Annotated in this window: 115 protein-coding genes and 3 tRNA genes (2 of these 118 only partly in view); 74 read left to right on the top strand and 44 right to left on the bottom strand. The window is 68.7% G+C overall.

Features of this window, described 5'->3' with window-relative positions:
- The 24 genes from carB to ACESK8_RS02840 form a co-directional block, all read left to right on the top strand.
- Positions 1-513, top strand: the end of a protein-coding gene (gene carB, locus ACESK8_RS02725) for a carbamoyl-phosphate synthase large subunit (RefSeq protein ID WP_372967149.1). The gene continues 2775 nt to the left of window position 1, outside the view; only the last 513 of its 3288 coding nucleotides appear in the window; its start codon lies beyond the left edge, outside the window; the stop codon is at positions 511-513.
- Complete coding sequence (gene pyrF, locus ACESK8_RS02730; RefSeq protein WP_372967150.1) at positions 510-1355, top strand: orotidine-5'-phosphate decarboxylase; 846 nt, start codon at positions 510-512, stop codon at positions 1353-1355. The genes carB and pyrF overlap by 4 nt, the downstream gene beginning before the upstream one ends.
- Positions 1348-2256, top strand: a complete 909-nt coding sequence (gene gmk, locus ACESK8_RS02735) for a guanylate kinase (protein WP_372967151.1) — start codon at positions 1348-1350, stop codon at positions 2254-2256. Before pyrF ends, gmk begins: the two co-directional genes overlap by 8 nt.
- 65 nt (positions 2257-2321) lie before the next feature.
- Positions 2322-2579, top strand: coding sequence for a DNA-directed RNA polymerase subunit omega (rpoZ, locus tag ACESK8_RS02740; RefSeq protein ID WP_042536631.1), 258 nt, complete (start codon positions 2322-2324; stop codon positions 2577-2579).
- A gap of 93 nt (positions 2580-2672) precedes the next feature.
- Positions 2673-3866, top strand: a complete 1194-nt coding sequence (metK, locus tag ACESK8_RS02745; RefSeq protein ID WP_372967152.1) for a methionine adenosyltransferase — start codon at positions 2673-2675, stop codon at positions 3864-3866.
- Positions 3867-5858, top strand: a complete 1992-nt coding sequence (locus tag ACESK8_RS02750) for a primosomal protein N' (protein ID WP_372967153.1) — start codon at positions 3867-3869, stop codon at positions 5856-5858.
- A gap of 58 nt (positions 5859-5916) precedes the next feature.
- Positions 5917-6837, top strand: coding sequence for a methionyl-tRNA formyltransferase (fmt, locus tag ACESK8_RS02755; RefSeq protein WP_372967154.1), 921 nt, complete (start codon positions 5917-5919; stop codon positions 6835-6837).
- A 176-nt stretch (positions 6838-7013) separates the two neighbouring features.
- Positions 7014-8381 carry an RsmB/NOP family class I SAM-dependent RNA methyltransferase gene (locus ACESK8_RS02760; RefSeq protein WP_372967155.1) on the top strand — a complete coding sequence of 456 codons (1368 nt, stop codon included), beginning with the start codon at positions 7014-7016 and terminating at the stop codon, positions 8379-8381.
- A 4-nt stretch (positions 8382-8385) separates the two neighbouring features.
- Positions 8386-9066: a ribulose-phosphate 3-epimerase gene (gene rpe, locus ACESK8_RS02765; protein ID WP_372967156.1), complete on the top strand. Its 681-nt coding sequence runs from the start codon at positions 8386-8388 to the stop codon at positions 9064-9066.
- A complete protein-coding gene (locus tag ACESK8_RS02770) occupies positions 9063-9326 on the top strand; it encodes a phosphoribosyl-ATP diphosphatase (protein ID WP_056417561.1) in 264 nt (87 codons plus the stop codon). The genes rpe and ACESK8_RS02770 overlap by 4 nt, the downstream gene beginning before the upstream one ends.
- Positions 9327-9364: 38 nt before the next feature.
- Positions 9365-10207, top strand: coding sequence for an ATP phosphoribosyltransferase (gene hisG / locus ACESK8_RS02775; protein WP_372967157.1), 843 nt, complete (start codon positions 9365-9367; stop codon positions 10205-10207).
- Entirely contained in the window at positions 10207-10968 is a 762-nt protein-coding gene (gene hisF / locus ACESK8_RS02780; protein ID WP_372967158.1) for an imidazole glycerol phosphate synthase subunit HisF, read from the top strand. Before hisG ends, hisF begins: the two co-directional genes overlap by 1 nt.
- Positions 10965-11324 carry a phosphoribosyl-AMP cyclohydrolase gene (hisI, locus tag ACESK8_RS02785; RefSeq protein ID WP_372967159.1) on the top strand — a complete coding sequence of 120 codons (360 nt, stop codon included), beginning with the start codon at positions 10965-10967 and terminating at the stop codon, positions 11322-11324. Before hisF ends, hisI begins: the two co-directional genes overlap by 4 nt.
- On the top strand, positions 11321-11911 hold the full coding sequence (locus tag ACESK8_RS02790) for a Trp biosynthesis-associated membrane protein (protein ID WP_372967160.1): 591 nt from the start codon (positions 11321-11323) through the stop codon (positions 11909-11911). The genes hisI and ACESK8_RS02790 overlap by 4 nt, the downstream gene beginning before the upstream one ends.
- Positions 11912-11958: 47 nt before the next feature.
- Positions 11959-12204 carry a DUF6704 family protein gene (locus ACESK8_RS02795; RefSeq protein ID WP_372967161.1) on the top strand — a complete coding sequence of 82 codons (246 nt, stop codon included), beginning with the start codon at positions 11959-11961 and terminating at the stop codon, positions 12202-12204.
- Positions 12205-12206: 2 nt separating this feature from the next.
- Entirely contained in the window at positions 12207-12977 is a 771-nt protein-coding gene (gene trpC / locus ACESK8_RS02800; RefSeq protein WP_372967281.1) for an indole-3-glycerol phosphate synthase TrpC, read from the top strand.
- Positions 12977-14245: a tryptophan synthase subunit beta gene (trpB, locus tag ACESK8_RS02805; protein WP_372967162.1), complete on the top strand. Its 1269-nt coding sequence runs from the start codon at positions 12977-12979 to the stop codon at positions 14243-14245. Before trpC ends, trpB begins: the two co-directional genes overlap by 1 nt.
- Positions 14242-15045 carry a tryptophan synthase subunit alpha gene (gene trpA / locus ACESK8_RS02810; RefSeq protein ID WP_372967163.1) on the top strand — a complete coding sequence of 268 codons (804 nt, stop codon included), beginning with the start codon at positions 14242-14244 and terminating at the stop codon, positions 15043-15045. Before trpB ends, trpA begins: the two co-directional genes overlap by 4 nt.
- A gap of 10 nt (positions 15046-15055) precedes the next feature.
- Positions 15056-16087, top strand: a complete 1032-nt coding sequence (gene lgt, locus ACESK8_RS02815; RefSeq protein WP_372967164.1) for a prolipoprotein diacylglyceryl transferase — start codon at positions 15056-15058, stop codon at positions 16085-16087.
- A gap of 135 nt (positions 16088-16222) precedes the next feature.
- A complete protein-coding gene (gene gltB, locus ACESK8_RS02820) occupies positions 16223-20746 on the top strand; it encodes a glutamate synthase large subunit (protein WP_372967165.1) in 4524 nt (1507 codons plus the stop codon).
- The gene (locus ACESK8_RS02825; protein ID WP_372967166.1) at positions 20739-22205 is read left to right on the top strand and encodes a glutamate synthase subunit beta; all 1467 of its coding nucleotides are present in this window, start codon (positions 20739-20741) and stop codon (positions 22203-22205) included. The genes gltB and ACESK8_RS02825 overlap by 8 nt, the downstream gene beginning before the upstream one ends.
- Positions 22206-22264: 59 nt before the next feature.
- A complete protein-coding gene (gene pyk / locus ACESK8_RS02830) occupies positions 22265-23716 on the top strand; it encodes a pyruvate kinase (RefSeq protein ID WP_060926003.1) in 1452 nt (483 codons plus the stop codon).
- Between the two features lie 249 nt (positions 23717-23965).
- Positions 23966-24508 (top strand): esterase/lipase family protein, encoded by a 543-nt coding sequence (locus tag ACESK8_RS02835; RefSeq protein WP_372967167.1) that lies wholly within the window; start codon positions 23966-23968, stop codon positions 24506-24508.
- Between the two features lie 105 nt (positions 24509-24613).
- A complete protein-coding gene (locus ACESK8_RS02840; protein ID WP_372967168.1) occupies positions 24614-25099 on the top strand; it encodes a hypothetical protein in 486 nt (161 codons plus the stop codon).
- A gap of 10 nt (positions 25100-25109) precedes the next feature.
- On the opposite strand, the gene ACESK8_RS02845 is transcribed toward ACESK8_RS02840, so the two are convergent.
- A tRNA-Leu gene (locus tag ACESK8_RS02845) sits at positions 25110-25192 on the bottom strand.
- Positions 25193-25293: 101 nt separating this feature from the next.
- Between ACESK8_RS02845 and ACESK8_RS02850 the strand changes: the two genes are divergently transcribed.
- From ACESK8_RS02850 to ACESK8_RS02870, 5 genes are all read left to right on the top strand, one after another.
- Positions 25294-25914, top strand: a complete 621-nt coding sequence (locus ACESK8_RS02850) for an ANTAR domain-containing response regulator (RefSeq protein WP_042536652.1) — start codon at positions 25294-25296, stop codon at positions 25912-25914.
- 3 nt (positions 25915-25917) lie between these two features.
- Positions 25918-26451, top strand: a complete 534-nt coding sequence (locus tag ACESK8_RS02855; protein WP_372967169.1) for a GNAT family N-acetyltransferase — start codon at positions 25918-25920, stop codon at positions 26449-26451.
- A 90-nt stretch (positions 26452-26541) separates the two neighbouring features.
- The gene (locus tag ACESK8_RS02860; protein ID WP_372967170.1) at positions 26542-27252 is read left to right on the top strand and encodes a GAF and ANTAR domain-containing protein; all 711 of its coding nucleotides are present in this window, start codon (positions 26542-26544) and stop codon (positions 27250-27252) included.
- A complete protein-coding gene (locus tag ACESK8_RS02865) occupies positions 27249-27962 on the top strand; it encodes a GAF and ANTAR domain-containing protein (RefSeq protein WP_372967171.1) in 714 nt (237 codons plus the stop codon). Before ACESK8_RS02860 ends, ACESK8_RS02865 begins: the two co-directional genes overlap by 4 nt.
- Positions 27963-28072: 110 nt before the next feature.
- Positions 28073-28405 (top strand): hypothetical protein, encoded by a 333-nt coding sequence (locus ACESK8_RS02870; RefSeq protein ID WP_372967172.1) that lies wholly within the window; start codon positions 28073-28075, stop codon positions 28403-28405.
- A gap of 11 nt (positions 28406-28416) precedes the next feature.
- On the opposite strand, the gene ACESK8_RS02875 is transcribed toward ACESK8_RS02870, so the two are convergent.
- A complete protein-coding gene (locus tag ACESK8_RS02875) occupies positions 28417-28842 on the bottom strand; it encodes a hotdog fold thioesterase (protein WP_372967173.1) in 426 nt (141 codons plus the stop codon).
- A gap of 45 nt (positions 28843-28887) precedes the next feature.
- Between ACESK8_RS02875 and polA the strand changes: the two genes are divergently transcribed.
- The 6 genes from polA to ACESK8_RS02905 all read left to right on the top strand — a co-directional run bounded on the left by polA (position 28888) and on the right by ACESK8_RS02905 (position 37298).
- A complete protein-coding gene (polA, locus tag ACESK8_RS02880; protein ID WP_372967174.1) occupies positions 28888-31521 on the top strand; it encodes a DNA polymerase I in 2634 nt (877 codons plus the stop codon).
- Positions 31522-31586: 65 nt separating this feature from the next.
- A complete protein-coding gene (locus tag ACESK8_RS02885) occupies positions 31587-33263 on the top strand; it encodes a DUF885 domain-containing protein (RefSeq protein WP_372967175.1) in 1677 nt (558 codons plus the stop codon).
- 53 nt (positions 33264-33316) lie between these two features.
- Positions 33317-34351 carry an LLM class flavin-dependent oxidoreductase gene (locus tag ACESK8_RS02890; protein ID WP_372967176.1) on the top strand — a complete coding sequence of 345 codons (1035 nt, stop codon included), beginning with the start codon at positions 33317-33319 and terminating at the stop codon, positions 34349-34351.
- 43 nt (positions 34352-34394) lie between these two features.
- Entirely contained in the window at positions 34395-35747 is a 1353-nt protein-coding gene (locus ACESK8_RS02895) for an MFS transporter (protein WP_372967177.1), read from the top strand.
- Positions 35748-35793: 46 nt separating this feature from the next.
- Positions 35794-36543 carry an SGNH/GDSL hydrolase family protein gene (locus tag ACESK8_RS02900; RefSeq protein ID WP_372967282.1) on the top strand — a complete coding sequence of 250 codons (750 nt, stop codon included), beginning with the start codon at positions 35794-35796 and terminating at the stop codon, positions 36541-36543.
- An 11-nt stretch (positions 36544-36554) separates the two neighbouring features.
- Positions 36555-37298 carry a formylglycine-generating enzyme family protein gene (locus ACESK8_RS02905; protein WP_372967283.1) on the top strand — a complete coding sequence of 248 codons (744 nt, stop codon included), beginning with the start codon at positions 36555-36557 and terminating at the stop codon, positions 37296-37298.
- A gap of 70 nt (positions 37299-37368) precedes the next feature.
- Here ACESK8_RS02905 and ACESK8_RS02910 read toward each other — a convergent pair whose 3' ends face one another.
- Positions 37369-38694 carry a nitrate/nitrite transporter gene (locus ACESK8_RS02910; protein ID WP_372967178.1) on the bottom strand — a complete coding sequence of 442 codons (1326 nt, stop codon included), beginning with the start codon at positions 38692-38694 and terminating at the stop codon, positions 37369-37371.
- Between the two features lie 95 nt (positions 38695-38789).
- Here ACESK8_RS02910 and ACESK8_RS02915 point away from each other — a divergent pair, with 95 nt between their 5' ends.
- The 5 genes from ACESK8_RS02915 to ACESK8_RS02935 are packed head-to-tail and all read left to right on the top strand — an operon-like array spanning position 38790 to position 41696.
- A complete protein-coding gene (locus tag ACESK8_RS02915) occupies positions 38790-39158 on the top strand; it encodes a VOC family protein (RefSeq protein ID WP_372967179.1) in 369 nt (122 codons plus the stop codon).
- A gap of 15 nt (positions 39159-39173) precedes the next feature.
- A complete protein-coding gene (locus ACESK8_RS02920) occupies positions 39174-39719 on the top strand; it encodes a GNAT family N-acetyltransferase (protein WP_372967180.1) in 546 nt (181 codons plus the stop codon).
- Between the two features lie 27 nt (positions 39720-39746).
- Positions 39747-40082, top strand: coding sequence for an ArsR/SmtB family transcription factor (locus ACESK8_RS02925; protein ID WP_372967181.1), 336 nt, complete (start codon positions 39747-39749; stop codon positions 40080-40082).
- Positions 40075-40566, top strand: coding sequence for an SRPBCC domain-containing protein (locus ACESK8_RS02930; RefSeq protein ID WP_372967182.1), 492 nt, complete (start codon positions 40075-40077; stop codon positions 40564-40566). Before ACESK8_RS02925 ends, ACESK8_RS02930 begins: the two co-directional genes overlap by 8 nt.
- The gene (locus ACESK8_RS02935; protein WP_372967183.1) at positions 40563-41696 is read left to right on the top strand and encodes a GNAT family N-acetyltransferase; all 1134 of its coding nucleotides are present in this window, start codon (positions 40563-40565) and stop codon (positions 41694-41696) included. Before ACESK8_RS02930 ends, ACESK8_RS02935 begins: the two co-directional genes overlap by 4 nt.
- A 132-nt stretch (positions 41697-41828) precedes the next feature.
- Here ACESK8_RS02935 and ACESK8_RS02940 read toward each other — a convergent pair whose 3' ends face one another.
- Both ACESK8_RS02940 and ACESK8_RS02945 read right to left on the bottom strand, forming a co-directional pair.
- Positions 41829-42263: an N-acetyltransferase family protein gene (locus ACESK8_RS02940; RefSeq protein ID WP_372967184.1), complete on the bottom strand. Its 435-nt coding sequence runs from the start codon at positions 42261-42263 to the stop codon at positions 41829-41831.
- Between the two features lie 72 nt (positions 42264-42335).
- Positions 42336-42662 (bottom strand): hypothetical protein, encoded by a 327-nt coding sequence (locus ACESK8_RS02945; RefSeq protein ID WP_372967185.1) that lies wholly within the window; start codon positions 42660-42662, stop codon positions 42336-42338.
- A gap of 115 nt (positions 42663-42777) precedes the next feature.
- On the opposite strand from ACESK8_RS02945, the gene ACESK8_RS02950 reads away from it, so the two are divergent.
- Positions 42778-43623 carry a class I SAM-dependent methyltransferase gene (locus ACESK8_RS02950; protein WP_372967186.1) on the top strand — a complete coding sequence of 282 codons (846 nt, stop codon included), beginning with the start codon at positions 42778-42780 and terminating at the stop codon, positions 43621-43623.
- A 9-nt stretch (positions 43624-43632) separates the two neighbouring features.
- On the opposite strand, the gene ACESK8_RS02955 is transcribed toward ACESK8_RS02950, so the two are convergent.
- The 3 genes from ACESK8_RS02955 to ACESK8_RS02965 are packed head-to-tail and all read right to left on the bottom strand — an operon-like array spanning position 43633 to position 46826.
- Positions 43633-45984, bottom strand: a complete 2352-nt coding sequence (locus ACESK8_RS02955; RefSeq protein ID WP_372967187.1) for an ATP-binding cassette domain-containing protein — start codon at positions 45982-45984, stop codon at positions 43633-43635.
- A gap of 28 nt (positions 45985-46012) precedes the next feature.
- Positions 46013-46423, bottom strand: coding sequence for a VOC family protein (locus ACESK8_RS02960; RefSeq protein WP_060925971.1), 411 nt, complete (start codon positions 46421-46423; stop codon positions 46013-46015).
- Positions 46424-46427: 4 nt separating this feature from the next.
- Entirely contained in the window at positions 46428-46826 is a 399-nt protein-coding gene (locus ACESK8_RS02965) for a helix-turn-helix transcriptional regulator (RefSeq protein WP_139305342.1), read from the bottom strand.
- A 181-nt stretch (positions 46827-47007) separates the two neighbouring features.
- Here ACESK8_RS02965 and ACESK8_RS02970 point away from each other — a divergent pair, with 181 nt between their 5' ends.
- A complete protein-coding gene (locus ACESK8_RS02970) occupies positions 47008-47607 on the top strand; it encodes an HdeD family acid-resistance protein (RefSeq protein WP_372967188.1) in 600 nt (199 codons plus the stop codon).
- Between the two features lie 85 nt (positions 47608-47692).
- On the opposite strand, the gene ACESK8_RS02975 is transcribed toward ACESK8_RS02970, so the two are convergent.
- Positions 47693-48457: an SDR family oxidoreductase gene (locus ACESK8_RS02975; protein ID WP_372967189.1), complete on the bottom strand. Its 765-nt coding sequence runs from the start codon at positions 48455-48457 to the stop codon at positions 47693-47695.
- A gap of 120 nt (positions 48458-48577) precedes the next feature.
- Here ACESK8_RS02975 and ACESK8_RS02980 point away from each other — a divergent pair, with 120 nt between their 5' ends.
- From ACESK8_RS02980 to ACESK8_RS02995, 4 genes are all read left to right on the top strand, one after another.
- Entirely contained in the window at positions 48578-49051 is a 474-nt protein-coding gene (locus tag ACESK8_RS02980; protein ID WP_372967190.1) for an NfeD family protein, read from the top strand.
- Between the two features lie 9 nt (positions 49052-49060).
- The gene (locus ACESK8_RS02985; protein ID WP_060925967.1) at positions 49061-49987 is read left to right on the top strand and encodes an SPFH domain-containing protein; all 927 of its coding nucleotides are present in this window, start codon (positions 49061-49063) and stop codon (positions 49985-49987) included.
- Complete coding sequence (locus ACESK8_RS02990; RefSeq protein ID WP_372967191.1) at positions 49984-50757, top strand: glycerophosphodiester phosphodiesterase family protein; 774 nt, start codon at positions 49984-49986, stop codon at positions 50755-50757. Before ACESK8_RS02985 ends, ACESK8_RS02990 begins: the two co-directional genes overlap by 4 nt.
- 124 nt (positions 50758-50881) lie before the next feature.
- Positions 50882-51265: an RNA polymerase-binding protein RbpA gene (locus ACESK8_RS02995; protein WP_060925965.1), complete on the top strand. Its 384-nt coding sequence runs from the start codon at positions 50882-50884 to the stop codon at positions 51263-51265.
- On the opposite strand, the gene lnt is transcribed toward ACESK8_RS02995, so the two are convergent.
- From lnt to ACESK8_RS03040, 9 genes are read right to left on the bottom strand one after another with little or no spacing between them, the layout of a single operon-like run.
- Entirely contained in the window at positions 51262-52785 is a 1524-nt protein-coding gene (gene lnt / locus ACESK8_RS03000) for an apolipoprotein N-acyltransferase (protein WP_372967192.1), read from the bottom strand. The two genes, ACESK8_RS02995 and lnt, sit on opposite strands and share 4 nt — an antisense overlap.
- Positions 52786-52796: 11 nt before the next feature.
- Positions 52797-55271 carry a DEAD/DEAH box helicase gene (locus tag ACESK8_RS03005; RefSeq protein WP_372967193.1) on the bottom strand — a complete coding sequence of 825 codons (2475 nt, stop codon included), beginning with the start codon at positions 55269-55271 and terminating at the stop codon, positions 52797-52799.
- Positions 55268-56026, bottom strand: coding sequence for a twin-arginine translocase subunit TatC (gene tatC, locus ACESK8_RS03010; RefSeq protein WP_372967284.1), 759 nt, complete (start codon positions 56024-56026; stop codon positions 55268-55270). Before tatC ends, ACESK8_RS03005 begins: the two co-directional genes overlap by 4 nt.
- A gap of 54 nt (positions 56027-56080) precedes the next feature.
- Positions 56081-56338, bottom strand: a complete 258-nt coding sequence (tatA, locus tag ACESK8_RS03015; protein ID WP_372967194.1) for a Sec-independent protein translocase subunit TatA — start codon at positions 56336-56338, stop codon at positions 56081-56083.
- 28 nt (positions 56339-56366) lie between these two features.
- Positions 56367-57356 carry a helix-turn-helix transcriptional regulator gene (locus ACESK8_RS03020; protein WP_372967195.1) on the bottom strand — a complete coding sequence of 330 codons (990 nt, stop codon included), beginning with the start codon at positions 57354-57356 and terminating at the stop codon, positions 56367-56369.
- Positions 57353-58360: a helix-turn-helix transcriptional regulator gene (locus tag ACESK8_RS03025; protein ID WP_372967196.1), complete on the bottom strand. Its 1008-nt coding sequence runs from the start codon at positions 58358-58360 to the stop codon at positions 57353-57355. Before ACESK8_RS03025 ends, ACESK8_RS03020 begins: the two co-directional genes overlap by 4 nt.
- Entirely contained in the window at positions 58360-59277 is a 918-nt protein-coding gene (locus ACESK8_RS03030; RefSeq protein WP_372967197.1) for a hypothetical protein, read from the bottom strand. The genes ACESK8_RS03025 and ACESK8_RS03030 overlap by 1 nt, the downstream gene beginning before the upstream one ends.
- Positions 59278-59287: 10 nt before the next feature.
- Entirely contained in the window at positions 59288-60307 is a 1020-nt protein-coding gene (locus ACESK8_RS03035) for a tRNA (adenine-N1)-methyltransferase (RefSeq protein ID WP_372967198.1), read from the bottom strand.
- Positions 60304-60987: an HAD family hydrolase gene (locus ACESK8_RS03040; RefSeq protein ID WP_372967199.1), complete on the bottom strand. Its 684-nt coding sequence runs from the start codon at positions 60985-60987 to the stop codon at positions 60304-60306. Before ACESK8_RS03040 ends, ACESK8_RS03035 begins: the two co-directional genes overlap by 4 nt.
- 90 nt (positions 60988-61077) lie before the next feature.
- On the opposite strand from ACESK8_RS03040, the gene ACESK8_RS03045 reads away from it, so the two are divergent.
- Positions 61078-61926: a PAC2 family protein gene (locus ACESK8_RS03045; RefSeq protein WP_372967285.1), complete on the top strand. Its 849-nt coding sequence runs from the start codon at positions 61078-61080 to the stop codon at positions 61924-61926.
- Positions 61927-61987: 61 nt separating this feature from the next.
- On the opposite strand, the gene ACESK8_RS03050 is transcribed toward ACESK8_RS03045, so the two are convergent.
- Both ACESK8_RS03050 and ACESK8_RS03055 read right to left on the bottom strand, forming a co-directional pair.
- Entirely contained in the window at positions 61988-62812 is an 825-nt protein-coding gene (locus ACESK8_RS03050) for an undecaprenyl-diphosphate phosphatase (RefSeq protein WP_060925954.1), read from the bottom strand.
- Positions 62813-62854: 42 nt separating this feature from the next.
- Positions 62855-64150, bottom strand: coding sequence for a M20/M25/M40 family metallo-hydrolase (locus ACESK8_RS03055; protein WP_372967200.1), 1296 nt, complete (start codon positions 64148-64150; stop codon positions 62855-62857).
- A gap of 113 nt (positions 64151-64263) precedes the next feature.
- Here ACESK8_RS03055 and ACESK8_RS03060 point away from each other — a divergent pair.
- Positions 64264-64346 (top strand) — tRNA-Leu (locus ACESK8_RS03060).
- Positions 64347-64429: 83 nt separating this feature from the next.
- On the opposite strand, the gene ACESK8_RS03065 is transcribed toward ACESK8_RS03060, so the two are convergent.
- Together ACESK8_RS03065 and ACESK8_RS03070 are read right to left on the bottom strand one after the other, a co-directional pair.
- Positions 64430-65533: a VIT1/CCC1 family protein gene (locus ACESK8_RS03065; RefSeq protein ID WP_372967201.1), complete on the bottom strand. Its 1104-nt coding sequence runs from the start codon at positions 65531-65533 to the stop codon at positions 64430-64432.
- 122 nt (positions 65534-65655) lie between these two features.
- Complete coding sequence (locus tag ACESK8_RS03070; protein ID WP_372967202.1) at positions 65656-67398, bottom strand: DEAD/DEAH box helicase; 1743 nt, start codon at positions 67396-67398, stop codon at positions 65656-65658.
- A 148-nt stretch (positions 67399-67546) separates the two neighbouring features.
- Here ACESK8_RS03070 and ACESK8_RS03075 point away from each other — a divergent pair, with 148 nt between their 5' ends.
- Positions 67547-68395: an SGNH/GDSL hydrolase family protein gene (locus ACESK8_RS03075; protein WP_372967203.1), complete on the top strand. Its 849-nt coding sequence runs from the start codon at positions 67547-67549 to the stop codon at positions 68393-68395.
- Between the two features lie 15 nt (positions 68396-68410).
- Here the strand turns inward: ACESK8_RS03075 and ACESK8_RS03080 are convergent, their stop codons facing one another.
- Positions 68411-69214 carry a TrmH family RNA methyltransferase gene (locus ACESK8_RS03080; protein ID WP_372967204.1) on the bottom strand — a complete coding sequence of 268 codons (804 nt, stop codon included), beginning with the start codon at positions 69212-69214 and terminating at the stop codon, positions 68411-68413.
- A 97-nt stretch (positions 69215-69311) separates the two neighbouring features.
- Here ACESK8_RS03080 and ACESK8_RS03085 point away from each other — a divergent pair, with 97 nt between their 5' ends.
- Positions 69312-70151, top strand: a complete 840-nt coding sequence (locus ACESK8_RS03085) for a Sir2 family NAD-dependent protein deacetylase (protein WP_372967205.1) — start codon at positions 69312-69314, stop codon at positions 70149-70151.
- Positions 70148-70735: a histidine phosphatase family protein gene (locus ACESK8_RS03090; RefSeq protein WP_372967206.1), complete on the top strand. Its 588-nt coding sequence runs from the start codon at positions 70148-70150 to the stop codon at positions 70733-70735. Before ACESK8_RS03085 ends, ACESK8_RS03090 begins: the two co-directional genes overlap by 4 nt.
- A gap of 21 nt (positions 70736-70756) precedes the next feature.
- Here the strand turns inward: ACESK8_RS03090 and ACESK8_RS03095 are convergent, their stop codons facing one another.
- From ACESK8_RS03095 to ACESK8_RS03115, 5 genes are read right to left on the bottom strand one after another with little or no spacing between them, the layout of a single operon-like run.
- Positions 70757-71563, bottom strand: a complete 807-nt coding sequence (locus ACESK8_RS03095; protein ID WP_372967207.1) for a CoA ester lyase — start codon at positions 71561-71563, stop codon at positions 70757-70759.
- Positions 71560-72048, bottom strand: coding sequence for a MaoC family dehydratase (locus ACESK8_RS03100; protein WP_372967208.1), 489 nt, complete (start codon positions 72046-72048; stop codon positions 71560-71562). Before ACESK8_RS03100 ends, ACESK8_RS03095 begins: the two co-directional genes overlap by 4 nt.
- Positions 72049-72057: 9 nt before the next feature.
- Positions 72058-73206 carry an acyl-CoA dehydrogenase family protein gene (locus tag ACESK8_RS03105; RefSeq protein ID WP_372967209.1) on the bottom strand — a complete coding sequence of 383 codons (1149 nt, stop codon included), beginning with the start codon at positions 73204-73206 and terminating at the stop codon, positions 72058-72060.
- 2 nt (positions 73207-73208) lie between these two features.
- Complete coding sequence (locus tag ACESK8_RS03110; RefSeq protein ID WP_372967210.1) at positions 73209-75146, bottom strand: biotin carboxylase N-terminal domain-containing protein; 1938 nt, start codon at positions 75144-75146, stop codon at positions 73209-73211.
- A 5-nt stretch (positions 75147-75151) separates the two neighbouring features.
- Positions 75152-76705 carry a carboxyl transferase domain-containing protein gene (locus ACESK8_RS03115; protein WP_372967211.1) on the bottom strand — a complete coding sequence of 518 codons (1554 nt, stop codon included), beginning with the start codon at positions 76703-76705 and terminating at the stop codon, positions 75152-75154.
- Positions 76706-76817: 112 nt separating this feature from the next.
- On the opposite strand from ACESK8_RS03115, the gene ACESK8_RS03120 reads away from it, so the two are divergent.
- Positions 76818-77411, top strand: coding sequence for a TetR/AcrR family transcriptional regulator (locus ACESK8_RS03120; protein WP_372967212.1), 594 nt, complete (start codon positions 76818-76820; stop codon positions 77409-77411).
- Here ACESK8_RS03120 and ACESK8_RS03125 read toward each other — a convergent pair.
- Genes ACESK8_RS03125 through pdhA form a run of 3 tightly spaced genes read right to left on the bottom strand, consistent with a single transcriptional unit; the run spans position 77404 to position 80923 of the window.
- Complete coding sequence (locus ACESK8_RS03125) at positions 77404-78798, bottom strand: dihydrolipoamide acetyltransferase family protein (RefSeq protein WP_372967213.1); 1395 nt, start codon at positions 78796-78798, stop codon at positions 77404-77406. The two genes, ACESK8_RS03120 and ACESK8_RS03125, sit on opposite strands and share 8 nt — an antisense overlap.
- Positions 78795-79805, bottom strand: a complete 1011-nt coding sequence (locus ACESK8_RS03130) for an alpha-ketoacid dehydrogenase subunit beta (protein WP_372967286.1) — start codon at positions 79803-79805, stop codon at positions 78795-78797. The genes ACESK8_RS03125 and ACESK8_RS03130 overlap by 4 nt, the downstream gene beginning before the upstream one ends.
- 2 nt (positions 79806-79807) lie before the next feature.
- On the bottom strand, positions 79808-80923 hold the full coding sequence (gene pdhA / locus ACESK8_RS03135; RefSeq protein WP_372967287.1) for a pyruvate dehydrogenase (acetyl-transferring) E1 component subunit alpha: 1116 nt from the start codon (positions 80921-80923) through the stop codon (positions 79808-79810).
- Between the two features lie 168 nt (positions 80924-81091).
- On the opposite strand from pdhA, the gene ACESK8_RS03140 reads away from it, so the two are divergent.
- Positions 81092-81565 (top strand): Lrp/AsnC family transcriptional regulator, encoded by a 474-nt coding sequence (locus ACESK8_RS03140; RefSeq protein WP_060925938.1) that lies wholly within the window; start codon positions 81092-81094, stop codon positions 81563-81565.
- Here ACESK8_RS03140 and ACESK8_RS03145 read toward each other — a convergent pair.
- On the bottom strand, positions 81537-82436 hold the full coding sequence (locus tag ACESK8_RS03145) for an alpha/beta fold hydrolase (RefSeq protein WP_372967214.1): 900 nt from the start codon (positions 82434-82436) through the stop codon (positions 81537-81539). The two genes, ACESK8_RS03140 and ACESK8_RS03145, sit on opposite strands and share 29 nt — an antisense overlap.
- Before the next feature lie 80 nt (positions 82437-82516).
- Here ACESK8_RS03145 and ACESK8_RS03150 point away from each other — a divergent pair, with 80 nt between their 5' ends.
- The 10 genes from ACESK8_RS03150 to ACESK8_RS03195 all read left to right on the top strand — a co-directional run bounded on the left by ACESK8_RS03150 (position 82517) and on the right by ACESK8_RS03195 (position 91757).
- Positions 82517-83269 carry an exonuclease domain-containing protein gene (locus ACESK8_RS03150; RefSeq protein ID WP_372967215.1) on the top strand — a complete coding sequence of 251 codons (753 nt, stop codon included), beginning with the start codon at positions 82517-82519 and terminating at the stop codon, positions 83267-83269.
- A complete protein-coding gene (locus ACESK8_RS03155; RefSeq protein ID WP_372967216.1) occupies positions 83250-84185 on the top strand; it encodes a helix-turn-helix transcriptional regulator in 936 nt (311 codons plus the stop codon). The genes ACESK8_RS03150 and ACESK8_RS03155 overlap by 20 nt, the downstream gene beginning before the upstream one ends.
- 86 nt (positions 84186-84271) lie before the next feature.
- Positions 84272-84601, top strand: coding sequence for a hypothetical protein (locus tag ACESK8_RS03160; RefSeq protein ID WP_372967217.1), 330 nt, complete (start codon positions 84272-84274; stop codon positions 84599-84601).
- Positions 84602-84680: 79 nt separating this feature from the next.
- A complete protein-coding gene (locus ACESK8_RS03165) occupies positions 84681-85511 on the top strand; it encodes a glycosyltransferase family 2 protein (protein WP_372967218.1) in 831 nt (276 codons plus the stop codon).
- Between the two features lie 11 nt (positions 85512-85522).
- Positions 85523-86353 carry an endonuclease/exonuclease/phosphatase family protein gene (locus tag ACESK8_RS03170; RefSeq protein WP_372967219.1) on the top strand — a complete coding sequence of 277 codons (831 nt, stop codon included), beginning with the start codon at positions 85523-85525 and terminating at the stop codon, positions 86351-86353.
- A complete protein-coding gene (locus tag ACESK8_RS03175; RefSeq protein WP_372967220.1) occupies positions 86350-86934 on the top strand; it encodes a hypothetical protein in 585 nt (194 codons plus the stop codon). The genes ACESK8_RS03170 and ACESK8_RS03175 overlap by 4 nt, the downstream gene beginning before the upstream one ends.
- A gap of 95 nt (positions 86935-87029) precedes the next feature.
- A complete protein-coding gene (locus ACESK8_RS03180) occupies positions 87030-87608 on the top strand; it encodes a TetR/AcrR family transcriptional regulator (protein ID WP_372967221.1) in 579 nt (192 codons plus the stop codon).
- A 161-nt stretch (positions 87609-87769) separates the two neighbouring features.
- Positions 87770-89089 (top strand): cytosine permease, encoded by a 1320-nt coding sequence (locus ACESK8_RS03185; protein ID WP_372967222.1) that lies wholly within the window; start codon positions 87770-87772, stop codon positions 89087-89089.
- The gene (locus ACESK8_RS03190; RefSeq protein WP_372967223.1) at positions 89086-90210 is read left to right on the top strand and encodes a DUF917 domain-containing protein; all 1125 of its coding nucleotides are present in this window, start codon (positions 89086-89088) and stop codon (positions 90208-90210) included. The genes ACESK8_RS03185 and ACESK8_RS03190 overlap by 4 nt, the downstream gene beginning before the upstream one ends.
- A complete protein-coding gene (locus ACESK8_RS03195; RefSeq protein WP_372967224.1) occupies positions 90207-91757 on the top strand; it encodes a hydantoinase/oxoprolinase N-terminal domain-containing protein in 1551 nt (516 codons plus the stop codon). The genes ACESK8_RS03190 and ACESK8_RS03195 overlap by 4 nt, the downstream gene beginning before the upstream one ends.
- A 60-nt stretch (positions 91758-91817) precedes the next feature.
- Here the strand turns inward: ACESK8_RS03195 and ACESK8_RS03200 are convergent, their stop codons facing one another.
- Together ACESK8_RS03200 and ACESK8_RS03205 are read right to left on the bottom strand one after the other, a co-directional pair.
- Positions 91818-92399 (bottom strand): hypothetical protein, encoded by a 582-nt coding sequence (locus ACESK8_RS03200; protein WP_372967225.1) that lies wholly within the window; start codon positions 92397-92399, stop codon positions 91818-91820.
- Positions 92396-92725 carry a hypothetical protein gene (locus tag ACESK8_RS03205; RefSeq protein ID WP_372967226.1) on the bottom strand — a complete coding sequence of 110 codons (330 nt, stop codon included), beginning with the start codon at positions 92723-92725 and terminating at the stop codon, positions 92396-92398. The genes ACESK8_RS03200 and ACESK8_RS03205 overlap by 4 nt, the downstream gene beginning before the upstream one ends.
- A gap of 148 nt (positions 92726-92873) precedes the next feature.
- Between ACESK8_RS03205 and ACESK8_RS03210 the strand changes: the two genes are divergently transcribed.
- Together ACESK8_RS03210 and ACESK8_RS03215 are read left to right on the top strand one after the other, a co-directional pair.
- On the top strand, positions 92874-93305 hold the full coding sequence (locus ACESK8_RS03210; RefSeq protein WP_372967227.1) for a DUF6855 family protein: 432 nt from the start codon (positions 92874-92876) through the stop codon (positions 93303-93305).
- A 237-nt stretch (positions 93306-93542) separates the two neighbouring features.
- A complete protein-coding gene (locus ACESK8_RS03215; protein WP_372967228.1) occupies positions 93543-94232 on the top strand; it encodes a GntR family transcriptional regulator in 690 nt (229 codons plus the stop codon).
- Positions 94233-94249: 17 nt separating this feature from the next.
- Here the strand turns inward: ACESK8_RS03215 and ACESK8_RS03220 are convergent.
- Together ACESK8_RS03220 and ACESK8_RS03225 are read right to left on the bottom strand one after the other, a co-directional pair.
- A tRNA-Ile gene (locus ACESK8_RS03220) sits at positions 94250-94323 on the bottom strand.
- 29 nt (positions 94324-94352) lie between these two features.
- Positions 94353-94889 carry a gamma carbonic anhydrase family protein gene (locus ACESK8_RS03225; protein ID WP_372967229.1) on the bottom strand — a complete coding sequence of 179 codons (537 nt, stop codon included), beginning with the start codon at positions 94887-94889 and terminating at the stop codon, positions 94353-94355.
- Positions 94890-95029: 140 nt separating this feature from the next.
- On the opposite strand from ACESK8_RS03225, the gene ACESK8_RS03230 reads away from it, so the two are divergent.
- Positions 95030-95515 (top strand): Dps family protein, encoded by a 486-nt coding sequence (locus ACESK8_RS03230; RefSeq protein WP_060925928.1) that lies wholly within the window; start codon positions 95030-95032, stop codon positions 95513-95515.
- A 92-nt stretch (positions 95516-95607) separates the two neighbouring features.
- On the opposite strand, the gene ACESK8_RS03235 is transcribed toward ACESK8_RS03230, so the two are convergent.
- The 5 genes from ACESK8_RS03235 to ACESK8_RS03255 all read right to left on the bottom strand — a co-directional run bounded on the left by ACESK8_RS03235 (position 95608) and on the right by ACESK8_RS03255 (position 100471).
- On the bottom strand, positions 95608-97032 hold the full coding sequence (locus ACESK8_RS03235) for an amidohydrolase (RefSeq protein ID WP_372967288.1): 1425 nt from the start codon (positions 97030-97032) through the stop codon (positions 95608-95610).
- A gap of 68 nt (positions 97033-97100) precedes the next feature.
- Positions 97101-97742, bottom strand: coding sequence for an FMN-binding negative transcriptional regulator (locus tag ACESK8_RS03240; protein ID WP_372967230.1), 642 nt, complete (start codon positions 97740-97742; stop codon positions 97101-97103).
- A 21-nt stretch (positions 97743-97763) separates the two neighbouring features.
- On the bottom strand, positions 97764-98762 hold the full coding sequence (locus ACESK8_RS03245) for an Fpg/Nei family DNA glycosylase (RefSeq protein WP_372967231.1): 999 nt from the start codon (positions 98760-98762) through the stop codon (positions 97764-97766).
- A 1-nt stretch (position 98763) separates the two neighbouring features.
- Positions 98764-99249 carry a ribose-5-phosphate isomerase gene (locus tag ACESK8_RS03250; RefSeq protein ID WP_372967232.1) on the bottom strand — a complete coding sequence of 162 codons (486 nt, stop codon included), beginning with the start codon at positions 99247-99249 and terminating at the stop codon, positions 98764-98766.
- A gap of 37 nt (positions 99250-99286) precedes the next feature.
- Positions 99287-100471, bottom strand: a complete 1185-nt coding sequence (locus tag ACESK8_RS03255) for a ferrochelatase (RefSeq protein ID WP_372967233.1) — start codon at positions 100469-100471, stop codon at positions 99287-99289.
- 124 nt (positions 100472-100595) lie between these two features.
- Here ACESK8_RS03255 and pepN point away from each other — a divergent pair, with 124 nt between their 5' ends.
- The 4 genes from pepN to ACESK8_RS03275 all read left to right on the top strand — a co-directional run bounded on the left by pepN (position 100596) and on the right by ACESK8_RS03275 (position 106396).
- On the top strand, positions 100596-103148 hold the full coding sequence (pepN, locus tag ACESK8_RS03260) for an aminopeptidase N (RefSeq protein WP_372967234.1): 2553 nt from the start codon (positions 100596-100598) through the stop codon (positions 103146-103148).
- Between the two features lie 73 nt (positions 103149-103221).
- Positions 103222-104295, top strand: coding sequence for a mechanosensitive ion channel family protein (locus ACESK8_RS03265; protein WP_372967235.1), 1074 nt, complete (start codon positions 103222-103224; stop codon positions 104293-104295).
- Complete coding sequence (locus ACESK8_RS03270) at positions 104292-104741, top strand: globin (RefSeq protein ID WP_060925920.1); 450 nt, start codon at positions 104292-104294, stop codon at positions 104739-104741. Before ACESK8_RS03265 ends, ACESK8_RS03270 begins: the two co-directional genes overlap by 4 nt.
- Complete coding sequence (locus ACESK8_RS03275) at positions 104738-106396, top strand: FAD-binding dehydrogenase (RefSeq protein WP_372967236.1); 1659 nt, start codon at positions 104738-104740, stop codon at positions 106394-106396. Before ACESK8_RS03270 ends, ACESK8_RS03275 begins: the two co-directional genes overlap by 4 nt.
- Positions 106397-106460: 64 nt before the next feature.
- Here the strand turns inward: ACESK8_RS03275 and ACESK8_RS03280 are convergent, their stop codons facing one another.
- Positions 106461-107129: a hypothetical protein gene (locus ACESK8_RS03280; RefSeq protein ID WP_060925918.1), complete on the bottom strand. Its 669-nt coding sequence runs from the start codon at positions 107127-107129 to the stop codon at positions 106461-106463.
- Between the two features lie 51 nt (positions 107130-107180).
- Here ACESK8_RS03280 and ACESK8_RS03285 point away from each other — a divergent pair, with 51 nt between their 5' ends.
- Positions 107181-108068 (top strand): acyl-CoA thioesterase, encoded by an 888-nt coding sequence (locus ACESK8_RS03285; protein WP_372967237.1) that lies wholly within the window; start codon positions 107181-107183, stop codon positions 108066-108068.
- Between the two features lie 87 nt (positions 108069-108155).
- On the opposite strand, the gene ACESK8_RS03290 is transcribed toward ACESK8_RS03285, so the two are convergent.
- Both ACESK8_RS03290 and ettA read right to left on the bottom strand, forming a co-directional pair.
- Complete coding sequence (locus ACESK8_RS03290; protein WP_372967238.1) at positions 108156-108644, bottom strand: acyl-CoA thioesterase; 489 nt, start codon at positions 108642-108644, stop codon at positions 108156-108158.
- A gap of 7 nt (positions 108645-108651) precedes the next feature.
- A complete protein-coding gene (gene ettA, locus ACESK8_RS03295; RefSeq protein WP_372967239.1) occupies positions 108652-110328 on the bottom strand; it encodes an energy-dependent translational throttle protein EttA in 1677 nt (558 codons plus the stop codon).
- 19 nt (positions 110329-110347) lie between these two features.
- Here ettA and ACESK8_RS03300 point away from each other — a divergent pair, with 19 nt between their 5' ends.
- From ACESK8_RS03300 to ACESK8_RS03310, 3 genes are all read left to right on the top strand, one after another.
- Complete coding sequence (locus ACESK8_RS03300; RefSeq protein ID WP_372967240.1) at positions 110348-111913, top strand: recombinase family protein; 1566 nt, start codon at positions 110348-110350, stop codon at positions 111911-111913.
- A gap of 304 nt (positions 111914-112217) precedes the next feature.
- Positions 112218-112439, top strand: coding sequence for a hypothetical protein (locus ACESK8_RS03305; protein WP_372967241.1), 222 nt, complete (start codon positions 112218-112220; stop codon positions 112437-112439).
- A 148-nt stretch (positions 112440-112587) separates the two neighbouring features.
- On the top strand, positions 112588-112903 hold the 5' end (the start) of the coding sequence (locus ACESK8_RS03310) for a hypothetical protein (protein WP_372967242.1). The gene runs 473 nt beyond the window's last position; 316 of the gene's 789 nt are visible here — the first part of the coding sequence; the start codon lies at positions 112588-112590; its stop codon lies off the right edge, out of view.

Raw genomic sequence — 112903 nt, forward strand, 5'->3', positions numbered from 1 at the left:
CGCTCGACCGGCGAGGTCATGGGCATCGACCGCGACTTCCCGACGGCGTTCGCCAAGAGCCAGGCCGCCGCGTACGGCGGGATGCCGACCTCCGGCACCGTGTTCATCTCGGTCGCCGACTCGGACAAGCGCGCCGTGATCCTGCCCGCGCACCGGCTGCAGCAGCTCGGCTTCACGATCGTGGCCACCGAGGGCACCGCTGAGATCCTCTCCCGCAACGGCATCGCGGTGACGGTCGTCGAGAAGTACAGCGAGACTCAGGAGTCGGGCGCCACGAACATCGTCGACCTCATCAACGAGGGCGCCATCGACATCGTCGTGAACACGCCGTCCGGCGGAGCCGCCCGTGCCGACGGCTACGAGATCCGTGCGGCGGCCGTCGCCGCCGACAAGGCGCTCTTCACGACGATGGCCGTGCTCGGTGCGGCGGTCAGCGGCATGGATGCGGCTCACGAGGGCTTCCAGGTGAAGAGCCTGCAGGAGTACGCGCTCGATCGGAAGGCCGCGGTGTGAGCACGCGCTTCGGTGAGCGGGTCCGTGCGGCGGTGTCGTCGCACGGCCCGCTCTGCGTGGGCATCGACCCGCATGCGGCGCTGCTCGCGGTGTGGGGTCTCGGAGACGACGCCGCAGGGGTCCGCGAATTCGGACTGCGCACCGTCGAGGCCGCTGCCGGTCGGGCGGGCATCGTGAAGCCGCAGGTGTCGTTCTTCGAGCGCTTCGGGTCCGCGGGATTCGCGGCCCTCGAGGACGTGCTCTCAGCCGCGCGTGCCGCGGGACTCGTCGTCATCGCCGACGCGAAGCGCGGCGACATCGGATCGACCATGGATGCCTACGCCGCGGCGTGGCTGACACCGGGGTCGTCGCTGGAGGCCGATGCGCTCACCGTCAACCCGTTCCTCGGTGTCGGGGCGCTGGACGGCGCCTTTGACCTCGCCGACCGGCACGGCAAGGGACTGTTCGTGCTGGCGGCGACCAGCAACCCCGAAGCCGAAGTGCTCCAGCGGTCGGTGTCCGAGACGGGGCGCGCCGTATCTGCCGACATCATCTCGGTCGTCTCGGCGCGCAACGCCGAGCACACGGCGCCGGGGGAGTGGGGGAGCTTCGGCTTCGTCATCGGCGCCACCGTGGACTGGACGGATGCCGGCATCGCCGCGTTCGCACCCACGGCGCCCATCCTGGCCCCCGGCTTCGGTGCGCAGGGCGCGAACCCCGCCGACCTGCACCGTCGCTTCGGCTCCATGAGCGGCGCCGTCATCGCGAGTGAGAGCCGCAGTATCCTCTCCGCGGGACCCGCCGGTCTCGCCGCCGCCATCGACGCCCGCGTCGCAGAGTACAGAGAGGTCGGCCGTGGCTGAATCCCGTCCAGTGCCGGAGGTCGACCGCGCAGCCGCGGCACGCAAGGCCGTCGAGCGTCGTCGTGCCCGTGCCTCGCTCAAGCGCGACCTCACGATGCGAGTGGTCACACCGCAGACCGTGCTCGAGCGGGCCACCGCCGACCCGGATTCGGTCGAGGGCTCGATGCGCATCACCGACTTCCTGCTCGCTCTGCCGGCGATCGGGGCCGGCAAGCGGGACCGCATCCTCGACGAGCTGCACATCTCGCCGGTGAAGCGACTGGGCGGTCTCGGTGTGCGTCAGCGCGTGGCGCTCTCGCACTGGCTCGACACCCGCTTCCCGCGCCTCCAGCCGCGGGGAGCGCGCAGCCGCCTGCTCGTGCTCGCCGGTCCGACCGCGGTCGGCAAGGGCACGGTGGCCGCCCACATCCGTGAGCACAATCCGGAGATCCACCTGTCGGTGTCGGCCACCACCCGTGCTCCGCGTCCGGGCGAGATCGACGGCGTGCACTACTACTTCGTCGACGATGCGGAGTTCGATCGGCTGATCGCCGAAGACGAACTGCTCGAGTACGCGGTGGTGCACAACCGCTCGCGCTACGGCACGCCGCGGGCGCCGATCGACGCCGCTCTCGCCGAGGGCAGGACCGTGCTCCTCGAGATCGACCTGCAGGGAGCGCGTCAGGTGCGCAAGGCCGAGCCCGCGGCCACGCTCATCTTCCTGCTCCCTCCCACCTGGGACGAACTCGTGCAGCGACTGGTCGGACGGGGCACCGAGGGCCCGGAGGAACGGGCTCGCCGGCTGCGCACGGCCAAGGTCGAACTGGCCGCTCAGAACGAGTTCGACCACCTCATCGTGAACGAGGACGTCGCCGCCGCCGCCGCAGAGGTCGTAGAATTGTCTTCAAGCTCTGCGCGCTGAGCGTCTTCGCGCGCCTGCTGCACCGTCTTCGCGACGATCCCGTCGCCTGATCAGGAGGTCCCACCATGGCCGGACACCACACCAACGGCATCATCGATCCCCCCATCGACAACCTGCTCGACCGGGTGGACTCGAAGTACGAGCTCGTGATCTACGCGGCCAAGCGCGCCCGTCAGATCAACGACTACTACTCCGACCTGCACGAGGGCAACCTCTTCGACAACGTCGGCCCGCTGGTCGACTCGTCCGTCGAGGACAAGCCGCTCACCATCGCACTCCACGAGATCAACGAGGACAAGCTCCGCCTCCGTCACGCCGAGTGACGTCCGATGACCGCACCGCCGACTGATGTCGGCGGTGCGGTCCATCATGGGAGCCACCCCCTTCCTGCTGCCCGATTCCGTTCTGGAGCCCTGATGAGCGCGCTGCGTCTGTTCACGTCCGAGTCCGTCACCGAGGGCCACCCCGACAAGATCTGCGACCAGATCTCGGACAGCATCCTCGACGGTCTCCTCGCGAAGGACCCGGCCTCCCGTGTCGCGGTCGAGACGCTCGTCACGACCGGTCTCGTGCACGTCGCCGGTGAGATCCGCACCGAGGCCTACGTCGACATTCCCACGATCGTCCGCCAGGTCGTGAACCGCATCGGCTACACGTCGAGCGACACCGGCTTCGACGGCGACTCCTGCGGCGTCAGCATCTCGGTGGGCGAGCAGTCGACCGACATCGCGCACGGTGTCGACAACGCCCAGGAGCACCGCGACGGGAGCTCGATCGATCCGCTCGACGGACTCGGAGCGGGCGACCAGGGGATCATGTTCGGGTTCGCCACGAATGAGACGCCCCAGCTGATGCCGATGGCCGCGTGGACCGCGCACCGCATCGCCGAGCGTCTCACCGAGGTCCGCCGCTCCGGCGTGCTGCCCTTCCTGCGCCCCGACGGCAAGACGCAGGTCACGCTCGGCTACGACGGGTTCACCCCCCAGAGCGTCGACGCGGTCGTGCTGTCGACGCAGCACCACCCCGACATCTCGCAGGACGAGCTCAAGGCACAGGTGCGCCAGCACGTGATCGATCCGATCCTGGCCGAGACGGGACTCGACCTCGACGACATCACGTACTACATCAACCCGGCAGGGCCCTTCGTGACCGGCGGTCCCAAGGGCGATGCCGGACTCACGGGTCGCAAGATCATCATCGACACCTACGGCGGCGCGGCGCGTCACGGCGGGGGCGCGTTCAGCGGCAAGGATCCGTCGAAGGTCGACCGGTCCGGCGCGTACGCGACCCGCTGGGTCGCCAAGAACGCGGTCGCGGCCGGCCTCGCCGACCGACTCGAGGTGCAGGTCGCCTATGCGATCGGGGTCGCCCGTCCGGTCGGGCTGTACGTCGAGACCTTCGGCACCGGCAAGGTGTCCGACGAGGCGATCACGCGGGCGATCGACGAGGTCTTCGACCTGCGCCCGCAGGCCATCATCGATCAGCTCGATCTGCTGCGGCCCATCTACGCCCAGACCGCCGCGTACGGACACTTCGGTCGTGAGCTGCCTGACTTCACCTGGGAGCGCACCGACCGCGCAGAAGAGCTCCGGCGCGCAGCAGGCCTCTGAGTGGCCGGCGGGCCTGAGGGCGTTCCCACGGTCGTGACGGCCGAGAGTCGACGCATCGCGCGTGTGCTCCTGGATTCACCGCTGCCGCAGCTGGACCGGCTGTTCGACTACGCCCTCCCTGCGGAGCTCGGAGACGTGTCGACCGGAGTCCGTGTCCGGGTGCCGCTGCGCACCGCGGGCCGGGTGATCGACGGCTACGTCGTCGAGCTCGACACCGAGGACGATGCCGATCGGCCGCTTTCGGAGGTCGACAGCGTCGTCTCGCCCGTCTCCGTGCTTCCCGACCGCCTGTACCGCCTCGCCCGGCGTGCTGCGGACCGCGCGGCCGGGTCCGCGTCCGACGTGCTCCGTCTGGTGATCCCCAAGCGGCAGGTACGGGTGGAGAAGGCCTGGACGGCGGACGCCGCGGTTCCCGAGCCGAGCGAGTCGGCAGTCGCCGCCGCAGCCGACCTGCTCGCGTCCTACGACGGACTCGACGAGGTGCTGCAGGACGGTGGCCGGGCCGCGGTCGAGGCGATCCCCGTCTTCCATGACGGCGAGCCGGGGTGGGCCGCCCTGCTCGCAGCCAGCGCGGTGCGCGTCCTCGCCTCCGGTCGGTCGAGCATCCTCATCGTGCCCGATCATCGCGACCTCGACCGGCTCCTCGCAGCGTTGGAGGAGGCCGCGCCCGCAGAGTCGGTCGTGCGCTACGACTCGCGCCAGACGAATCCAGACAGGTACCGCTCGTTCCTGCGATCGCTCGAAGAGGCGCCCTGCATCGTGGTGGGCAACCGTTCCGCCGTCTACGCGCCGGTGCAGGCGGGGCTCGTCGCGATCTGGGACGACGGTGATCCGCTCCTCGGCGAGCCGCTCGCCCCGTACATCAACGCGCGCGATGCAGCGCTGCTGCGTCAGGAGCAGGAGAATTCCGCGCTGCTCTTCGTCGGCCACACCCGCACCACCGACGTCGAACGGCTCGTCGCGCACGGCTGGCTGCAGGATGTGCGGGCGGTGCGCCGGGTCCTTCCGCGCGTGATCCTGAGCACTCCGCAGGAGATGGATGCTCCGACAGCGCAGCGGATGCCGTCCTCGGCGTTCCTCTCCGCACGCAACGCCGCGGCCGAGGGACCCGTGCTCGTCCAGGTCTCGCGCCCGGGCTTCGCGCCGTCGCTCGTGTGCGCGGAATGCCGTACACCGGCCAGGTGCGCGCACTGCGGAGGGCCCCTCGGCGCGAAACACCGCGGCGCCGTGCCGGTCTGCGCCTGGTGCGGGCGTGGTGCCAGGGCATGGTCCTGCCCGTCGTGCTCGTCCACCCAGCTGCGATTGGCGTCATCGGGCAGCGAGCGCACAGCGGACGAGCTGGGCAAGGCGTTCCCCGGCATCCGCGTGATCGTCGCCGACGGCGCGCATCCCGTCGAGCGCGTCGCCGACAGACCCGCGTTGATCGTCGCGACGCGTGGTGCGGAACCGCTCGCCGACGGCGGGTATCGCGCGGTGGTCCTGCTGGACGGACCTCGAATGCTCCAGGCCCCCGATCTGCGCATCGGCGAGGCGTGCCTGCGCTGGTGGTCGAACGCCGCGGCCCTCGCGGCGCCCGGCGCGCCCATCCATCTCGTGGGCGTCGACGGGGCCATCGCGCGAGCCCTCGCGACGTGGAGCCATTCCGGGTACGCGCGATCCGAGCTCGCCGAGCGCGCGCCGCTGCACATGCCGCCCGCGGCCAGAGTCGCACTCGTGGAGGGGTCGGCTGCCGCGGTCGGGCGGGCCCTCGTCGCACTCGAGGAGCTGGCTCTGCCGGCGGACGCGGTGCTCGGTCCGGTGCCGATCGAGTCGGACGACTACCCGCCACGTGTCCGTGCACTCGTCCGATTCGAGTACGGCGCCGGAGCACGCGTCGCGGCGACGCTGCGCGCATCCGTCGTCGCAGAGGCCGTGAGCAACCGGCGGGGCCGAGGCAAGTCGACTCGGAGCGCGCTCACGGTTCGCCTCGATATCCTCGATCCAGAGCTCTGATCGCGGATACGCCTCAGCCCTCACCCGATCGCCCCCCGCATCCCTCCGGAGCACCTTCATGCGTCTCGTCTTCGCCGGCACACCGGCCGCAGCCGTCCCCACCCTCCGCCGCCTCGCGGCTGAGCACGAGATCGCGGCGGTCGTCACACGACCGGATGCGCCGCTGGGCCGCAAGCGGGTGCTCACGCCGTCGCCCGTGGCACGGGTGGCCGAGGAACTCGGGCTGCCGGTCATCAAGGCGACTCGTCTCGACGACGACGCGACGGCCGCCATCACGGAGCTCGATGTCGAGCTCGGTGTGATCGTGGCGTACGGCGGACTCGTTCGCGAGCCGCTGCTCTCCGCACCGGCCAAGGGATGGATCAATCTGCATTTCTCGCTCCTCCCGCAGTGGCGCGGTGCAGCGCCGGTGCAGCGCGCGCTGATCAACGGCGACGCGCAGCTGGGCGCCAGCGTGTTCCAGCTCGTTCCCGCGCTGGATGCAGGAGATGTCTTCGCGACGCGGGTCGTCGCTGTCGCTCCCGAGGCCACGGCGGATGCCGCACTCGACGCACTCGCTCTGGATGGCGCCGAGCTGACAGCGGAGGTGGTCGCGGCGATCGCCGACGGCACTGCGCGCGCTGTGCCCCAGGAGGGTGAGGCGTCCCTGGCACCGAAGCTGACTCTCGACGACGGTCTGCTCGATTGGACCCGTCCGCTCAGCGAGGTGTTCGCGCGGTTCCGTGGAGTCACCCCCGAACCGGGCGCCCACACGACCGTCGAGGGGCTCCGCCTGAAGGTGCTGGAGGCCGCTCCCTCGGAGGGCGACGTCGCCCTCGAGCCGGGAGCGTTCACCGCGACCAAGTCCGCTCTCCTCATCGGAACGGGCTCGACACCGCTCGCCGTCACGCGTGTTCAGCCATCGGGCAAGGGAGCGATGAGTGCGGTCGACTGGTGGCGCGGACAGCGCGACACCGAGAACCTGCGAGCCGGCGCGTGAGCGGGGAGCGGGGCGACGGCGTACGTCGCGAGCCGCGTCGCGGCGACTCCGGCCGCGGATCCCGTTCGGGACCGCGCACGCCGCGTGATCAACGTCCGCGTGACGGCCAGGCTCGGGGCGGAAAGCGCGAAGGACAGCCCCGCGGCCCCCAGCGGACAGTGCAGCCCGCACGCCGCGTGGCCTACGACGTGCTGCGTGCCGTGTCGGAGTCGGATGCCTACGCGAACCTGATCCTCCCTCCCGCGATCGCCGAGGCGGGACTCACACCGCAGGATGCGGCGCTGGCCACCGAGCTCGCCTACGGCACCCTGCGGCGCAGGGGCACGTACGACGCGATCATCGCGTCCGCGGCCGACCGCCCGGCCGACGAGATCGACCCCGCGGTGCTCGATGCGCTGCGCCTCGCGACGCATCAGCTGCTCGCGACCAGGGTCGCCTCGCACGCCGCGGTCAACGAGTCGGTGAATCTGGTCGCGGCGACGCAGGGGCGCGGAGCGTCGAGCTTCGCGAATGCCGTCCTGCGGCGGATCTCGCGAGAGACGCCGGGGGAGTGGGAGACGCGGATCGAGGCATCCGCCCGCTCCGACGACGAGAGACTGGCGCTGCGTTCGGCGCATCCGGTCTGGGTGATCAGGGCGCTGCGCCGCGCTCTGGCCGCCGAGGGCAGGGCCGACGAGCTGGATGCGCTTCTGGATGCCGACAACGCCTCGCCCGAGGTCACGCTCGTGGCGCTCCCCGGACTCGCCGAACCGGGGGAGCCCCGGCGCCCGTACGCTCCCACCGCCTATGGGTCTCCGGGTGGGGATCCGCATCGCCTCATCGCCGACACCGGCGGCACCGTGCGCGTGCAGGACGAGGGGTCGCAGCTGGTCGCCCTGGCGCTGGCCGCGGCGGCTCCGATCGCTGAGGGCGAGCGGTGGCTCGATCTCTGCGCGGGGCCAGGAGGCAAGACGGCACTGCTCGCGTCGATCGCCCGTCAGCACGAGGTGACTCTCGAGGCGAACGAGGTGGTGCCGACCAGGGCACGGCTGGTGCGCAATGCGCTGCGGGCGGTGCCGGGCGACGTGGTCGTGCACGAGGAGGACGGCCGCTCGTTCGGCACCACGCACGCTGATGCCTTCGACCGCATCCTCGTCGACGCCCCGTGCACCGGCCTCGGTGCGCTGCGCCGTCGTCCCGAGGCGCGCTGGCGCAAGACGCCCGCCGATGTGGCCGAGCTCGTGCCGCTCCAGGTCGAGCTGCTGCAGTCCGCTCTCGCCGCCGTCGCTCCGGGCGGGATCGTCGCGTACGTGACCTGCTCGCCGCACCTCGCCGAGACGACGGGCGTCGTGCAGGAGGTGCTCCGTGGCCGCGACGACGTGATCGAGCTCGACGCCCGCGCGGTCCTCTCCTCCGTGGTGTCCTCGCCCATCGACCTCGCGGAGGACGGCACCGGCCGAGTGCAGCTGTGGCCGCACCGCCACGGCACCGATGCGATGTTCCTCGCGCTGCTGCAGCGCACCGGCACGGAACAGCCCACCGCGGGCGCAGAAGAAGGAGACTAGACACGTGGACCTGCCCCGCGCACCGCGCATCAACCCCAGCATCCTGGCCGCCGACTTCGTCAACATGCAGCGTGATCTCGCGAAGATCGCCACTGCGGACTTCGCGCACGTCGATGTGATGGACAACCATTTCGTGCCGAACCTCACGTTCGGCCCCCAGATGGTGGAGCGGATCCAGGCGACGAGCCCCATCCCGCTCGACGTGCATCTGATGATCACCGAACCCGAACGCTGGGCGCCCGCGTACGCGGAGCTGGGCGCTGCGAGCGTGACGTTCCATCTCGAGGCCGCGGCAGATCCGATCTCGCTCGCGAGGACGCTGCGTGGCATCGGCGCTCGTGCCGGCGTCGCGATCAAGCCGGACACCCCCGCTGAGGGGCTCTACAGCGTGCTCGAGGAGTTCGACCAGATCCTCGTGATGACGGTCGAACCCGGCTTCGGGGGTCAGGGCTTCATGCCCGAGACGATGCCGAAGCTGCGCGCCCTCGCCGACGAGGCGAAGCGCCGGGGCTCGAACGTGTGGCTGCAGGTCGACGGCGGCATCTCGGACGCGACGATCGAGGCTGCGGCAGCCGCGGGCGCCGACACCTTCGTCGCGGGCTCCGCCGTGTACGGTGCGGATGACGTCGAGGCGGCCGTCACCCGGCTCAGAGACCGCGCCAGAGCCGCTAGCCTGGAATCGTGAAGACTTTCGACGAGCTGTTCGCCGAGCTCAGCGTCAAGGCCGAGACCCGTCCAGAGGGATCGGGCACTGTCGCGGAGCTCGACGGCGGCGTGCACACGATCGGCAAGAAGATCGTCGAAGAGGCCGCCGAGGTGTGGATGGCATCCGAGTACGAGTCGGATGACGCCGCTGCCGAGGAGATCTCACAGCTGCTGTACCACGTGCAGGTGATGATGATCGCGAAGGGCCTGAGCCTGCAGGACGTCTACCGACATCTGTGAAGCGCCCCGCCCCACTCGCTTCGATCCGAAGGCTCTCCATGCTGCGCATTGCTGTTCCCAACAAGGGCTCTCTCTCCGAGACGGCCGCCGACATGCTCGCCGAGGCCGGTTACACCGGCCGACGTGACCCCAAGACCCTCCACGTCGTCGACAGCGACAACGACGTCGAGTTCTTCTACCTCCGCCCGAAGGACATCGCCACCTACGTCGGCTCCGGTGCGATCGATGTGGGCATCACGGGTCGCGACCTGCTCCTCGACGCACGGATGCCCGGTGCACGCGAGGTCGAGGCACTCGGCTTCGCCGGGTCCACCTTCCGCTTCGCCGCCCCGGCCGGCCGCTACACCGACGTGTCGGAGCTCGACGGGCTCCGCATCGCGACCTCGTACCCCGGCCTCGTGGACGCCTTCCTCGACGAACGAGGCATCGCGGTCGATCTCGTGCCGCTGGACGGAGCCGTGGAGTCCGCTGTCCGCCTCGGCGTCGCGGACGCGGTCGCCGACGTCGTCGAGACCGGCACGACGCTGCGTCAGGCGGGACTCGACGTGTTCGGACCGGTGATCCTGCAGTCCGAGGCCGTCCTGATCGCCGGGCCGCACGACGCCGACGGCTCCGAGACGCTGCTCCGGCGCCTGCGCGGGGTAATGGTCGCGCGGCGCTTCGTGATGATCGACTACGACCTGCCGCTCGCGCTGCTCGATGATGCGGTGAAGATCGCCGGCGGCGTCGAGTCGCCGACCGTGTCGCCGCTGCGCGACCCGGAATGGGTGGCGGTGCGGGTGATGGTGGCCCGCGCCAGGGTGAACCCCGTGATGGATGCGCTGTACGCCCTGGGCGCGCGCGCGATCCTCGTCACGGCCATCCACAACGCGAGGCTGTGATGACGCTCGCCAGCCGCGTCATCCCGTGCCTCGACGTCGCCGAGGGACGCGTTGTGAAGGGCGTGAACTTCGAGAACCTGCGCGACATGGGCGATCCGGTCGAGCTCGCCCGGCACTACGCCGCGCAGGGCGCTGACGAGATCACGTTCCTCGACGTGACGGCCACGGTCGACGCCCGCGCGACGACATACGACGTCGTCCAGCGAACCGCCGAGCAGGTCTTCGTCCCCCTCACCGTCGGCGGGGGAGTGCGCAGCGTCGACGACGTCGCCCGGCTGCTCGCGGTCGGCGCCGACAAGGTCGGCGTCAACTCCGCCGCCATCGCCAGGCCGGAGCTGATCGGCGAGATCGCCGACCGCTTCGGCGCGCAGGTGCTCGTCCTCTCGCTCGACGTCAAGCGCGCAGGGACGACCGCCTCCGGGTTCGTGGTGACCACCCACGGCGGACGCACCCAGACGACGCTCGATGCGCTCGACTGGGCGCGTGAGGCCGCAGAGCGAGGTGCAGGCGAGCTGCTGGTCAACTCGATCGACGCCGACGGCACGCGCGACGGCTTCGACCTCGAGCTCGTCGCGCTGATGCGCGAGGCGGCCTCCGTGCCGGTCATCGCCTCGGGCGGCGCGGGCAAGGCCTCGGACTTCGCGCCCGCGATCAAGGCCGGAGCGGATGCCGTGCTGGCCGCCAGCGTGTTCCACACCGGCGCGCTCACGGTCGGAGATGTCAAGGACGCGCTGCGCGCGGAGGGAGTGCTGGTCCGATGAGCGACATCGAGGAGCGCATCGCGGGTGTCGCGTTCAACGACGACGGCCTCGTCCCCGTGATCGTCCAGCAGTGGGACACCGCTGAGGTCCTCATGCTCGCCTGGGTGGATGCCGAGGCGCTGCGTCGCACGCTCACCACCGGTCGCGCCGTCTACTGGTCGCGCTCACGTCAGGAGTACTGGCGCAAGGGAGACACCTCCGGTCACATCCAGGTGGTCCGCGAGGCGCGGCTGGACTGCGACGGCGACGCCATCCTGCTGCGGGTCGAGCAGACCGGACCCGCGTGCCACACGGGCACCCGCACGTGCTTCGACACCACAGACCTCGAAGCCGTCGACGGAAGCGCGACGGCATGACCCTCGCACGCCGCGGCCGCTCCATCGCCGTCTCCGGATTCCTCCTGTCCGGCGCGATCGGCATCATCTCGTCCACCCAGACCTGGCTGACGGTGGAGCGGGCCGATGCCGGTGAGGCGATCCTCGTGCCCGGCGCCTCCGCGCTTCCCCTCCTCGCGCCGCTCAGCCTCGCCGTGCTCGCGCTCGGCGTCGCACTGTCGATCATCGGCCCGGTGCTGCGCCTCGTCTTCGGGGTGCTGGCGACGGCCGCGTCGCTGTTCCTCGGCTGGACGACGCTGCAGCTGCTCCTCACCGAGCCGCTGCGGGCCGTCACCCCGACGGTCACCGAGACGACCGGTCTCGCCGGGAGCGCCGCCATCGCCGACGTCGTGGCGGGGATCGAGCTCTCGCCCTGGCCCGTCGTCACGCTCGTGGGCTGGGTGCTGCTGCTCGCGGCATCCGTCGTCGTGCTCCTCACCTGGCGCCGCTGGAAGTCAGGCGGCCGCCGGTATCGCACGGATGCCGCGCACGTCGAGGCATCCGCCGGACCCGTCGATGCGATCGATTCCTGGGACGACCTGTCCCGCGGAACCGACCCGACACGCTGACCCCGATAGACTGAATCCGATCCCGCACGTCGTCCCCGGAGGAGACCATGACCAACCCGATCGCTGACCCCGGCCACGGACACTCGCCTGCGGCATGGACGGGCGTCATCATCATGCTCGCCGGCTTCACGATCGGCACGCTGGCCTTCTGCCTCGCCGCGTTCAGCCCCATCTGGGTCCCTGTGATCTGGGTGGGCGCCGCGATCGTCCCGATCGGCGCGCTCGTGGGCTGGCTCCTGTCGAGGGCCGGCTACGGCGTGAAGGGTCCCAAGTACTCGCCGAAGGCGCACTAATGGTGCTCGCCGACCTCACGGCCGGCGCAGTCGCAGACGCAGAGCGTCGCGCTCTCACCCGGCCGCTGGCCGAGGTCGAGCGCGACGCTCTCTCGCGACCGGCCGCCAAGGACGCGCTGGCGTTCCTCGCCCCGACCGAGCGCGTGAAGATCATCGCCGAGGTCAAGCGCGCCAGTCCCTCGCGCGGCGCCCTCGCCGAGATCCCCGATCCCGCACTCCAGGCCTCGCTGTACGAGACCGGTGGCGCGTCCGCGATCAGCGTCCTCACCGAGGAGCGCCGTTTCGGCGGCAGTCTCGCCGACCTCGAGGCCGTCACGGCTCGCGTGTCCCTCCCGGTGCTGCGCAAGGACTTCATCGCGAACCGCTACCAGGTGCTCGAGGCCCGCGCCGCCGGTGCCGATCTCGTGCTGCTCATCGTCGCGGGACTCGAGCCCGCTGTACTGCAGGATCTGTTCGGCTTCATCACCGAGCTCGGCATGACGCCGTTGGTCGAGACGCACTCGGCGGACGAGCTCGAGGTCGCGATCGATCTCGGTGCGCCGCTGATCGGCGTGAACGCCCGTGATCTCACGACCCTCGAGCTCGACCGCGACCTTTTCGGACGCCTGGTCGACCGCATCCCGGATTCGGCGATCAAGATCGCGGAATCCGCCGTTCTCACCCCTGCAGACGTCACGCACTACCGCTCTGCGGGTGCGGACGTCGTCCTGATCGGGGAGGCGCTCGTCACGGGCGACCCGGTCGCCACTCTCAAGAGCTTCCTGGAGGCGTGATGAGCCTGCGAGACCAGCACGGACCCCTGTTCGGCGAGTACGGCGGGCGCTACATGCCCGAGTCGCTGATCGCCGCGATCGACGAGCTCTCCGCGGCGTACGCGGATGCGATCGTCGACCCCGCCTTCCGCGCCGAGCTGGCGTCGCTGCTCAGCTCCTACGCCGGCCGCCCGTCGCCGCTGACCGAGGTGGCCCGCTTCGCCGAGCACGCCGGCGGTGCGCGGGTCTACCTCAAGCGCGAGGACCTGAACCACACCGGGTCGCACAAGATCAACAACGTGCTCGGACAGGCGCTGCTCACCAAGCGCCTGGGCAAGACGCGCGTGATCGCCGAGACGGGCGCCGGTCAGCACGGCGTCGCCACGGCCACGGCCGCAGCCCTGTTCGGACTCGATTGCACGATCTACATGGGCGAGGTCGACACCGAGCGGCAGGCGCTGAATGTCGCGCGCATGCGGCTGCTCGGAGCAGAGGTGGTCGCGGTGACCTCGGGGTCCCGCACGCTGAAGGACGCGATCAACGACGCCTATCGCGACTGGGTCGCCACGGTCGAGACCACCAACTACATCTTCGGGACGGCGGCGGGTCCGCATCCGTTCCCCGCCATGGTGCGCGACTTCCAGAAGATCATCGGCGAAGAGGCGCGGCAGCAGCTGCTCGACGAGGTCGGCCGGCTGCCCGATGCGGTCATCGCGTGCGTCGGCGGCGGCTCGAACGCGATCGGCATGTTCGACGCGTTCCTCGACGACGAGGGTGTGAAGCTCTACGGTGTCGAGGCCGCAGGCGACGGTGTGGACACCCCCCGTCACGCCGCCTCGATCGAGCGCGGTCGCCCCGGCATCCTGCACGGCTCGAAGACCTACGTGCTGCAGGACGAAGACGGCCAGACGATCGAGTCGCACTCGATCTCCGCCGGTCTCGACTACCCGGGCGTCGGACCCGAGCACTCCTGGCTCGCCGACATCGGACGCGCCGAGTACATCCCGGCGACCGACGACGAGGCGATGCAGGCACTGCGTCTGCTGAGCCGCACCGAGGGGATCATCCCTGCGATCGAGTCCGCCCACGCCCTCGCCGGCGCCCTGCGCCTCGGACGCGAGATGGGGCCGGACGCCGTGCTCGCCATCTGCCTCTCCGGGCGCGGCGACAAGGACATGGACACCGCCGCCCGCTACTTCGACCTGTACGACGCCGCCGCGCTCGAACACGACGTGAACGAGGAGAGCGCGGCCGAAGAGGCCGCCTCGAAGGGGGAGCCGGAGCTGTGAGCCGCGTGGAAGAGGTCATCGCCGCCGCGCACGCCGCCGGGCGCAGTGTCTTCGTCGGGTATCTCCCGGTCGGATTCCCCGACCTCGAGACCAGCATCCGGGCTGCGATCACCCTAGCCGAGAACGGCGTCGACATCATCGAACTCGGCCCGCCCTACAGCGACCCGGTGATGGACGGCGCGGTGATCCAGGAGGCGACGACCGCCGCTCTCGCCAACGGATTCAAGATGAAGGATCTGTTCACCGCCGTGCGGGCGATCACCGAGGCGACCGACGTCCCCGTCCTCGTGATGACGTACTGGAACCCCGTCTTCCAGTACGGGGTCGATCGCTACGCCGACGATCTGCTCGCGGCCGGAGGTGCGGGACTGATCACGCCCGACATCACCCCGGACGTCGCAGGGGAGTGGATCGCCGCCAGCGAGCGCACCGGACTCGACCGGGTCTTCCTCGCCGCACCGACCTCGTCGGACGAGCGCCTCGATCTCGTCGTGAAGTCCTCCACCGGGTTCGTCTACACGGTCTCGACCATGGGCATCACGGGCGAGCGCGCCGAGCTCGACCGCGCGGCCCGCACCCTCGTCGCCCGCCTGCGCGAGCACGGCGTGACCCGCGCGTGCGTCGGCATCGGGATCTCGACCGCCGAGCAGATCGCCGGCGTCTCCGAATACGCGGACGGCGCGATCGTCGGCACCGCACTCGTCCGAGCCCTCCGAGACGGCGGCATCCCCGCCCTCGCCGAGGTCACCCGCACCCTGGCCGTCGGCACGTCGTCGTCGCGCCCCGTACACGAGAACTAGAATCGCACTCATGTCCCTCGCGCTCCACAGCACCTTCACCGGCGTGCTCGCCAGCATCCCGAGCCCTCCCGTCGCCTATATCGACGTCTGGCCGGGGCTCCGCATCCACTTCTACGCCCTCTGCATCATCGCCGGCATCATCGCCGCCGTGCTGCTGACGAACCACCGTCTGACCCGCCGCGGCGCAGAGCCGTGGGTCGTGATCGACATCTCGATCCTCGCGGTCCCGCTGGCCATCATCGGCGCGCGCATCTTCCACGTCCTCACGCACCCGAACTTCTACTTCGGCGAGGGCAAGAACACCTGGAACCCGTTCGAGCCCGGCTCCGTCTGGGCGATCTGGGAGGGTGGCATCGCCATCTTCGGCGCCCTCATCGGCGGCGCTGTCGGTGCGTACCTGGGATGCCGCTGGACCGGCATCCGCTTCTGGACCTTCGCTGACGCTCTTGCCCCCGGCCTGCTGCTCGCGCAGGCGATGGGCCGCTTCGGCAACTGGTTCAACAAGGAGCTCTACGGGCTCCCCACCGATCTGCCCTGGGGCCTGGAGATCCCCTCAGACAACTCGGCGTTCCCCCCTGGACTGCCCGAGGGGACCCTGTTCCACCCGACTTTCCTCTACGAGGTGCTCTGGAACGGCCTCGGCGTGATCGTCCTGCTCTGGCTCAGCCGCAAGGCGACCTCGCTGCAGTGGGGACGCCTGTTCGCGATCTACCTGATCTGGTACAGCGCAGGTCGCGTAGTCTGGGAGTCGATCCGCATCGACCCGAGCGAGATCATCCTGGGCCTGCGCAGCAACGTCTGGGCCTCGATCATCGGCATCGTCGTCGGACTCGTCATCCTCGTGGTGCAGACCCGTCGTCACCCCGGACTCGAGCCGTCCCCGTATCAGCCGGGCCGCGGACGGACCGACCTCGACGCTGATGTAGAATCGCAGAACAATCCCTCCGACTTCGTGGACCTGAGTGAGCCTCCGTCCGAAGAAGTCGCCGCAGGAGCCAGCGCCACAAGCACCGCTCCCACGGACACGGAAAGCTCTCGATAGCAGACCGGTCCGTGAGGACCCCATCGCATCCGCCCGGCCAATGACGTCCCCGGGTCATCCGAAGATCTGAGGACGGTACAGGTGTATTTTCAGCCTCCGTACGGCGCTTCCGGCGCTTACCCCCCGAAGCAGGGCATGTACAACCCGGCGTTCGAGAAGGACGCCTGCGGCCTCGCCATGGTCGCGACCCTGCGCGGCGAGCCGGGACACGACATCATCTCGCTGGCTCTCGAAGCGCTCCGCAACCTCGAGCACCGCGGCGCGATCGGCTCCGACGCGGGAACGGGCGACGGCGCGGGCATCCTGACCCAGATGCCGGATGCCTTCCTGCGGGCGGTCACCGACTTCGAACTGCCCCCGGTCGGCGAGTACGCCGCGGGGCTGGCCTTCCTGCCGCGTGACTCCAGCGAGCGTCGCCAGCAGAAGGCGGGCATCGAGAAGATCGCCCGCAGCGAGGGACTCCGCGTCCTCGGGTGGCGCGAGGTGCCCACGGTCAACGACAACCTCGGCAAGCTCGCCGACGAGGCACGGCCCGCGTTCGAGCAGCTCTTCGTGAGCGCCGGCGGCACGACCCACGCGGATGCGCCTCTCACCGGCATCGCACTGGATCGCGTCGCCTACCGCCTGCGCAAGCGCGCCGGCCACGAGCTCGGCGCCTATTTCGTGACGCTGTCCGCCCGCACGCTCGGCTACAAGGGCATGGTCACCACGCTGCAGCTCGAGCCGTTCTACCCCGACCTGCAGGACGAGCGGTTCATGTCCGAGCTCGCGGTCGTGCACTCGCGGTACTCGACCAACACGTTCCCGTCGTGGCCGCTCGCGCAGCCTCTGCGCATGCTCGCGCACAACGGCGAGATCAACACCGTAGGCGGGAACCGCAACTGGATGCGCGCCCGTCAGTCGCAGCTCGAGTCCGAGCTGCTCGGCGACGTCGCACCGCTGCTGCCCATCTGCACCGACGGTGCGAGCGACTCGGCGTCGTTCGACGAGGTGCTCGAGCTCCTGACCCTCACCGGTCGCAGCCTCCCGCACGCCATCATGATGATGGTGCCGGAGGCCTATGAGAAGCAGTCGGACATCTCTCCGGAACTGCGCTCGTTCTACGAGTACCACTCGAACCAGATGGAGCCGTGGGACGGCCCGGCAGCCCTCATCTTCACCGACGGCACCGTGGTCGGTGCGACCCTCGACCGCAACGGACTGCGCCCGGGGCGCTGGACCGAGACGACCGACGGCCTGATCGTGATCGGGTCGGAGACGGGCGTGCTCACCTTCGAGCCCGAGCGCATCAAGCGCCGCGGGCGGCTGCAGCCCGGCAAGATGTTCCTCGTCGACACGTCCCAGCGACGCATCATCGAGGACGAGGAGATCAAGCACGACCTCGCGACCCTGCACCCGTGGCAGGAGTGGCTGGATGCAGGATCCGTGCGTCTGGCCGATCTCCCGGAGCGCGAGCACATCGTGCACCCGCCGGCATCCATCACGCGGCGTCAGCGCACCTTCGGCTACACCGAGGAGGAGGTCCGCATCCTCCTGACCCCGATGGGCCAGACCGGTGTCGAACCGCTCGGCGCCATGGGCTCGGACACGCCGATCGCGGTGCTGAGCAAGCGGCCGCGGCTGCTCTTCGACTACTTCACGCAGCAGTTCGCGCAGGTCACCAACCCGCCGCTGGACTCGATCCGCGAAGAGGTCGTCACGAGCCTCAAGCTGGGCCTCGGCCCGGAGAGCAACCTGCTCACGTGGGGACCAGACCACACCCGCACGGTGTCACTCGACTTCCCGGTCATCGACAACGACGAGCTGGCGAAGATCCGCCACATCGACAAGGCGCTGCCCGACCGTTCGAGCGTGACGATCAGGGGCCTGTACCACTTCGACGCCGGCTCGAACACGCTCGAGAAGCGTCTCACCGAGATGTGCGCCGAGGTCGACGACGCCATCGCGGACGGAGCCGAGTTCATCATCCTGTCCGACCGCGACTCGAACAAGGACCTGACCCCGATCCCGTCGCTGCTCATGGTGTCAGCGGTGCATCACCACCTGATCCGCCGCGAGAACCGCATGAAGGTCGGACTGATCGTCGAGGCCGGCGACGTGCGCGAGGTGCACCACGTCGCGACGCTGATCGGCTACGGCGCCTCGGCCGTGAACCCCTATCTGGCGATGGAGACGGTCGAGCACCTCGTGCGCACCGGCTACATCACCGGTATCAGCCCCGAGAAGGCGGTGCGCAACCTGATCTACGCGCTCGGCAAGGGCGTGCTCAAGATCATGTCGAAGATGGGCATCTCGACGGTGTCCTCCTACGCCGGCGCCCAGGTCTTCGAGGCCGTGGGTCTGAGCGAGGAGTTCATCGACAAGTACTTCACGCGCACCGAGTCGAAGCTCGGCGGAGTGGGCATCGAAGAGATCTTCATCGAGAACCAGGCACGTCACGACTACGCGTACCCCGAGGATGAGGCCGCCCGCGCCCATGAGCGCCTGTGGACCGGCGGCGAGTACCAGTGGCGTCGTGACGGCTCTCCGCACCTCTTCAACCCCGAGACGGTGTTCAAGCTGCAGCACGCCACGCGCGAGCGGCGCTACGACATCTTCCGCGAGTACACCCGGATGGTCGACGACCAGGCGGCGGAGCTCAAGACGCTGCGGGGACTCTTCTCGCTGCGCACCGGCACCCGCAAGCCCGTGCCGCTCGACGAGGTGGAACCCGTCTCCGCGATCGTGAAGCGCTTCTCGACGGGAGCGATGAGCTACGGCTCGATCTCGAAGGAGGCGCACGAGACCCTCGCGATCGCCATGAACCGGCTCGGCGGCAAGTCGAACACCGGCGAAGGCGGCGAGGACACCGATCGTCTGCTCGACCCCGAGCGCCGCAGCGCGATCAAGCAGGTCGCCTCCGGTCGCTTCGGTGTGACGAGCCTCTACCTCACCGAGGCCGACGACATCCAGATCAAGCTCGCCCAGGGCGCCAAGCCCGGCGAGGGCGGTCAGCTTCCGCCGCAGAAGGTCTACCCGTGGGTGGCCCGCACGCGCGGCGGGACGCCGGGTGTCGGACTGATCTCCCCGCCTCCCCATCACGACATCTACTCGATCGAAGACCTCAAGCAGCTCATCTTCGACCTGAAGCGGGCGAACCCCGAGGCTCGGATCCACACGAAGCTGGTGAGCCAGTCGGGCATCGGCGCGGTGTCGGCCGGTGTCGCGAAGGCGCTCAGCGACGTCATCCTGGTGTCCGGACACGACGGCGGCACGGGCGCGAGCCCGATGAACTCGCTGAAGCACGCGGGCACGCCGTGGGAGCTCGGTCTCGCCGAGACGCAGCAGACGCTCATGCTCAACGGCATGCGCGACCGCGTCGTGGTGCAGGTCGACGGCCAGCTGAAGACCGGGCGCGACGTCATCATCGGCGCCCTGCTCGGGGCCGAGGAGTTCGGATTCGCCACCGCGCCGCTCGTCGTGAGCGGATGCATCATGATGCGCGTCTGCCACCTCGACACCTGCCCGGTGGGTGTCGCGACCCAGAACCCGGTGCTGCGCGAGCGCTTCACCGGCAAGCCCGAGTTCGTCGTGAACTTCATGGAGTTCATCGCCGAGCAGGTGCGCGAGATCCTCGCGGAGCTGGGCTTCCGCTCGATCGACGAGATCGTCGGACGCTCGGACCTGATCGAGGCGAACGCCGCTTTGGAGCACTGGAAGGCCGAGGGTCTCGACCTGACGCCGGTGCTCGAGGGACCCGCGTTCCCGGCCAGCGAGCCGCGGCGCAGCCGTCGTGCGCAGGATCACGAGCTCGAGAAGCATTTCGACGTGCAGCTCATCGACATCGCGGGTCCTGCTCTCCTCAACGGGGAGCCGGTCGTGGTGGAGCTCCCGATCGCGAACACCGAGCGTGCCGTCGGAACGATGCTGGGTCACCAGGTCACCTCCCGGCACGGCGCGGACGGCCTGCCGCGCGGCACGATCGACGTCACGCTGCACGGCACCGCAGGGCAGTCGCTCGGCGCGTTCCTGCCGTCCGGCATCGTGCTGCGTCTGGAAGGCGATGCCAACGACTACGTCGGCAAGGGCCTCTCCGGCGGCGACATCTCGATCCGCCCGGCTCGAGGATCCTCCATCCAGCCGCACGAGAACGTGATCGCGGGAAACGTGATCGGCTACGGAGCCACCTCGGGGACCATGTTCCTGTCCGGCGTCGTCGGCGAGCGGTTCCTGGTGCGCAACTCCGGTGCGACAGCTGTCGTGGAGGGCGTGGGCGACCACGCCCTGGAGTACATGACCGGCGGCGTCGCGGTGATCCTCGGATCCACGGGGCGCAACCTCGGCGCGGGCATGTCCGGGGGAGTGGCCTACATCCACTCGCTGGACTCCGCGAAGGTGAACGCGCAGTCGCTCGGCAGCGGGGAACTGCGGCTCGAGCCGCTCGACCGCGCCGACCTCGAGGTGCTGCGCAGCCTGATCGCCGAGCACGTGGAGCGTACGGCATCGCCGCTCGGCTCCGACATCCTGGCGCGGTTCGATGAGACCGCCGGCCAGTTCACGAAGGTGCTTCCGCGGGACTACGCCGCCGTGCGCAGCATGCGCGAAGAAGCAGTCGCCGAGGGCATCGACCCCGACGGCGACATCGTCTGGAACCGCATCCTGGAGGTGACCGGTGGCTGATCCCAAAGGTTTTCTGAAGGTCACGGAGCGCGAGCTCCCGAAGCGCCGGCCGGTGCCGGTGCGCATCATGGACTGGAAAGAGGTCTACGAGCCGGGCGACCAGGCCGTGCTCAAGCGGCAGGCCGGCCGGTGCATGGACTGCGGGGTGCCGTTCTGCCACCAGGGCTGCCCGCTCGGCAACCTCATCCCCGAGTGGAACGACCTGACCTGGCGTGGTGAGGGCCGTGCGGCGATCGATCGCCTGCATGCGACCAACAACTTCCCGGAGTTCACCGGTCGACTGTGCCCCGCGCCCTGCGAGAGCTCGTGCGTGCTCGGCATCAACCAGCCTCCGGTCACGATCAAGCAGATCGAGGTCTCGATCATCGACGAGGCCTTCGCCAAGGGCTGGGTCGAGCCGCAGCCGCCTGCGCGCCTGACCGGCAAGACCGTCGCGGTCGTCGGCTCGGGACCCGCGGGCCTGGCCGCCGCCCAGCAGCTCACCCGTGCCGGTCACACCGTGGCCGTGTTCGAGCGGGACGACCGAATCGGTGGTCTGCTGCGCTACGGCATCCCCGACTTCAAGATGGAGAAGGGCCAGCTGGAGTCCCGCCTGCGTCAGATGCAGGAGGAGGGCACCCGCTTCCGCGCGGGTGTCGAGATCGGCAGGGACATCTCCTGGGCCGACCTCCGGGCACGCTATGACGCCGTCGTGATCGCGACCGGCTCGACCGTCCCGCGCGATCTGGCGATCCCGGGGCGCGACCTCGACGGCGTGCACTTCGCGATGGAGTACCTCGTCGAGTCGAACCACGCGGTCGCCGGTGACAAGGTGCCGGAGCAGATCACAGCAGAGGGCAAGCACGTCATCGTCATCGGCGGCGGCGACACCGGCGCGGACTGCATCGGCACCGCACACCGTCAGGGTGCGCTCAGCGTCACCAACCTCGCGATCGGCACGCAGCCGAGCACCGAGCGTCCTCCGCACCAGCCGTGGCCCATGATGCCGACGCTGTTCGAGATCTCCTCGGCTCACGAGGAGGGCGGCGAGCGGATGTTCCTCGCCTCGACCGTGGAGTTCCTGTCCAACGACGTCGGCGAGGTGCGCGCGCTGCGTGTGGCCGAGACCGAGTACGTCGACGGACGACGCGTGCCCAAGAGCGGCACCGAGCGCGAGATCCCCGCTGACCTGGTGCTGATCGCGATGGGCTTCACCGGCCCAGAGCAGGACGGCTACACCGAGGACACGCTTCCGCAGGTCACCGACCGGGGCGCCTTCCAGCGTGACGACAGCTACGAGTCCACCGTTCCCGGCGTCTTCGTGGCCGGCGACGCGGGTCGTGGCCAGTCGCTCATCGTGTGGGCGATCGCCGAGGGTCGTGCCGCGGCGGCCAACGTCGATCGCTTCCTGATGGGGACGACGGTGCTCCCCGAGCCCGTGCGCCCGCACGAAGTCGCTATCGGCCTTCAGCCCGCGTAGGCTGAGCGGCGGCACCGTCGCCTGAGTTCTGAATCCCCCCCTCTACCCTGGAGAATCTGTTGAGACGCGCGAAAATCGTCGCCACCCTGGGCCCCGCCACCTCCACCTATGAAACCGTGCGTGCACTGATCGACGCCGGCGTGGACGTCGCCCGCCTGAACCTCAGCCACGGCGACTACTCCGTGCACGAGAACAACTACGCCAACGTCCGTCGGGCAGCCGACGACGCCGGCCGCGCTGTCGCCATCCTCGTCGACCTGCAGGGCCCGAAGATCCGACTCGGCAAGTTCGAGGCCGGCCCTTACGAGCTCGCCAAGGGCGACATCTTCAAGATCACCACCGAAGACATCATCGGCAACAAGGACATCTGCGGCACGACCTTCAAGGGCCTGCCCCAGGACGTCAAGCCGGGCGACTTCCTGCTGATCGACGACGGCAAGGTCCGTGTCGAGGTCGTCGAGACCGACGGCGTGACCGTCACGACGCGCGTCATCGTCGCGGGTGCGGTGTCGAACAACAAGGGCATCAACCTGCCAGGCGTCGCCGTCAACGTCCCCGCGCTCAGCGAGAAGGACGAGGACGACCTCCGCTGGGGCCTGCGCATCGGCGCCGACCTCATCGCGCTGTCGTTCGTGCGCAACGCCGAGGACGTGTCGCGCGTGCACGAGATCATGGCGGAAGAGGGCGTCAAGGTCCCCGTCATCGCCAAGGTCGAGAAGCCGCAGGCCGTCGACGCGCTCGAAGAGATCGTCGACGCGTTCGACGCGATCATGGTCGCCCGTGGCGACCTCGGCGTCGAGCTCCCGCTCGAAGCCGTCCCGATCGTGCAGAAGCGCGCCGTGGAGCTCGCCCGTCGCAACGCGAAGCCCGTCATCGTGGCGACGCAGATGCTCGAGTCCATGATCAACAGCCCGGTGCCGACCCGTGCCGAGACCTCCGACGTCGCGAACGCGGTTCTCGACGGTGCGGACGCCGTCATGCTCTCCGGCGAGACCAGCGTCGGCGACTACCCGGTCGTGGTCGTGGAGACCATGGCCCGCATCATCGAGTCCACCGAGGAGCACGGTCTGGAGCGCATCGCGCCGCTCACCACCAAGCCGCGCACGCAGGGTGGCGCCATCACGCTCGCGGCCCTCGAGGTCGCCGAGTTCGTCGAGGCGAAGTTCCTCTGCGTGTTCACGCAGTCGGGTGACTCGGCTCGCCGTCTGTCGCGTCTTCGTTCGCGCATCCCGATGATCGCGTTCACGCCGGAGCCCAGCATCCGTCGTCGCATGGCGCTCACCTGGGGCATCCGCTCGAAGCTCGTCGACATGGTGCAGCACACCGACCTGATGTACCTGCAGGTCGATGACTACCTGCTCTCCAGCGGCCTGGCCGTCGAAGGAGACAAGGTCGTCGTGATCTCCGGTTCCCCTCCTGGAATCGTGGGGTCGACCAACGACATCCGCGTCCACAAGGTCGGGGATGCCGTGAACGGCGCAGCCCCCATCTACAAGGAAGCCACGGTCTGACCCTGACCGCACGACGAAGGGGCGGGACGATTCGTCCCGCCCCTTCGTCGTGCCCGCGTGCGGCGCGAGCGGCCCGTCAGCGGCGTATCGTCGGAGGGACGTGGATCGGCGGGGGAGGGTGACATAGAGATTCTCAAGAGAGCGGGATGGTGGGCGGCGGATTATGCCTACGCGGCCTACTGGCAGGTCCGTTCGGCATTCGACCATCGCGATGCGCAGTCCTTCACGGACGGTGATGCAGCCCCGATCGTGATCCTCCCCGGCGTCTATGAGACCTGGCGCTTCCTGCAGCCGCTCATCACGGCGCTGCATGAGCGGGGTCATCCCGTCCACGTCGTCCAGACCCTCGGGCGCAACCGGCGACCGGTGCGCGAAGAGGCGGATGCCGTCACCGCCTTCCTCGAGGAGAGCGGACTGACGGACGTGCTGCTGGTCGCCCACAGCAAGGGCGGGCTCGCGGGAAAGCTCGCGATGACGGGTCCAGCGGCCCACCGTGTGCGTGCGATGCTCGCCATCGCCACCCCGTTCGGCGGCTCACGATACGCGCGGATGCTGCCGGGTCGGACTCTCCGGGCCTTCTCGCCGACGCATCCGTCGATCGTCGAGCTGGCACGCGCTCTGGACGTCAACCAGCGGATCGTGTCGGTGTACGCGGAATTCGACCCGCATATCCCCGAGGGGAGTGAACTGAGCGGCGCCCGCAAGAACGTGCGCGTCGCGACCGGTGGACACTTCCGGATCCTGGCGCACCCGCGTGTCATGGCGGAGGTCGCGGCGCTGTCCGAGAGCTGAGGATGCCGGCCGCGACCGCGGCTCCGATCGTGCTCCACGCCCTCTGGCCACCGGAGGTACGCCGCCTGCTCGTGTCGGCTGTACTCTGGTGCAGGCGTCGGGGCCGTGACCTCCGCAGTCCGCGCCCTCACCATGGATGACCTGACGATCGAACCCGCTGCAGTCGATGGCCCGCCGAGCACGCCGGCTTCGTTCGGTGTGCCGTGCGAGGCGGACGTCACCGCCGAGGTGCTCTCGGGCATGCGGCCGGGGAGCATCGGGGTCCGCTATCGCCTGGCCCGTCGGTTCCGCACGTACGACGCGATCGCGTGTGTTCCCGTCTTCCTCGCCCAGACCCGATCGAGCGACACCGTGCGGGGGGAACGGGGGGAGCGGATCCACGCGGAGCGGACCTACCGTCCCGTGACGGTCGGCGGTCTGCCCGTCGAGGCGACACGCGAGAACCTGGATGCCATCATCAGGGCCGCAGTTCCCGAGACCGTCGTCCGCGCCCATCACCCCGCATTCGCCGAGCGCGAGCTCCACGATGCGATGCTGCCGGCTCTCGATCGGTACCTGCTGATCGATGACCAGGTGTGGATCGCGGTCTGATCCTGTTCGGTGCCGGCGGTGGGACTCGAACCCACACGCCCTTTCGGACAAAGCATTTTGAGTGCTCCGCGTCTGCCATTCCGCCACGCCGGCTCGTGTGTCGCGTCTTCGACTGTAGCGCAGGGCGAGAGTCGTCTCGGTCAGCCTGGGCGTCGCCAGAGGACCTGTCAGGCGCTCTCCACTAGGATGGGTCTGTGACCGAGCAAGAACAGGCAGCCGAGCAGCCCACGTCATCCGCACCCCGACGCGTCGTCGTCGCCGAGGACGAATCGCTGATCCGTCTCGACATCGTCGAGATCCTCCGCGACAACGGCTTCGATGTCGTCGGCGAGGCCGGCGATGGGGAGACCGCTGTCGCACTCGCCACCGAGCTGCGCCCCGACCTCGTCATCATGGACGTCAAGATGCCTCAGCTCGACGGCATCAGCGCCGCCGAGAAGCTGCACAAGGGCAACATCGCTCCGGTGGTGCTCCTCACGGCCTTCAGCCAGAAGGAGCTCGTCGAGCGTGCGAGCGAGGCCGGCGCGCTCGCGTACGTCGTCAAGCCGTTCACCCCGAACGACCTGCTGCCGGCGATCGAGATCGCCCTGGCTCGCCACGAGCAGATCATCACGCTCGAGGCCGAGGTCGCCGACATGGTCGAGCGCTTCGAGACCCGCAAGCTCGTCGATCGCGCCAAGGGGCTGCTCAACGAGAAGATGGGCCTCTCCGAGCCCGAGGCGTTCCGTTGGATCCAGAAGGCGTCGATGGATCGTCGCCTCACCATGCAGGACGTGGCGAAGGCGATCATCGAGCAGCTCGCTCCCAAGAAGTAGGCGATGCTTCGGCTGGATGCGGAGCACTCGCTGCGACCGGTCCAGGTCGGAGACGGTGCCGCCCTGGCACGCGCCTACTCCGCGAACCGCGAGCATCTGGCACCGTGGGAACCCCGCAGGTCGCCGGAGTTCTTCACCGCCGAATGGCAGGAGAAGGACGCCAGGCGCTGCGTCGACGACGCGACAGCCGGGCGTGGTTCCCGTTTCGTCGTGGAATCCTCCGACGGCGAGATCCGCGGACGGATCAATCTCAACAACATCGTCAGGGGAGCCTTCCGCAACGCCGATCTCGGCTATTGGATCGATCACTCGGTTCAGGGCAGAGGACTCGCCTCCGCGGGTGTGCGGCTTGTCGCGGAGTATGCGGCATCCGAGCTGGGCCTGCACCGGCTGCAGGCGGGTACGTTGCTGCACAACGCCGGCTCTCAGCGGGTGTTGACGCGGTGCGGGTTCACTCGGATCGGCATCGCCCCGAGATACCTGCAGATCGCGGGGGAGTGGCAGGATCACGTGCTGTTCCAACTGCTCCTCGAGTGACGCCGCGTCGACGAGAGGCTGTCTGCGTTCGCGAGCCTCGTTGATCCCGGCCGGAGCCGCCGCTAGCGTTGGACATGAGGTGGTGACGTGATGGACGATGCATTCAAGACGGCTCTCGCGGGGCTTGAAGCTCCGGAGACCCAGCTGACGGAGCTTCCGTTCTCGTTCCTGTCCGTGCTGCCGATCACCGGCGCCTCCGTCTCCACTCTCGGCGACTTCCTCGGCAGCCAGACCGTCTCGGCTACGGACGAAGCAGCAGCGTGGCTCGACGAACTCCAGTTCGATCTCGGCGAAGGTCCCTGCTGGGATGCGATGAGGTGGGCCAAGCCCGTGATGGAGTCCGAGCTTCGCGGACGCTCGGGCGCCGAGCGGTGGCCCGCCTTCGCCCGGGCCGCCCAGACCGGACAGGCCGCCTCGATCTTCGCCTTTCCGCTGGCCGTGGGCGGCCTGCGATTCGGCGCCATAGATCTGTATTCTCACCACGCATTGCGTCTGGATCAGGTCCAGACGTCGCGGGCGTCAGCCATGGCAGCGGTCGTCGCCCGGCGGGTGCTGAGGGACCGGATCGACGAGCTCGAGGTCCCGGACGAGAGCACGCTGCCTCCGTTCTCGCGACGCAAGGTTCACCAGGCGACCGGAGTCGTGCTCGCGCAGCTCGACATCGATGCCGACGAGGCGCGCCTCCTGCTCCACAGCCGCGCGTTCGCGACGGAGAGCTCGGTGATGACCGTCGCCGAGGACGTGCTCGCGGGGCGAATCGTCTTCACCAGGGAGTCCGGCGCGATCGAGGTCGACTCATGACCGCGATCGAGCGGGATCGGCGTCTGCTGCGCACCTTCGCCCAGCTCGCCGACACGCTGGTCGACGAATACGACGTCGTCGAGCTCATGCAGCAACTGGCGGACACCTGCAGGGAAGAGTTGGGCGTCGCTGCTGCGGGGATCCTGATCGCGGATCCGAGTGACGAACTCGAGCTGGTCGCCTCGACGAGCGAGTCGGCACCCGTGGTCGAGGCCCTGATGCTCGGCTCCCAGGGTCCCGCGGTCGCGAGCTATCAGCGCGGCCAGACCGTCGCGGTCCCCGTCATCGATGAGCTCGGGACGGGCTGGGATGACTTCCGGCTGTCTGCGCGGGCTTCGGGGTTCACGTCCATCGTCGCGATCCCGCTACGGCTCCGCGACCAGACCATCGGCACCCTGACCCTCCTGCAGACGGCCGGCGCGATGCCGACCGAGGACGACCTCCTCATCGCGCGTGCCCTCGCCGACGTCGCCACGATCGGGATCCTCCACGAGCGGGTGCTCCGCGAGACGGAGATCCTCACGGCACAGCTGCAGCACGCGCTGAACAGCCGCATCGTGATCGAGCAGGCGAAGGGCGTCGTCTCGTACACGAAGGGCGTGCCGATCGATGAGGCCTTCACCCTGATCCGAGATCATGCACGCCGGCATTCTCGACGGCTCGGCGACGTGGCCCGCCAGATCGTGGAGCGCCGACTCACGCTCGACTAGGGTAGCGGTGCGTGGCTGTCAAGGCCCACGCGGATCGTATGATCGATTCCTACGCTGACACATGATGCCCCGGACCCCGGCATCCTCGTCCATCGAGATCGGGGGTTCGGATGAAGAACATCGTGACGTCCATCGGAACGTTCACCACGGGAGATCTGCTCGCAGACGCGGTCGGACGCTATGCGCTCGCACTCGCGCACGCCTACGATTCGGCGGTCATCGAGGTGCCGTACCTGACCGCCCAGGGGACGCTCCAGCGCGCCGAGCTGCGTGTCGGCTGGCTGGTCGACATCGGGATCGTGACCGCGGAGGGCGATCAGGATGAGGTGATCGACACCGATGCCCTTCGCATCCTGGACGACTGCTGCGAGGAGCTCGAGCGCGACAGATGGCCGCAACTGCCGCCCGAGCAGTCCTGGGCCTACTGGGAGACGGTGCTCTGACAGGCGCGTAGTCAGCGCGCGGGGGCATCCTTGATCATGTTGGTGATTCGGATCGTCGAGCAGCGGCGGCCCTGGTCGTCGGTCACGACGATCTCGTGCACGGTGATACTGCGGCCGAGGTGCACCGGAGTGCAGACCCCGGTCACCACCCCGGAGGTCGCCGAGCGGGTGTGAGTGGCGTTGATGTCGACGCCAACCGCCAACCGCCCCGGCCCTGCATGCAGGTTGGCGGCCATGGAGCCGAGCGACTCGCCGAGCACCACATAGGCCCCGCCGTGCATCAGGCCGACCGGCTGGGTGTTGCCCTCCACGGGCAGCGTCGCGACGCACCGCTCGGTGGAGAACTCGAGGAACTCCATCCCCATCTTCTGAGCGAGAGCTCCCATGCCCCGGGCTGTTGCCCAGTCGAGTCCTGCATCGGTCGTGGGCTCGCTCATGGATCCTCCTCAGCGGGTGTCTGTCGTCCTCGTTAGGCTGACAGGGTGACGGACTCCGCAAAGCCTACCCTCATGGTCGTCGACGGCCATTCGCTCGCCTATCGTGCCTTCTTCGCCCTGCCGGTCGAGAACTTCACGACCAAGGACAACCAGCACACGAACGCCATCTACGGCTTCCTGTCGATGCTCGTGAACCTCATCAAGGCCGAGCAGCCCACGCACATGGCGATCGCGTTCGACACCTCCCGCCACTCGTTCCGCACCGACGTGTACCCCGAGTACAAGGCGACCCGTTCGGAGTCCCCGCAGGAGTTCCGCGGACAGATCCCCCTCCTCCAGGACTGCCTGGCGGCGATGTCAATCCCGGTGCTGACGAAAGAGGGGTTCGAGGCCGATGACATCCTGGCGACGCTCTCGACGCAGGGCGCCGAGCAGGGCTACGACGTGCTCGTGGTCTCGGGCGACCGCGACACCATCCAGCTCGTCACCGACGACGTGACGCTGCTGTACCCCTCGGTCCAGGGCGTCTCACAGCTCAAGCGATACGACCCCGTCACGGTGCAGGAGCGGTACGGCGTCCGGCCCGAGCAGTACCCCGACATCGCGGCGCTGGTGGGGGAGACCAGCGACAACCTCCCCGGCGTGCCGAAGGTCGGCGAGAAGACCGCCGTCAAGTGGCTCACCCAGTTCGGCTCCCTCGACGACCTGCTCGAACGCGCAGAGGAGATCAAGGGAGTGGTCGGCGGAAACCTGCGCGATCACATCGAGGACGTGCGTCGGAATCGCCGACTCAACCGCCTGCTTCGCGACGTCGAGCTGCCGGTCGCTCCCGGCGATCTCGCGGTCGCTCCCATCGACCCGCAGGCGGTCCGCGACATCTTCGCGCGGCTTGAGTTCCGCACCCTGCTTCCGCGTGTGTTCGAGGCCGTCGGCGCCGGCGAGGTCGCAGACGACCCTGCGACCGTGGTGGTCATGCCCGAGCCCGTGCAGGTGTCCGCCGACGAGTTCCTCGCCTGGGCAGAGGCTCAGTCCGGCGATGTCGCGCTCCGTCTGCTCCTCCAGGGCGGTCTGCCGTCCCGACTGGGTGCGGCGACCGACGGCGAGCTCCGCGAGCTGGACTGGTCCGACGATGTCGCGGCCGCACTGCGGACCTGGCTCGAATCCGAGAGTCCCAAGGTGCTCCACGACGCCAAGCCCCAGGTGAAGGCGCTGCGGCGTGCGGGGCTCGGCCTCGGAGGGCTCGCCTACGACACGAGCCTCGCCGGCTGGCTGCTGCGGCCGAGCTTCCCGGACAAGACCCTCGGAGACCTCGTCGAGCGGTATCTCGGGGAGAAGCTCCCCGAAGCCGACCCCACTCAGCTGGTTCCTGAGACAGAGGGCGCCACGCCCGCGCAGGAGGCCTGGTTCGCGCTGCGGGTGGCGACCGCGCTGCGTGAGGACATCCCGGAGTCCGTGGCGACGGTCCTCACGGACATCGAGCTGCCGACTCTCCTGACGCTCGCCGACATGGAGGTCGCCGGAGTGGCCGTCTCGCACGACGTGCTCTCGACCTTCTCGGGCGAGCTGGCCATCCGTGCCGACGGCCTCGCGAAGGAGGCGTTCGGGATCGTCGGTCGGGAGTTCAACCTGGGCTCGCCCAAGCAGCTGCAGGAGGTGCTGTTCGACGACTTGCAGCTTCCGAAGACCCGGAAGACCAAGACGGGATACTCGACGGATGCCGCGGTCCTGGCCGACCTGCAGGAGTCGCATCCGCATCCGTTCCTCGGCCTGCTGCTCCAGCACCGCGAGGCGACCAAGCTGCGGCAGATCATCGAGTCCCTCGACACCGCCATCGGCGCGGACCACCGGGTGCACACGACCTACGTGCAGACCGGCAGCCAGACCGGGCGCCTGTCGAGCACCGACCCGAACCTCCAGAACATCCCGGTGCGCACGGAGGAGTCGCGGCGGATCCGCAGCGCATTCCAGGTGGGTGAGGGATACGAGACCCTGCTGACGGCCGACTACTCGCAGATCGAGATGCGCATCATGGCGCACCTGTCCGGTGACGAAGGGCTGATCGAGGCGTTCAACAGCGGCGAGGACCTGCACCGTTTCGTCGGCGCTCGGGTCTTCGGCGTCGACCCGTCGGATGTCACCGCACCGATGCGCACCAAGGTGAAGGCGATGTCGTACGGCCTGGTCTACGGTCTCTCGGCGTTCGGCCTCTCGAAGCAGCTGCGCATCGAGCAGTCCGAGGCGAAGCAGCTGATGGTGGAGTACTTCGCCCGGTTCGGCGCGGTGCGCGACTACCTCAGGGCGTCGGTGCTGGCGGCGAAGGAGGTCGGCTACACGGAGACCATCTTCGGGCGCCGCCGACCGTTCCCCGACCTCGCGAGCCCCAACAGGGTGCTGCGGGAGAACGCCGAGCGCGCGGCGCTCAATGCGCCGATCCAGGGGAGCGCGGCCGACATCATGAAGATCGCGCTGCTCCACATCCACGACGATCTGAGATCCGAAGGGCTCGCCTCTCGCGTGCTGCTGCAGATCCACGACGAGCTCGTGGTCGAGGTGGCGCCGGGGGAGTGGGACGCCACCGAGCGGATCGTGCGCGCCCGCATGGGCGATGCTGCTGACCTGCGGGTCCCGCTCGACGTCCAGGTCGGTCGCGGACTCGACTGGAACGAGGCCGCGCACTGAGTTCGCGCCGTCGCCGCAGGCCGATATCCTGCGGCGACGCGACGGTCCCGGACTACGCTGAAGGGATGACCTCTTCTCCCCGAACCCCCACTGCCATCGACACGGTCGCCGATGAATGGGTCGACACCCTGGCGGTGCTCGCTCCGACGCTCGGCACGTACATCGGTCGGGATGAGGTGAACGACCGATTCGGTGATCTGAGCCCGGCCGGCCACGAGGAGATCGCGTCCGCCACCCGCACGACGCTTGCGAAGCTCGCAGCGCTCGAACCCGTCGACGCGATCGACGAGGTCACGAAGACCGACCTCTCCGCCGAGCTCGCCCTCGACCTCGAGCTGCACGATGCGAACTGGCACCTGCGCGACCTCAACGTGATCGCCTCGGCGGCGCAGGACGTGCGTTCGGCGTTCGACCTGATGCCCACGGCGACGGCGGACGACTGGAGCGTCATCGCGACCCGCCTGGCGGCCGTTCCCGACGCGCTGCGTGGCTACACCGAGACGCTGCGGGCCGGTATCGCTGCAGGGGTCACTCCTGCCCGACGCCAGGTCGTCGAGGTCGCCACGCAGATCGATCGATACACCGCCGACGACGGCTTCTTCGCGGCATTCGTCGCCGAGGCGGCGCCGCAGGAGGGCAACCTGCCCGCCTCGCTCGCGCGCACCCTGGCCGACAACTCGGCTGCGGCCCGGGTCGCCTATGACGAGCTGCGCAGCTTCCTCGCCGAGGAGCTGGCCCCGGCCGCCACGGAGGTCGACGCGGTCGGCCGCGAGCTCTACGCGCTGAACTCCCGCCGCTTCCTGGGTGCGACGATCGATCTCGACGAGACGTACGAGTGGGGCCGTGAGGAGCTCGCGCGCATGGTCGCCGAGCAGACCGCCATCGCGAACGAGATCCTCCCCGGCGCGTCGGTCGAAGAGGCCGTCGCGCACCTCGAGGCGGACCCCGCCCGCAAGCTGGTCGGCACGGAGGCCCTGCAGCGGTGGATGCAGGAGACCAGCGACCGCGCCGTCGCCGAGCTCGGTGCCACCCACTTCGACATCCCCGAAGCGATCCGCACCCTCGAGTGCATGATCGCGCCCACGCAGGAGGGCGGGATCTACTACACCGGGCCGACGGACGACTTCTCGCGTCCCGGTCGCATGTGGTGGTCGGTCCCCGAGGGGGTCACGGAGTTCGACACCTGGCGTGAGCTGACCACGGTCTACCACGAGGGCGTGCCGGGGCATCACCTGCAGATCGCACAGGCGGTGTACAACCGCGCCGAGCTGAACTCGTGGCGTCGCCTGCTGGCCGGGACGTCCGGTCATGCGGAGGGCTGGGCGCTGTACGCCGAGCGACTCATGCAGCAGCTCGGATACCTCGACGATCCGGCCGACCGCCTCGGAATGCTCGACGGTCAGCGCATGCGCGCGGCGCGCGTCGTGCTCGACATCGGAGTCCACCTCGGAAAGCCCCGGCTCGACGGCGAGGGCATCTGGGATGCGGAGTACGCGTTGGACTTCATGCGCAAGAACGTGAACATGTCGGACCAGTTCGTGCAGTTCGAGGTCAATCGCTACCTCGGCTGGCCGGGACAGGCGCCCTCGTACAAGGTCGGTCAGCGGATCTGGGAGCAGGTGCGGGACGCGTACCAGGCCCAGCGCGGTGACGATTTCGACGTGAAGGAGTTCCACAAGCGGGCCCTGGACATGGGCGGCGTGGGACTCGACACGCTCCGCACCGCGCTCCTGAAGCGCTGAGGGAATGCATCCACCCCGCTCGCTGTTCATTCAGCTGAATAGAAAGGGCTGACATGAGCATCGAGTTCGGGCTGGACACCTTCGGAGACATCACGAGAGGCGACGACGGCGAGCTCCTGACCGGCGCGCAGACGATCCGCAACATCGTCGAGCAGGCGGAGCGAGCCGACAGCGTCGGCGTCGACTTCTTCGGAGTGGGGGAGCACCACCGCACGGAGTTCGCCGTCTCTGCACCCGAGATGGTGCTCGCCGCGATCGCCGGACGCACCCGCAGCATCCGACTCGGCACGGCTGTCACGGTCCTGTCGTCGGATGACCCTGTCCGCGTGTACGAGCGCTTCGCGACCCTGGATGCCCTCTCGGACGGCCGTGCCGAGGTCGTGCTCGGCCGCGGATCGTTCATCGAGTCCTTCCCTCTCTTCGGCTACGACCTCCGCGATTACGACGCCCTTTTCGAGCAGAAGCTCGAGCTGTTCGTCGAGCTCCTCAAGGAGGAGCCGGTGACCTGGTCCGGCACGATGCGCGCGTCGCTCGAGAACGCGAACGTCTTCCCGAAGACGGAGAACGGTCTGCGCACGTGGGTCGGTGTCGGTGGCAGTCCTGAATCGGTCGTGCGGGTGGCCAGGCACGGGCTCGGCCTGATGCTCGCCATCATCGGCGGTCCTGCGGGTCGCTTCCGTCAGTTCGTCGACCTGTACCACCGCTCGGTCGCCTCATTCGGCACGACGTCGCATCCGATCGCCGTTCATTCACCTGGCCACATCGCCGACACGGACGAGGAGGCCTGGGAGGCCGCGTACTCCGGGTTCGAGGCGATGAACAACACCATCGGACGCGAGCGCGGGTGGCCCCCGTACAGCAGGGCACGGTTCCAGAACGACGTCGGCCCCGCCGGTGCGCTGTACGTCGGCTCCCCGGACCGGGTCGCCGCGAAGATCGCCGATACGGTCACGACACTCGGTCTCGGACGCTTCGATCTGAAGTACGCCACGGGCACGCTCTCGCACGATGCGATGATGCGCAGCATCGAGCTCTACGGCACCGAGGTCATCCCTCGTGTGCGAAAGCTGCTCGCAGACCGCGACTGACGCACGCGCTCGGCAGTGCGGCGGACGCCTCTACGATGAAGGCATGGCCAACACCGCGCTGCCGAGCCGGGCATCGATCGCCGGACGTCTCGACGACCTTCCGTTCACGCGTCGCCATCTTCGTCTGCTCACCGGTTCCGGGGTCGGGTGGGCGCTGGATGCCATGGACGTCGGGCTCATCTCGTTCATCCTTGCGGCCCTCACCCAGCAGTGGGGCTTGAGCAAGACGGATGCCGGATGGATCGCCTCCGTCGGGTTCATCGGGATGGCGCTCGGCGCCACGCTGGGTGGTCTGCTGGCCGACAAGTGGGGGCGGCGGCAGGTCTTCGCGCTCACCCTGCTGGTCTACGGCGTGGCCACCGGAGCCAGTGCGCTCGTCGGGGGACTGGCCGCACTGCTCGTGCTCCGGTTCCTCGTCGGACTCGGCCTCGGCGCCGAGCTCCCCGTCGCGTCCACGTACGTGAGCGAGTTCGCGCCGGCGCGCATCCGCGGACGCCTGATCGTGATCCTCGAGGCGTTCTGGGCGCTCGGCTGGACGGCGGCCGCGCTGATCGGGTTCTTCGTGATCCCGGCATCCGATGCGGGCTGGCGGTGGGCGTTCGCGCTCGGGGCGATCCCGGCCGTGTATGCGCTCATCGTGCGTTGGGGTCTCCCCGAGTCCCCGCGATGGCTCGCATCGCGCGGGCGGATCGCCGAGGCCGATCGGATCGTCTCCGCCTTCGAGGCGGATGCCGGGGTGATCGCAGAACCTGCGATCCGACGTGAGCCCGTGTCGCGCGCTATCGCCGTCACGGCCAGGGCGCGGCTGACGACGCTGTGGAACGCCGAGTTCCGGGTGCGCACGGTGTGCCTGTGGATCGTGTGGCTCTGCGTGAACTTCGCCTACTACGGCGCCTTCATCTGGATCCCCAGCATCCTGGTCGATGCCGGCTTCGACCTCGTGCGGTCCTTCGGCTTCACGCTCATCATCACCCTGGCGCAGCTGCCGGGGTATGCCGTCGCCGCCTGGCTGATCGAGGTGTGGGGACGACGGATCACCCTGTCGGTGTTCCTGATCGGCTCGGCCGTCGCGGCCGTCTTCTTCGGCACCTCCACGACCGAGGCGGCCATCATCGCCTCGGGGATGGCCCTGTCGTTCTTCAATCTCGGAGCCTGGGGCGCGCTGTATGCGGTCACCCCGGAGATCTACCCTACGTCGCTGCGCGGCACGGGTGCAGGCTGGGCCGCCGGCGTCGGCAGGATCGCGTCGATCATCGCCCCGCTGGCTGTGCCCGTCCTGCTCGTCGCCGGGGGAGCACCGGTGCTCTTCGCCGTCTTCGGCGCCTGCTTCCTCGCGGCGGCCGCCGCCGCATGGGGACTCGTCGACCGAGGCGGCGTCGCGCTCGACGACCGCTGATGCGCTGAGTGTCCGAGCGCGGGAATAGGCTGTCGTGGTGACAGACGTGCGCTACGTGGCCATCGGCGATTCCTTCACCGAGGGAGTCGGTGACGTGCTCCCAGACGGTCGGGAACGAGGCTGGGCCGACCTCGTCGCCCAGGGGTGGGCGGATGCCGCAGGGCACGCGATCAGCTACGCCAACCTCGCGATCCGCGGCAGGCTCGCCTGGCCGATCGTCGAGCAGCAACTTGAGCCGGCGCTCGCTCTGCGTCCCACCCACCTGTCGTTCAACGGCGGTGGCAACGACATGCTGCGTCCGCGCACCGACCTCGAGCACATCGCCGACGCCTTCAGCAGGGTTCTCCGTCGATGCGATGAGGAGGGAGTCACCCTCATCCTGCTCTCCGGCGCCAACCCGAGCGGTCAGCTTCCCATGGGCTCGCTCGTCCAGCGCCGCGGCGACCAGCTGTCCGAAGCGGTGCTGCGCCGGGTGGAGGGACGCGATGATGTGGTACGAGCGCTGAACTGGCCGGATCGCGAGCTGGCGCGGCCCGCGTACTGGTCCGAGGACCGCCTGCACATGAACGCCGCGGGGCATCACCGGGTCGCCGCGCGCGTGCTGCACGGCCTCGGCTTCGAACCACCCGAGACCTGGTGGTCGCCGACGTCACTGGCGGCAGCGGGGCCGGCCGGCCTGGCCTATTACCGCGAGTACGTCGGCCCCTGGGTACGGCGTCGTGTCACCCGCACCTCGTCGGGCGACGGGCGCGCGGGCAAGTACCCGACCTGGGTCGAGAGGGTGCCGCAGTCGTGACCGACATCGAGATGCGGCGCATCAGCGGCGGTCAGGTCACGCTCCACGATGCGCGCCGCAAGCTCGAGCGGACGGTGCGCCTCGACGACTTCGAGATCGGCGTGTTCCCGATCACCGAAGAGCAGTTCGCCGAGGTTCTCCCGATCGTCTCGCGTCATCCCCGTCGACCGGCGGCGGATCTGAGCTGGCTGCGCGCCGTGCACTTCTGCAACGCCGCCTCGGAGTGGGAGGGCCTCGAGCCCGTCTATCTGTTCGACGGCGAGGAGATCACCTGGGACGTCACCGGCGACGGCTACCGACTTCCGACAGAGGCCGAGTGGGAGTTCGCCTGCCGCGCGGGTTCGAGCGGTCCGCACTATGCGCCGCTGGCCGACGCCGCCTGGACCGCGGCCGACGGCGTGCCCACACCGCAGGACGTCGGCGGCAAGCTCCCGAATCTGCACGGCCTGTTCGACACGCTGGGCAACGTGTGGGAGTGGTGCTGGGACCTCCTCGACCCGGCCCGGTACGACGACTACCGCGTGTTCCGCGGCGGCGGTTTCGCGGACGACGCCTGGAGCGTGCGGGCATCCGTCCGCCGCGGGGGAGGGCCGCGGATGCATCACGAGGACGTCGGGCTCCGGGTCGCGCGCGGCGGGTTCGACACGCCGGGCGAGGCGCAGGGCTGGTCCGTGCGAGCGGATCGCGAGCGGGCCGCCTTCGATGGCCCCGTGCCGTTCGGCTGGACGCCTCTCTCTCGACCCGGTCGGCGGTAGCACCGCGGCGGATCAGCGCGACATCGGTCTGATCATGTAGGTGCTGGGGCCGTCGCACGACACGCGAAGGTCAGCGGCTGCGTTCGGGGTCCAGCCCCATCCGGATCCGTGTCTTCTTGCGTTCGATCACGATGAACACGACACCGAGGATCCAGAGCGGAATGGGCATCAGGAAGGCGATCCGGAACGCCTCGAAGGAGTACGTCTCCGGCGTCCCGGCACCCTGGAGGTCGAGCGCGAGGCCGATCAGGAAGATCGCGATGAGAGCGGCGATGAATCCGCCGGCGTTCGTCACTCCGGTCGCCGTGCTGAGCCGATGCGAGGGGTTGTGCGTGCGCGCGTGGTCGAAGGCGATCATGCTGGCCGGACCGCCCGTGGCGAGAGCGACCGCGAGCGCATAGAGGAGCCAGAGCGGAGCAGGCTCCGGCATCGCGATGACGGCGATCCACGCGACGAGCTGAACGCCGACCGCGGGGAGGACGAGTGCGACCGACCGCTGATTGGGGAGCCGTCGGGAGAGGTCGCCGATGATGGGGCCCAGCGCCATCCCCGCGACGACGTAGACCGAGATGATGCCGGCGGCATGTGCCGTGTCGAGCCCTTGTGCTGCAGTGAGGAACGGCATGCCCCAGAGCAGGATGAATGCGGTCCCGGCGAAGGGCGTCGTGAAGTGCGACCAGAATGCAAGGCGTGTGCCCGGGTGCGCCCACGCCGCTCGGATGCCCACTCCGGTGTCGATCGAGGACGTGACGACGCGGATCACCCCTGTGTCGGTGTCGACGCTCACGTCGGCTGCGCGATCGGCAGGATGATTGCGGATCAGCAGGGCGACGAGGATCGTGAACAGCACGCCGAGCCCCGCGATACTGCCGAAGGTGATCGTCCAGGTGGTCGCGTGCAGGAGTGCGGCGAGGGGGACCAGCGCGATGAGCTGTCCACCCTGTCCGATGATCCCGGTGAACTGCACCATGATCGGCCCGCGCTGCGCCGGGAACCACGTCGCCACGAGCCGCAGCACGGCGGGGAAGATCGCGGCGTCGCCGGCGCCGAGCAGGATGCGGGCGAAGAGCGCGATGCCGATGCTCGGCGACAGCGCCATCGTCAGCTGGCCCGCCGCCATCAGCAGCATCCCGACGGTCATGATGGGGCGCGAGCCGAACCGGTCGAGCAGAATGCCGATCGGGATCTGCATCCCTCCGTAGACCGCGAGCTGCACCACGGCGAACAGCGCGAGCGTGGAGGCATCGGCCTGGAACCGGTCGGCCGCTTCGACTCCGACGGCGCCCAGCGAGGTGCGATTCGTGATCGCGAGCACGTAGGCGGCGACGCCCACGCCCCAGATGAGCCAGGCCCTCCACCCCGGGTCGGTGGCGGGGGAGCGGGGAACCTGTTGCACCCTTCCACGCTACTCCTGGTGCGCGACCCGACCGGCCGCGCACAGCACCGCCGCATCCTCTTCCGCATGTCGGATGCTGTCGCTACCGTGGCCGCATGACACCTGAACCCGTGCACCACTCCATCAACTACGTCGAGCTCGTCGTGAACGATCTCGAGACCGCGAAGCGCTTCTACGGCGACACCTTCGGATGGGTGTTCGTCGACTACGGTCCCGCCTACGCGGGCATCGCCTCCCCGACCGGAGACGGGTCCGAGGTGGGCGGCCTTCTGCTGTCCGACCAGACGCGCCCCGCGGGCGGTCCGCTCGTGCTCCTGTACTCCGATGACCTCGACGCCACCCACGCCGCGATAGCGGAAGCCGGTGGCGCCGTGACGCAGGGGCCGTACGACTTCCCGGGCGGTCGACGACTGCATTTCGTGGACCCGAGCGGCAACGAGCTGGGAGTCTGGGCAGCCCAGTGAGAGCAGAATAGGGGTGTGACCTCGCCCCATCTGCACTCGTCGTCTGACGGACTCCGCCAGTCGATCCGCGTCCGGGAATCACGGTGGGACGAAGCCGATACGGCTGCGGTGCGCGCGCTCGTCCGCACCTATCTCCTGCAGACGGAATCGGAGAAGCACGAGCACCGTCGGGCCGCGTCGCCTGCGTCGATCATGGCGCTGCCGCCACGATACGAGCGGGAGGTGGCCGATCCGCGCGCCTCCTACGCCGACTGCACCACGCTGCTCGCCATGATCGAGCGACGGCCTGTCGGGGTCGTGATCGTCCGGACCGACGGGGGAGAGGCCGAGATCAAGCGCCTCTGGGCGGATCCGGATGTGCGCGGGCGTGGACTCGGCTCCGCATTGCTGGACGCGGCGTTGGCGTTGACGCACGGGCGCGTGCGCCTGTCGGTCTGGGACTGGCGGGCTCCGGCGATCAGGTTGTACGAATCCCGTGGGTTCGTACGTGTGGACTCGTGGGATGACCGCGAGCGACTCGTCTGCATGGTGAGACCTGCCCATACTGTGCCCTTGCGCTAACTTTCTGCGTGAGGAATACTTATCCTTATGGCAAACCATGATGGCGTGAACGAGGTGTTCCTTGCTCTCGCCGACCCGACCCGTCGCGAGGTCATCCGCTCACTCGGGCGTGGCCCCGCGAGCGTGGGGGAGCTCGCCCGGCCCTTCGCGATCACACTGCCGTCGTTCATGAAGCACATTCGCGCGCTGGAGGGCAGCGGACTCATCCGCACCTCGAAGAGCGGACGCGTGCGCACCTGCACACTCGACCGCGATCGTCTCGCCGTCGTGGGCGACTGGCTCGACGAACAGCGTCACCTCTGGAGGGAGCGGACGGACCGCCTCGAATCCCTGGTGACCGATCTGGAGGAGACCGATGACTGACACCACTCTCGACCCGCGACTCGACCTGACTCTCGAGCGGATGATCCGGGCGTCGCCATCATCGGTGTGGCGGGCATGGGCGAACCCGGAGCTTCTCGCCCAGTGGTGGGTTCCGGCCCCCATGCATGCACGTGTGGACCGTCTCGAGGTGCAGCCCGGCGGCGGCTTCGTCACCAGCATGCGAGAGGAAGTGGGGGAGTACACCCCGCATACGGATGGGATCTTCCTGGTCGTGGAGCCCGAGCGGCGACTCGTGTTCACCAACGTCATCGACAGTTCCTGGCGGCCGGCGAAGCCCGAACCCGTCTCGATGACGGCGGAGATCACGCTCGACGAGCATGCCGAAGGCACGATGTACCGCGTGGTCGTTCGGCATGGCGATCCCGCCGCACGCGACCTGCACGAGGATCTCGGCTTCTTCGAGGGGTGGGGCTCTGTGACAGCGGCCCTGGCCGACCTCGCTGAATCCGGGTTGACGAGGTGAACTCGACCGCTTCGGCTCCCGCGCGAGGAGCGCTGGGGGAAACGACCCTGCGGACGGATCGGCTGATCCTCCGGCCGCAGGTGGTGGCGGACGCCGAGGTGTTCCATCGGCTGTGGAGAGAGCGGGACGAACGTGTGCCGCCGCATCGCAGACCCGATGCGACTGGCCACCCGACGGTCTCCGACATCGCGGCTCACATCGCCGAGGAGCGAGACCGGCGCTCCGACCTGCTGTCCGTCCAGGACGCGACGACTGGCGAGGTGTATGGATACTGCGGGCTCGTCTTCGCAGGCAAAGGATCAGCGGACGAGCCGGAGATCGCCTTCGAACTTCTGAGCAGGGTCCATAATCTCGGCTACGCGACGGAAGCCGCCCGAGCTGTCCTCGCGTGGTCCGACGCGGAGGGATACGAACGACTGTGGGCGAGCGTGTGGGACTGGAATGTCGCCTCGCGCCGCGTTCTCGAGAAGCTCGGTTTCGAGGATTCAGGCGACGAGCTTCCGACCGGCGAACATGGTCGGACGATCCTGACAGTGAGGGCGCCGAGCCCGAAGCCGGCGGTCGCTGCCCCGCATGTGGTCACCGTCGAACACGGCGCGCTGTCGGAGTCTGAGACGGCTGCGCTGGGCGCCCTTTTCGACTCGGAGTACCGGGAGGGCCACGGCGAGTGGGATCCTGACCGTCCGTACGGTTATTCTCCCGCGGACGTGCACACGATGATCTTCCTCAAGGACGTGGCCGTCGCCCACGTCGGATACCAGCGACGCGTCATCCGCGTCGGCGAGCGTGAGGTCACAGTCGCCGGAACCGGGGGAGTCCTGGTTCATCGGGACTGGCGCTCCCGCGGAGCCGGCCGCCGGGTGATGACCCACGCCCAGCAGGCGATGCGCGACGACGATCGTGTCGAGTTCGGCTACCTCGGCTGCCGCGAGGAAGTCGCGTCGTTCTACGAGCGCACCGGCTGGTCACGGGTGAACGCCGTGGAACGTCACGTGTCGATGACCGACGCGCAGGAGACTGTGACGTCTGCCGGTGCGCCGATCCTCATCTTCTGCGCCGGCGCGAGTCCGCGTGTTGGAGCGGAGCAGTGGCCGCAGGGCGACATCGACCTCAATGGCACGCCGTGGTGATCCTCACTCGCGACCGCCGTGCGAGGTTTCGGGGAGGTGCCCTTCTCCCGCCATCTGACATAATGTGCATTATCGGCTTATCCGGATCGAGTTCCTCGGACAGCTGAGGATGCTCAGCTTCGGATCCTGTCGTCACGGCGTGAAGCGCAGAACGTTCGTGTCCCGACGAACGAATCCCACCGACTCGTAGAGTCGCAGGGCAGCCTCACGAGATGGGCGCGACGTCAGTTCCAGCGAACGCAGACCGCGCCTGACGGCGATGTCGACCATGGCCTTCAGCAACAACCGGCCGATGCCGCGGCCACGCGCCGACACGTCCGTCACCACGTCCTCCACAAACCCACGGGAGCCGCTGGGCGATGGGAACGACACGAGCGTTGCCATGCCTACGATGTCGCCGTCGAGCCGAACGACCAACAGCTCGGTTGCGTCGTGATCGAGCATCCGCTCGATGCTGCTCCGGTCGAACGTGGCCGAGGATGACAGTTGGTCGAGTAGACGCTCGATAGCCACGGCGTCGGCGTCTGTCACCGAAACCACCGTCTCGACCTGAAGAGATTCAGTCATGGCGCCGACGCTACCTGAGCGGAACAGGTCGCGGGCGACGTCGAGGCTCAAGACCCTCTGCGCCCGAGACCCTCAGTCCAGGTCGTAGGTCTGCCGGTCGTCGACCTCCAGCGGCTGACTCGTGGGCGACTCGAGACCGCGAGTCAGCTGGCGGAGCCGTGCGACGAGCTCGGCATCCTCGATCTCCGGACCTTCTCCGATCGCCGTCTTGGAGACGATCTGGCTGGCAGGACCGATGAGGAACTTGGCAGTGATCACAGACCCGTCTTCGGACCGCACCGGGATCTCGACGACCTCTGCGCGCTCGTCGTCTCCCAGCGCGCGGCTGTACGCCAGCAGCGCGTCCGCGATGTCGTCTCCAGTGAGGTATTCGTCTCCGGCGTAGATGATCGTCTGCATCCTCCCGTTCTAGCGCTTTCCGATCACGGCGGTGATCACCCTTGATCGCGGTTCGAGTTTTTGCTACAACGATGAAGGTCACGGGCTGCTGCTCGACCCTCGGTAGGGTCGTTCTGTGAACGGACGCAACGTCGACATCGAATGGCAGGCCGCGCGCGACGCGAACCACGACAACTGGAACGATCGTGTGCCACTGCACGAGACGGCCTACGGTCTCGACGCGTTCGACGACCCGAACCACCTGAGCGACGTCGTGCGAGACGATCTCCCGGTGCTCAGCCGGCTCCTGCCGTCCGGATCGCTCACGGGACTCGACCTGTGCCATCTCCAGTGCCATATCGGCACAGACACCATCTCGCTGGCACGCGCGGGCGCGACGGTCACCGGAGTCGACTTCTCGGCCCCGGCGCTGGCCGTCGCGGCCGAGCTCGCGAGCCGTTCCGGCACCGAGGCGACCTGGGTCGAGACGGATGTGCTGGATGCACGGAACGCCGTCAGCGGCGACTTCGACGTCGTGTACACGAGCATCGGCACGATCACCTGGCTCGCCGATCTCGATCGCTGGGCCGCCCAGATCGTCGGTCTGCTGCGCCCCGGCGGCACGTTCTTCATCCGCGATGGACACCCCGCGCTCTATGCCCTCGACGAGGACGCTCCCACGCTGACCACCCGCTACGCGTACTTCGGGGACGGACGCGCACAGCATTGGGATGACGAATCTACCTACGTCGGCGATGGAACGGTCGCGCACCCCCGCACGTACGAGTGGCCGCACCCGCTCTCGGAGATCATCGGAGCGCTCCTGCGTGCCGGGCTGCGACTCATCCACTTCGATGAGGGTCGGACACTCCCCTGGCAGTTCAGTCCCCGAATGGTCGACGTGCCCGGCGGCTTCGCCTGGCCCGAGGCCGAGCGGAACCTGATCCCCTGCACCTACACGATCGTCGCCCGCAAGGACTGACGAGCCCGCTCAGGATCCGACGTAGGCGGCGAGGTGCTCCCCCGTCACCGTGGACTTCGCGGCGACCAGGTCGGCCGGGACGCCCTCGAAGACCACTCGTCCGCCGTCGTGACCCGCGCCGGGACCGATGTCGATGATCCAGTCGGCGTGCGCCATGACCGCCTGGTGATGCTCGATCGCGATCACCGTCTTGCCGGAGTCGACGAGACGATCCAGCAGTCCGAGGATGTTCTGCACGTCGGCCAGGTGGAGCCCTGTGGTCGGCTCGTCGAGGACGCAGGTGTCACCCTTCTCCCCCATCTGGATCGCGAGCTTGATGCGCTGACGCTCACCACCGGACAGCGTCGAGAGCGGCTGTCCGAGCGAGAGATAGCCGAGGCCGACGTCCTCGAGCCGCCCGAGGATCGCTGCCGCCGCGGGCAGCTTCGCCTCGCCCTCAGAGAAGAACGTCCGCGCCTCCGACACCGGCAGATCGAGCACCTGCGTGATGTCCTTGCCCGCCAGCGTGTACTCGAGCACGGCGGCCTGGAAGCGCTTGCCCCCGCAGTCCTCGCACGGCGTCTCGATCGTGTCCATGAAGCCGAGTTCCGTGATGATCACGCCCGCGCCCTTGCACGTCGGGCACGCTCCCTCGGAGTTGGCGCTGAACAGGGCGGGCTTCACGCCGTTCGCCTTGGCGAACGCCTTGCGGATCGGCTCGAGCAGTCCGGTGTACGTGGCGGGATTGCTGCGGCGCGAGCCTTTGATCGCCCCCTGGTCGATCGCGACGACACCGTCCCGCTTCGAGACGGACCCGTGGATCAGGGAGCTCTTGCCGGACCCCGCCACACCGGTCACCACGGTGAGGATGCCGGTGGGGATGTCGACATCCACATCCTGGAGGTTGTTGGCCGACGCTCCGCGAACCTCGATGGCACCGGTGGCGGCGCGCACGGCCGGTTTGAGCGCGGCCCGGTCGTCGAGGTGCTGTCCAGTACGCGTTCCGCTGGCCTTGAGTCCCTCGATCGTGCCTTCGAAGCAGATCTCTCCCCCGGCGCTTCCCGCTCCCGGCCCGAGATCGACGACGTGGTCGGCGATCGCGATGGTCTCGGGCTTGTGCTCGACGACGAGCACCGTGTTGCCCTTGTCGCGCAGCTGCAGCAGCAGGGTGTTCATCCGCTGGATGTCGTGAGGGTGCAGCCCGATCGTCGGCTCGTCGAAGACGTACGTGACATCGGTCAGCGACGAACCGAGGTGCCGCAGCATCTTGATCCGCTGCGCCTCTCCCCCGGACAGGGTCCCCGACGGCCGGTCCAGGCTGAGGTATCCGAGTCCGAGCGTCACGAAGGCGTCGAGGTTGGCGCTCAGCGCCTCCAGCAGCGGTGCGGCGCCGGGGAGACGGAGCCCGCGCACCCACTCCGCGAGGTCGGTGACCTGCATCCGACACGCGTCGGCGATGCTCACGCCGTCGATCTTCGACGAGCGCGCGCCCTCGGTGAGGCGAGTGCCATCGCACTCCGGGCACGTGGCGAAGGTCGCCACACGCTGCACGAAGGCGCGGATGTGCGGCTGGAGCGCGTCGACGTCCTTCGAGAGCATCGACTTCGTGATCTTGGGGATCAGCCCCTCGTAGGTCATGTTGATGCCGGAGATCTTGACCTTGGTGACCTCGCCGTAGAGGAACAGCTGACGCTGCTTGTCGGTGAACTGCGAGATCGGCTTGTCAGCGGGATAGAACCCCGATGCCGAGAAGCCCTTCACCATCCAGCCGTCCGCCGTGTATCCCGGGACCATGATGGCGCCCTCGTCGAGGGACTTCGACTCGTCGACGATCTGCGCGAGGTCCAGATCGGACACCACTCCCCTGCCCTCGCATCGCGGACACATGCCACCCAGATAGATCGCATCCTTGACGATCTTCTTCTCGCCCCCGGGTCCCGTCATCACCCCGCTGGCCTTCTGCGTCGGGATGTTGAACGAGAACGCGGTGGGTCCGCCGATGTACGGCTCCCCCAGCTTGCTGAAGAGGATCCGCAGCATGGCGTTCGCGTCGGTGACCGTGCCGACGGTCGACCGCGGGTTCGCGCCGAGGCGCTCCTGGTCGACGATGATCGAGGTCGTGAGCCCTTCCAGGACGTCGACATCCGGACGGGGTACCGACGGCATGAAACCCTGCACGAAGGCGCTGTAGGTCTCATCGATCATCCGCCGTGATTCCGCGGCGATCGTGTCGAAGACGAGTGAGCTCTTGCCCGATCCCGAGACACCCGTGAAGACCGACAGGCGTCGCTTCGGGATGTCGACGCTGACCTCTTTGAGGTTGTTCTCGCGCGCGCCCTGGACGCGGATGATGTCGTGGCCGTCTGCGGGATGCGTCGTCATGGTCGTCCTCGATGTCGGTGGACCGGGGTCAGCCGGCCTGATTGATACGGAGCAGATTTCCTGCGGGGTCTCGGAGTGCGCAGTCCCGCACCCCGTACGGCTGGTCCATGGGCTCCTGCACGACGTCGGCGCCCCGCTCCACCAGGCGCTCGAACAGCCCGTCGAGGTCATCGCTGGCGAGGGTGAGCGCACCGTAGCTGCCCTTGGCGATCAGCTCGAGGATCGTCTGCCGCTCGGTGTCGGTGATGCCGGGGTCGGTCGCCGGCGGATGCAGGACGATCGACGTGCCGGGCTGCCCCTCGGGGCCGACCGTGATCCATCGGAGTCCGTCATAGCCGACGTCGTTGCGCACCTCGAACCCGAGGGCGTCACGATAGAAGCCGAGAGCCGCCTCGGCGTCGGTGTGCGGAAGGAATGCGTAGTGGATGCTGATGTTCATGGCTTCACGTTAGATGCGCGTCCGTGCGCGGTGCTTCTTGATTCCTGATCGGTCTGATGACGTGCTTGGCCTGGAAGGTCGGTATGCCCTCCACATCGGCCGCGCGCTCACGGTACACGATGGGTGAGACACCCACGAGTTCCGTGAACCTCGTGCTGAAAGTCCCGAGCGACGAGCACCCCACGGCGAAGCAGACGTCGGTCACGCTCAGGTCGCCCCGCCGCAGCAGCGCCATGGCCCTCTCGATCCTCCGTGTCATGAGGTACGAGTAGGGAGACTCGCCGTACGTCTCCTTGAAACGACGACTGAGGTGCCCGGCTGACATGTGCGCCCCTTTCGCGAGCGCCTCGACATCGAGGGGCGACGCGTACTCCCTGTCGATACGGTCGCGGACCTTGCGCATCGTGACCAGCTCGAGGATGCGCGCGTCGTCGTCCGGTGTCACGTGATGATCTTGCCATGACGCACCATGACGGCGTGTGAATGCGCGCGACATGGTCCGCGACCCCTCCCCCACTTCGCCGTCCGACAGCGGTACCCTGTGAGCATCCCTCACAGGGATTTCTCAGAAAGGGTCCCCAACCATGTCTGATCCACTCGCAACCGAAGCGAAAACGCTGTTCAAATCCATCCGCATCGTGCTCGCCGTCTCGGGCGTCATCGCACTGATCGCCGGCATCGTGCTGCTGGTCTGGCCGGTCAAGTCCGCGGTCATCGTCACCGGCATCTTCGCGAGCTATCTCGTCATCGCCGGCCTCGTCTACATCGGCCTCGGCATCTTCTCCCGGGTGAAGGGCGGGTGGGCGCGCATCGGCCACATCGTCCTCGGACTGGTGTACATCATCGCCGGCGTGATCGCGTTCGCGAACCTGGGCGCCGCAGCGGCGACGCTCGCGCTCGTCGTCGTGATCTTCATCGGCATCAGCTGGATCGTCGACGGAGTCGTGGCGCTGTCGCTTCTCGGGCAGGACGGCTCGCGCGTCTGGACGCTCCTGTACGCCCTGCTGAGCATCGTGGCCGGAGTCGTCGTGCTCTTCTCACCGCTGTACGCCGCGGCCGTGCTCTGGCTCGTGCTCGGCATCTCGCTCGTCGTGCTCGGGATCGTCCAGATCGTGCGTGCCATCACGCTCGGCAAGGATGCGAAGGGCTTCGTCGCCTCGGTCCAGGCGGACGCCACCAGCTGACACACCGCCGCCAGGAGAGTGCTGATATGAACAGAGCCCCGTCCATCCGGACGGGGCTCTGTTCATGCGACGGGGCGGTAGAGTGCTACTCGGCGCCGAACGCGCTCACGTCTCCGACCAGGCGGGTGTTGTCCTCGGGAACGGGGTCGACGGCTGCGCGCGCGACCTCGGCCGCGAATTCCGAGACGTTGTAGAGCTTGCCTGCAGACTCGCGACGCTCCGCGATCGCGCCGGGGTTCGCCCGTTCCAACAGCGTCGCGGTGATCGTGCCCTCGATCATGTCCCCGGAGACCACCGTGAAGCCGATGCCCTTCTCGGCAAGTGCCGGGATGCGCTCGCGGAGAGCATCCTCCCCCGCACGCTTGGACAGCGCGACCGGCTCGTACTCAGGCATCGTCGGCGTCGTGCGGATGAAGTGCGCCTGGTGGCTGGTCACGAAGACGACGCGGGCGCCGTCGCCGAGCAGCGGGGTCGCGGCCTCCAGCACGTTCACCTGCGCGTCGCGGTTGAGAGTCAGCGCGTAGTCCGCTGCCATGCCGGACTCCATGCCGCCGGAGGCGTTCAGCACGAGGACGTCGAGGCGACCGAACTCGGTCTTGACGGCGTCGAACATCTCGCCGATCGACGCAGGATCGGTGAGGTCCGCACCCACGACCAGCACGCGGCGTCCGAGTTCGCGGAGCTGCGCGGCGAGCTTCTCGGCACGCGGAGCCTTGTTGCGGAAGTTGATGACGACGTCGGCGCCCGCCTCGGCGAGGTAGCGGACCGTGTCGGCGCCGATGCCGCGAGACGAGCCGGTGACAAGGGCGACCTTGCCGTCGAGAGAACCTGCAGGAAGAACGTCGGTCACGGGGACTCCTCAAATGCGTTGATCGCCGTGATGACACGGCGCTCTCAGACTACCAAGCCGCCCTCGTGGCACCGGGATCGCGCTCGTGCTGCGTGATAGGTTGACCGCAAAGGAGGCCGCATGGACAACTTCGCGACATTCGTACAGTTCATCGACCAATGGGCATGGATCGGGTGGCTGATCCTGATCGCCCTGTTCCTCGTGATCGAGATGCTCACCCTCGACTTCACCTTCCTGATGCTCAGCTTCGGCAGCGCCGTGGGCCTCGTCACTGATTTCGTGGGCATCCCGGTGTGGGTCCAGGTCCTGATCGCCGCCCTGGCTGCAGGTCTCTTCATCCTGTTCCTGCGCCCGCCGCTGATCAAGAGGCTGCACCGAGGCGAGGACCCCACGAAGTCCAACGTCGATGCTCTCCTCGATCTGCGAGGCACCGCGCTGCAGGACATCACGCAGATCTCCGGCCAGGTCAAGCTGAGCAACGGAGACACCTGGACCGCCCGCACCGCCGGCCCCGTGCCGATCCCTCAGGGATCCCCGATCGCGGTCATCGCGATCAACGGCGCGACCGCCACCGTCCGTCCCGTCAACGACTAGGAGAATCCCTTGGACGACGCATCGTTCATCCCCGCCGCGATCGGCTGGATCCTGGTCATCGCGATCATCATCTTCGTGGTGGTCACGCTGGCCCGCTCGATCCGCATCATCCCTCAGGCGACCGCCGGGGTCGTCGAGCGTCTCGGGCGGTACCACAAGACCCTCACGCCGGGACTCAACATCCTGGTGCCCTTCATCGACCGGCTCCGCCCGCTCATCGACATGCGCGAGCAGGTCGTCTCGTTCCCGCCGCAGCCCGTCATCACCGAGGACAACCTGGTGGTCTCGATCGACACCGTCGTCTACTTCCAGGTGACGGACGCGCGTGCGGCGACGTACGAGATCGCGAACTACCTCGGCGCCGTCGAGCAGCTCACGACCACGACGCTGCGTAACGTCGTCGGTGGGCTCAACCTCGAGGAGGCGCTGACCAGCCGCGACAACATCAATGGCCAGCTGCGCGTCGTGCTCGACGAGGCGACCGGCAAGTGGGGAATCCGCGTCGGACGTGTCGAGCTGAAGGCCATCGATCCGCCCATCTCCATCCAGGACTCGATGGAGAAGCAGATGCGTGCAGAGCGAGACCGTCGCGCCGCCATCCTCACGGCCGAGGGAACGAAGCAGTCCGCCATCCTCGAAGCCGAGGGTGCGCGTCAGGCCGAGATCCTCCGCGCGGAGGGCGACAAGCAGGCGGCTGTGCTGCGCGCACAGGGTGAGGCCGAGGCGATCCAGAATGTCTTCACCGCGATCCATCAGGGCGAGCCGGACGACAAGCTCCTCGCCTACCAGTACCTGCAGATGCTGCCGAAGATCAGTGAGGGACAGTCCAACAAGCTCTGGATCATCCCGAGCGAGCTGACCGAGGCGCTCAAGGGAATCGGCAGCGCCTTCACGCCGCGGCCGGGCCAGGCTCCGACGAATCACCCCGGCGCGTGACGCACCCCTACTTCGAGAAGGCACGCCACCCCCGAGTCCTCGCTCACCGCGGTCTGATCACCGCGGCGGGCGAGGACTCCGGCGTGTGGGAGAACTCCGCAGCCGCTTTCGCCGCGGCGCACGCGGCCGGGGCCGAGTACATCGAGACCGACTGCCAGGTCACGGCCGACGGTGATGTCGTCCTGTTCCACGACGCCACCCTGCAGCGTCTGACCGGGGATCCGCGTGCCGTCGCGGCCGTGCGCACCCGAGAGCTCGCCGAGATCTTCGCCGATCATGGCGGGCTTCTCACAGTGGCGGACGCGCTGTCGGCGTTCCCGACGACGCGCTTCAACATCGACGTCAAGACTCCCGCCGCCGTCGCACCGCTCGGTCCTCTCCTGGTCGACCACACCCACCGTGTGCTGCTGACGAGCTTCTCCGACGCGAACCGTCGCGCCGCCATGGCCTCGGTGCTCCGCGCGGGTGCGGACATCCCCCCGGCGGCATCCGCAGGAAGCCGCACCATCGCGGCGGTCCGCGCGCTGTCCGCCGCCCACCTCTCCCCCGCCCGGGTGCTGCGTGGTGTCGATGCGCTCCAGATCCCCGAGCGCCACCGCGGAGTCAGGGTGCTCACCGGGTCGCTCCTCCGCGCCGCGCACCGACACGGTGTCGAGGTGCACGTCTGGACGGTCGACGACCCCGACGACATGCGGCGACTCGTAGCTCTCGGTGTCGACGGCATCGTGTCCGACCGCGCCGACCTCGCGCTCGCGACTCTGGCCGTCTGACCCGCCACGCCGCCCATACGCTCTCGCGCTGAGATTCCCCTGTGAATCCCGCCGAGAACGCGGGCGCGTGGATGAAGAACACAGGCTGGAGCGTTATACCTGACAGCGACGAGAGGACCACACAATGGCAGATCGCAGCCTACGCGGCATCCGACTCGGCGCCCAGAGCCTACAGAGCGAAGAGGGCGTCGTTTTCATGGAGCGCCGTGAAACCACCTACACCTGTGACGCCTGCGGCCATGTCACGAACCTGATGTTCGCGGCTGACGCCGAGCCGCCTCAGACCTGGGAATGCCGTGCCTGCGGAGCCGACGCCCGCCTGAACGTCGACGGCCAGGCCGTCACGCTCGACGCGAGCGACGAGAAGGCAGCACGCACCCACTGGGACATGCTCCTGGAGCGCCGCACGCGCGCTGAGCTCGAAGAGCTCCTCGAGGAGCGTCTCGCCTTCATCCGCGCCCGCCGCGGCGCAGGCGAGGACCCCACCCGCGAGAAGATCGGCGCCTAGCGCCTCCGGGCGCGCAACCACCCGAATGCGAGCGCGCCCACTCCGCCCCACATCAGGATCTGCTGGATCCAGGGGCCGAGGACGACGCCGGCTGTCAGGCCGGAGCGCAGCTCGACATCTTCGAGCAGTGCTCCGGCCTTTCCCGCATCCAGGCTGGAGACCGTCGACCCGTCGGGTCGGATGATCTGGCTGGTGCCGACGGTCGAGATGTTGACCACGCTCCGCCCCGTCTCCATGGCGCGCATCCGCGCGAACGCGAGCTGCTGCAGGTTCTCGTCGGTGCCTCGGAAGTCGGCGTTGTTCGTCTGGAGTACGAGAACCTGTGCGCCCTCGCGCACCCCGGCGGTGATGACGTCGTCGTAGATGACGTCGAAGCAGATCGCCAGACCGACCGGGACGCCATCGACCTCGACGATCGGATCGTTCGATCCCGGGGTGTAGTCGCGCTGCAGAAGCCCGATCAGTTCGGGGGCCAGCGCGTTGAAGAACGGGCGGTCGGGCACGTACTCACCGAAGGGGACGGGATGGCGCTTGTCATGGATCTGCCCGGTGGGACCCTCGCTGGTCCACAGCATCGAGGTGTTGTAGAAGAGCCCATCGCGCTCGGTCGCCGCGTTGGCGAGCAACGGCGCGTCGATCCGCGTGGAGACGAGGGAGAGACGCCGCGCCAATGATTCGGAGAGGAACGGGTCGGAATCGACGGACCCCTCCGGCCACACGAGCAGGTCGACGTCTTCGCCGTAGAGCGGTTCGGTCGCGTCGGTCTGCGCCTGGATCACGGAGTAGCGTTCGCGCTGATCGAAATAGCCGCTTGGGCCGTTGCCCTGCACCGCAGCGATGCGCATCGAGCCGCTGGCCATGGTCGGGAAGAGCGGTGTCAACAGCAGCGCCACCGCGACCAGCGCCGGAGCGACGAGGGCTGACGGGCGCCGCCACGCACGATCGCGCACGAGTTCGATGACGAGCGCCACGAAGAACACCATGAGGAAGCTGAGTCCACTGACGCCCACCCACGACGTGACCGAGGCGAGCGGGCTCTCCGCCTGACTCATCCCCAATCGGGCCCACGGGAAGCCGCCGTAGGGCCACGAGCCGACGAACACCTCCCGCCCCACCCACAGGGCGGCGACGACGAGGGGCAGCAGGATGAGCCGGGCCCACCGCTGTGGCAGCGCCCGCGGGATCCAGCGGTACGCGAGAGTGATCAGGATCAGGGCGGCCGCCGTGAGCAGCCCTTCGAGGATGCTCAGCGCCGCCCACGGGATCGGGCCGAGGTAGCGCGATGTCCAGGACACGAGGAGGCCGAAGAAGAGCACACCGTAGACGGCGCCGACGAGGAATGCTCCGCCGGCCCGGCGTCCGATCAGCGCGAGGAGCAGCAGCGCGGTCGCCGGGAACGCCAGCACCCACGCGGCGACATCCGGGTAGGAGAGATCCATGAGGAGCGCGGCCGCTGCGGCGACGGGGAGGGCGAGCGCGAGGGGCAGCAGTGGGCGCAGTCGAGCGCGCGATTCAGGCATCCGTCTCATTCTCACATCGACGAATACGCCACGATGCCACGGCGCACGGAATCGAGTGCCTGCCGGGCCGTGCGCGCGAGCGCGCCGTCTTCCGCGACGATCGAGAGCTGGTCGAGCAGGTCGATCGTCTGCTTGGCCCAGCGGACGAAATCCCCCGCCGCCATGTCGGCATCGACGAGGACTCGGTCCAGCATCCCGCCGCGCGCCCACGAGTGCATGGCCGCGGCGAGACCGGCGGCCAGCGGCTCCGTCCCCGGCAGGTGATGATCCTTCTCCAGGTCGTCGAGTTCGGCCCAGAGCGTCGTGGTCTTCTCGTACGCAGATCGGAATGCGCCGCGAGGGAGATCCCGCTCCCCCGCATTGGCCTCATCACGTCGGGGCTCGTAGACCAGGCAGCAGGCCATCGCTGCGAGCGACGGGGCATCGAGCCCCTTCCACAGGCCCTGACGAAGCGACTCTGCGACCAGCAGGTCACGCTCGCCGTAGATCCGGCGCATGGTCCGCCCGGCCTCCGTGAGCACGGTACCGCTGTCGTCGCGCTGCAGGTAGTCCAGCGTCTCCAGCACCTCGACGACGCGGTCGAACACGCGGGCGACGGTCCCGGTCCTGGTCTCGATCTGACGGCGGATGCGGTCGGTCTGACGCTTCAGCTTCCAATACCGCTCCGCCCAGCGCGCGTGCGCCTCACGGTCGGGACACCGGTGGCACCCGTGGCGCTGCATCCGCGTGCGCAGGCTCTGGATCTGCTTCATGCGCTTGTCCCGCGACGCTCGCGGTGCATTCGAGTCCTGGCGGTTCTTCTTCTCGAGGTCGCTGAGCTCGCGGCGGATCGAGGCGTAGTCGAGGAAGTCGCCATGATCGCAGACCATGGCGGCTTTATAGCCGTCGAGAGACTCCTCGGCTTCGCGCACCTGACGCGCGAGACCGACGACCGCGCGGTCTGCCTGGAACTGCGCGAACGACGATTCGAGGATCTGACGGGCCCGCGGCTTGCCGAACAGGTCGATCAGGTTCACGGCCATGTTGTAGGTCGGGCGGAAGCTCGAGTTCAGCGGATAGGTGCGGCGGGATGCCAGGGCGGCGACGGCCTGCGGATCCATCCCCTCCGTCCACTGCACGACCGCGTGACCTTCGACGTCGATCCCCCGGCGTCCTGCTCGCCCGGTGAGCTGGGTGTACTCGCCCGAGGTGATCGCGACGCGCGCTTCACCGTTGAACTTCTCCATCTTCTCGAGCACGACCGTGCGCGCGGGCATGTTGATCCCCAGTGCGAGCGTCTCGGTCGCGAACACGACCTTCACGAGCTTGCGCTTGAAGAGATCCTCGACGACCTCCTTGAATGCGGGCAGCATCCCGGCGTGATGCGCGGCCACGCCGCGCTCGAGGTTCTCGAGCCACTCCCAATACCCCAGGACTCCGAGGTCCTCATCCTGGAGCGAGCGGGTCCGGTCCTCGACGAGGGCCCTGATCTCGGCCCGCTCCTCGGTCGACGTCAGCCGGACGCCCGACCGGCGCACCTGCTGCACCGCCGCATCGCAGCCCACGCGGCTGAAGATGAAGAAGATCGCCGGCAGCAGATTCGCCTGCTCGAGCAGACGCACGACGTCCGGACGATCCATCCGCTCGATCCGGCGGACGTTCGCCGAGCGCACCGGACGGCGTCCTCCACGCGGTGGCCGCTGTGCCTGCCGTCCCGCATGTCGGTTGCTGCGGTACTCCTGAGCGGAGCGGTTGTTCTCGAAATTGGAGCCGGTGAACGAGCGGATCCGCATCAGCTCCTGATTCACCTGAGCGGTGGCGATCCCCGCCCTGTCATCGAAGAGCGGAAGCAGGTCGTCCCGCACGAGCACATGCTGCTCGAGAGGCACGGGACGGATCTCGGAGACGATCACCTCAGTGCCGCCGCGCACGGTGTCGAGCCAGTCGCCGAACTCCTCGGCGTTCGAGACGGTGGCGCTCAGGGACACCAGGCGCACGTGCTGCGGGAGGTGGATGATCACCTCTTCCCAGACGGCGCCTCGGAAGCGGTCGGCGAGATAGTGCACCTCGTCCATGACGACGTAGCGGAGATCGCGCAGCGCCGCAGAGTCGGCGTAGATCATGTTGCGCAGGACCTCGGTCGTCATCACGACGATCCGAGCGTTCCCGTTGATGTTCGTGTCGCCGGTCAGCAGACCCACATCATCGGCGCCGTACACGTCGATCAGCTCGCGGAACTTCTGATTCGATAGCGCCTTCATCGGCGTCGTGTAGAACGCCTTGTCGCGGGGCGTCTGCATCGCGAGATGGATCGCGAACTCTCCGACGATCGTCTTCCCGGCTCCCGTGGGGGCGGCGACGAGCACGCTCTGTCCCTCTTCGAGCGCATGGCATCCCTCGACCTGGAAGGGATCGAGCTCGAACTTCTGCCGCGCGGCGAACGCGACGGTCTGCGGGTGGCCCGCGGCTTCGCGAGCTGCCGCGTAACGTTCGGACGGCGAGCTCATGCGGTCAGGGGGTCGATGCCGGCGGCCTGATCGCGCTTGCGCTTGCGTCTGTCGAACAGCATCGAGATCAGCGTCGCTCCGAAGTAGAGGACGATCATCGAGCCCATCAGCAGCAGCATCGAGAAGACGTCCGCGGGCGGCGTCGTGACTGCGGCGAAGATCGTGCAGACGAGGATGGCGACTCGCCATCCCTTCAGGATCTCTCGCCCGGAGACGATCCCAGCCACGTTGAGCGCGACGAGGAACACGGGCAGGACGAAGGCGATCCCCAGCACGAGGAGGAACTTGAAGACGAAGTCGTAGTAGGTGGCGTAGTCGAAGAACTGGGCCATGCCGTCGGGCACGAAGCTCGCCATGATCTCGATGACGTGCGGCAGGACGAAGAAGGCCACCGTGCACCCGCCGAAGAACAGCGGGATCGCGGCGCCGAGGAATCCCCAGGTGTACTGGGTCTCCTTCTTGGTGAGGCCTGGCATGATGAACGCCCAGACCTGCCAGAGCCAGACCGGTGCCGAGATGAGGAGCCCGATCGCGAAGGCGATGCGCATCCGCAGATCGAAGCCACTGGTCACGGTCGTGAAGTTGAGGCCCGTGTACTCACGCCCCTCTTGCGCGGCGATCGTGCGGATCGGCCCGGAGAGCAGCTCGATGATCGGCCCGGTGACGAAGAAGGCGATGACCATGCCGACCACGAGCGCGCCGGCGGCGATGAAAAGCCGCCTGCGCAGTTCGACCAGATGCGCGCCCAGGGTCATCCGCCTGTCGCGGCCCGGCGTCTCCTGGTCGGCGGAATCGAGTGCAGACACGAACTACGCGGATCGAGGAGGCTGACCCGGGTCCGCGTCGCGAGGCGTCACCGAGGGGTCTGCGACCGGCGCGGTGGACGACGATGCTGCCGTTCCCGCGGTGTCGCTCGCGTCCTCGTTCTTCATCGCCTTCATCTCGCCCTTGAACACTCGGGCGGACTGACCGAGGCTCTTCGCCAGTGCCGGCAGCTTCGCCGCACCGAAGAGCAACAGGATGACGGCGAGGATGATCAGCAGATGTGGCCAACCGAAAGCGCCCATGATTCTCCTTCGTCGTTTGACGCCCAGTCTACCGGGCGTTGTCTCCATCGGGGTGGCGATACAGCGCGAGTCCAGCCGCAGCCCATTCCCGGGCGGCGCTGCGCGCGATCGCAGGATCGATCACTTCCATCGCTCCGCCGAACTTCGCGGCCAGCCGCTTCACTCCGCGGGGGTCGGCCAGATGCAGCCGCACCGTCACGACTCCGTCGCTGAGCTCGGCGTTGTCTGCGGTCAGGAAGTCGCCGAGGAGCGGCGCCATCCGCTCGGGAACCCGCACGCGCACCTCCCCCTCGTCATCCACCGCGGAGAAGGCCTCCGGAACCTGATCGCCGGCATGGGTGATCGGGATGTCGGTCAGCCGCGGATCGCTCACGCGGTCCAGATGGAAGGTGCGCATCGCCTCGCGCATGTGGCACCAGCCCTGCAGATACCACTGGGCGTTGGTGATCAGCACCTGCACCGGATCCACGGTGCGGGTGGTCGGTGCGGCATCCGGCGCCTGGTAGGTGAACGACACGGCGACGCCGTCCTGCACCGCTCGCGAGACGACCTGGCGGACCTCGTCGACCGCGCTCGGCGCGACGACGACCTCCGCCGGAGCATCCGCGGCTCCTCGCGACAGCTTCGAGATCAGGCCGCTCACCAGCCCGGAATCGGACACGGCGGGGACGGCCGCCACCATCTGGAGACCGGCGAGCAGAGCGGCGGCCTCGCGGGCGGTGAAGCGCGGAACGCGGCGCAGGGCGACGTCGTTCGTGATCTCGATCACGTCCTCCTCGTCGAGGAGGTCCCAGTTGATGTCGAACATCTCCTGCGGCTGCTGCCAGAAGCCGGAGTCGCCGGGCAGGCCGATGACCGTGAGCTTCTCGACCATCTGACGCATCTCGTTCGGCGTCACACCGAACTCCTCGGCGGCCTCCGCGAGAGACACCTGCCCGTGCTCGAGCAGATACGGCACCAGGGTGAGATAGACGCGCACCCGGTCCGATGCGAGCAGCGGTTTCGCCTGAGCGCTCATCGCCCCTCCCCTGTCTCGATGTCCGTCTCGCGATTGGACTCGACGACGGCGGTCAGCCGCGAGATCACAGCCTCGCGGAGCGCGGCCGGTTCGACCACCCGCACCTCGGGTCCGTAGGAGGCGAGCTCATCGGCGAAGATGTGCAGATCGACGAACGGCACGAGGATCCCCTGGGTCGGCGCCGGAGTGGCTCGCCGTCCGAGCCGGAGCGACGCCTCCGTACCAGGGGTGACCTCGAGCAGAGCAGAGTTCTGGGATGCGACACGTTCGAGCCCGGCCAGCGCGCGCTCTCCCGCGCCCTCGCGCAGTCCCGGATCGAAGCCCTTCGCCGTGATCTTCACATCGCCGACGATGCGGCTGAGGAGGAACATCCGATCGGCCTCGATGTCGACGTCCACGCCGAACACGTGCCAGCGCGCCTCGTAGTCCACGAGCGCGAGCGGACGGATGCTGCGACGCCGCGGCGCATCCTCTCCCGGCTTGAGGTAGTCGAACACGACGATCCGGCTTTTCTCGATCGCCTCCTGCAGGGGCGGGAAGGCCGTGTCGCGCGCCGTGATGCGAGGAGCGAAGCCGATGATCGGCTCGTCGCCGTCGATGCCCAGGGCCCGGATCTTGCGGACCCCGGCCTTGGCGTCACCAGACGCCGACTCCGCGCTCCACACGCTGCCGGCGAGCTGCAGCACCGCGAGCTCCGCGGCCGTGAACTCGATGTCGCTGGGCAGGTCGTATTCCGCTTGCGGAATGCGGTAGCGAGCCTCGCGCAGGTCATTGGGATCGGCGGGATCGCCGATCGTCTCCACAGGGACCCCGAGCGTGCGGAGCTCGTCCTTGTCGCGCTCGAACATCTTCTCGAGGGCGTCGGAGCGAGCTCCGGCATCCGCCCTCTGTCGGTAGCCCGAGACGTTGTCGAGGATCTGCTGCTTCGTGAGCCCGATCTCCGTGGCCATGAGCGCCACGACGAGGTTCGTCAGGCGCTCTTCCGCGGGGATACGGGCCGCCATCACTGCTCCGGGACGGGAACGATGCCGAGGATGTCGACCACGATGGCCGTCGCGGGATTGCCGTCGGCCTCAGGGACGACGACCAGGAGCTGCGAGCCCACGGTCGCGCCGACCAGTTCACCGGCTGCGGGGCCGATGTTGGGTTCCGCGCCCCACGAGCTCGAGGTGACTGTCTTGTCGTCCCAGCCGAGAGCCATGATGTTGGTGACGATCGTCGAGTCCTTCTCGACCTTCGCGCCGTCGCCCTTGATGAGCGTCTGGGTGACGGGCTTCTTCGGGGCCGCGCTGTCAGGGATGATCACGCCCGGGGTTCCGTCGGGTGCTCGAACGACCGTCGGCAGGCCGCGGGCATCGTTGAACTGCGATGCACCCTCGGCGCGAGCGAGGTAGACGTCCTGCAGGTCGATGATCGCGACGATGTCCTCGTCCTTCGCGAGGCCGAACGCCTCGACGTTCGCCTCACCGAAGTCCTCCGGCGTCAGCACGGCCACGATCCGGCTGCCGCCGGTGGCGCACTCGAGCACCTTCTCGAGTCCCGCTGACCGCTCGGCCCAGTACGAGATGCTGTGCACCCGGCTCGGGTCGCCGTTGAACTCGGACTCGTAGAGCTTGTCGCCGCTGTCTCCGCCGTAGAAGGCGATGTCGAGCACCATCGGCTGCGACGTCGAGGTGAGGGTCTTGCCGTCGCCTGTGATGACATCGGCGAACGACGTCTCGTCGGTCTTGACGGGCTTGTAGACGGTCACGTCCGGCGCTTCGCCCAGGTCGCCCTCCACGGTCACCGACTCCTCGACGGACGGCGTCGATGCGGCGGTGCGATCGCAGACGTCGCCCGCGAACGTCGGGGCCTGCGAGCATCCGGTCAGAGTGAGGACGGCAAGGCTGAGGGTGGCCAGAACGGCGGACGTTTTACGCACGCGCTCCAGTCTATTCCGTCGTCGGCCCTGATTCGCGCGAACCGGCAGCCAGGCGCGCCCCCTCGGCGGCCTTCGCTGCCTCACGGGCGCGCTTGCGCAGGTTCTTGTCGTTGATCTCGCGGTCCCCCACTGCCCCGGGCGTCCATGCCTCCACGTCCGCGTCGCCGTAGCTGCTCTTGGACGCACGCCGCTTGACCGACGGGGCGACAGCCCCCGGCGCGAGCCGACGTGCGGTGAGGAGGAAGCCGGTGTGCGCGACCATACGGTGGTCCGGTCGGACGGCGAGGCCCTCGACATGCCACCCGCGCACCATGGTCTCCGAAGCCTCCGGATCGGTGAAGAGCCCGGTGCTGCGGATGTACTCGGCGACGCGCGAGAGCTGGGTCGCGGTCGCGACGTAGCAGAGCACGACGCCGCCGGGAGTCAAGGCATCGGCGACGACGTCCATGCACTCCCACGGGGCCAGCATGTCGAGGACGACACGGTCCACGGTGCCGGCCGAGAACTCACCGGGAAGGGCGTCGACGAGGTCCCCCACGACGACATCCCAGGTCTCGGGGGTGGCGCCGAAGAAGGTCTCGACGTTCCCGCGGGCCACCTGGGCGAAGTCCTCACGGCGCTCGAACGACGCCAGGCGACCGGCCGGACCGATCGCCCGCAGCAGCGAGAGCGACAGAGCGCCGGATCCGACACCGGCCTCGACGACGACCGCTCCGGGGAAGATGTCGGCCTGCATGACGATCTGCGCGGCATCCTTCGGGTAGACGATGGCCGCACCACGCGGCATCGACATCGCGAAGTCCCGCAGCAGCGGACGCAGCGCGAGATAGTCGTGGCCGGAGCTGTTGGCTACCACCGAGCCGTCCGGCAGTCCGATGAGGTCGCGGTGACGCAGCACGCCCTGATGGGTGTGCAGTTCGCCGTCCTCACGCAGCGTCACGGTGTGCAGGCGTCCCTTGGGCCCCGTCAGCTGCACCCGATCGCCCTCGCGGAACGGTCCGCTGGGCCGCTGCGTGCTGGTCGTCGTCATCGGGTGGCTCCTGTCATCGATGTCTTGCGATCGAAGAGATCGATCAGGTCGGCCGCGCTTCGGTCCTGCAGGGTCGGCCAGAGTTCGTGCGCCCCGACGTGGTCGAGCGAGACGATGTGCGGCACGCCGAGCGCGACAGCGCCGGACGCGAGTCCCGCACGCAGCCCCGTGGGCGAATCCTCGATGACCACGGCGTCGGCGATGTCGATGTCGAGCAGCGACGCCGCGTGCAGGTAGGGCTCGGGGTGCGGCTTCGGGTTGGTCACGTCGTCGCCGGCCACCACGATGTCGAAGGCCTCGAACTCGATGAGCTCGACGACGCTCAGCGCCATACGGCGGAGCGACATCGTTACGAGGCCGGTGGGGATGCCCGCAGCTCTCAGGTCCTGCAGCAGCTCGCGGGCACCGGGGCGGAAGGGCACGCCCTGCGTGCGCAGCGCCTCCTGGACACCGTCGGTCAGGAGCGCGATGATCGCCTCCGCCTCCATGTCGACGCCGGCGTTCTGGAGGATGATCGCGCTGTCGATGAGCCCGTTGCCGACGAGCTGCAGGGCGTCCTCGTGGGACCACGTGCCCCCGAACGATTCGACCAGCGCCGTCTCGGCGGCCATCCAGTACGGCTCGGTGTCGACGAGGGTTCCGTCCATGTCCCAGAGGATCGCGCGGGGCTGTCTGCTCACCGAACCATGTTACCCGTGGCGCCGCCCGGTCCCCGCGCGCTCGGACTAGCCTGGAGGGATACCGATCCGGATTTCGCGAAGGGAGCCATGATGGATGTCCTCGGCTCACGCATCGTCATCGTCGCCTTCGACGGGTGGAACGATGCCGGCGAAGCAGCGAGCGGTGCGATCGCCGCACTGCGCGCGAACAGCGACTACGACCTGGTGCACTCGATCGACCCCGAGCTGTACTTCGACTACCAGTACACGCGTCCCGCGACGAAGATGGACGCCGAGGGTCGCCGGCAGCTCACGTGGCCGGAGGCCGGACTCTGGCGTCCGCGCGACCCCGGCCCCGGCCCCGAGTTCTGGGTCCTCACGGGCGTCGAGCCCGCGCGCACCTGGCAGGCGTTCGCCGCCGAGTTCATCGACGTCGCGCTTCGCGACGACATCACGGGATTCGTGACGCTCGGGGCGATGCTCTCCGACGTGCCGCACACGCGCCCGATCTCGATCTTCGCCTCGAGTCAGAACGAGCAGGTCCGCGAGGCTCACGGCCTCGAGCGCTCTCTCTACGAGGGGCCGGTCGGCATCCTCAGCGTCTTCGAGCACTTCGCCGAGAGCGCCGGCATCCCCACCGCCAGCCTGTGGGCGAGCGTGCCGCACTACGTGGCCCAGGCGACGCCGTCGCCCAAGGTCACGCTCGCACTGCTCGACCGCCTCGAAGAGCTCACCGGGGTCGACGTGCCGCGTGATCACCTCCGCACGGAGGCCGCCGCCTGGGAGGCCTCCATCGACGCGGCGGCCGCCGACGACGAGGACATGACCGAGTACATCCGCCAGCTCGAGCGCACCCGCGACACGTGGGACTCCCCCGATGCCTCGGGCGACGCCATCGCGCAGGCATTCGAGCGGTACCTCAAGCGTCGCGGAGACGGTCCCGGCGACCACAAGCGCTGACCCGCGCTCCGGCTCCGCGACGCTTCAGGCTGCGGGAGTGTTTTCAGGCTGCCGGAGTGTTTCAGGCTGCGATGACGCCCGTGCCCAGCAGCACCAGCAGCACGGTGCCCAGCAGGATGCGGTAGATCACGAACGGCAGGAAGCTGCGCTTCGAGATGTAGTTCATGAAGAACGCGATGACCCCGAGTGCGACCACGAAGGCGATGCCGGTGGCCGCGAGCGTGTCGCCGAACGAGAAGAACGACGGCTGGTCCCAGCTCTTGAAGACCTGGTAGAAGCCGCTGCCGAACACCGCCGGGATCGCGAGCAGGAACGCGTAGCGCGCGGCGGCGGCGCGCTCGTAGCCGAGGAAGAGCCCCATGGTGATCGTGCCGCCGGACCGCGACACCCCGGGGATCAGCGAGAGCGCCTGGGCGAAGCCGTAGGCGATGCCGTGCGGGTAGGTGAGCTGGTCGAGCCTGCGACGCTTCGCGCCGACATGGTCGGCGATGCCGAGCAGGATGCCGAAGACGATGAGCATGATCGCGACGATCCAGAGCGACCGGAAGACCGTTTCGATCTGGTCCTGGAAGAGCAGCCCGAGGACCACGATCGGGATGCTGCCGATGATGATCATCCAGCCCATGCGCGCATCCGGATCGCTGCGCGGGACCTTGCCGGCGAGCGAGCGGAACCACTGGGCGATGATGCGCACGATGTCACGCCAGAAGAACACCACGACTGCGGCCTCCGTGCCGATCTGGGTGATCGCGGTGAACGCGGCGCCCGGGTCCTCGCCCGAGGGCAGGAAGGTGCCGAGGATCCGCAGATGTGCGCTGGAGGAGATCGGAAGGAACTCGGTGAGGCCTTGGACGACGCCGAGGATGAGCGCTTCGAGCAGGTGCATGGAGGAGCTTTCTGATTCGTGGTGCGGACGGGAGCCGACAGCTCAGTACGTCCGCAGCAGATCGGCCAGCACCCGCTGACCGAAGACAAGCGATTCTACGGGCACGCGCTCGTCGACTCCGTGGAACATGCCCGTGAAGTCGAGGTCGGCGGGCAGCCGCAGGGGCGCGAACCCGTACCCGGTGATGTCGAGGTAGGCCAGTGCCTTGTTGTCGGTGCCTGCCCCCAAGAGGTACGGGATCACCGGCACGCCGGGGTCATGTCGCCCCAGGCTCGCGACCATGGCCTCGACGAGGTCGCCCTCGAACGGCGTCTCCATGCCGATGTCGCGGACGACGGTCTCGATCTCGATCTCCGGCCCGATGATCTGACGGAGCTCGTCCAGGACGTCGTCCTCGGTGCCTGGAATCACGCGCACGTCGATCAGCGCCTCAGCCCGCTCCGGGATCACGTTGTGCTTGTACCCGGCAGTGAGCGCGGTGGGGTTCGTGGTCGTCCGGAAGGACGATCGGAGGAATGCCTCGGCGGGACCGGCGGCCGCGGCGAGTGCATCCGGATCGTCGACGGATCTGCCGGTGAGGTCGCTCAGACCCGCCAGGAGCGCCTCGGTGGTCGGTGTGAGCCGCAGTGGCCAGCGGGTGCGGCCGATGGCGGCCACCGCCTCCGCCAACTTGGTGACGGCGTTGTCGTCGTGCAGGCGACTGCCGTGGCCGGCCCGGCCCTTCGCGATGAGACGGATCCAGATCATCGCCTTCTCCCCCACCTGGAGCAGATAGGCGCGGCGGTCATCGACGGTGATCGAGTAGCCGCCGACCTCGCTGATCGCCTCGGTGGCGCCTTCGAACCACTCAGGGCGGTTCTGGACGACGAGCGCCGAGCCCTCGACTCCGCCGTTCTCCTCGTCGGCGAAGAACGCGAGGATGAGGTCTCGCTCCGGCTGCTCGCCGGCACGCAGGATGTCGGCGACGGCGGTCAGGATCATCGCGTTCATGTTCTTCATGTCGACGGCGCCGCGACCCCACAGCATCCCGTCCTTCACGATGCCGGCGAAGGGATCGACGGTCCAGTCCTCGGCCATTGCCGGTACGACGTCGAGGTGCCCGTGGACGACCAGCGCGGGCTTCTCCGGGTCACGACCCGGGACGCGCGCCATCACGTTCGTGCGGCGCGGGATCGGCTCGTAGTACTCCACGCTCAGTCCCAGCCCCTCCAGGAACGCGCCGACGTACTCCGCCGCCTCCCGCTCGCCCTTCGCGTTGCCGCCGCCGAAGTTGGAGGTGTCGAAGCGGATCAGATCGCTCGCGATGCGCACGACCTCGGGGAGGGAGGGGTCAGTCATGTGCTCCAGGCTATCGAAGCGCCGTGGCGCGCCCGGGCGGCGGCGTCGGTTTCGGGGAGCCGTGATCCCCGTGCTAATGTAAATCTTCGTTCGGCAACGAGCATCCAACACCTGCGCGGGTGGCGGAATGGTAGACGCGCTACGTTGAGGTCGTAGTGCCCGTAAGGGCGTGGGGGTTCAAGTCCCCCTCCGCGCACAGACAGCCCCGGAGCTCCTGATCACTCAGGAGCTCCGGGGCTTCTTGCATCTGCGGACCCTCTGTACTCCGGACCGTTCTCGTCAGACGGCGCCGACTCCGAAGACCAGTCCGAGGACGTAGGTGATGGCCGCGGCGCCGAAGCCGATCGCGAGCTGACGCAGGGCACGTCGCAGCGGCGGCCCGCCCGACAGGATGCCGACCATCGCACCGGTGGACAGCAGGGCGATCCCGACGAGCACGAGGGCGACGACGACGGCGGTCGCACCGTCGAGACCGAAGATCCACGGGAGCACCGGGACGATCGCCCCGGAGGCGAACAGCAGGAAGCTCGAGATCGCAGCCGTCCAGTCGCTGCCGACGATCTCATGGTCGTCCCCGGCGTGCGCATGGATGTGGACGGGACCCGTCACGGTCTTCTCGACACCCGCGCGCGCGGCGGCCACGATCCTCCTGGCGCGCTCCAGGGCTTCGGTCGGATCGATGCCGCGCGCCCGGTACACGAGCGCGAGCTCGTTCTCGTCGATGTCCAGGTCGGCTGCGGACGCCGCGGCGTCCTCGTTCGCCTCGGTCGCGGCCAGCAGCTCACGCTGCGAGCGGACCGACACGAACTCCCCCGCCCCCATCGATAGCGCGCCGGCCAAGAGACCCGCGATTCCGCTGAACAGGACGAAACCGGAACTGACGCCGGTGGCTCCGATGCCCAGGACGAGGGCGAGGTTGCTCACCAGTCCGTCGTTGGCACCGAACACAGCCGCACGGAAAGAACCGGACAGACGTCGTCGTCCGCGAGCGGCCAGCCCCCGGACGACCTCGTAGTGGACCTTCTCGTCGGCGCGCATGGCCGGGGTCGCATACTGCTCGGCGTCATAGGGGGAACGGGCCTCCGCGCTCTGCGCGAGGGCGAGCACGAAGATCGAGCCGAACCGCCCGGCCATCCAGCCGAGGAGCCGGGAGCGGATGCCGGCGCTCGGCAGTCTCGCAGGCTCTGCGCCGAGCAGATCGAGCCAGTGCTGCTCATGGCGTCGCTCGGCGTCGGCCAGGCTGAGCAGGATCTCCCGCTCTTCACCCGTACGACGGTTCGCGAGCTTCTGGTATACCGAACCTTCGGCGCGCTCCTCGACGAGATAGCGTGCCCAGCGGCGGCGGTCTGCGGCGGTCGGCTCTGCGGCAGCGGGGGCTGTCATGGCTTCTCCTGATCGATTCTCCCCAGTCTCGGGGCAACCGTTCCACGCTAGCTTCGGGCGCACCCCGCGGTCGCATCGGGAGCAGTATTGCCAGCTTTTCGGGTTTCCGAACCCGATCAGCGTCAGGAGCGTACGCGTTTGCGGAGCACGTCGATCCGCGACTGCAGCTGGGTGACCGTCGCCTGCGCCACCGCTGGCCCGCCGCAGATCCGACGCAGTTCGGCATGCACGGCACCGTGCGGCTCGCCCTTCTGGCGCGCATACAGTCCGACGAGGCTGTTCAGGAGCTGGCGCTGCTCACGCAGCGTGCGGTGCAGCGGCGCCGGCAGCGTCGTCGTCTCGGTGGGTCCGGCTTCGGCTTCACGCGTCTCGCGAAGCCGCGTCTGGCGCGCCTGGCGCTGCATCAGGAGCTCGTGCACGTGCTCGGGCTCGAGGAGCCCGGGGAACCCGATGAACTCCTCCTCCTCCGGCGTGCCAGGCTCGGCGAGCTGGCCGAACTCCTGCCCCTCGAACACCACGCGGTCGAAGTGGGCGACGGAAGACAGCGCCTGATAGCTGAACTCCTGCGTGAGCGCGTCGGAGGCGTCGTCCTCGCGGTTCGCAGACTCGAGCAGCGAGTCCTCGAGTCCGTCGTCGTCCTTCGACTGACGGTCGAGCGCATGGTCGCGCTGCTTGTCCATCTCGTTCGCGAGCCCCATGAGCACCGGGACCTGCGGCAGGAAGACGCTGGCGGCCTCACCGCGGCGGCGCGCACGCACGAAACGCCCGATGGCCTGGGCGAAGAAGAGCGGAGTGGATGACGACGTGGCATAGACGCCGACGGCGAGGCGGGGCACGTCGACCCCCTCGGACACCATTCGGACGGCCACCATCCAGCGGTCCTCGCTGGCGCTGAACTTCTCGATCCGCTCCGAGGCCGTCGCATCGTCGGAGAGCACGATGGTCGGCTGCTGGCCCGTGATGCTGTGCAGGATCTTGGCATAGGCACGCGCGACGGTCTGGTCGGTCGCCAGGACGAGTCCTCCCGCATCCGGCACGTGGTGGCGGATCTCGGTGAGGCGGCGGTCTGCGGCCGAGAGCACGGCCGGCATCCACTCCCCCTCGGGGTCGAGCGCCGTGCGCCAGGCCTGGGAGGTGACGTCCTTGGTGTTGTCCTGTCCGAGATGCGTCTCGAGCTCGTCTCCGGTGCTCGTCCGCCAGCGCATCTTGCCCGCGTACATATGGAAGAGCACGGGGCGCACGACGCCGTCTGCCAGCGCTCGCCCGTAGCCGTAGTTGTAGTCGGTGCGGGAGACGCGGGCACCGGATTCGTCGGGGTGGTACTCGACGAACGGGATCGGCGCCGTGTCACTGCGGAACGGCGTGCCCGAGAGCAGGAGGCGGCGTTTCGCCGGCCCGTACGCGTCTCGGATCGCGTCACCCCAGCTGAGCGCGTCGCCACCGTGGTGGACCTCGTCGAGGATCACCAGGGTCTTGGCGTCTTCGGTCAGATGGCGGTGCACGGACGACTTGGCTGCGACCTGCGCATACGTCACGACCGCACCGTGATAGTGCCGAGCCGGAGCCCAGTGACTGTTGCGGAAGCGAGGGTCGAGACGGATGTGCACGCGCGCCGCCGCGTCGGCCCACTGCGTCTTGAGATGCTCGGTCGGGGCGACCACGATGATCCGGTTGATCTCGCCCATGCGCATGAGCTCGACCGCGAGGGTCAGGGCGAAGGTCGTCTTGCCTGCACCGGGAGTGGCGGCGACGAGGAAGTCGCGCTGGTCGGCCTGGAAGTACTGTTCGAGCGCCTCCTGCTGCCAGGCGCGCAGCTTGTTCGCGGTTCCCCACGGGGCGCGTTGCGGGAAGGACGGAGAAAGCATCGACTCAACGATAAACGGTGCCGCAGACACTGTGCGCACGCTCACGACGACCCGCGCGCGTCTGCGCCCTGCGGGCCCAGGAGCGACTAGGCTCTGTCACTGCGCGACCGCCGTCGATGCGTCGCGCTCGTTCGCGAAGGAGAGCCGGATGACAGACCAGGATTCGACCCGGACCCCGCATTCCGACGATGCGAGTGCACGCCCGGACAACGAGAGCGCGCACCCCTGGCGGCGCTTCGTCGCCATCGGGGATTCGTTCACCGAGGGCATCGGCGACCCAGACCCCTCCCGCCCCGGCAGCCACCGCGGCTGGGCCGACCGCGTCGCCGAGGTGCTCTCACGTCAGGTCGACGACTTCGCGTACGCGAACCTCGCAGTGCGCGGCAAGCTGATCGCGCAGATCGTGCGCGATCAGATCGAGCCGGCGGTCGCACTGCATCCGGACCTCGTCTCGATCTGCGCCGGCGGCAACGACGTCATCCGCCCCGGCACCGATCCGGACGCGATCGCGTCGCAGCTGGAGGATGCCGTCGCGCGCCTCTCCTCGACGGGCGCCACGGTCCTGCTCTTCACCGGGATCGACACCGGATTCACCCCTGTCTTCCGTGCCTTCCGCGGCAAGGTCGCGATCTACAACGAGAACGTCAGGGCGATCGCCGAGCGCTATGACTGCGTCGTCGCCGACCAGTGGGCCCTCAAGGTCGTGCAGGACATGCGCTTCTTCGACGACGACCGGCTGCACTACAACTCGCTCGGTCATCACGAGGTGGCCAGGATGGCGCTGCGCGCGCTCAACGTGCCCAACGACCTCGAGTCGATGCAGCCGGAGCCGCTGCCCCTGCGGACATGGCGCGAGGCCCGCTCCGAGGATCTCGGGTGGGCCAGGGAGCACCTCGTCCCCTGGGTGCTGCGACGCCTGCGGCACCAGTCCTCAGGCGACCATGTCGTGGCCAAGCGTCCTGAGCCGTCGCCTGTCGTCTTCCCGCCGACCGACTGACGAGCGCGGGGCGACTCAGCTGGTGCTGAGCGCCCAGAGAGCGACCGCCGCCGCGGAGGCGACGTTCAGTGAGTCGACGCCCCCGTACATCGGAATCGTGACGATGGTGTCCGCGCCCTCCATCGCCTCCCGGGAGAGGCCGTCGCCCTCTGCTCCCATGACGATCGCAACCCGCTCGGGCCGGTCGGCGACATAGGCGTCGAGCGTGGTCGCGTCGTCGCGCAGAGCGAGGGCTGCGATGTCGAAGCCCTCGGCGTGCAGATCGGCGATGGCGGACTCCCAGTCCGTGATGCGTGTCCACGGCACCTGGAAGACGGTCCCCATGCTCACGCGAACGCTGCGCCGATACAGCGGATCCGCTCCCCCCGGCGACACCAGCACCGCGTCAGCGCCGAGGCCTGCGGCCGCGCGGAATGCGGCGCCGACGTTGGTGTGGTCGCCGACGTTCTCGAGGATCAGCACCAGCCGCGCGCCCTCGAGGACCTCTCGCACCGTCGGCAGCTGCGGCCGATGCATCGATGCGATGGTGCCTCGGTGCACGGCGAACCCGGTGACGGACTCGGCCACCTCGTCAGGGACGATGTACACCGGCACGTCCAGGTCGCCGACGATCGCTCGGACGTCGTCCACCCGTCGCTCCTGCACGAGAACTGAGCGCGGCCGATGGCCGGCCGCGACCGCGCGGGCGATCACCTTGGTCGACTCGGCGATGTACAGGCCGCCTGCGGGCTCCTTCACCGTCCGCAGCGCGGTGTCGGTGAGCGCCCGGTAGTCGTCGAGTCGTCGATCATCCGGAGTCGTCACGCGCTGCAGGTCCACGAGCCCCAGTCTGCCATCGCGCGCTGGCACGACTTCTCCCGCCGCCCGCGAGCATCCGCCGCATCGAGCACGCCGTAGACTCGCTCAGGGAGGTCCAGTGAGCGCATCGAGTCCGGTCGAGCTGTCGACCACCATCGCTCGCACCGCCGAACTCCTGCGCGGACGCCGGATCGCCCTCCTCACCGGGGCCGGGATCTCGACCGACTCGGGGATCCCCGCCTACCGCGGCGAAGGAGCGCGCACCCGATCAGATCCCATGACCATCCAGCGCTACCTCGGCGATGAGGCGGCAAGACGTCGCTACTGGGTCGGTGGCCATCTCGGCTGGCGCGCGTTCGCCCAGGCCGAGCCGAACCCCGGGCATCTGTCGCTCGCGGCGATGGAGGCGTCCGGTCAGGTCAGCGGAGTCATCACCCAGAACGTCGACGGCCTGCACCTCCGCGCCGGCAGCTCGCACGTGATCGAGGTACATGGCACGATGCGTCGCGTCCTGTGCCTGCGCTGCGGACAGGTGTTCGACCGTCGCGACATCGCCGTGCAGATCGAGGAGCGCAATCCCTGGATTACGGTGCCCGAAAACGTGGCGCTGGCGCCGGACGGCGACGTACTGCCCGAGAGCACCGAGGGTTTCATCGTCCCCGTATGCACGGTGTGCGGCGGGATGCTGAAGCCCGACGTCGTCTTCTTCGGCGAGTACGTGCCCCAGGGCCGCTTCAAGGCGGCCGAGTCGCTGCTCAGGGCGAGCGACGCGATGATCGTGGCCGGGTCCTCGCTCGTCGTGAACTCCGGCGTCCGACTGGTGGAGCGCGCCCGACGACGCAGCATCCCCCTCATCATCATCAACCGCGAGCCGACTCGCGCGGATGTCTGGGCCGATGTCACTATCGCCGCAGGCACCAGCGATGTGCTGCCGGCCCTTCAGGAGCTCCTCGCATGACGCTGATCACCCTCGTCCGCCACGGCCAGACCGACTGGAACCTCGCCCGCCGCATCCAGGGCTCCACCGACATCCCGCTGAACGAGACGGGTCGAGCCGACGCCCTGACCGCCGCGGCTGCCCTCGCGGGAGTCACCCATCACGCGATCTACTCGAGCCCGCTCCTGCGGGCGAGCGAGACCGCGGAGATCATCTCGGCAGAACTCGGCCTCGGAGCGCCGGTACTCGTGCCGGACGTCCGCGAGCGGGAGTTCGGCGAGGGCGAGGGGATGCTCGTGTCGGAGTACATGACGACCTACGGCGGTTGGCGAGCTGCCGTTCCCGGAGCCGAGACGCTCGAGGACGTCGCCGAGCGCGCGCTGCGCGCACTCGACGCGGTCGCCCGCGACTCCCGACGCCGTTCGACTCCCCTCGCCGAGTCGGTGGTCGTGGTGGCGCACGGAGGGGTGATCCGAGCCCTCATCGACCACGTGTCGGGTGGTACCCTCCCCCGCCCCGGCGATCAGATCGCCAACGGGTCGGCGCACCGGTTCGAGGTGTCGCAGGGGACGCTCCGGCTGCTGGATCAGTTCGCCCTGGTCTGACTCGGAGCTTCTGACGGCGGCTCAGCGACTGCGACCGAGCACCGAGCGCGCGTGGCGGAGCACGGGCTCGTCGACCATGCGTCCCTCGAAACGGAACACCCCGCGCTCGGACTCCGCTGCGGCGAGGACGGCGTGCGCCCAGTCGACGGTCGCGGCATCCGGGGCGTAGGCAGCCCGGATCACCGCGACCTGACTCGGATGGATGCAGGCCGTCGCCGCGAAGCCGGAGGCGGCGGCATCCTCCGCCTCGACCTGCAGCCCCGCGGTGTCCTCGATCTCGATGTGCACCGCGTCGATGGCCGCCTTGCCGTGCGCCCCCGACTCGAGGAGCACGCGCGAGCGGGCGTAACGGGCGATGTCGCGATAGCCGCCTGCCGAGGTGCGGCTCGAGGTGCCGCCGAGCGAGGCGACCAGGTCCTCCGCCCCCCACATCATCGCCACGATCTGCGGGTGTGCGGCGATCCGATCCGCGGCGTGGATCCCGCGGGCGGTCTCGCAGAGCGCGACGAGCGAGAACCGCTCGTCGAAGGCCGCGAGGCTCTCGGCACTCTCCGTCTTGGCCACCATGACGGTGCGGAAGTCGGTCTGCGCGAGAGTCGAGAGATCGGAGACGAACTCCTGAGTGCCCGGGGCGTTGACGCGGACGATCACCCGATCCGGATCCAGGTCCGCGTCGATGAGATTGCCCCTCGCAGCTGCCTTGGCGTCGGGGAGCACCGCGTCCTCCAGGTCGAGGATGACGGCGTCCGCCTTCTCGAGTGCGCCACGGAAGCGCCCCGGCCGATCGGCGGGGCAGAACAGCAGTGCAGGTCCGAGCGCGAAGGTCATGCGCCACTCTCCTTCGGCAGGCAGTGCACGAGCACCGACCGGGTGGCCGTCGCGACGATGACGTCATCCTGCGTCCGACCCGTGTGCGCGATCGTGACGATCCCCTGCCCCGGCCGAGACGATGACAGCCGCTTCTCGACGATCACGCTCTCGGTGTAGAGGGTGTCTCCGGCGTACAGCGGATGCGGGAAGGTGATGTCTCCGAAGCCGAGCTGTGCCACCAGGGTGCCCTGGGTGAGCTGCGCGACGGAGGCTCCGACCATGGTCGACAGCGTCCACATCGAGTTGATGAGGCGGCGGTGGAACGGCGCCTGCGCCTCGGCGAAGGCCGCGTCGAGGTGAAGCGCCTGCGTGTTCATCGTCAGGGTGGTGAAGAGGACGTTGTCCGCCTCGGTCGCCGTGCGGCCTGGCCGATGCAGGTAGCGGGCGTCGGGGATGAACTCCTCGAAGTAGAGTCCTCGCTGGACGATGTCGTGCGCGCTCATGCTGCCACGCTACCCGGCGAGACCCAGGGCGCGAGCGATCACCAGCAGCTGCACCTCGGTGGTGCCCTCGCCGATCTCGAGGATCTTCGAGTCGCGGTAATGACGCGCGACCGGGAACTCGTTCATGAATCCGTTGCCCCCGAAGATCTGGGTCGCGTCCCTGGCGTTGTCCATCGCCGCCTCCCCGGCGACGAGCTTGGCGATGGCCGCCTGCTCGGCGAAGGGCCGCCCCGCGTCGCGAAGACGGGCCGCGTGATGCCAGGCGAGCCGCGATGTGTGCACGCGCGCCCGCATCCTCGCGAGAGTGAACTGGGCGTTCTGCCGCGTGCTCAGCGCGCTGCCGAAGATGGTGCGGCTCTTCGCGTACTCGACGGCGGCCTCGAGACAGCCCTCCGCCGCGCCGGTCGACAGCGCGGCGATCGCGATCCGCCCCTCGTCGAGGATGCTCAGGAAGTTGCGGAAGCCGCTCCCCTCGGCCCCCAGAAGATTCCCTGCCGGAACGCGAGCGCCGTCGAAGGTCAGTGGATGCGTGTCGGAGGCGTTCCAGCCGACCTTGTCGTACGGCGCCTCGACCGTGAAGCCCGGAGTGCCGTTGGGGACGATGATGGTCGAGATCTGCTTGCGCCCGTTCTCCGTCCCGGTCACCGCCGTCACCGTGACGAACCGGGTGATGGGCGTTCCGGAGTTGGTGATGAACTGCTTCGAGCCGTCGATCACCCACTCCTCGCCCTCGCGTCGGGCTGTCGTCCTCGTCGCTCCGGCGTCGCTCCCCGCCTCCGGCTCGGTGAGGCCGAAGCCCGCCAGCGCGCGGCCGGCGAGCAGGTCTGGCAGGTACTCGCGCTTCTGCTCCTCGGTGCCGAAGCGGAACACGGGCATGGCGCCGAGACTCACGCCGGCCTCGAGCGTGATGGCGATCGACTGGTCGACGCGCCCGAGTGCTTCGATCGCGATACCCAGCGCCATGTAGTCGCCGCCCTGCCCGCCGTACTCCTCGGGGAACGGCAGCCCGAACAGGCCGAGGTCCCCCATCTGCGCGACCACGTCCATCGACAGGGTGTGCGTGCGGTCGGCTTCGTACGACTGCGGTGCGACCACCGTGTCGGCGAAGTCCCGCACCATCGCGGCGAGCTCGCGCTCCTCATCGGTCAGCTGTTCCATGATCACTTCTCCTCCGTCGAGATCCGTGCGACCGTCTGGTCGCGCCTCACCTGGTCACCCAGCGCCACCGTGAGCTGCACGGCGCCGTCGTGGGGTGCGAGCACCGGGTGCTCCATCTTCATCGCCTCGATCGAGACCAGCGGAGTCCCCGCCGTCACCGTCTCGCCGTCGCGGACATGCACGGCGACCACGCTGCCGGGCATCGGCGCGCGTGCCTCGGGACCATGCGAGCTCTCACGCTCGCCCTGCGCGGAGAGCCGGTGCAGCATCCGTCCCCGGCGATCCAGCGGCCGGAGGCGCTCGGTGCGACCACTCTCGCTGACCCAGACATCACCGTCGGCGTCGGTCGCCACGGCGACACGGTCACTCACCAGGTCGGTGTCCGGCGCGACCAGCACCTCACCCTGATCCGTGAGGAAGGAGGTGTCCGCGAGCGTCGCCCGGGCGAGCCTGCTCCACACCGCGCCGGCGCGTGTCGCGAGACGACGCTCCTCCGCCGTTCGGCCGTCCCCCTCCTGATGCCGGACGTGCTCTCGTGCCGCGACGAGCATCGAGGGTGTCGGCGCCTCCACGGGCAGGGGCAGCAGGGTCTCGATGAGACCGGTGTCGAGGTCGCCCGCGACGACCCGCTCGTCGGCGCAGAGCTGACGGAGGAAGGCGATGTTCGTGTCGACTCCGAGCACGACGGTGCGAGCGAGGGCGTCGTCCAGGTGCCGCAGCGCCGTGGGCCTGTCCTCGGCCACGGCGATGATCTTGGCGATCATCGGATCGTAGAATCCGGTCACCTCGGATCCGGTCTCCACGGCCGCATCCACCCGCACCCCCGCGGGAGGATCGAACAGGAGCACCCGCCCCGTGGAAGGAAGGAACCCGCGAGTCGGGGACTCCGCGTACACGCGGGCCTCGATCGCATGCCCGCGCACCTGCGGCGCCGGATCGAGTCGACCGCCGGCTGCGACACGGATCTGCAGCGCGACGAGGTCGAGGCCGGTCACCTCCTCGGTGACGGGGTGCTCGACCTGCAGCCGGGTGTTCATCTCGATGAAGAAGATCTGGTCAGGAGCGTCGGCGTCGAGCAGGAACTCCACCGTGCCTGCACCCACGTACGACACGCTCTCCGCCGCCTGGACGGCTGCGGCGAGCAGGCGGTCTCTGGTGCTCTCGGGGATGCCGGCGGACGGGGCCTCCTCGATGACCTTCTGGTGGCGGCGCTGCAGCGTGCACTCGCGCTCGCCGAGGGCGATCACCGTCCCGTGCACGTCGCCGAAGACCTGCACCTCGATGTGTCGTGGCCGACGGATCAGCCGCTCGAGGATCAGGGCGTCGTCACCGAAGGCGGAGATCGCCACCCGTCGGGCCGACGCCAGCGCCGCATCCAGGCCGGAGGCGTCGGCGACGACCTCCATGCCCTTGCCACCCCCGCCCGCGCTGGGCTTGACCAGCAGGGGGAAGCCCACGGCCCTCGCCTCATCGGCGATCTCGGCATCCGAGAGTCCGCGCGCATCGAAACCAGGCACCACGGGTACGCCGGCGCGCACGACGTGGTCGCGCGCCTTGGCCTTGTCGCCCATGATCTGCAGGGCCTGCACCGAGGGTCCGATGAACACGATGTCGCTCTCGGCGCACGCCTCGGCGAGACCGACGCTCTCGGACAGGAAGCCGTAGCCGGGGTGGATGGCCTGCGCCCCGGTGGCGCGTGCCGCGGCGATCACGGCGTCGATGTCGAGATACGACTCGGCGGCGGGTGCCGCGCCGATCCGCACCGCATCGTCCGCCTCTCTGACATGGGGCGCGCCGGCATCCGCATCGCTGTAGACGGCGATGCTGCGGATGCCCATCGCCCGCAGTGTGCGGATGATCCGTCGTGCGATCTCGCCCCGATTGGCGACCAGGATCGTGTCGAATCGGCGGAGATCGTCGGTGGTGGTCGTGGTCGTCATGGTGGTCACATCCGGAAGAGGCCGAACCGCGGTTCGGGCAGAGGGCTGCGGGCGATCACGTCGAGGGCGAGTCCGAGCAGGTCGCGGGTGTCTGCGGGGTCGATGATGCCGTCGTCCCAGAGCCGGGCGGTGGCGTAATAGGGCTCTCCCTGCGTCTCGTACTGGTCGCGGATCGGCTGCTCGAACGCCGCCCGCTCCTCGGCGGTCCATCCCTCGCCCCGGGCGGCGAGCTGGTCGTCCTTCACGGTGCCGAGGACGGATGCCGCCTGGGCGCCGCCCATCACCGAGATGCGACTCGCCGGCCAGGTCCACAGGAACCGCGGCGAGTAGGCGCGTCCGCACATCGAGTAGTTGCCCGCACCGAAGGACCCCCCGATGATCACGGTGAGCTTGGGGACCCTCGTGCTCGCGACGGCGGTGACCATCTTCGCGCCGTCCTTGGCGATGCCGCCTGCCTCGGCGTCGGAGCCGACCATGAAGCCGGTGATGTTTTGCAGGAACAGCAGCGGGATACCGCGCTGATCGCACAGTTCGATGAAGTGCGCGCCCTTCAGCGCCGATTCGCTGAACAGGACGCCGTTGTTCGCGACGATCCCGACGGGATGCCCGTGCAGGCGCGCGAACCCGGTGACCAGAGTGGTGCCGTACTCCGCTTTGAACTCGCGGAAGCTGTCCCGGTCGATGAGACGCACGATGACCTCGTGCACGTCGTAGGCGGCGTTCACGTCGACCGGCACGACGTCATACAGGGGGCCGGCCTCGGACGGCGGCCGACTGTCGTGCACTTCCCACGCAGGCGTGCTCGGCGCGGGGAGCGTGCCCACGATGTCGCGCAGAATCTCGAGCGCGTGCTCGTCGTCCTCGGCGAGATGGTCGACGACTCCGCTGCGGCGCGCATGCAGCTCGCCGCCGCCGAGGTCCTCCGCTGACACGATCTCTCCGATGGCGGCCTTCACCAGGGGCGGCCCACCGAGGAAGATGGTGCCCTGCCCCCGGACGATCACCGTCTCGTCGCTCATCGCGGGGACGTACGCGCCGCCGGCCGTGCAGGAGCCGAGCACGGCGGCGAGCTGTGGGATGCCCTCCGCCGACATCCTCGCCTGATTGAAGAAGATCCGTCCGAAGTGCTCGCGATCCGGGAAGACCTCGTCCTGCTTGGGAAGGAACGCGCCTCCCGAGTCGACGAGGTAGAGGCAGGGAAGCCTGTTCTCGAGGGCGATCTCCTGCGCCCTCAAGTGCTTCTTCACCGTGAGCGGGTAGTACGTCCCGCCCTTGACGGTGGCGTCGTTGCAGACGACCATCACATGTCGTCCGTGCACCAGCCCGATCCCGGCGATGACACCGGCGGCCGGTGCCTCTCCCCCGTACAGGCCGTCTGCGGCGAGCGGCGCGATCTCGATGAACGGGCTGCCCTCGTCGAGGAGCCGGGCGACGCGGTCGCGAGGCAGGAGCTTGCCCCGGCCGATGTGGCGCTCCCGCGAGGCCGCAGGACCCCCTTGTGCGGCGGTCGCGAGCCGCTCACGCAGCTCCGTCGCGAGAGACCGCTGGGTTGCCGGCATGTGACGTCCTCCTCGACCCCGTGACGCGGGGCGACATCGCCCTGGCGCACTGCATGCTCTTTCGGTTAGTGTTCACTAACCGATTGCATCAGGTTAGCGAGGATTAACTGAGATGACAACCCCCGTCACGGCGCGAGATCGCGCCAAGGCAGAGCGCTCGGACGCGATCCTCCGAGAGGCCGCCCGCCTCTTCGCCGAGCACGGTTACAACGGGGTCAGTCTCGAGGACATCGGAGCTGCCGTGGGTGTCTCCGGACCCGCCGTGTACCGACACTTCACCGGCAAGCAGGCACTGCTCGGTGCCGTGCTGGTCAAGGTCAGCGACGATCTCGTGACCGGCGGGACGAAAGTCGCCTCAGACGGTGCGACGGCGGCGGAGCGGATGCGGGCGCTCGTCGAGTTCCACGTCGAGTTCGCGCTCGGGCACGCCGAGGTGATCCGCGTGCAGGACAGGGACGTCGCACACCTCGATGCTCGCGACCACGCCGAGGTCCGTCGTCTGCAGCGGGCGTACATCGAGCTCTGGATCGCCACCCTCGCCCCGCTCGTCCAGGCGGATGCCGACGAGCTGCGACTGCGCGTTCAGGCGTGCTTCGGACTCATCAACTCCACGCCGCACAGCACGCGAGCCGCGGCCAGACGCCACTCCGCCACCGCGACAGTGCTCGTCGCGATGGCGGAGTCGGCGCTCACGGCGACTACCTGAGCAGCATCGCCCGCCCCGGCTCCTGGAGCACGTCTGCCACGTCCTTGAGGAATCGCGCGCCTTCGGCACCGTCCACGAGCCGGTGGTCGAACGACAGGCTCAGCGTCATGATCTGACGCAGGGCGATTTCGCCACGATGCTCCCACGGCTGCCGCCGGACGGCACCCACGGCGAGGATGCCGGACTGCCCCGGCGGCAGGATCGGCGTGCCGGCGTCGATTCCGAAGACCCCGATGTTCGAGATGGAGAAGGTGCCGCCCGCGAGTTCGGCCGGTGACGTCTTGCCCGACCTCGCCGTTCCCGCGAGGTCTTTCAGCGCATCGGCGAGCTCGACGAGCGTGAGCCTCTCGGCGTCGCGGATGTTCGGGACGATCAGCCCGCGTTCCGTGGCCGCGGCGATCCCCAGGTCGACGTAGTGGTACTGGACGATCTCCCCGGCTGCCTCATCCCAGTGGGAGTTGAGCCCGGGGGTCCGGCCGAGCGCCAGGCAGACGGCCTTGGCGACGACCGCGAGCGGGCCGATGCGATGATCCATCAGCGCTCGATCATCGCGGAACGACGAGAGCAGCTCCATCGTCGCGGTGACGTCGACCGTGTGGAAGACCGTCACGTGCGGCGCGGTGAAGGCGCTCTCGACCATGGCGGCGGCGGTGTGCTTGCGGACCCCTCGGATCGGGATCCGAGTCTCCCTGGCGTCGCCCTGCCCCGCCGTCCGATCGTTCAGAGAGGCCGGCTCGCGGGGAACCGGAGCTGCGGCCGACTTCGTGGCCTCCCGCGGCTCGGGGCTCGCACCGACGCGCTCCGCGTACGCGTCGATGTCGTCGCGGGTGATCACCCGGTCGCCGACGGACGCGGCCACGAGCACGAGGTCGATACCGAGGCGCTTGGCGTAGGCCCGAACCGGCGGCGTGGACCGCGGACGCTCGACCACCGTCTCGACGGTGAGTGACGGAGACGCGTCATGCGGCGCGGCCTCGAGCACGGCGGTGTCTGCCGTGGTCGAGCCGCCGCCGAGACGCCGCGCGCGACGCGCCGGACGGCCGGATGCCGAGGGCGCCGCGCCGTAGCCGACGAGGTTGGGCTGGGCCTTCTCCTCGCTCCCGGTCACGGCGGATCCGGTCCCTACCCCCACCGTCGGCGTCTCCGAGCCGACCACGTCGAACTCGATGAGCGGAGCGCCGACCGCCACGGTCTGGCCGGCCTCGGCGTGGAGAGCCGCGACGATCCCCTCGTACGGCGAGGGCAGCTCGACCACGGCCTTCGCCGTCTCCACCTCCGCGAGGGTCTGGTTCAGGGCGACCTGATCCCCTGGTGCCACCATCCACTGGATCACCTCGGCCTCGGTCAGCCCTTCGCCGAGGTCGGGCAGTCGGAACTCGGCGTTCATGCCTCTGCTCCCGTCAGGCTGTTCGGGCGATCGAGCACCCGGTCGACGGCATCCAGGAGCCGATCCAGATCCGGCAGATGGTACTTCTCGAGCTTCGCCGGCGGGTAGGGCACGTCGTGCCCCGTCACCCGCAGCGGCGCCGATTCCAGGTATTCGAAGCACCGCTCGGTGATGCTGGCGATGACCTCGGCCGCCACGCCGGCCTCGCGCGACGCCTCGTGGGCGACGACGACTCGGCCGGTCTTGCGCACGGACGCCGCGACGGTGTCGTAGTCCACCGGAGACAAGGACCGAAGATCGATGACCTCGAGCGAGGTGCCCTCGTCCTGGGCGGCCTCCGCCGCCTGGAGCGCCGTCGAGACCATGGCGCCATAGGTGATGAGCGTCGCGTCCCCTCCCTCGCGGACGACGCGGGCGAGCCCCATCGGCGCCGCGTCCGCCAGCGGAGCATCCAGGTCGACCTCCCCCTTGTGGTGGTACAGCCGCTTGGGCTCGAAGAAGATCACGGGGTCATCGGAGGCGATCGCCTGCCGCAGGCTCCGGTAGGCGTCCTCCGGGTTCGACACCGCGATCACGCGGAGCCCCGCCGTATGCACGAAGTACGCCTCCGGCGACTCGGAATGGTGCTCCGCGGCGCCGATGCCCCCTGCCCACGGGATGCGGATCGTGATCGGCATCTTCACGCGGCCCTGCGTGCGGTAGTGCAGCTTCGCCACCTGCGCGACGATCTGGTCGAAGGCCGGGTACACGAAGCCGTCGAACTGGATCTCGACGACCGGCCGGTAGCCGCGGAATGCGAGGCCGACCGCGGTGCCGACGATGCCGGACTCCGCGAGCGGGGTGTCGATGACGCGCGTGGCGCCGAACTCGTCGAGCAGCCCGTCGGTGATGCGGAACACGCCGCCGAGCTTGCCGATGTCCTCACCGAGGAGCACGACCCTGTCATCGTCGCGCATCGCCTGGCGCAGCCCGGCACCGAGCGCCTTGCCGAGAGTGAGCTCCGCCACGGTCACGCCTCACCCTCGAAGGACGCGACGTAGGCGGCATACTCGCCACGCTGCCGCTCGAGCCCGGTGTGCGGTTCGGCGTAGACCCCGTCGAACACCGAGAGCGGCGGGCGCGTGACCATCGCGAGGCATTCCGCGCGCATCTCACGGGCGACGACATCCGCCGCCGCCTGCGTCTCGGCGACCTGCTCGTCACTGAGTTCTCCGAGCGCGCGCAGGTGCGCCTCCAGGCGTGCGATCGGATCCCGTCGCTTCCAGGCCTCCAGCTCCTCCTCCTTGCGGTAACGGGTCGGATCGTCCGCCGTCGTGTGCGGTCCCATCCGATAGGTGACCGCTTCGAGGTAGGCGGGTCCCTTGCCACTGCGAGCGTGCGCGAGCGCCCAGCGCATCGCCGCGAGACACGCCAGCACGTCGTTGCCGTCGACGCGCATGCTCGGGATGCCGAATCCCGGAGCGCGGCCGGCGATCGGATACTGCGACTGCACCGACACGGGCTCGGAGATCGCCCAATGGTTGTTCTGGCACACGAACACCACGGGTGCCTGGTACGAGGAGGCGAAGATCATCGCCTCGTTCACATCGCCCTGGCTCGTCGCTCCGTCGCCGAAGTACGTGACGGCGACCTCGTCGGCGCCCTCGTGACGGATGCCGAGGGCATAGCCGACGGCATGGAGCGTCTGGGCGCCGATGATGATCTGCAGCGGCGCCACGCGCAGCGCCGCCGGATCGTGACCTGCACCCTCCTCGCCGCGCCACATCCGCACGTAGTCACCGGGCTGGGCGCCCCGGGCGTAGATCACGCCCGTCTCGCGGTAGCTGGGGAAGACGTAGTCGTTCGCGGCGATCGCGCGGGCCGTGCCGATCTGGGTGGCCTCCTGGCCCTGACAGGGGGCCCAGAGCCCGAGCTGCCCCTGACGCTGGAGGGCGACGCCCTCCGAGTCGATCCTGCGGAGGATGACCATGTCCCGGTGCAGCGCACGGAGCTGCGCGGGATCGACGTCGTCGACGAAGGGGTCGAGCTGCGGGTTCGCGACGCGGGTGCCGTCCGGGGTGAGGATGCGCTCGGCGAGTTCGAGATCCTGCACGGTGTCGGCGATCGGGGTGATCTGCGGTGACATCATCGTCCTCCTCGTTCGTGGCCGTCGTCACGGGTTCTACGCTCGGCCCCGGCATCATCGCCGGTTAACTCGAGGGTACGTCCGCTCATCACCTCGCTCAAGCAATCGCGCACCGCTTGAGCATGTTGCCCAATCCAGGGCATCCTGGCCCTGCTATCGTTTGGCACTATGGCCGGACTTGACCGCATCGATCTGGAACTGCTCGCAGCCCTCGCCGACGATCCGCGCGTGACCATCGTCGCTCTCGCGGAGAATCTGGGGCTGTCGCGCAACACGATCCAGGCGCGGATGACCAGGTTGGAGCAGACCGGGGTCTTCCTCTCTTACGAGCGCTCGTTCTCCACCGACGTCCTCGGCTTCCCGCTGCAGGCGTTCGTGAGCATCGGCGTGCGGCAGACGGAGCTGCCCAGGATCATCAACGAGCTCGCCCGCATCCCCGAGGTCGTGCAGGCGCACGGACTCAGCGGATCGATCGATCTGCTCGCACGCGTCGCCTGTCGCGACGCCCGTCACCTGTTCGACACGGACGCGCGCATCCTCTCGATCGACGGGGTCGAGCGCACCGAGACCTCTCTCGCGATGGGCGAGGTCATCCCGTTCCGCGTCGCAGGGCTCATCGGCCTCGCGCGACGGGAATCCTGAGGAAGCGGCGAACGGCGCCTGCCGCCTCGGCGGGGGTCTCGTAGTGGATCAGGTGCCCGACGTGGGCGATCTCGACGAGGGTGCCGTCGTCGAAGCGCGTCACCAGCTCGCGCTCCACCTCGATGGGCGTGATGTCGTCGCGCTGTGCCGCGATGAGAAGTGTCGGCGTCGAGATCGACGCCGCGAACTCGCTCACGTCGTGTGACACGCTCGCGACGAAGGCGTCGCGCAGCACGTCGCGATCGGCGAAGCGCGAGAAGTAGGTGTCGTGCTGGTCATGGATGAATCGGCGGATGTCCGGGTCGGACGTCTTCGCCATCGCGATGCTCATGATCCGGACGATCAGGCGGTTGCGCAGGAGTGCGGTACCCGCACGCTCGGGGAGCCGGGCCCCCAGCGAGTAGTACAGGACCGCGAGCCGCGTCATCAGACCCTTCGGGCCCTCGAGCGCCGGCGCTCCGATCGGGTTGATGAGGATCAGACGAGGTGTCGCGAGACCGCCGGCCACCGCGGCGGAGGTGACGATCGAACCGAAGGAGTGCCCGAGGATGACGGCGCCCGGCGCCACGACATCCGCGAACTCGGTGAGCCAGGCGACGTACTCGGCCAGGTCGTACGTGCGCCCAGGCACGGGAGCCGTCTCTCCGAAGCCGGGGAGGTCGGGGGCGATCACACGCACCTCCGGAAGGAACGCGAGCACCGACTCGAGCCCGTGATGCTCGCCTCGGAATCCGTGCACGGCGATCACGGTGACCTCGGAATCCTCCTGACCGTACTCCCAGTAGGCGGTGACGCCGCCCCTGACCTCGACGTCGTGGCGCACGACCGGCAGACGGCTGAGGCGGTCGGCGTACGGCGAGGGAACGGACATGGGGCAAGTCTATGGTCACGGGATGTGCCGTCCCCGTGTCCCTGCGAGCGGATGTCGGCGCCCCGTTCTACGGTGAAACCATGCCGCCGGCTCCCGCTTCCCCTCCCTGGACCACTCGCGTCGGCGTCTTCGACCTGGAGACCACCGGAGTCGATGTGGAGCAGGATCGCGTCGTGACCGCCCATGTCGGTCTGCTCGATGCCGAAGGCCGCGAGATCGCGGCACGTGATTGGCTCGCGGATCCGGGGATCGACATCCCTGCCGGAGCCACGGCCGTGGACGGGGTGACAACGCAGCATGCGCGTCGCCTCGGGCGTCCCGGTGCTGAGGTCGTCGGCCAGGTCACGTCGGCCCTGCGCTCGCTGCTGTCGCAGGGGGTGCCGATCGTCGCGTACAACGCGGCCTATGACTTCTCGCTTCTGGCGCACGAGGCCCGCCGCCACGGAGTGGCTCCCCTGGAGAACCCCTCGCCGATCATCGATCCGCACGTCATCGACAAGGCCTACGACCGGTACCGTCCGGGCAAACGCACCCTGCAGGCGGTCGCAGCCCTGTACGCGGTACGTCTGGACGATGCGCACGAGGCTGCCGCCGATGCGGTCGCGGCCGGTCGGGTGGCGCAGGCACTCGCGAGACAGTTCACGCTGCCAGACACATTGGCCGAGCTCCACACCCGTCAGATCGGGTGGGCTCGGTCCCAGGCCGAGAGCCTCACGGAGTATTTCATCCGGATCGGGCGTCTGGAGCCGGAGGAGCGCCTCGACGGCACCTGGCCGGTCCGTCGTCACCGCACACAGGAGGGAGCCGACCCGCATGCGATTCCGAACTCGTGACATCACCCGCGTCGAGAGCACCTGGAAGCAGTTCGTCCCGTCGGCAGTGCTGCACGACGTCGATCCGACGAGCTTCCTCTTCGACTGGCACTCAGCGGATCTCGGTGGGGTGAGCATGGTGCGCTACGACCTGGCCGCCGAGGTGCGCTCGACCGCGGCACCCCAGGAACAGCTCCTCGTCTGCCGGGTCGATGGTCCCGAGGCGCGCGTGTACTCCGATCGCGGCGACCTCGACGCGCGTCGCCCCTGGATCTCGGAGGGTCAACGGGTGCACGCGCACTGGGAAGGCGGCGCGCGAGTGACGGCCCTGGTCTTCGAGCGCAAGGCGTTGGAGCAGCAGGCCCGGCGGATCAGCGGAGACGACTCCCTGTCTGTTCGCGTGAATGACCTCTCGCCGCGCTCCGCACATGCTGCGGCCGCATGGGATCGGATGTTCGCGTATGTCGAGCAGAGCTCACTGGCGCTCGACGACGACGACCTGGACGCGCTTCTGCGTGCTGAACTGGCCCGCCACGCCGCCGCGACGACCCTGGCCGCCTTCGCGGTCACCGATCGCCTCGAGCGGCATCGACCGGTCCAAGCGGCGCCCGCGCCGGCGACCGTGCGCCGCGCGCTGACCTACATCGCCGAGAACGCCCACCGCCCGATCACGGTCGACGACGTGGCAGCGGCGGTGCACATCTCGACCCGCGGGCTGCAGTACGCCTTCCGGCGCGCACTCGATGCGACACCGGCCGAATCGCTCAGGCAGGCGCGGCTGGACGGAGCACACCGAGACCTCCGCTCAGGCGCCCCCGCGACGGTCTCGGCGATCGCCCGACGGTGGGGGTTCTCGCACCCGTCCCGCTTCGCCGCCGCCTACCGGGAGAGCTTCGGCGTGCTTCCTTCTGTGACGGCATCCAAGCACCGGAGATGACACCATGCGAACAACCTGTTCGCATGCGACGCGCGTCCTGCCCACACGGTGACTCACCCGCTGTGGAGCGGCATAGATTCCGAGTCATGGGTTCTCTCTATTACGGCGGCTCGGAGCCGATCCATATCGACGATCGTGCGCTCGCGCACCTCAAGGTCGTCGTCGCCACGAAGCTGCGCCGGAACGAGAGCTTCACGCTGAGCTGGAAGCATCCGGACGGCGAGTCCGAAGGACGCTCGACGGTCTGGCTGCATCCGTCCATCCCGCTGCGGTTCGTGTTCGACGACGTGGAGGCGCCGGAACTCAGCCGTCGATGGATCGAGACCCTGGCGCATTCGGCGAACTCGAGTGGCGGGATCATGCTGGTCGACGAGCTGATCGAGTCGTCCGAGCTCGAGGGCGCTGACGCCGGCTGATCACGCGCTCCGTGCCTGAGCGGGCATGCGGTGTCAAGTCCCTCGTGACATCCTGCGAAGCGATGGGACGATGATGGGGATGACAGGACGAGCGGGCGGAGACGGCGAGCGAGGCGCTGCCGCAGACGCGAGCGCCGCGCCATCGCAGCCCGGCATCCTGACCACGTCCGTCGTCATCCCTGTCAAGGACGACTCGCAGCTTCTCGCCCGGTGCCTTCGGCGGCTGCACGCCCAGCAACGACCTCCGGATGAGATCATCGTCGTCGACAACGGCTCCTCGGATGCGTCGGCCGCCGTGGCGCGCGATGCCGGTGCGCGCGTGCTGTTCTGCGCCGATCCCGGCATCTCGGCAGCGGCGGCTACCGGATACGACGCCGCGGTCGGAGACCTGATCCTCCGACTGGATGCCGACTGCGAGCCCGACCCGGCCTGGGTGGAGACGATCACCACCGCATTCGCGGAGGATGCCGGAGTATCCGCCATCACCGGTCGGGCGCGGTTCACCGATGGTCCGCCGGCGCTGCGCGTGCCGCTCGCCCGGCTCTACCTCGGCGCGTACACGACGCTGATGGGGGTCACACTCGGGCACCCACCCCTCTTCGGGTCGAACCTGGCCTTCCGTCGCGAAGCATGGCACGCCGTTCGCGACGAGGTGCATCGCGACCCCGAGATGCACGACGATCTCGATCTCGCCTTCCATCTGGGCGCGGAGCACCGCATCGCCCTCCTCCCAGGGACGGCCATGGGGATGTCGATGCGGCCGTTCACGTCTGGCCGGTTCGGTCGCCGCGTGCACCGTGGCTTCCGAAGCGTGGTCGTCCACTGGCCGCACGACTTCCCTCCGTTCCGGTGGCGGCGGCTGATCGCCCGCAGAGTCGGACGCCGACGCATCCGAGCGGACATCCGGTGAGCAGCCCTGCGGTGAGCAGCCCGGTGATCGGTGCGACGGAACCACCGGACCTGCACGTGATGTCCTTCAATCTCCGCCGCGCGATGGACAGCCCGCTCCTTCCGCGCTCCGAGCGCTGGAGCGTGCGCTCCTCGGCTGTTCGCGACGTGCTCCGCATCGAACGGCCCACGGTCCTGGGACTGCAGGAGGCGCGCCCCCGCTCCCTGCGCGTGGTCATGGACGCTCTCGGCCCGCACCACCGAGCGATCGGGCGCGGACGAGGCCGTGAAGGAACGGGCGAAGGGACCCCGCTGGTCTACGACGCCCAGCGGCTGCGCGTGGAATCATGGGAGCAGCGAGCGCTCTCGGATCACCCCGAGGTGCCGGGTTCGCGCACCTGGGGAAATCTGATCCCGCGTACGCTCGTGCGCGCCGAGTTCAGCGACAGCGTCACCGGCGCACGATTCGTCGTGATCAACACTCACCTCGATCCCTTATCCGCCCGGTCCCGCCGCCGCTCGGCTGAAGCGATCGCCGCCCTGATCGCCGGCATCGACCTGCCCGTGCTCGTGCTCGGAGACTTCAACGCCGCGCTCCACTCACGCTCCCTGCGGGCGCTGCTCGCTTCCGGCGGAACCAGCGACTCGTGGGCGTCCGCGCAGCGGCATCTCACGCCGGAATGGGGGTCGTTCGTCGGAAGTCACCCGCCTCGGCTCCGCGGTCGCCGGATCGACGGAGTCCTGGCGACGGACGACGTCGCCGTGCGCGCAGTCGGGATGAACACGCGGACCCTGGACGGCATCCGCCCTTCGGATCACCTCCCGATGCAGGCACTGGTACGGATCACCGAGGAGGTCCGGTGAAAGCGGACTTCCTGCGACCCCCGCGCACCGTGGCGGAATGGATCGCGGACGCCCTCCGCGTGCTGGGCCTGCTCGGCGTCGTCGTGGCCGCCATCTGGTGGGGACCGACGGACGCCGGGATCGTCGCACTCGCGACCCCGGCGCTGATGCTGCCGCGCATGCTCGGCATGCGCGGCAGCTTCGATGCCGCGGCCTGTGCGATCGTGCTCGCCGCCGCCTGGAGCAACGTCTTCGGCCTCTACACGAGCGTCGCGGGCTGGGATCTGCTCCTGCACTTCCTCTGCACAGGGATGCTCGCCATCGTCGCCGCGCTGGTCCTGACCAGGACGAAGGTCGTGCAGATCACCAGCGGTGACCGGGTCCGCGCACGCACGCCCCTCGTTCTGCTGCCGCTGATCGCCCTCGCCCTCAGCGCCGTGTGGGAGATGGTCGAATGGCTCGGCAAGGCCTACCTCAGCGATGACATCTTCGTCACCTACCAGGACACCATCGGCGACATGGTCTTCGGCGGACTCGGGGGTCTGCTCGCGGGGCTCCTGCTGTCGCGCACGCAGGTGGAGCGGACCAGACGAGCTGAGTGATGCGAGCGCGACGCTCTCTCGGCGATCGCGCCTCTTGCGGCGGCGGCCGTGGGAGCGGTAGCCTCCCCCTAACTAATCATCGTTAGGTGGCACTCATGAGCAGAGCGACCATCCTGGTCGAGGCCCGCGCGGTCTTCGCACGCCGCGGGTATGCAGAGGCGAGTCTGCGCGAGATCGCGGAGGCCGTCGGCATCAAGACGCCCTCCCTGTACGCGCACTTTCCGAGCAAGGAGGCGCTGTACGAGGCCGTGTATGCGGAGGTCATCGTCGAGCACACCGAGTTCTTCGACGAACTCGTGCGCTCCAGCGACTCGCTGGCTCCCCTCGAGCGACTCCGCCACCTGCTCGGCGGTATCGAGGCGTACTACCGAGAGCGCCCCGATCTGGCCGAGTTCAGCCTTCGTGCCGCCGTCACCGAGTTCGGCCCCGGCGGCTCGCACCTGCGTGAGATCTTCCTGGATTCGGAGTCGACGCTGGCTGCTGCCGTCCGTAGGACCTACGTCGACGGAGTCGCGCAGGGCGCCTTCGCTGCGGGCGATGCGGAGGGCTTCGTCGCCGTGATGTTCGTCATCCTGGACGGACTCTTCCTCCAGCTCACGCACTATGCCCCGGACCTGTATCGCGAGCGCTTCGACAGAGCGTGGGCCTACCTCTCCGCACTCCTCTCCCCCTGAGCGCTCACTCCGAGCAGGACTCGATCCCGTCACCACCCATGACGGTGCCCAGTCGGGGCGTCTCACCCGTCGCACGCCCCCGCCGTACCGAACCCGCCACCGTCTCGCTCTTGCAACCGTCCCCGACGGACGAGGGCAGACCACCGTCAAGGAAGAAGACCATGGAAACCTCCGACTACGAGCACGGCGTCGTGCCCCGCGACCAGCGCAAGGGGTGGCTGTCCATCGCCGCCATCTGGATCGCGATCGGGATCGACCTGTCCGGGGCATTCCTCGGCATCGAACTCGCATCCGGCATGTCCTTCTGGCCCGCGATCGGGGCGACGATGCTCGGCTCACTGCTGCTCGGACTCCTCGCGATGGCCTGCGCGTACGTGGGGGCCTCGACGGGCCTGTCGACGGCCATGATCTCCCGCGCCGTGTTCGGCAAGATCGGGGGCGCTGTGCTGGCCTTGGCGATCTCGGTCAGCCTCGTGGGCTGGTTCGCCGTCCAGGCAGGTTTCTTCGGGATGAACGCCCAGATCGCCTTCGTGGAGTTCACCGGCATCGACGCTCCCGTTCAGGTGTTCAGCGCGATCGGCGGGATACTCATGGCGATCACGGCGTTCTGGGGCTACCGATCGATCAATCGACTCAGCAGCCTGGCCGTCCCGCTGCTGCTCGCGCTGCTCGTCGCCGGCGTCGTCGTGGCGTTCGTCACGAACGGTCCGACAGGTCTGCAGGCCCCGGTCGAGGCGACCTTCACGTTCGGCGCCGCAGTCTCACTCGTCATGGGCATCTTCATCCTCGGCGTGGTGCTCGCTCCCGACATGGCGCGCTGGGCGCGAACTCCGAAGCAGGCGATGATCGCGGGCTTCGTGGGCTTCTTCTTCGGGAACTCGATCATCCTCGTCGTCGCCATCCTGCTCGCCCGCGTCATGAACGGCACCGAGCTGATGGCGATCTTCTTCGCGCTGGGCCTGGGAGGGGTCGCGGTCATCGTCCTGATCCTGGCCCAGTGGACCACCAACACCAGCAACATCTACTCGGCAGGACTCGCCTTCGCCTCGATCAGCGAGCGGCTGAACCGTCGAACCGTGACCATCGTGCTCGGCGCGATCGGCATCATCGTCGGAGTGATCGGCGCAGCAGACTACTTCGTCCAGTTCATCCTCGTCATCGGCACCGTGATCGCTCCCTATGGGGGTGTGTACCTGGCGGCGTTCTTCGCCGGCCGCAAGTCGGCGCGATGGACCCAAGGAGCGACGGTTCCCACGGTGGACGGATGGTCGATCGCCTCGTGGGCGGGCGGCATCCTCGCCGCAGTCGCCACGACAGACCCCTCCGCCGGCCCCGGCTTCGGCTGGTTCACCCTGACGTCCATCTCCGCGCTCGACGGACTGATCGTCGGGTTCGTGCTCTACCTCGTGCTCCTGCCGCTCCGTCATCGCCGCGATCGGACCCGGAGCGTCTCCTCCCTGCCGGATGAGGTATCCGCGTGACCCGGGCAGTCGTGACCGAGGCCGACATCGACGAGATCGCGCTGGGCGCGGCGGTCCTCGGCACCGGTGGCGGCGGCGACCCGCACGTCGGCTCCCTCATGGCGAAGCGACTCATCCGCCTGCACGGTCCGGTTGCGCTCCGCGCCGTCGATGAGCTCACCGACGACGACTTCGTCGTGCCGATCGGAGGCATCGGATCGCCGTCGGTGAGCGTGGAGCGCATTCAAGCCGAGTCTGAGCTCCTCGGCGCGCTCGACGCCATCGAGCGCGCCGTGGGACGCACTCCGACCGCCCTGATGCCGATCGAGGTCGGGGGCGGCAATTCGATGATCCCGATCGCGGCGGCCGCACTCGCCGGGCTCCCGGTCGTCGACGGCGACGCGATGGGTCGCGCATTCCCCGAGGCGCAGATGGTGACGTTCCATCTGGCGGGATACGGCCCTGGCACGACCGTGCTCGTCGACCACCACGGGAACGAGGTCGTGAGCCGGCCCGTCGATGGGGCCTGGTCCGAGCGCCTGGCACGGGCCGTCACCGTCGAGATGGGAGGAGGCGCCACCATGATCGATTATGCCTACGGCGGTGCCGTCGTTCGAGAGTGCGCGATCCCCGGCACGCTCACCCTCGCGAAGCGCATCGGCAGGGTTCTGCGCGGGCACGGCTCGGATGGTCGCGCGCTCCGGGACGACGAGCGCATCGCCGCACTCTGCGCGGACCTCGATGCGGTTCGTCTGTTCGACGGCAAGGTGTCGGATCTGCAGCGAGCGGTCGAGGGCGGCTTCACCCGAGGAGCCGCGGAGCTGGACGGCGTCGGTACCGACAGAGGGAGTTCTTTCCGGCTCGATTTCCAGAACGAGATGCTGCTCGGGCGGCGCGATGGGATCCTCGCCGCCGTCACCCCCGACCTCATCGCCGTACTCGATCTCGCGACGGGTGTCCCGATCACGACCGAATCACTGCGTTACGGCGCACGTGTGGCCGTGGTGGGCATTCCCTGCGATGAGAAGTGGCGCACCGAGATGGGCCTGAAGACCGCGGGTCCCTCGCACTTCGGCTACGACGCGGAATGGGTGCCGATCGAGCACCTCGCTGCCCGCAGAGAAGGAGAGGTCGCCCGATGACCGCATACCGAATCGGCATCGACGTCGGAGGCACGAACACCGACGCGGTGATCCTCGACGAGAAACTCGCCGTCGTGGCATCCGTCAAGCGCCCCACCACCCCCGACACCGGCGAGGGCGTGGCGGACGCGATCGATGCCGTCCTCGCCGCCTCCGGCGTCGATCCCGCGCTCGTCGCACACGCCATGCTCGGCACGACGCACTGCACGAATGCGATCGTCGAACGCCGCGGCCTGGGCAGAGTCGGCATCCTGCGACTCGGTGGACCGGCCACCACCGCCGTCCCTCCGCTCGAAGGATGGCCGACCGACCTGCGCCGCGCGATCGGCGAGCACGCCTACATCATCGCCGGAGGATTCGAGGTGGACGGTCGGAGCATCGCGCCGCTCCACGAAGCCGCCGTCCGTGCCGCCTGCGCCCGGATGGCGGGCAGTGTCGACGCGGTCGCCGTCGTCGGCGTCTTCGCTCCGGTCGACGAGAGCCAAGAGGAGCGGGTCGCCTTGATCGTGTCGCAGGAACTGGGTGTGCCCGTCTCACGCTCGGCGCGAATCGGCTCACTCGGTCTCCTCGAGCGGGAGAATGCGACGGTGCTCAACGCGGCACTCATGCAGACGCTCACCCGCATGGCGAACGGCTTCGTCACCGCGCTTCGTGACCGCGGCATCACAGCGATGCCCTACTTCGGGCAGAACGACGGCACGCTCATGCAGCTCGAGTATGCGCTGGAGTTCCCGGTGCTCACGATCGGTTGCGGCCCGACGAACTCGATCCGCGGCGCGGCGCATCTCTCCGGACTGACCGATGCGCTCGTCGTCGACATCGGCGGAACCACGACGGACATCGGTGTGCTCGTCGACGGCTTCCCTCGCCAGTCCGCTCACGCGGTGGAGATCGGTGGGATCCGGACCAACTTCCGCATGCCCGATGTGCTCTCGGTCGGGCTCGGCGGTGGCACGGTCGTCCGCCGGTCCGATGACGGAGTGGTCCTCGGACCGGACAGCGTCGGGTTCCGTCTCGCTCGGGAAGGGCTCGCGTTCGGAGGAGGCACCACGACCGCCACCGACATCGCTCTCGCCGTCGGCGACGCCTCGATCGACGGCCTCACGCCGCCGACGCTGCCCGACGGCATCGGGGCCCCCGCCTGGCAGGCGATGCGCGCGCTTCTCGAGGACTCGATCGACCGGATGAAGCCCAGTGCCGCGCCGGTGCCCGTCATCCTCGTCGGTGGCGGCGGGATCATCGCGCCGACGTCACTCGAAGGCGTCGGGGCTCTCATCCGACCGGATCACTTCGGTGCTGCGAACGCAGTGGGTGCAGCCCTCGGAGACATCGCGGGTCAGGTCGAGAAGATCTACCACGTGCCCGATATCGAGCGACGCGCAGCCAGGGAGGACGCGGCGGCCGAGGCGATCGAACGAGCACGCCTGGCCGGCGCCGACCCCCAGACGATCGAGCTCGTCGCCATCGAAGAGCTGCCCGCTGCATACTCCGACGGGTCAGCGGTGCTGATCAGAGCACGGGCGGTCGGGCGACTCCAGGATCGGTGAAATGCAGGCGGCCACCCATCCTCGAGGTCGCGACCACACCCGACACGCCCGTCAGACGGCTCAGATCGACGACACGAACGGGTCGAGCTCGGCGACGAGGCGCGCCATGAGGAACGCGCTCAACAACAGGTTGAGGAACAGGAGCACGATCTCCGTCGCGATCATCGCGATGAGCGGGCCTGCGCCCTGGCCACCACGCTGCCGGATCACGACATGCCGCCCGATGATGTAGACGGGCGTCGCGAGGAACATCCACCCCCAGTGGAACGGCTTGACGAAGCCGCGCCGCGCGAGAGTTCGCATGTCCATGGCAGCGAACCATATGGAGGCTCCGATGATCGTCCAGGCCATGAGCATGGGGAACCAGTACCAGGGAGCGAGGGCGAGCTTCAGCTCCGCCACCAGCACTCGTTCGATATCCGGAGTCCCGCCGTCGACAGGCAGAGCCCTCATGAACTCGATCATGGCGCCTGGCATCTCGACGGAGAACCATACGACGGGGATGATGCTGACGGCCATCGCCCCGATGATCGACCAGACCCATACCGTGTGGGAGCGGGTCCCTGGCGGGACGCGCGCGATCGTGTCGGGTGCGGGCTGGGCGGCCCCGTCTACTGGCGCTGCCTGGATCGGGCTGGTCATGGCTCCTCCGCCCGTCGCGTGGTCGGAAGCGTCGGCGCAAGACCGCACGCGACACCTGCGACCAGCGGCATCCCGGCCTCGGCGATGATGAGCCCGAGCGAGACGCCGGCGCTCGCGATGAATGCGATCCCATCCGTCGAGCGCCAGACCATCTCGATGACCATCGCGAGGATGCCGATGGGCAACGCGACGAACGAGAACGCTCGTGCCGTCCAGCGACCGTTCGGGTCGTCAGCGCTCCGGTGAGTGAGACCGAGCGCAGCGGCCAGTGCTGCGAACGCGATCAGCGACGCGAGTGCTGCCGCGGTGTCCAGTTGATTCATCATGCCCCCTCTCACGAGAAACTCGCGACCAACCGGATCGTGACGCCTTATCACCGGGATTCACAGCTCACGCGTCACGAAAGACGCGCAACGACGTCTTGCACATGGAAGACGGACGCAGCCGCGCCCGTCGGATGACGAAGGTTGTGCGATGACCGAACAGCTCTGGGCCGGAACAGGGACAGCGAAAGATCCGTGGACTCTGAAGACCCCACCCCTGTCCTCGACCTACAAGATCCACCGTGATGATGAGAGCGACCCGGCGCTGCTGATCTGTCGGGTCGGTTCGACGAAGCTCACCTACCTCGCTCGCGCCGTCGACGATCTCCATGCTGAGTTGCTGAGCCGCGGGGACTGGGTCACGCTCGGTGCGGCGGACGAGAAGAAGGACCCGGTCCCGGGAACCGTCGAGGCATGGGGGCGCGCAGCGGACAATCCCGTCGGCGGGTGGTACGGACAGCGCAAGGGATACCGCGGCCGGTTCGGCATGTACCTTCCTCCTCTCCTCGAGGCGCTGGGGCTCGTCGAACTCGAACACAATGCCCGCGGCAACCGTGTCAGAGCCATCCCGAGTGCCGGCTAGCGAGCGTCGCCGAGAGCGTCACTGAGGGACACCGCTCCGGCGATGAGAATCCGCTGTCGCGTCATATATCGGTCTTCCCGGTGTCTTGAGAGATGGGACCCGTCGTACCCACGGGAACGCCGGAAGAAGGAACACAGTGGTAACGACGCTCAGAACGAGGAACGACCGTGGCCCGGCCCACGGGACCCGCGATCTGTTGAGACGGCTCGTCGTCGCCATTCAGAAGGGATCCCGCCGATGACGTGGACCGGCAGCCGCACAGACACCGCGAGAACGCTGACGATGCACCCCACGGGCGCCGCGCTCTCGTCGATCGTCTTCCGACACGTCGGCGCGCAGATCGCGGAGGGAGTGATGCCGCCCGGAGTCCCGATCGAGGACCGCATCATCGGCGACGAGTTGGGAGTGTCTCGGACACCTGTCAGGGAAGGGCTGCAACGACTGGAGCGGATCGGACTGGTCGAGTTCTCCCCCGGGCGGTTCACGCGTGTGACACCGCTGACCGCGCAGGATGTCCAGGACTGGTACGCGTTCGCCGGAACCCAGGTCGTCGCCCTGATCGATGCCGTCATGGCGAACCGCGAGGAGTCGATCCGCATGCACGCCGCGAGCATCGTGGACGAGGTGGCACGCTGCGTCAATGAACCCGAGCGCTTCACGCGCTCCTACCTGACTCTGTACGACTACCTGCTCGTACACGGCGGCTCGTCCGTGCACCGCACCATCCTCGGCGAAACCACGTTCGCTCTCGCGCGGGCCCTTCGCGCCGGGACCCACGACGCCGACTCGAGCAGGCACACCGCTCAGCACCTCCGATCCCTCGGAGACGCCCTCCGTTCCGGCGACAGGGACCTCGCCGTGAATACTGCCCGCGCCGTCCATCTCACCCTCGCGCGTGCACCGGAGAACGGCCGGAGAACCCCGTGAGTTCAGGGGATTTCGAGTAGGGCGGGCGGGACTTGAACCCGCGATCGTTGGGTTATGAGCCCACTGCCTTAACCAGCTTGGCCACCGCCCCGTGAGCACCAGCCTATCGGGCGCCGCCGGTCAGACCGGCTTCGCGTCGGCGTGCGTACGCAGGTGCTGCAGGTAGATGTCGGCGTTCGCGATGAGTCCTGCGCGCTCCTCGTCGCTCAGCGCGCGGCGCACCTGCGCCGGTACACCGGCCACCAGCGATCCGTCCGGTACCTCGGTACCCCCGAGGACGACCGCACCACCGGCGATCAGACACCCGGATCCGATCACCGCACCGCTCAGGATCACCGCACCCATGCCGATGAGCGAGCCGTCGCCGATCGTGCAGCCGTGCACCACGGCGTTGTGGCCGATCGAGACCTTCGCCCCCACTCGGACGGGATGGCCGGAGTCGACGTGCACCGAGACGTTGTCCTGCACGTTGCTGCCAGGGCCGATCACGATGGCTGCCGAATCGCCGCGCAGGACGGCGTTGTACCAGACGCTCGATCCTGCAGCCAGCGAGACGTCTCCGATGATGCGTGCGCCGTCGGCGACGAATGTGGCTTCGGAGATCGACGGGGTCTTTCCCTGAAGGGCGAGGACGGATGCTCCGGCGGCGATGCTCATGAGGCGAGACTACCCTCACGCCCCCGGATTCCCGCGTGATTCCGGGCCACTAAGCCGAGCCTTCGCTTGCTTGCGGAATGTTCTGAGCTGAGTAGCGTTGTGTTCATCAGGTACGAAGAGACCACTCCGGAGGAGTCAAGATGAGCAAGGCACAGACCGTTTCCACCACCGCCAGCGACCCGACCGTGGCAGCTGCAGCGGCACAGTTCCTCTCCCCCGTCGTCCTCGGACTCCAGGCGCTCACCGTCAACGGCAAGCAGGCTCACTGGCACGTCCGCGGAGCCAACTTCGTCGGTGTCCACGAGCTGCTCGACACGATCGTCGCCCACGCCGGTGACTTCGCCGACACGGCAGCCGAGCGCATCGTCGCTCTGGGTCTTCCGATCGACGCCCGCATCTCGGCCGTCGCTGCCAAGGGTGGCGCTAGCTCCGTGCCCGCCGGCTTCACCCAGTCCGACGAGCTCGTGCGCGCCGTGATCTCCGACATCGACACGATCCTGGTCGACGTGAAGGCCGCGATCGACGGACTCGACGAGGTCGACCTCACGAGCCAGGACGTCGCGATCGAGATCATGCGCGGCCTCGAGAAGGACCGCTGGTTCCTCGTGTCGCACATCGCAGCCTGACGATCTTTCACCGACGAAGGGCACCGGGTCCGCCCGGTGCCCTTCGTCGTGTCAGCCGGTCTGCGAGGCCGTGAGTCGGGTCCGCCCGGCGCTCAGACCGTGTGAGTGACCCGGCCGTCGACCAGCGTCGCCACCACCGGCATCGCCCGCAATGCCGCTCCGGATGCCGCGAGCGGATCGGATCCGCACAGTGCGATGTCCGCGGGCTCCCCCGGACGCAGCGCCGTCCGCACGCTCGCCTGGAGTGCCTGAGCGCGAGTGAGTCGCTCCTCGGGGTGCCACGGCTCACGCTCGTCATCGGTGCGGGTCACGGCGGCAGCCATCGCCTGCCACGGATCGAGGGCCGCGACCGGAGCATCCGACCCGAACCGCAGCTCGACACCGGCATCCCGCAGCGCGCCCAGCGGGTACCCGATCGACGTCTGCCCCTCCCAGTGCCGCCCGACGATGTCGCGGTCGTCGAGCGCGTGCTGAGGCTGGACGCTCGCGATGACCCCGAGCCGCGCGAAGCGGGCGAGGTCCGCGTGCCGGACCAGCTGCGCGTGCTCGATCGTCCCGACCGCGCCAGAGAGGGTGAACGCGTCGAGCGCGGCCGTCACCGCACGGTCGCCGATCGCATGCACTGCCACCGCGAGCCCGGCGCCTGCAGCGGTCGTCAGCAGCTCGGACAGCTCCGCCGGCGGCACCGTGAGGACGCCGAAGTTCTGCGGATCGCCGGGATAGGGATGCGAGCACGCCGCAGTCCGCGTGCCGAGCGACCCGTCGCTGATCACCTTCAACGGCCCCACTCGGATCAGGCCACGGCCTGCCTCGGGAGAATCAGGGTCCTGGTGCAGCTCACCCGTCTGCAGTCCGGCGCCGATCGCGCGCTGCAGGTCGAACGGATAGATCGCGAACTCCACGCGATGAGACGCGAAGCCCGCGGCGATGCGCCGCGGCCAGGCGTCGGCGTTCCATCCCATGTCGAAGTCGACGAGGCCGGTGACCCCGCGGGACGCCGCACGCTGCCCTGCGGCCGCGACGGCGCTGTCCTGACGAGCGGGGTCGACGTCGTTCAGTCGTCGGGAGATCTCGAACGCATCCTGCTCGCGCAGCATCCCGTCCGGACTCGCGAACCCTTCGAGCCGAAGCGCGGCGGAGTTCAGCCAGGTGCTGTGCACGTCTGCGTTGATGAGATACGTGGGCACCGATCCGGTCGCCGCATCGATCAGGTCGAGGCTGGGCGCGTCGGGCCACAGCGCATCGCGGAAGCCACTGCCGACCTTGCGACCGTCCGGCAGCGGCGCGGCGGCCGCCATGATTCCGGCCGCCTCAGCAGCCGACGCCGCGCCCCCCAGTGCGACCCGCTCGGTCGCGAGCGCCCACTGGACGGTGTGCACGTGATTGTCCCAGAGCCCGGGGATCGCCCACGCGCCCTGCCCGTCGAGCACCTCGCCTCGCGAAGGCAGCGCGCCGACGGGGGCGATGTCGCTGATCCGCCCGTCCTCGATGAACACGTCGACGGGCTCGTCGTCCATGAGGAACTCGCTGCCGGGGCCCGAGATCCGCACCGCCTTCAGCGTGCCGACCACGCCGCCGATCTCGGTCACCGCCCTGCTCCCGGGCGGGCGTCCCTGGCACGACGCATCTCGGCCGCAAGGGCGGGCTGGGCGTACGGGCCGTCGCCCTCGAGCGCGGCGATCACGGTGTCGACCGTCTCGGCGGGCTTGTTCTGGCTGAGTTTGCGCTTCGCGACCACACGTGTGGGCGTCAGCCGGAACCCGACCGTCCCCGCGGCGAGGCGGCTGACGAGTGCGGGATCATTGGGTCGCTCCCACATCCGCCGAGGCTCGGGCAGTCGACCCTCGAACCGATCGACGAGACGATCGAGCACGGCGAGGTTCTCGTCGTCGCTGAGGATCTCGGGGACGCCGGACAGGTGCACGGCGATGTAGTTCCAGGTCGGGACCGCTTGCACGTCGCCATACCAGCCGGGCGACACATAGCCGTGGGGACCCTGGAAGACGACGAGGAGCTCACGCTCCCCCAGGCCGTGGATGAGGTCGTCCGGTCGCCCGACGTGCCCGACGATCGTGAGGTCGTCGCGGCTCTCGTCGAGCAGCACCGCGTAGTGCGAGGACACGAGTCCGTCCTCACCGGCACTGACGATCGTCGCCCACGGATTGCTGTCGATGGTCCGGCGGATCTCGGTCACATCCGCAAGCGTGAAACTGGGGTTCTGACGCATCCTCTCAGCCTATGCGCAGGGTCACGCCTGGCAGCGCGGACACCAGTAGAGCTTGCGGGCGCCGATCTCCTCGAGCGCGATCTCCGTGCCGCACACCCGGCACGGCAGACCGGCACGGTGATAGACCCAGTGCCGATCGTCGCGACTCGCCATCGCCGCGCGGTAGGCCTCGGCTGAGAGGTCGTCCATCGTCATCATCTGGCCGGTCTCGACCCCGATGGCGAGCAGCCGGACCCAGTCGTGCCAGAGGGCGCGCACGACATCTTCCGGCACGTCCCGTCCCGGCGTGTGCGGATTGAGCCGCTGTCGGAACAGCATCTCGGCGCGGTACACGTTGCCGATGCCGCTCACGACGGCCTGGTCCATCAGGAGGAGCGCGATCACCGTCGGCTTCTTGCGCACGGCCTGGACGAATCGTTCCTCGTTCTGCACCGGGTCGCCGACGAGCGGGTCAGGGCCGAGCTTCGCGACGCTGGCCAGCATCTCGTCCGTCGTCTGGAGGACGCAGGCCGTCGGGCCGCGCAGGTCGGCCGCGGTGATGTCGGTCATCAGGCGCAGGCGCACCTGCCCCACGACAGGCGGCGGCCACTCGGCCCCTTCGTCGGCGAGTCCTTTGGTCTGCTCCGACATGCGCACATGGACGCGCGTGCGACGCGGTGCCCCGATCGAGGAGAGCGAGTTCTCGCCGGCGTCGTCGAGGATCTCATCGTCGACGACGGTTCCGCGCTGGTTCGTCTGTCCCATCCGACCGTTGGCCGAGGCGATCGTCGGGTCGACCAGGATCTCTCCCGCGAAATCCCAGGCCCCGTAAAGCCCGAGGTGCACGCGCAGCCAGATGTCGCCCTCGGCTTCGAGGAACATCTGCTTGCCGACGGCATGCACGCTCATCGCCTCTCGCCCGTCGAGCACGGCTGCACCCTCGGCGAATCGGCCCTGCGGGCTGGAGGCGGACATCACCTTGCCGACGAAGTTCCGATCGAACTGTCGCGCGATCCGGTGGACCGAATGCCCCTCGGGCATCTCAGGCCCGCGGATCCGGGAGGAGGGAGCCGTCGCGTTCGAAGTCCGCGATCTGGCCGATGCGGCGCACATGCCGCTCATCCTGCGAGAACGGGGTCGCGATGAAGGTGTCGATGAACGAGGTGACCTCGTCGAAGGTGTGCTGCCGTGCGCCGATCGAGATCACGTTCGCGTCGTTGTGCTGACGCGCGAGCTCGGCCGTCGACGTGTTCCACACGAGTGCGGCGCGGACTCCCTTGACCTTGTTCGCCGCGATCTGCTCGCCGTTGCCCGAGCCCCCGAACACGACACCCAGCGTCTCGACGCCTGCTGCCTGGTCGGCGACGACCGCCTGGGCGGCGCGGATGCAGAACGCGGGGTAGTCGTCGAGGGCGTCGTACTCGATCGGTCCGTGGTCCACGACGTCGTGACCGGCGCCGCGCAGATGGTCCTGCAGCTGCGTCGAGAAGTCGAGACCCGCGTGATCGGTGGCGATATGGATGCGCATGCGCTCAATCCTAGAAGTCTGCAGGGACAGCGGGAACTCAGGGAGCCACGCCGGCCGCGGCGGGCTTGAAGCCGGCTCTGACGTTCTCGCAGCAGCCGGGGCGGCACACGTCGAAAGCGCCGGGCAGCGGCGTCACATGGGGGCGCTCCTCGTTGGGGCGGCCTTCGAGGCGCTCCACGATGAGATCGACGATGCCGGTCACGAACGACGGCGCGACGCCGGGCGTCGGCGTGCGCGTGAAGGCGAGACCCGCCTCCTCCGCGGCCTCGGCGGCCTCGGTGTCGAGGTCCCAGAGCACTTCCATGTGATCGCTCATGAATCCGACCGGGACGACGGCGACGGCCTTGCGACCCCGCTCGGGGAGCTCGCCGATGACATCGCACACGTCGGGTTCCAGCCACGGCTGCGAGGCGGGGCCGGAACGGGACTGGTACACCAGCTCCCACGACACGTCGGATGCCGCGGGGATGCTCTCCCTGACGCGGTCCATGACCCACGCGGCGACCGCGAGATGCTGAGCGGCGTACGCGCCTCCCTCGCCCCAGTCGATGTCGCGAGCGCCGGAGCGCTCGGCATCCGCGGTCGGGATGCTGTGCGTCGAGAACAGGATCTGGATCTCGGCGGGCTCGATGCCCTGGTCGAGGAACGCCTGCACGGCGTCACGCACGCCGGTCTCGAACGACTCGACGAAGCCGGGGTGGTCGTAGAACGGGCGGATCTTGTCGATCGTCACCGTCTCGCCGAGGTCGGTCTCCTGAAGCACACGCGCGAAGTCCTCACGGTACTGACGGCAGCTCGAGAAGGAGCTGTAGGCGCTGGTGGCGAAGGCGAGCAGCGTCGTGTTGCCGTCGGCCGCAGCCTCGGTCACGACCTCTTCGAGGTACGGGCTCCAATTGCGGTTGCCCCAGTAGACCGGCAGATCGATGCCGCGACGGGCCAGCTCACCTTCGAGCGCCTCCTTGAGGATGCGGTTCTGGCCGTTGATCGGGCTCACGCCGCCGAAGTGCCGGTAGTGATGCGCGACCTCTTCCAGACGCTCGTCGGGGATGCCGCGGCCGCGGGTCACGTTGCGCAGGAACGGGATGACGTCGTCCTGGCCCTCGGGCCCTCCGAACCCGGCGAGAAGGATGCCGTCGTACGCCGTGGGCGTCGACACATAGGGTGCGCCCTGGGCAGCGGCGGGAGAGGCAAAGAGGACGTGGTTCGGCTCGATCGCGGTCACCCCTCCATCCTTTCACCTTCCTGACGTGAGACAGGCCGCCGTGCTGGCGTAGGCTGTCATGGTTGCCGTGGGCGCCAACTGCGCTGGGTTGCGGCAGCATCCCCTCACCCCTGGGAGTACAGCTGTGCCTGGAGAGAACCTCACCCGCATCGAAGCGCAGGAGCGCCGTGACGTCATCGACACCCAGTCGTACGAGGTCTCGCTCGACCTGACGAAGGGCGCCGAGGTCTTCGGCTCCCGCAGCGTCGTGCGCTTCACCGCGACGCCGGAGAGCTTCACCTTCATCGACCTGATCGCCCGCGAGGTCCGGGAGATCTCGCTGAACGGCGAGCAGCTCGATCCCGAGCAGGTCTTCGCCGACTCGCGCATCGCGCTGTCCGGCCTGCAGGCCGAGAACGTCCTCGTGGTCGATGCCGACTGCCTCTACACGAACACGGGCGAGGGACTGCACCGCTTCGTCGACCCCGTCGACGGCGAGGTCTACCTCTACTCCCAGTTCGAGGTGCCGGACTCTCGACGCGTCTTCGCCGTGTTCGAGCAGCCCGACCTCAAGGCGACGTTCCAGTTCACCGTGACCGCGCCGGCGTCGTGGAAGGTCGTCTCCAACTCCCCCACGCCCGAGCCCATCGTGCATGACGACGACACCGTCGCCACCTGGGGCTTCGAGCCGACGCCGCGCATCTCGTCGTACATCACGGCGCTCGTCGCCGGTCCGTACGAGTCGACCTTCTCCGAGCTCACCAGCGCCTCCGGCCGCGTGATCCCGCTCGGCGTCTACGGTCGCAAGAGCCTGTGGCAGCACCTCGACGCCGACTACATCTTCGACAAGACGCGCGAGGGCTTCGCGTACTTCGAGTCGAAGTTCGGCGTGCCGTACCCGTTCGCGAAGTACGACCAGCTCTTCGTCCCCGAATTCAACGCAGGAGCGATGGAGAACGCCGGGGCCGTCACGTTCACCGAGACGTACGTCTTCCGCAGCAAGGTGACCGACGCCGTCAAGGAGCGTCGCGTCGTGACGATCCTGCACGAGCTCGCGCACATGTGGTTCGGCGACCTCGTCACCATGAAGTGGTGGAACGACCTGTGGCTGAACGAGTCGTTCGCCGAATGGGCGTCGACCATCGCGACCGCCGAGGCGACCGAGTGGACCGAGGCGTGGACGACGTTCAACGCCATGGAGAAGACCTGGGCGTACCGCCAGGACCAGCTGCCCTCGACCCACCCCATCGTCGCCGAGATCAACGACCTCGAAGACGTGCAGGTGAACTTCGACGGCATCACCTACGCGAAGGGCGGCTCGGTCCTCAAGCAGCTCGCGGCCTGGGTGGGCATCGAAGCGTTCTTCGCCGGCGTCTCGCAGTACTTCCAGAAGCACTCGTGGGGCAACACCGAGCTCAGCGACCTGCTCACCGAGCTCGAGGCCACCAGCGGCCGTGATCTCAGCACCTGGTCGAAGAAGTGGCTCGAGACCGCGGGCGTGAACACGCTCGAGCCGGTCATCGCCGAGGACGCCGACGGCACGATCTCGCGCTTCGCGGTGACGCAGACCGCGCCCGCCGACTACCCGACGATCCGCCCGCACCGTCTCGGCATCGGCTTCTACAATCTCCAGGACGGCGCTCTCGTGCGCACGCACTACGAGGAGGTCGACGTCGACGGCGACCGGACGGAGGTCCCCGAGCTGCACGGTCACAAGCGCCCCGACCTGGTGCTGCTCAACGACGAGGACCTCGCCTACGCGAAGATCCGTCTCGACGAGCGCTCGCTGGCGACCGCGATCGCTCATCTGGCCGACATCAGCGACCCGCTGGCCCGTTCGCTCGTCTGGGGTGCGGCCTGGGATCAGACCCGCGACGCCGAGACCGCCGCGTCCGACTACATCGACCTCGTGCTCGGCAACATCGGACGCGAGACAGAGTCGACGACGGTGCGCACCACCCTGGCGCAGCTGCGCACGGCCGCGACCCTCTACGTCAGGCCCGAGGCGCGCCTCGCCGCGCGACAGAAGGTCGCCGACGGCCTGTGGAACCTCGCGGAGTCCGCGGATTCGGGCAGCGACAGCCAACTCCAGTTCGTGACAGCCTTCGCGAACGCCTTGGTCACGCCCGAGCACGCCGGCATCGTCGGGCGGCTGCGCTCCGGCGAGGAGACGCTCCCCGGACTCGAGATCGACGCCGACCTGAACTGGCAGCTGCTGGTCGGTCTCGCCACGATCGGCGCCACGGATGCCGGGGCCATCGACGCGGCCCTCGCCGCCGACAACACGTCGAAGGGCAGCGAGTTCGCTGCCCAGGCTCGCGCGGCCCTTCCCGACTCCGCGTCGAAGAAGGCGGCCTGGGCGTCTCTCATCGAGCGCGACGACGCACCCAACACGATCGTGCGCTCGGCGGCCCTCGGATTCGTGCATCCGGCCGGTGCCGAGGCGCTGCGCGAGTTCGTACCCGCGTACTTCGACATGCTGCTGCCGATCTGGGAGTCCCGCACGTACCAGATCGCCCAGTACCTGATCGTCGGGCTGTTCCCGACCGCGATCGCCGACGTCGAGCTCCGCGACGCGACCCGCGCGTGGCTGTCGGCCAATCAGGATGCCGCTCCCGCGCTGCGCCGACTCGTGCTCGAGAACCTGGCGGACGTCGAGCGGTCGCTCGCGGCCCAGTCCCGCGACGCGGAGGACTGAGACCCGTTCCGAGATCAGGCCTCTGCGTGGTGCGCTCAGCCCGCGCAGAGGCCTGATCGCTACTCTGGAGGGGATGATCGTGCCATTCGATACCACTCCTCCCCCTGTCGTGACCGAACTGCCCAAATGGTGGGCTGACATCCTCGGCGTGCTCACCGTCGTCGGGGGCAAGGCGATCCAGGTCGCCATCATCATCGCGTCCTGCGTGCTCATCGCGCTGGTCCTGCGCGTGGTGATCCGCCGCGTCGTGCACCGCATCGTCGATACGGCCAAGAACAAGGCCGCGGTCGACGACACGCAGGCTCTGGAACGTTCGCCCCTCGCCGACATGCGCCTCGTCCAGCGGACGCGCACCCTCGGCACGATCCTGCAGAACATCGTCAACGTGATGCTCGTGGTGATCGCCGCCGTCCTCGTGGTGAATGCCCTCGACAACAGTCTGATCGGCTCTCTCACCCTGCTCACCGCCGCTGTCGGTGCCGGTCTCGGCTTCGGTGCGCAGAACATCGTCAAGGACGTTCTGAACGGCATGTTCATCGTCGCCGAAGACCAGATCGGCATCGGCGACGTCGTCGATCTGGGCCTTGCCACCGGTGTCGTGGAGTACGTCAGTGTGCGCATCACCCAGGTCCGCGACGTGAACGGCACACTCTGGTACGTCCGCAACGGCGAGGTGACCCGGATCGGGAACATGTCGCAGGGCTGGGCGCGCGCCATCATCGACCTCGGCGTTCCCGTGGATGCCGACCTCGACAAGGTCGAGCAGATCATGCTCGACACCGCGCAGGGCCTCGCCAAGGATCCGAAGTGGCGTACCCGCATCATCGAGAAGCCGGAGCTCTGGGGGCTCGAGTCGGTCGGCGGCGACGCCCTCGTCGTCCGCCTGGTCATCAAGGCCCGTGCCAACGCGAAGGACGACGTCGCCCAGGAGCTGCGCAAGCGCCTGCGTGCGGCCATGATCGAGAACGAGATCTCCGTCCCCAGCATGACGACCGTGATCCCCACCGGACTCGACGGCGCCCGACGTGTCCGCGGCGCCAACCCGCCCAAGACGCGACCGAACGCCGTCACCGGCGTCCCGGTGATCCCTGATCGCGGGATCTGGCGCCGCAAGAAGACCAATGACGACGGAGGTCCGCAGAAGTGACGTTCTACGACGAGGTCGGCGGTCGCGAGACGTTCGCGAAGATCGTCTCGGTCTTCTACCGCGAAGTGGCTCTCGACCCGGTGCTCAAGCCCATGTACCCGGAAGAGGACCTCGGGCCGGCCGAGGAGCGCCTCCTGATGTTCCTGGAGCAGTACTGGGGCGGCCCCACCACGTACGGCGAGACCCGCGGTCACCCTCGGCTTCGGATGCGGCACATGCCCTTCCATGTCGATCCCGACGCGCGCGACAGGTGGCTCCGTCACATGCGAACCGCCGTGGACGAGGCGCAGTTGTCGCCACTGCACGAATCGACGCTCTGGGACTATCTCGAGCGCGCCGCGTATGCCATGGTGAACTCATTCGAGCCGTCCGGCATCGGCACTCCCTCGGCAGGACGCCCGACGCTCGAGACCCGATCACGTCAGGAATCAACGGAGAGCACATGACGACCACGCCCCTGTCTGCAGATGTCCTGGTCATCGGATGGGGACTCGCGGGTCTCGTCGCCGCGAGCGAGGCACTGGAGGCAGGGCGCCGAGTCATCCTGGTGGATCAGGAGCCGCGTACGAACCTCGGCGGACAGGCATGGTGGTCTTTCGGAGGACTCTTCCTCATCGACTCGCCCGAGCAGCGCCGGATGGGCATCCGAGACTCCCTGGCTCTCGCGACGCAGGACTGGTTCGGCACCGCCGGTTTCGACCGGCCGGAGGATCACTGGCCGCGGCGCTGGGCCGAGGCGTACCTGGAGTTCGCCGCGGGTGAGAAACGCGCCTGGCTCCGTGAGCGCGGCGTGAGCTTCTTCCCCGTGGTCGGCTGGGCCGAGCGAGGGGGCTACGGAGCTCTCGGCCCCGGCAACTCGGTCCCGCGTTTCCACATCACCTGGGGCACCGGCCCGGGGGTCGTCGCCCCGTTCGTCGCCGCCGTGGAGCAGGGCGAACGCGAGGGCCGGATCACGATCCTGCCCCGACACCGGGTGACCGAGCTGGTCACGACGGACGGCGCCGTGACGGGCGCCCGAGGCGACATCCTGGAATCGAGTCCGGCCGCACGCGGCGTCGAATCGTCGCGCGAGACGATCGGCGAGTTCGAGATCACCGCAGGCGCGACGATCGTGTCGTCGGGCGGCATCGGCGGCAATCACGACCTCGTACGCGCCGCCTGGCCCGAGCGCCTGGGCACTCCCCCGGCGCAGATGCTCACGGGTGTGCCCGCCTACGTGGACGGGTCGATGCACAGCGTCGCCGCCGCCGCCGGTGCGCGGCTGATCAACGGTGACCGTATGTGGCACTACGTCGAAGGCATCAAGAACTGGGATCCCGTGTGGCCGTCGCACGGCATCCGCATCCTTCCCGGTCCTTCCTCCCTGTGGCTGGACGCGACCGGCAGGAGACTTCCGGTGCCGCTGTTCCCCGGCTTCGACACGCTGGGTACCCTGGCCCACCTGCGCGCGACCGGACACGACCACTCGTGGTTCGTCACCTCCCGGCAGATCGTGGAGAAGGAGTTCGCGCTGTCCGGCAGCGAACAGAATCCCGACCTCACGGGCAAGGACGTCGGGCTGCTGCTGAAGTCACGACTCGCCAAGGGGCCGACGGGGCCGGTGCAGGCGTTCCTCGACGAGGGCGAGGACTTCATCGTCGAGACGGACCTCGAGTCGCTGCTCGAGCAGATGCAGCGCCACCCCGGCGGCGAGGTGCTGGACATCGATCACGTGCGACGTGAAGTCGTGGCCAGGGATCTCGAGATGGACAATGAGTTCACCAAGGACGCGCAGATCGGGATGCTCCGCTCGATGCGCGGGTATCGGGGCGACAAGCTGATCCGCACCGCCGCTCCGCATCGGCTGCAGGATCCGGCTGCCGGCCCCCTCATCGCGGTGAAGCTCCATGTGCTCACCCGCAAGTCGCTCGGGGGGATCACCACGGATCTCGACGGCCGCGCCCTGGGCAGCGACGGAGAGCCGATCCCAGGCCTGTACGCAGCCGGCGAGGCCAGCGGCTTCGGCGGCGGCGGCGTGCACGGCTATCGCGCGCTCGAGGGCACCTTCCTCGGCGGATGCCTCTTCTCGGGACGTCAGGCAGGACGCGCCGCGGCGCGCTGACCGGGGGCGCGGGACCTGCGTCTCGCTCTCCGCCTGTTCGCCCGCCCGATCACCCTCCGACGGGTCACTCGCCGGTGGTGCCGGTTCCTCGCACTGCGGTCAGCCCGGTCGCGACCGGTCCGCGAGCGAGGACGTGTCCCCGACGGAACGCGAGGCGTGTCCAGCGACCCGACCTCATCACGGGGACGTCCTCCTCGCCGGAGATGAATCCGAAGGCATCGGCCGCGAAGGCGACCCCGCGCGGCAGGCCGCCCAGGTCGTCGTCGGGTTCGCCCCAGATCGCGGCCCGCAGAGCGCGCACGGCTTCCTCGCCCGCGCCCGGCGTCGCCCCGCGCGCCACCGCGCTGATTCCCCACTGGGCCCGCTGCGCGATGACCGAGGCGGGAAGCGTCGACTCCGGCTGCCAGGCACCGCGGGGCGGCGCGACGCCCGCCCACGCCGGTGAGAGCCCGGTGTCGGGCAGGGTGAGCGCGAGGGGGTCGTCGGTGGGTGTGAGTTCCGAGACGACGATGTCGCATTCCAGTTCGGGGTCCGCGTGCACGATCCGCATGGCCAGCACGGTCGGCGTCTGATCGAACAGTCCATGCGGGGCGAGGGCCGCGCCGGTGAGCGCGAGAACGCCCTGCGCGGCCTGCAGCCGGACTCCCTCGTCGGAGATGCGCGTGGCCCGCCCCAGGAAGGTCAGGACGTCCTTGGACGTCTCGGGATCGGCGAGGAGGAGCTGGTGGGGCACACCCTCTAAACTAGCAATGCAAGCGGCGCTCGCAGTCGCGGGAAGGAATCCATGACCCCCGACGCACACGCGATCCGCACCGTGGAGCAGTTGCTCGACGTGCTCGATCTCGATTCGACGCAGGCACGGACCACCGAGGACATCTTCACGGGCTCCTCGCACCCGATGCCCTCCGGCCGGATCTACGGCGGTCAGGTGCTGGCCCAGAGTCTGCTCGCTGCGGAACGGACGCTCCCCGAGGACCGCGCCGTGCATTCGATGCACGGCTACTTCCTCCGGCCCGGCGATGCGAGCCAGGGCATCACGATCGCCGTGGACCGGATCCATGACGGTCGTTCGTTCTCGACGCGCCGATCGCAGGCGTATCAGAACGGCGTCCCGATCTTCTCGATGATCGCCTCCTTCCAGGATCACGGCCCCGGTGTGGAGCACGCGGCGGCGATGCCGGATGGGGTGCCCTCTCCTGAGTCCCTTCTCCCCGACGAGGAGCGAGTCGAGGGGCTCCCGCCCGGAGTCGCGCGGATGCTGAGCGATCGCGCCGCCGACGTGCGGCATGTGGAGTCGCCGCTGTTCCTGCCGAGCGACGATGCGAAGGTCCCTCAGCAGGGCGTGTGGATGCGGCTGCGTGCCCCGCTGCCCGATGACCAGCGCGTGCACAGGGCGGCTCTCGCGTACCTGAGCGACATGACGATCCAGGAGTCGATCCTGCGGGCTCACGGGCTGCACTGGAGCCTCCCCGGCCTGAAGGTCGCGAGCCTCGACCATGCGATGTGGTGGCACCGCCCTGCCCGCGTCGACGAGTGGCTGCTCTACATGCAGGAATCGCCGAACGCGCGCGGTGGTCGGGGCCTCGCGCAGGGCCGTATCTTCACCAGGGACGGCGACCTCGTGGCATCCGTCGCCCAGGAGATCATGGTGCGGGTTCCGACCTCGGAGTGACGGGCCGCGGCGCCGCCTGCGAAGCGGCGATCACGCCCGCGAGCCGGCGCTCGCGCCTGCTCGTGCTGGACGCGAACTCGGGATCTGTCAGCGGTGCGAGTACTCGATCGACGGACCGACGTACGGCTCCCACGCGTCGCGCATCTCCGGGGTGAGCCTCGTCGGCCGCCCCGTCTGAGCGTCGACGAGCACGATGATCGCGGTGGAGCGGGCGTAGATGGTGCGCGGCTCGGCCTCGGGGTCGTTGTGCACTTCGTAGCAGACCTCCACGCTCGATCCGCCGAGCTTGCCGAACCACATCTGCACTTCGAGCGGCCGACGCTGGTAGGGCACCGGGGCGAGGTACTCGATCTCCTGGCGGGCGATGAGCGTGAGGACGCCTTCGTCGATACCGGAGTCGAGAACTGCTGTGGACGGTGCCTGCTCACCGGGCCCCGCACGCCAGAACGCGCGCACGCGCGCCTCCTCGAGCAGCTTCAGCATCGAGGTGTTGTTGACGTGGTTGAACGCATCCAGATCGCCCCAGCGGAGGTGGATCGGGATGTGCAGGCGGGGTCCCGGTGTCAGGTCGGACATCGGATGCTCAGTCGCGGGTGAGCTTGCGGTGCGTCGAGCGGTGCGGCTTCGCCGCGTCCGCGCCGAGGCGCTGGATCTTGTTCTCCTCGTATGCCTCGAAGTTGCCCTCGAACCAGTACCACTGGTCGGGCTTCTCGTCGGTGCCCTCGTAGGCGAGGATGTGCGTCGCGATGCGGTCGAGGAACCACCGGTCGTGCGTGATGACCACAGCGCAACCCGGGAACTCGAGCAGGGCGTTCTCGAGCGAGCTGAGGGTCTCGACGTCGAGGTCGTTGGTGGGCTCATCGAGAAGCAGGAGGTTGCCGCCCTCCTTGAGCGTCAGCGCGAGGTTGAGACGGTTGCGCTCACCACCGGAGAGCACACCGGCCTTCTTCTGCTGGTCCGGTCCCTTGAAGCCGAACTTGGAGACGTACGCGCGCGACGGGATCTCGGTCTTGCCGACGGTGATGAAGTCGAGTCCGTCAGACACGACCTCCCACAGCGTCTTGTCGGGGTCGATGTTCGAGCGCGACTGGTCGACGTAACTGATCTTGACGGTCTCGCCGATCTTGAGGTCTCCCCCGTCGAGCGGCTCGAGGCCCACGATCGTCTTGAACAGGGTGGTCTTACCCACACCGTTCGGGCCGATGACGCCGACGATGCCGTTCGGCGGCAGGTTGAAGCTGAGTCCATCGATCAGCGAACGGCCGTCGAAGCCCTTCTTGAGGTTCTTCGCGTCGATGACGATGCTGCCCAGGCGAGGACCGGCGGGGATCTGGATCTCCTCGAAGTCCAGCTTCCGGGTCCGCTCCGCCTCGGTCGCCATCTCCTCGTATCGGGCCAGACGCGCCTTGGACTTGGTCTGGCGGCCCTTCGCGCTCGAGCGCACCCACTCCAGTTCCTCCTTGAGGCGCTTGGCGAGCTTGGCGTCCTTCTTGCCCTGGATCTCGAGGCGTTCGCCCTTCTTCTCCAGGTACGTCGAGTAGTTGCCCTCGTAGCCGATCAGCCGGCCGCGGTCGACCTCGGCGATCCACTCGGCGACGTGGTCGAGGAAGTACCGGTCGTGGGTGATGGCGATGACTGCACCCTTGTACGCCTGGAGGTGCTGCTCGAGCCACAGCACGCTCTCTGCGTCGAGGTGGTTGGTCGGCTCGTCGAGCAGCAGCAGGTCGGGCTTCTGGAGCAGCAGCTTGGCGAGTGCGACACGACGCTTCTCACCACCGGAGAGCGGTGCGATCGCCGCGTCGCCCGGTGGGGTGCGCAGTGCATCCATGGCCTGCTCCAGCTGCGAGTCGAGGTCCCAGCCGTCCGCGGCGTCGATCTCCTCCTGGAGGGTTCCCATCTCGGCGAGGAGAGAGTCGAAGTCCGCGTCGGGGTCCGCCATCAGCATGGAGATCTCGTTGAAGCGGTCGACCTTCGCCTTGATCGCGATGCCGTCCTGGACGTTCTCCAGCACCGTCTTCGTCTCGTCGAGCTCGGGCTCCTGCATGAGGATTCCGACCGAGTAGCCGGGAGCGAGCTTGGCCTCGCCGTTGGACGGCGTGTCCAGGCCGGCCATGATCTTGAGGATCGTCGACTTACCGGCGCCGTTCGGACCCACCATGCCGATCTTGGCACCGGGGAGGAACGCCATCGTGACGTCATCGAGGATGAGCTTCTCGCCCACCGCCTTACGTGCACGAACCATCGAGTAGATGTATTCCATATGACCTATCCTCAAAAACGTGACCGACGGACAAAACTCACCCCAGCCTACGCGACCGCGCGCCGTTCTCTATCAGCGCCTCTCGCGACAGACATTAGAGTCCACGTCGCTCATCGGCCAGAGTGAGGACCTGGGAGCGCTCGCCGAGCGCGAGGGCTGGGACGTCGTCGCCACCTTCGTCGACGAGGGCCTCTCCGGTGGTAAACGCCGAGCCAACGCCGACGAGGCCCTCCGTATGCTCCGCGAGGGCGAGGCCGACGTCCTCGCCGCCTACTCCGTCGACCGCTACTCGCGTATGGGTATCGGCGAGGACGCCGAGGTCATCCGCGTCATCGACGCCCGCGAGGAGCAAGCCCGGCGCGGCCACGGCATCCGCCCGCTCGCCTACTTCGCCCGCGAGGGCATCCGCTCCGACTCCGGCTCCGACTGGAGGCTCCGCTACGCACTGAGCTCCGAGATGGCCCGCAGTGAGCGCGACGTCATGGTCTCACGTCGCAAGCGCTCCATCCACCAACTCCAGGCCCAGGGCCGCTTCTCTGGCCGAGGCGTGCCCCCGTGGGGCTATCGCTCCGCCCCGCATCCGTCCGGCGCTGGCCGCACCCTCGTCGTCGACCCGACGGAGGCCGCCGTCATCCGCGAGGCCGCCGAGCGCCTTCTCGCCGGAGAGTCCGCCACCTCCGTCGCCAATGACCTCACACGGCGCGGCATCCCGACGCCTCGGGGCGAGGCCCGCCGAGCTCTCGTCAAGGGCGAGCCGATCGAGGGCCTCGCCTCGGGCTTCTGGGGCGTCGGGAACCTTGTGGCCGCCCTCCAGACTCCGAGCATCACGGGCCGCATCGCCCGGGGCACTCACTCCCACGAGAGCCGAGGCCGCCAGGGCTCCTACGTACTGGCCGAGGACGGTAACCCGCTCCAAGCCTTCGAGCCGGTCCTCTCGGCGGCGACCTTCGCGGCGCTCCACGAGCGCTTCCCCCGAGGTCAGGGCCGAGGCTCCCAGCGCAAGCGGAAGGCTGCCCGGCTCGGCTCCGGCCTCGTCTTCTGCCAATGCGGGGCCAAGGCCTACGTCCTGACCTCGGCGAGCTACACCTATTACCGATGCTCCGCCAAGAGCATCGGGCGCGTCGACTGTCCTGGCCAGTCGCTCCAGGCGTCCGCCGTCGAGGAGGCGATCACCGAGGACTTCCTGGGAGCGTTCGGCAAGCTCCAGGCCGTCGAGCGCGTCGAGTCCCTGGGCGCTCCCGAGGTCGCCGACTCCGTCGCCATGGTCACCGAGCGCATCCGCTCCCTCACGTCGGCCATGGCTGAGCCCGGCGCGGACATCATGGCCCTCGTCGGCGAGCTCACGCCCCTCCAGGCCGAGCGCGACCGGCTTCAGGCCCTCCCCGTGGAGCGGACGGTCACCTATCGCGAGCTCGGCATCCCGTGGAGCTCCGTCTGGGCGATGGCCGACCTGGACGCCCGGCGTGGGCTCCTAGAGCGCTTCTATGACCACTTCGAGATGCGCTACCCCGGCGCTGAGACCCGGCTCGTCGGGCGTCTCAAGCCGTCGCCGGAGGAGTCGCCGGAATACCACGGACTCAAGTAGACGCCGGAGTCGAGCCCGGTGGGGCGAGCATAGTGCGGGTAGTGACGGAATGACGGTTCACTTCGTCACTTCTTATTCCCCCTCGAGTGCTCTCTCTCTTCAATAAGTAATAGAAAGTGACGAAGTTTCCGTCACTCCGTCACTCCGAGCGCCACCGCGCTCGCCACCTTCAACTTGGGTACCCAGGCGGTCTTCTCCTCGGAGGGAGTTTTACCTCTATGCCCCCGATTTCACTCTTATCGGTTGAGCGGGGCGCTTCTCTTTCACCTACCGGCGTCACATCACGCCGCGAGTTGGAGCGCTCATGACCCGATACATCGTGACTTGCGACTATTGCCAGGCAGAAGCGAACCTCGCACAGCCTGGACGCTTCTGTAGCCCACGTCACCGCAGCTACTGGCACCGCGACCGGCTCCTCGCCCAGCGCCAGCGCCTCGCCGCCGAGGCCGACGCCGCACTCCGCTCCGGCGACGTTCTGAAGCTGGAGCACGTCGCCCGCGAGACAGCCCGCCTTCTCGCCGTCTAACCGCGGGCATCACCGCCGCCCCAGGCGGTCTCCTCCCCGACACAACCCACCCACGCGTCACTCTCCGGGCCTATCTAGGCCGCCTGTCGCCAGACGCTCGCTGGCACGTTTCTAGCGCGCATGAGCGGCGCTGAGCACCCTTGACGTCGTGGGCGGTATCTCCCTCCAGAAGCCGCCCGGCTTCGCGGCGAGCTCGTCACGGCTCGCCCGCTATCCCGCCCAAGAAAGGCACCTCATGAATCAGCACCCCAGCACCACTCCGGCCTACGTCATCACAGCCATCCACGGAGCCGCCGAGCTCGCCGACGAGTTCATCAAGCTCCGAACGGCTCACGCCGCGAAGGCGACCACCGCGCTAGCCGCAAGCGAGACGGCTCGTGACCTCACGACGCCCCATCTTCTCGACCCGCTCCGCCAGCCTCGACCCGGCGTCTCCCGCGCGGACTGGGACCAGGCCATCGACG

It is taken from the genome of Microbacterium sp., assembly GCF_041641055.1.
Lineage (GTDB): Bacteria > Actinomycetota > Actinomycetes > Actinomycetales > Microbacteriaceae > Microbacterium.

Bases quoted from the DNA above. Each gene is read 5' to 3' on its own strand.
- ACESK8_RS02875 (WP_372967173.1), bottom strand. From the start codon at position 28,842: ATGAGCGAGCCCACGACCGATGCAGGACTCGACTGGGCAACAGCCCGG.
- ACESK8_RS03140 (WP_060925938.1), top strand. From the start codon at position 81,092: ATGGCCGGACTTGACCGCATCGATCTGGAACTGCTCGCAGCCCTCGCC.
- ACESK8_RS03025 (WP_372967196.1), bottom strand. From the start codon at position 58,360: ATGGCGGCCCGTATCCCCGCGGAAGAGCGCCTGACGAACCTCGTCGTG.
- ACESK8_RS02895 (WP_372967177.1), top strand. From the start codon at position 34,395: ATGGCCAACACCGCGCTGCCGAGCCGGGCATCGATCGCCGGACGTCTC.
- ACESK8_RS03250 (WP_372967232.1), bottom strand. From the start codon at position 99,249: ATGCGCATCCATATCGCCACCGATCACGCGGGTCTCGACTTCTCGACG.
- ACESK8_RS02915 (WP_372967179.1), top strand. From the start codon at position 38,790: ATGACACCTGAACCCGTGCACCACTCCATCAACTACGTCGAGCTCGTC.
- trpB (WP_372967162.1), top strand. From the start codon at position 12,977: ATGAGCCTGCGAGACCAGCACGGACCCCTGTTCGGCGAGTACGGCGGG.
- ACESK8_RS03105 (WP_372967209.1), bottom strand. From the start codon at position 73,206: ATGGAACAGCTGACCGATGAGGAGCGCGAGCTCGCCGCGATGGTGCGG.
- ACESK8_RS03160 (WP_372967217.1), top strand. From the start codon at position 84,272: ATGGGTTCTCTCTATTACGGCGGCTCGGAGCCGATCCATATCGACGAT.
- ACESK8_RS03120 (WP_372967212.1), top strand. From the start codon at position 76,818: ATGACAACCCCCGTCACGGCGCGAGATCGCGCCAAGGCAGAGCGCTCG.
- ACESK8_RS03055 (WP_372967200.1), bottom strand. From the start codon at position 64,150: ATGACTGACCCCTCCCTCCCCGAGGTCGTGCGCATCGCGAGCGATCTG.
- ACESK8_RS03245 (WP_372967231.1), bottom strand. From the start codon at position 98,762: ATGCCCGAGGGGCATTCGGTCCACCGGATCGCGCGACAGTTCGATCGG.
- ACESK8_RS02995 (WP_060925965.1), top strand. From the start codon at position 50,882: ATGGCAGATCGCAGCCTACGCGGCATCCGACTCGGCGCCCAGAGCCTA.
- ACESK8_RS03235 (WP_372967288.1), bottom strand. From the start codon at position 97,032: ATGGACGACGAGCCCGTCGACGTGTTCATCGAGGACGGGCGGATCAGC.
- tatA (WP_372967194.1), bottom strand. From the start codon at position 56,338: ATGGGCGCTTTCGGTTGGCCACATCTGCTGATCATCCTCGCCGTCATC.
- ACESK8_RS03180 (WP_372967221.1), top strand. From the start codon at position 87,030: ATGAGCAGAGCGACCATCCTGGTCGAGGCCCGCGCGGTCTTCGCACGC.
- ACESK8_RS03125 (WP_372967213.1), bottom strand. From the start codon at position 78,798: ATGAACGCCGAGTTCCGACTGCCCGACCTCGGCGAAGGGCTGACCGAG.
- ACESK8_RS02905 (WP_372967283.1), top strand. From the start codon at position 36,555: ATGCGGCGCATCAGCGGCGGTCAGGTCACGCTCCACGATGCGCGCCGC.
- rpoZ (WP_042536631.1), top strand. From the start codon at position 2,322: ATGGCCGGACACCACACCAACGGCATCATCGATCCCCCCATCGACAAC.
- ACESK8_RS02965 (WP_139305342.1), bottom strand. From the start codon at position 46,826: ATGCGCAAGGTCCGCGACCGTATCGACAGGGAGTACGCGTCGCCCCTC.
- ACESK8_RS02865 (WP_372967171.1), top strand. From the start codon at position 27,249: ATGACCGCGATCGAGCGGGATCGGCGTCTGCTGCGCACCTTCGCCCAG.
- ACESK8_RS02940 (WP_372967184.1), bottom strand. From the start codon at position 42,263: ATGACTGAATCTCTTCAGGTCGAGACGGTGGTTTCGGTGACAGACGCC.
- ACESK8_RS02980 (WP_372967190.1), top strand. From the start codon at position 48,578: ATGGACAACTTCGCGACATTCGTACAGTTCATCGACCAATGGGCATGG.
- ACESK8_RS03090 (WP_372967206.1), top strand. From the start codon at position 70,148: ATGACGCTGATCACCCTCGTCCGCCACGGCCAGACCGACTGGAACCTC.
- ACESK8_RS02885 (WP_372967175.1), top strand. From the start codon at position 31,587: ATGACCTCTTCTCCCCGAACCCCCACTGCCATCGACACGGTCGCCGAT.
- ACESK8_RS02860 (WP_372967170.1), top strand. From the start codon at position 26,542: ATGGACGATGCATTCAAGACGGCTCTCGCGGGGCTTGAAGCTCCGGAG.
- hisI (WP_372967159.1), top strand. From the start codon at position 10,965: ATGAGCGACATCGAGGAGCGCATCGCGGGTGTCGCGTTCAACGACGAC.
- ACESK8_RS03230 (WP_060925928.1), top strand. From the start codon at position 95,030: ATGAGCAAGGCACAGACCGTTTCCACCACCGCCAGCGACCCGACCGTG.
- ACESK8_RS02890 (WP_372967176.1), top strand. From the start codon at position 33,317: ATGAGCATCGAGTTCGGGCTGGACACCTTCGGAGACATCACGAGAGGC.
- ACESK8_RS03185 (WP_372967222.1), top strand. From the start codon at position 87,770: ATGGAAACCTCCGACTACGAGCACGGCGTCGTGCCCCGCGACCAGCGC.
- ACESK8_RS02795 (WP_372967161.1), top strand. From the start codon at position 11,959: ATGACCAACCCGATCGCTGACCCCGGCCACGGACACTCGCCTGCGGCA.
- ACESK8_RS03100 (WP_372967208.1), bottom strand. From the start codon at position 72,048: ATGAGCGCGCACGACATCGTCCAGCGAGGACTCTACTTCGAGGAGTTC.
- ACESK8_RS02960 (WP_060925971.1), bottom strand. From the start codon at position 46,423: ATGAACATCAGCATCCACTACGCATTCCTTCCGCACACCGACGCCGAG.
- metK (WP_372967152.1), top strand. From the start codon at position 2,673: ATGAGCGCGCTGCGTCTGTTCACGTCCGAGTCCGTCACCGAGGGCCAC.
- ACESK8_RS03035 (WP_372967198.1), bottom strand. From the start codon at position 60,307: ATGACGACGACCAGCACGCAGCGGCCCAGCGGACCGTTCCGCGAGGGC.
- ACESK8_RS03110 (WP_372967210.1), bottom strand. From the start codon at position 75,146: ATGACGACCACGACCACCACCGACGATCTCCGCCGATTCGACACGATC.
- ACESK8_RS03225 (WP_372967229.1), bottom strand. From the start codon at position 94,889: ATGAGCATCGCCGCCGGAGCATCCGTCCTCGCCCTTCAGGGAAAGACC.
- ACESK8_RS03205 (WP_372967226.1), bottom strand. From the start codon at position 92,725: ATGATGAATCAACTGGACACCGCGGCAGCACTCGCGTCGCTGATCGCG.
- ACESK8_RS02925 (WP_372967181.1), top strand. From the start codon at position 39,747: ATGGCAAACCATGATGGCGTGAACGAGGTGTTCCTTGCTCTCGCCGAC.
- pdhA (WP_372967287.1), bottom strand. From the start codon at position 80,923: ATGTCACCGCAGATCACCCCGATCGCCGACACCGTGCAGGATCTCGAA.
- tatC (WP_372967284.1), bottom strand. From the start codon at position 56,026: ATGACCCTGGGCGCGCATCTGGTCGAACTGCGCAGGCGGCTTTTCATC.
- fmt (WP_372967154.1), top strand. From the start codon at position 5,917: ATGCGTCTCGTCTTCGCCGGCACACCGGCCGCAGCCGTCCCCACCCTC.
- ACESK8_RS03150 (WP_372967215.1), top strand. From the start codon at position 82,517: ATGCCGCCGGCTCCCGCTTCCCCTCCCTGGACCACTCGCGTCGGCGTC.
- ACESK8_RS03145 (WP_372967214.1), bottom strand. From the start codon at position 82,436: ATGTCCGTTCCCTCGCCGTACGCCGACCGCCTCAGCCGTCTGCCGGTC.
- ettA (WP_372967239.1), bottom strand. From the start codon at position 110,328: ATGGAATACATCTACTCGATGGTTCGTGCACGTAAGGCGGTGGGCGAG.
- ACESK8_RS02870 (WP_372967172.1), top strand. From the start codon at position 28,073: ATGAAGAACATCGTGACGTCCATCGGAACGTTCACCACGGGAGATCTG.
- hisG (WP_372967157.1), top strand. From the start codon at position 9,365: ATGCTGCGCATTGCTGTTCCCAACAAGGGCTCTCTCTCCGAGACGGCC.
- ACESK8_RS03050 (WP_060925954.1), bottom strand. From the start codon at position 62,812: ATGCACCTGCTCGAAGCGCTCATCCTCGGCGTCGTCCAAGGCCTCACC.
- lgt (WP_372967164.1), top strand. From the start codon at position 15,056: ATGTCCCTCGCGCTCCACAGCACCTTCACCGGCGTGCTCGCCAGCATC.
- ACESK8_RS02930 (WP_372967182.1), top strand. From the start codon at position 40,075: ATGACTGACACCACTCTCGACCCGCGACTCGACCTGACTCTCGAGCGG.
- ACESK8_RS03115 (WP_372967211.1), bottom strand. From the start codon at position 76,705: ATGCCGGCAACCCAGCGGTCTCTCGCGACGGAGCTGCGTGAGCGGCTC.
- ACESK8_RS03200 (WP_372967225.1), bottom strand. From the start codon at position 92,399: ATGACCAGCCCGATCCAGGCAGCGCCAGTAGACGGGGCCGCCCAGCCC.
- ACESK8_RS03095 (WP_372967207.1), bottom strand. From the start codon at position 71,563: ATGACCTTCGCGCTCGGACCTGCACTGCTGTTCTGCCCCGCCGATCGG.
- ACESK8_RS03155 (WP_372967216.1), top strand. From the start codon at position 83,250: ATGCGATTCCGAACTCGTGACATCACCCGCGTCGAGAGCACCTGGAAG.
- ACESK8_RS03285 (WP_372967237.1), top strand. From the start codon at position 107,181: ATGACCCCCGACGCACACGCGATCCGCACCGTGGAGCAGTTGCTCGAC.
- ACESK8_RS03020 (WP_372967195.1), bottom strand. From the start codon at position 57,356: ATGAGCGCTCAGGCGAAACCGCTGCTCGCATCGGACCGGGTGCGCGTC.
- lnt (WP_372967192.1), bottom strand. From the start codon at position 52,785: ATGCCTGAATCGCGCGCTCGACTGCGCCCACTGCTGCCCCTCGCGCTC.
- ACESK8_RS03240 (WP_372967230.1), bottom strand. From the start codon at position 97,742: ATGCGTCAGAACCCCAGTTTCACGCTTGCGGATGTGACCGAGATCCGC.
- ACESK8_RS03075 (WP_372967203.1), top strand. From the start codon at position 67,547: ATGACAGACCAGGATTCGACCCGGACCCCGCATTCCGACGATGCGAGT.
- ACESK8_RS03290 (WP_372967238.1), bottom strand. From the start codon at position 108,644: ATGTCCGACCTGACACCGGGACCCCGCCTGCACATCCCGATCCACCTC.
- ACESK8_RS03305 (WP_372967241.1), top strand. From the start codon at position 112,218: ATGACCCGATACATCGTGACTTGCGACTATTGCCAGGCAGAAGCGAAC.
- ACESK8_RS02945 (WP_372967185.1), bottom strand. From the start codon at position 42,662: ATGCAGACGATCATCTACGCCGGAGACGAATACCTCACTGGAGACGAC.
- ACESK8_RS03045 (WP_372967285.1), top strand. From the start codon at position 61,078: ATGGATGTCCTCGGCTCACGCATCGTCATCGTCGCCTTCGACGGGTGG.
- gltB (WP_372967165.1), top strand. From the start codon at position 16,223: ATGTACAACCCGGCGTTCGAGAAGGACGCCTGCGGCCTCGCCATGGTC.
- ACESK8_RS02790 (WP_372967160.1), top strand. From the start codon at position 11,321: ATGACCCTCGCACGCCGCGGCCGCTCCATCGCCGTCTCCGGATTCCTC.
- ACESK8_RS03165 (WP_372967218.1), top strand. From the start codon at position 84,681: ATGACAGGACGAGCGGGCGGAGACGGCGAGCGAGGCGCTGCCGCAGAC.
- hisF (WP_372967158.1), top strand. From the start codon at position 10,207: ATGACGCTCGCCAGCCGCGTCATCCCGTGCCTCGACGTCGCCGAGGGA.
- ACESK8_RS03195 (WP_372967224.1), top strand. From the start codon at position 90,207: ATGACCGCATACCGAATCGGCATCGACGTCGGAGGCACGAACACCGAC.
- ACESK8_RS03215 (WP_372967228.1), top strand. From the start codon at position 93,543: ATGACGTGGACCGGCAGCCGCACAGACACCGCGAGAACGCTGACGATG.
- ACESK8_RS03210 (WP_372967227.1), top strand. From the start codon at position 92,874: ATGACCGAACAGCTCTGGGCCGGAACAGGGACAGCGAAAGATCCGTGG.
- ACESK8_RS02855 (WP_372967169.1), top strand. From the start codon at position 25,918: ATGCTTCGGCTGGATGCGGAGCACTCGCTGCGACCGGTCCAGGTCGGA.
- ACESK8_RS02970 (WP_372967188.1), top strand. From the start codon at position 47,008: ATGTCTGATCCACTCGCAACCGAAGCGAAAACGCTGTTCAAATCCATC.
- ACESK8_RS03070 (WP_372967202.1), bottom strand. From the start codon at position 67,398: ATGCTTTCTCCGTCCTTCCCGCAACGCGCCCCGTGGGGAACCGCGAAC.
- ACESK8_RS03005 (WP_372967193.1), bottom strand. From the start codon at position 55,271: ATGAGCTCGCCGTCCGAACGTTACGCGGCAGCTCGCGAAGCCGCGGGC.
- ACESK8_RS03275 (WP_372967236.1), top strand. From the start codon at position 104,738: ATGACGACCACGCCCCTGTCTGCAGATGTCCTGGTCATCGGATGGGGA.
- ACESK8_RS03265 (WP_372967235.1), top strand. From the start codon at position 103,222: ATGATCGTGCCATTCGATACCACTCCTCCCCCTGTCGTGACCGAACTG.
- ACESK8_RS02955 (WP_372967187.1), bottom strand. From the start codon at position 45,984: ATGACGACGCATCCCGCAGACGGCCACGACATCATCCGCGTCCAGGGC.
- ACESK8_RS03065 (WP_372967201.1), bottom strand. From the start codon at position 65,533: ATGACAGCCCCCGCTGCCGCAGAGCCGACCGCCGCAGACCGCCGCCGC.